93 protein-coding genes and 1 tRNA gene (1 of these 94 only partly in view) are annotated in these 91,213 nt (G+C 51.6%); 67 read left to right on the forward strand and 27 right to left on the reverse strand.

The annotated features are described in order from the left end of the window. Both TH25_RS05625 and TH25_RS05630 read right to left on the reverse strand, forming a co-directional pair. Positions 1-149, reverse strand: partial view of a haloacid dehalogenase type II gene (locus tag TH25_RS05625; protein WP_114087445.1) — the start only. It extends 550 nt beyond the left edge of the window; the window shows 149 of its 699 coding nt (coding positions 1-149); the start codon lies at positions 147-149; its stop codon lies off the left edge, out of view. Positions 150-244: 95 nt separating this feature from the next. Then, complete coding sequence (locus TH25_RS05630; RefSeq protein ID WP_114087446.1) at positions 245-2,320, reverse strand: lytic transglycosylase domain-containing protein; 2,076 nt, start codon at positions 2,318-2,320, stop codon at positions 245-247. 176 nt (positions 2,321-2,496) lie between these two features. On the opposite strand from TH25_RS05630, the gene dapA reads away from it, so the two are divergent. The 4 genes from dapA (at position 2,497) to TH25_RS05650 (ending at position 5,264) form a co-directional block, all read left to right on the forward strand. Continuing rightward, on the forward strand, positions 2,497-3,378 hold the full coding sequence (gene dapA / locus TH25_RS05635) for a 4-hydroxy-tetrahydrodipicolinate synthase (protein WP_114087447.1): 882 nt from the start codon (positions 2,497-2,499) through the stop codon (positions 3,376-3,378). Between the two features lie 27 nt (positions 3,379-3,405). Beyond that, a complete protein-coding gene (smpB, locus tag TH25_RS05640) occupies positions 3,406-3,882 on the forward strand; it encodes an SsrA-binding protein SmpB (protein ID WP_114087448.1) in 477 nt (158 codons plus the stop codon). Between the two features lie 126 nt (positions 3,883-4,008). Then, positions 4,009-4,668, forward strand: coding sequence for a sulfite oxidase-like oxidoreductase (locus TH25_RS05645; protein ID WP_114087449.1), 660 nt, complete (start codon positions 4,009-4,011; stop codon positions 4,666-4,668). 107 nt (positions 4,669-4,775) lie between these two features. After that, on the forward strand, positions 4,776-5,264 hold the full coding sequence (locus TH25_RS05650; protein WP_258549046.1) for a glutathione peroxidase: 489 nt from the start codon (positions 4,776-4,778) through the stop codon (positions 5,262-5,264). A gap of 13 nt (positions 5,265-5,277) precedes the next feature. Here the strand turns inward: TH25_RS05650 and recQ are convergent, their stop codons facing one another. Genes recQ through TH25_RS05665 form a run of 3 tightly spaced genes read right to left on the reverse strand, consistent with a single transcriptional unit; the run spans position 5,278 to position 8,447 of the window. Beyond that, positions 5,278-7,131, reverse strand: a complete 1,854-nt coding sequence (recQ, locus tag TH25_RS05655) for a DNA helicase RecQ (protein WP_220151353.1) — start codon at positions 7,129-7,131, stop codon at positions 5,278-5,280. A gap of 14 nt (positions 7,132-7,145) precedes the next feature. Next, positions 7,146-7,787: a uracil-DNA glycosylase gene (locus tag TH25_RS05660; protein WP_114087451.1), complete on the reverse strand. Its 642-nt coding sequence runs from the start codon at positions 7,785-7,787 to the stop codon at positions 7,146-7,148. A 42-nt stretch (positions 7,788-7,829) separates the two neighbouring features. Next, positions 7,830-8,447 carry a LabA-like NYN domain-containing protein gene (locus TH25_RS05665; protein ID WP_114087452.1) on the reverse strand — a complete coding sequence of 206 codons (618 nt, stop codon included), beginning with the start codon at positions 8,445-8,447 and terminating at the stop codon, positions 7,830-7,832. Positions 8,448-8,615: 168 nt separating this feature from the next. Between TH25_RS05665 and folK the strand changes: the two genes are divergently transcribed. The 14 genes from folK (at position 8,616) to TH25_RS05735 (ending at position 22,150) form a co-directional block, all read left to right on the forward strand. Next, positions 8,616-9,167: a 2-amino-4-hydroxy-6-hydroxymethyldihydropteridine diphosphokinase gene (folK, locus tag TH25_RS05670; RefSeq protein WP_258549047.1), complete on the forward strand. Its 552-nt coding sequence runs from the start codon at positions 8,616-8,618 to the stop codon at positions 9,165-9,167. A gap of 154 nt (positions 9,168-9,321) precedes the next feature. After that, positions 9,322-9,663 (forward strand): DNA-directed RNA polymerase subunit omega, encoded by a 342-nt coding sequence (rpoZ, locus tag TH25_RS05675; RefSeq protein ID WP_073954519.1) that lies wholly within the window; start codon positions 9,322-9,324, stop codon positions 9,661-9,663. 140 nt (positions 9,664-9,803) lie between these two features. Next, positions 9,804-11,942, forward strand: a complete 2,139-nt coding sequence (locus TH25_RS05680) for a RelA/SpoT family protein (RefSeq protein ID WP_114087453.1) — start codon at positions 9,804-9,806, stop codon at positions 11,940-11,942. 115 nt (positions 11,943-12,057) lie between these two features. Further along, positions 12,058-12,759: a DUF2062 domain-containing protein gene (locus TH25_RS05685; RefSeq protein WP_114087454.1), complete on the forward strand. Its 702-nt coding sequence runs from the start codon at positions 12,058-12,060 to the stop codon at positions 12,757-12,759. After that, entirely contained in the window at positions 12,756-13,505 is a 750-nt protein-coding gene (locus TH25_RS05690) for a pyridoxine 5'-phosphate synthase (RefSeq protein WP_114087455.1), read from the forward strand. Before TH25_RS05685 ends, TH25_RS05690 begins: the two co-directional genes overlap by 4 nt. Next, the gene (gene acpS, locus TH25_RS05695) at positions 13,502-13,897 is read left to right on the forward strand and encodes a holo-ACP synthase (protein WP_114087456.1); all 396 of its coding nucleotides are present in this window, start codon (positions 13,502-13,504) and stop codon (positions 13,895-13,897) included. The genes TH25_RS05690 and acpS overlap by 4 nt, the downstream gene beginning before the upstream one ends. Before the next feature lie 30 nt (positions 13,898-13,927). Further along, the gene (lepB, locus tag TH25_RS05700; RefSeq protein WP_114087457.1) at positions 13,928-14,674 is read left to right on the forward strand and encodes a signal peptidase I; all 747 of its coding nucleotides are present in this window, start codon (positions 13,928-13,930) and stop codon (positions 14,672-14,674) included. Then, complete coding sequence (gene rnc, locus TH25_RS05705; RefSeq protein WP_114087458.1) at positions 14,674-15,357, forward strand: ribonuclease III; 684 nt, start codon at positions 14,674-14,676, stop codon at positions 15,355-15,357. Before lepB ends, rnc begins: the two co-directional genes overlap by 1 nt. Continuing rightward, entirely contained in the window at positions 15,350-16,285 is a 936-nt protein-coding gene (gene era, locus TH25_RS05710; RefSeq protein ID WP_114087459.1) for a GTPase Era, read from the forward strand. Before rnc ends, era begins: the two co-directional genes overlap by 8 nt. A gap of 29 nt (positions 16,286-16,314) precedes the next feature. Next, a complete protein-coding gene (locus TH25_RS05715) occupies positions 16,315-16,545 on the forward strand; it encodes a hypothetical protein (protein ID WP_114087460.1) in 231 nt (76 codons plus the stop codon). A gap of 187 nt (positions 16,546-16,732) precedes the next feature. Next, the gene (gene recO / locus TH25_RS05720; RefSeq protein WP_114087461.1) at positions 16,733-17,482 is read left to right on the forward strand and encodes a DNA repair protein RecO; all 750 of its coding nucleotides are present in this window, start codon (positions 16,733-16,735) and stop codon (positions 17,480-17,482) included. Positions 17,483-17,710: 228 nt separating this feature from the next. Continuing rightward, positions 17,711-19,954, forward strand: a complete 2,244-nt coding sequence (gene parC, locus TH25_RS05725; protein WP_114087462.1) for a DNA topoisomerase IV subunit A — start codon at positions 17,711-17,713, stop codon at positions 19,952-19,954. A gap of 274 nt (positions 19,955-20,228) precedes the next feature. Further along, positions 20,229-20,774, forward strand: a complete 546-nt coding sequence (locus TH25_RS05730; RefSeq protein ID WP_114087463.1) for a TRAP transporter small permease subunit — start codon at positions 20,229-20,231, stop codon at positions 20,772-20,774. Continuing rightward, positions 20,774-22,150 (forward strand): TRAP transporter large permease, encoded by a 1,377-nt coding sequence (locus TH25_RS05735; RefSeq protein WP_114087464.1) that lies wholly within the window; start codon positions 20,774-20,776, stop codon positions 22,148-22,150. The genes TH25_RS05730 and TH25_RS05735 overlap by 1 nt, the downstream gene beginning before the upstream one ends. A 130-nt stretch (positions 22,151-22,280) precedes the next feature. Here the strand turns inward: TH25_RS05735 and TH25_RS05740 are convergent, their stop codons facing one another. The 4 genes from TH25_RS05740 to motA form a co-directional block, all read right to left on the reverse strand. Next, positions 22,281-23,375, reverse strand: a complete 1,095-nt coding sequence (locus tag TH25_RS05740) for a TRAP transporter substrate-binding protein (protein ID WP_114087465.1) — start codon at positions 23,373-23,375, stop codon at positions 22,281-22,283. Between the two features lie 144 nt (positions 23,376-23,519). Continuing rightward, entirely contained in the window at positions 23,520-24,266 is a 747-nt protein-coding gene (locus TH25_RS05745) for an arginyltransferase (protein WP_114087466.1), read from the reverse strand. Between the two features lie 176 nt (positions 24,267-24,442). Beyond that, a complete protein-coding gene (motB, locus tag TH25_RS05750; RefSeq protein WP_114087467.1) occupies positions 24,443-25,462 on the reverse strand; it encodes a flagellar motor protein MotB in 1,020 nt (339 codons plus the stop codon). 64 nt (positions 25,463-25,526) lie between these two features. Then, positions 25,527-26,381, reverse strand: a complete 855-nt coding sequence (gene motA / locus TH25_RS05755; RefSeq protein ID WP_114087468.1) for a flagellar motor stator protein MotA — start codon at positions 26,379-26,381, stop codon at positions 25,527-25,529. Between the two features lie 248 nt (positions 26,382-26,629). On the opposite strand from motA, the gene TH25_RS05760 reads away from it, so the two are divergent. Next, positions 26,630-27,115: a flavin reductase family protein gene (locus TH25_RS05760; RefSeq protein ID WP_114087469.1), complete on the forward strand. Its 486-nt coding sequence runs from the start codon at positions 26,630-26,632 to the stop codon at positions 27,113-27,115. Positions 27,116-27,191: 76 nt separating this feature from the next. Here the strand turns inward: TH25_RS05760 and TH25_RS05765 are convergent, their stop codons facing one another. Further along, positions 27,192-28,412 carry a threonine ammonia-lyase gene (locus tag TH25_RS05765; protein ID WP_114087470.1) on the reverse strand — a complete coding sequence of 407 codons (1,221 nt, stop codon included), beginning with the start codon at positions 28,410-28,412 and terminating at the stop codon, positions 27,192-27,194. A gap of 70 nt (positions 28,413-28,482) precedes the next feature. On the opposite strand from TH25_RS05765, the gene TH25_RS25225 reads away from it, so the two are divergent. After that, positions 28,483-28,653 (forward strand): hypothetical protein, encoded by a 171-nt coding sequence (locus TH25_RS25225; protein ID WP_220151347.1) that lies wholly within the window; start codon positions 28,483-28,485, stop codon positions 28,651-28,653. A 116-nt stretch (positions 28,654-28,769) separates the two neighbouring features. Here the strand turns inward: TH25_RS25225 and TH25_RS05770 are convergent, their stop codons facing one another. Beyond that, positions 28,770-30,245, reverse strand: coding sequence for an aldehyde dehydrogenase family protein (locus tag TH25_RS05770; protein WP_404969416.1), 1,476 nt, complete (start codon positions 30,243-30,245; stop codon positions 28,770-28,772). Between the two features lie 257 nt (positions 30,246-30,502). Between TH25_RS05770 and TH25_RS05775 the strand changes: the two genes are divergently transcribed. From TH25_RS05775 to TH25_RS25680, 3 genes are all read left to right on the forward strand, one after another. Beyond that, complete coding sequence (locus TH25_RS05775; RefSeq protein ID WP_114087472.1) at positions 30,503-31,669, forward strand: type III PLP-dependent enzyme; 1,167 nt, start codon at positions 30,503-30,505, stop codon at positions 31,667-31,669. A gap of 150 nt (positions 31,670-31,819) precedes the next feature. Beyond that, positions 31,820-32,977, forward strand: coding sequence for an AMP-binding protein (locus TH25_RS05780; RefSeq protein ID WP_404969413.1), 1,158 nt, complete (start codon positions 31,820-31,822; stop codon positions 32,975-32,977). Continuing rightward, positions 32,911-33,333, forward strand: coding sequence for an AMP-binding enzyme (locus TH25_RS25680; protein ID WP_404969414.1), 423 nt, complete (start codon positions 32,911-32,913; stop codon positions 33,331-33,333). The genes TH25_RS05780 and TH25_RS25680 overlap by 67 nt, the downstream gene beginning before the upstream one ends. Positions 33,334-33,428: 95 nt before the next feature. On the opposite strand, the gene TH25_RS05785 is transcribed toward TH25_RS25680, so the two are convergent. Further along, positions 33,429-33,587, reverse strand: coding sequence for a DUF1127 domain-containing protein (locus tag TH25_RS05785; protein WP_143181969.1), 159 nt, complete (start codon positions 33,585-33,587; stop codon positions 33,429-33,431). 571 nt (positions 33,588-34,158) lie between these two features. Between TH25_RS05785 and TH25_RS05790 the strand changes: the two genes are divergently transcribed. Then, complete coding sequence (locus tag TH25_RS05790; RefSeq protein WP_114087473.1) at positions 34,159-35,100, forward strand: HAD-IIA family hydrolase; 942 nt, start codon at positions 34,159-34,161, stop codon at positions 35,098-35,100. A 74-nt stretch (positions 35,101-35,174) separates the two neighbouring features. Here the strand turns inward: TH25_RS05790 and hemB are convergent, their stop codons facing one another. The 4 genes from hemB to TH25_RS05810 form a co-directional block, all read right to left on the reverse strand. Continuing rightward, on the reverse strand, positions 35,175-36,179 hold the full coding sequence (hemB, locus tag TH25_RS05795) for a porphobilinogen synthase (RefSeq protein WP_114087474.1): 1,005 nt from the start codon (positions 36,177-36,179) through the stop codon (positions 35,175-35,177). Between the two features lie 70 nt (positions 36,180-36,249). After that, positions 36,250-37,482: an MFS transporter gene (locus TH25_RS05800; protein ID WP_114087475.1), complete on the reverse strand. Its 1,233-nt coding sequence runs from the start codon at positions 37,480-37,482 to the stop codon at positions 36,250-36,252. Further along, the gene (locus TH25_RS05805; protein ID WP_114087476.1) at positions 37,479-38,240 is read right to left on the reverse strand and encodes a DeoR/GlpR family DNA-binding transcription regulator; all 762 of its coding nucleotides are present in this window, start codon (positions 38,238-38,240) and stop codon (positions 37,479-37,481) included. The genes TH25_RS05800 and TH25_RS05805 overlap by 4 nt, the downstream gene beginning before the upstream one ends. Before the next feature lie 131 nt (positions 38,241-38,371). After that, entirely contained in the window at positions 38,372-39,661 is a 1,290-nt protein-coding gene (locus TH25_RS05810; RefSeq protein ID WP_114087477.1) for an O-acetylhomoserine aminocarboxypropyltransferase/cysteine synthase family protein, read from the reverse strand. Between the two features lie 215 nt (positions 39,662-39,876). Here TH25_RS05810 and TH25_RS05815 point away from each other — a divergent pair, with 215 nt between their 5' ends. The 10 genes from TH25_RS05815 to TH25_RS05860 all read left to right on the forward strand — a co-directional run bounded on the left by TH25_RS05815 (position 39,877) and on the right by TH25_RS05860 (position 49,539). Next, the gene (locus TH25_RS05815) at positions 39,877-41,016 is read left to right on the forward strand and encodes an acyl-CoA dehydrogenase family protein (RefSeq protein ID WP_114087478.1); all 1,140 of its coding nucleotides are present in this window, start codon (positions 39,877-39,879) and stop codon (positions 41,014-41,016) included. Between the two features lie 35 nt (positions 41,017-41,051). After that, the gene (locus TH25_RS05820) at positions 41,052-42,131 is read left to right on the forward strand and encodes an enoyl-CoA hydratase/isomerase family protein (RefSeq protein ID WP_114087479.1); all 1,080 of its coding nucleotides are present in this window, start codon (positions 41,052-41,054) and stop codon (positions 42,129-42,131) included. Between the two features lie 96 nt (positions 42,132-42,227). Next, the gene (gene mmsB / locus TH25_RS05825; RefSeq protein ID WP_114087480.1) at positions 42,228-43,115 is read left to right on the forward strand and encodes a 3-hydroxyisobutyrate dehydrogenase; all 888 of its coding nucleotides are present in this window, start codon (positions 42,228-42,230) and stop codon (positions 43,113-43,115) included. Positions 43,116-43,295: 180 nt separating this feature from the next. Then, positions 43,296-43,487 (forward strand): DUF6898 family protein, encoded by a 192-nt coding sequence (locus TH25_RS25685; RefSeq protein ID WP_114087481.1) that lies wholly within the window; start codon positions 43,296-43,298, stop codon positions 43,485-43,487. Between the two features lie 356 nt (positions 43,488-43,843). Continuing rightward, positions 43,844-44,767, forward strand: a complete 924-nt coding sequence (locus tag TH25_RS05835; RefSeq protein WP_073954487.1) for an ABC transporter permease subunit — start codon at positions 43,844-43,846, stop codon at positions 44,765-44,767. Next, complete coding sequence (gene livM / locus TH25_RS05840) at positions 44,767-46,290, forward strand: high-affinity branched-chain amino acid ABC transporter permease LivM (RefSeq protein ID WP_258549048.1); 1,524 nt, start codon at positions 44,767-44,769, stop codon at positions 46,288-46,290. Before TH25_RS05835 ends, livM begins: the two co-directional genes overlap by 1 nt. Beyond that, on the forward strand, positions 46,287-47,141 hold the full coding sequence (locus TH25_RS05845; RefSeq protein WP_114087482.1) for an ABC transporter ATP-binding protein: 855 nt from the start codon (positions 46,287-46,289) through the stop codon (positions 47,139-47,141). Before livM ends, TH25_RS05845 begins: the two co-directional genes overlap by 4 nt. Before the next feature lie 19 nt (positions 47,142-47,160). Then, on the forward strand, positions 47,161-47,871 hold the full coding sequence (locus tag TH25_RS05850; protein WP_114087540.1) for an ABC transporter ATP-binding protein: 711 nt from the start codon (positions 47,161-47,163) through the stop codon (positions 47,869-47,871). Positions 47,872-47,882: 11 nt separating this feature from the next. Next, positions 47,883-48,233: a DUF6867 family protein gene (locus TH25_RS05855; RefSeq protein ID WP_114087483.1), complete on the forward strand. Its 351-nt coding sequence runs from the start codon at positions 47,883-47,885 to the stop codon at positions 48,231-48,233. A gap of 199 nt (positions 48,234-48,432) precedes the next feature. Then, entirely contained in the window at positions 48,433-49,539 is a 1,107-nt protein-coding gene (locus TH25_RS05860; RefSeq protein WP_114087484.1) for a branched-chain amino acid ABC transporter substrate-binding protein, read from the forward strand. A gap of 224 nt (positions 49,540-49,763) precedes the next feature. Here the strand turns inward: TH25_RS05860 and TH25_RS05865 are convergent, their stop codons facing one another. Then, positions 49,764-50,183: a Ros/MucR family transcriptional regulator gene (locus TH25_RS05865; protein ID WP_114087485.1), complete on the reverse strand. Its 420-nt coding sequence runs from the start codon at positions 50,181-50,183 to the stop codon at positions 49,764-49,766. 450 nt (positions 50,184-50,633) lie between these two features. Here TH25_RS05865 and rpiB point away from each other — a divergent pair, with 450 nt between their 5' ends. The 9 genes from rpiB (at position 50,634) to thiL (ending at position 57,750) form a co-directional block, all read left to right on the forward strand. After that, a complete protein-coding gene (rpiB, locus tag TH25_RS05870; protein ID WP_114087486.1) occupies positions 50,634-51,077 on the forward strand; it encodes a ribose 5-phosphate isomerase B in 444 nt (147 codons plus the stop codon). Positions 51,078-51,148: 71 nt separating this feature from the next. Further along, positions 51,149-52,423, forward strand: a complete 1,275-nt coding sequence (gene glyA, locus TH25_RS05875) for a serine hydroxymethyltransferase (protein ID WP_114087487.1) — start codon at positions 51,149-51,151, stop codon at positions 52,421-52,423. Between the two features lie 28 nt (positions 52,424-52,451). Then, a complete protein-coding gene (nrdR, locus tag TH25_RS05880; RefSeq protein ID WP_114087488.1) occupies positions 52,452-52,919 on the forward strand; it encodes a transcriptional regulator NrdR in 468 nt (155 codons plus the stop codon). Between the two features lie 5 nt (positions 52,920-52,924). Then, positions 52,925-54,046, forward strand: a complete 1,122-nt coding sequence (ribD, locus tag TH25_RS05885) for a bifunctional diaminohydroxyphosphoribosylaminopyrimidine deaminase/5-amino-6-(5-phosphoribosylamino)uracil reductase RibD (protein ID WP_258549049.1) — start codon at positions 52,925-52,927, stop codon at positions 54,044-54,046. A gap of 5 nt (positions 54,047-54,051) precedes the next feature. Beyond that, complete coding sequence (locus TH25_RS05890; protein WP_114087489.1) at positions 54,052-54,639, forward strand: riboflavin synthase; 588 nt, start codon at positions 54,052-54,054, stop codon at positions 54,637-54,639. 5 nt (positions 54,640-54,644) lie between these two features. After that, the gene (gene ribB / locus TH25_RS05895; protein ID WP_114087490.1) at positions 54,645-55,805 is read left to right on the forward strand and encodes a 3,4-dihydroxy-2-butanone-4-phosphate synthase; all 1,161 of its coding nucleotides are present in this window, start codon (positions 54,645-54,647) and stop codon (positions 55,803-55,805) included. Next, on the forward strand, positions 55,802-56,272 hold the full coding sequence (locus TH25_RS05900) for a 6,7-dimethyl-8-ribityllumazine synthase (protein WP_114087491.1): 471 nt from the start codon (positions 55,802-55,804) through the stop codon (positions 56,270-56,272). Before ribB ends, TH25_RS05900 begins: the two co-directional genes overlap by 4 nt. Then, positions 56,272-56,769, forward strand: coding sequence for a transcription antitermination factor NusB (gene nusB, locus TH25_RS05905; RefSeq protein ID WP_114087492.1), 498 nt, complete (start codon positions 56,272-56,274; stop codon positions 56,767-56,769). Before TH25_RS05900 ends, nusB begins: the two co-directional genes overlap by 1 nt. A gap of 3 nt (positions 56,770-56,772) precedes the next feature. After that, entirely contained in the window at positions 56,773-57,750 is a 978-nt protein-coding gene (gene thiL, locus TH25_RS05910; RefSeq protein ID WP_114087493.1) for a thiamine-phosphate kinase, read from the forward strand. A 38-nt stretch (positions 57,751-57,788) separates the two neighbouring features. On the opposite strand, the gene TH25_RS05915 is transcribed toward thiL, so the two are convergent. Then, positions 57,789-58,241, reverse strand: a complete 453-nt coding sequence (locus tag TH25_RS05915) for an outer membrane protein assembly factor BamE (RefSeq protein ID WP_114087494.1) — start codon at positions 58,239-58,241, stop codon at positions 57,789-57,791. 163 nt (positions 58,242-58,404) lie between these two features. On the opposite strand from TH25_RS05915, the gene TH25_RS05920 reads away from it, so the two are divergent. The 7 genes from TH25_RS05920 (at position 58,405) to TH25_RS05950 (ending at position 62,923) form a co-directional block, all read left to right on the forward strand. After that, positions 58,405-58,950, forward strand: coding sequence for a ubiquinol-cytochrome C chaperone family protein (locus TH25_RS05920; protein ID WP_114087495.1), 546 nt, complete (start codon positions 58,405-58,407; stop codon positions 58,948-58,950). A gap of 26 nt (positions 58,951-58,976) precedes the next feature. Then, positions 58,977-59,549, forward strand: a complete 573-nt coding sequence (locus TH25_RS05925; protein ID WP_114087496.1) for a YceD family protein — start codon at positions 58,977-58,979, stop codon at positions 59,547-59,549. Positions 59,550-59,697: 148 nt separating this feature from the next. Next, a complete protein-coding gene (gene plsX, locus TH25_RS05930) occupies positions 59,698-60,771 on the forward strand; it encodes a phosphate acyltransferase PlsX (protein WP_114087497.1) in 1,074 nt (357 codons plus the stop codon). Positions 60,772-60,810: 39 nt separating this feature from the next. Continuing rightward, positions 60,811-61,782 (forward strand): beta-ketoacyl-ACP synthase III, encoded by a 972-nt coding sequence (locus TH25_RS05935; RefSeq protein ID WP_114087498.1) that lies wholly within the window; start codon positions 60,811-60,813, stop codon positions 61,780-61,782. A 180-nt stretch (positions 61,783-61,962) separates the two neighbouring features. Beyond that, positions 61,963-62,253: an integration host factor subunit alpha gene (locus TH25_RS05940; protein WP_073954467.1), complete on the forward strand. Its 291-nt coding sequence runs from the start codon at positions 61,963-61,965 to the stop codon at positions 62,251-62,253. A 21-nt stretch (positions 62,254-62,274) separates the two neighbouring features. Beyond that, positions 62,275-62,781 carry a MerR family transcriptional regulator gene (locus tag TH25_RS05945; protein ID WP_181847432.1) on the forward strand — a complete coding sequence of 169 codons (507 nt, stop codon included), beginning with the start codon at positions 62,275-62,277 and terminating at the stop codon, positions 62,779-62,781. A gap of 65 nt (positions 62,782-62,846) precedes the next feature. After that, positions 62,847-62,923 (forward strand) — tRNA-Pro (locus TH25_RS05950). A gap of 124 nt (positions 62,924-63,047) precedes the next feature. Here the strand turns inward: TH25_RS05950 and TH25_RS05955 are convergent. After that, the gene (locus TH25_RS05955; RefSeq protein ID WP_114087499.1) at positions 63,048-63,287 is read right to left on the reverse strand and encodes a hypothetical protein; all 240 of its coding nucleotides are present in this window, start codon (positions 63,285-63,287) and stop codon (positions 63,048-63,050) included. A 97-nt stretch (positions 63,288-63,384) separates the two neighbouring features. Between TH25_RS05955 and cutA the strand changes: the two genes are divergently transcribed. Together cutA and TH25_RS05965 are read left to right on the forward strand one after the other, a co-directional pair. Beyond that, positions 63,385-63,723, forward strand: coding sequence for a divalent-cation tolerance protein CutA (gene cutA, locus TH25_RS05960; RefSeq protein ID WP_114087500.1), 339 nt, complete (start codon positions 63,385-63,387; stop codon positions 63,721-63,723). A 92-nt stretch (positions 63,724-63,815) separates the two neighbouring features. Further along, positions 63,816-64,376: a septation protein A gene (locus tag TH25_RS05965; RefSeq protein ID WP_114087501.1), complete on the forward strand. Its 561-nt coding sequence runs from the start codon at positions 63,816-63,818 to the stop codon at positions 64,374-64,376. A gap of 86 nt (positions 64,377-64,462) precedes the next feature. Here TH25_RS05965 and TH25_RS05970 read toward each other — a convergent pair whose 3' ends face one another. After that, complete coding sequence (locus TH25_RS05970; RefSeq protein WP_114087502.1) at positions 64,463-65,680, reverse strand: bifunctional 2-C-methyl-D-erythritol 4-phosphate cytidylyltransferase/2-C-methyl-D-erythritol 2,4-cyclodiphosphate synthase; 1,218 nt, start codon at positions 65,678-65,680, stop codon at positions 64,463-64,465. Positions 65,681-65,794: 114 nt separating this feature from the next. Between TH25_RS05970 and ccsA the strand changes: the two genes are divergently transcribed. From ccsA to TH25_RS06030, 12 genes are all read left to right on the forward strand, one after another. Further along, positions 65,795-66,601, forward strand: a complete 807-nt coding sequence (ccsA, locus tag TH25_RS05975; protein WP_114087503.1) for a cytochrome c biogenesis protein CcsA — start codon at positions 65,795-65,797, stop codon at positions 66,599-66,601. Between the two features lie 115 nt (positions 66,602-66,716). Then, positions 66,717-67,724 (forward strand): tRNA dihydrouridine synthase DusB, encoded by a 1,008-nt coding sequence (gene dusB, locus TH25_RS05980; RefSeq protein WP_114087504.1) that lies wholly within the window; start codon positions 66,717-66,719, stop codon positions 67,722-67,724. Positions 67,725-67,774: 50 nt separating this feature from the next. Continuing rightward, positions 67,775-68,923, forward strand: a complete 1,149-nt coding sequence (locus TH25_RS05985; RefSeq protein WP_114087543.1) for a two-component system sensor histidine kinase NtrB — start codon at positions 67,775-67,777, stop codon at positions 68,921-68,923. Next, a complete protein-coding gene (ntrC, locus tag TH25_RS05990) occupies positions 68,920-70,368 on the forward strand; it encodes a nitrogen regulation protein NR(I) (RefSeq protein WP_114087505.1) in 1,449 nt (482 codons plus the stop codon). The genes TH25_RS05985 and ntrC overlap by 4 nt, the downstream gene beginning before the upstream one ends. Beyond that, complete coding sequence (locus TH25_RS05995) at positions 70,365-72,650, forward strand: sensor histidine kinase NtrY-like (protein ID WP_114087506.1); 2,286 nt, start codon at positions 70,365-70,367, stop codon at positions 72,648-72,650. The genes ntrC and TH25_RS05995 overlap by 4 nt, the downstream gene beginning before the upstream one ends. Before the next feature lie 56 nt (positions 72,651-72,706). Beyond that, entirely contained in the window at positions 72,707-74,092 is a 1,386-nt protein-coding gene (gene ntrX, locus TH25_RS06000; RefSeq protein ID WP_114087507.1) for a nitrogen assimilation response regulator NtrX, read from the forward strand. A gap of 46 nt (positions 74,093-74,138) precedes the next feature. Then, positions 74,139-75,518 (forward strand): Trk system potassium transporter TrkA, encoded by a 1,380-nt coding sequence (gene trkA, locus TH25_RS06005; protein ID WP_114087508.1) that lies wholly within the window; start codon positions 74,139-74,141, stop codon positions 75,516-75,518. A gap of 74 nt (positions 75,519-75,592) precedes the next feature. After that, the gene (locus TH25_RS06010) at positions 75,593-76,462 is read left to right on the forward strand and encodes a D-amino-acid transaminase (protein WP_114087509.1); all 870 of its coding nucleotides are present in this window, start codon (positions 75,593-75,595) and stop codon (positions 76,460-76,462) included. A 122-nt stretch (positions 76,463-76,584) separates the two neighbouring features. Next, the gene (locus TH25_RS06015) at positions 76,585-77,268 is read left to right on the forward strand and encodes an HAD family hydrolase (RefSeq protein ID WP_114087544.1); all 684 of its coding nucleotides are present in this window, start codon (positions 76,585-76,587) and stop codon (positions 77,266-77,268) included. 123 nt (positions 77,269-77,391) lie between these two features. Beyond that, entirely contained in the window at positions 77,392-77,649 is a 258-nt protein-coding gene (gene hfq, locus TH25_RS06020) for an RNA chaperone Hfq (RefSeq protein WP_007089557.1), read from the forward strand. Between the two features lie 19 nt (positions 77,650-77,668). After that, positions 77,669-78,988 carry a GTPase HflX gene (gene hflX, locus TH25_RS06025; protein ID WP_404969415.1) on the forward strand — a complete coding sequence of 440 codons (1,320 nt, stop codon included), beginning with the start codon at positions 77,669-77,671 and terminating at the stop codon, positions 78,986-78,988. A 37-nt stretch (positions 78,989-79,025) separates the two neighbouring features. After that, positions 79,026-79,847 carry an inositol monophosphatase family protein gene (locus tag TH25_RS06030; RefSeq protein ID WP_114087511.1) on the forward strand — a complete coding sequence of 274 codons (822 nt, stop codon included), beginning with the start codon at positions 79,026-79,028 and terminating at the stop codon, positions 79,845-79,847. Positions 79,848-79,866: 19 nt separating this feature from the next. Here TH25_RS06030 and mazG read toward each other — a convergent pair whose 3' ends face one another. The 7 genes from mazG to ectA all read right to left on the reverse strand — a co-directional run bounded on the left by mazG (position 79,867) and on the right by ectA (position 87,674). Beyond that, positions 79,867-80,703, reverse strand: a complete 837-nt coding sequence (gene mazG / locus TH25_RS06035) for a nucleoside triphosphate pyrophosphohydrolase (RefSeq protein ID WP_114087512.1) — start codon at positions 80,701-80,703, stop codon at positions 79,867-79,869. 1 nt (position 80,704) lies between these two features. Beyond that, a complete protein-coding gene (locus TH25_RS06040; RefSeq protein ID WP_181847434.1) occupies positions 80,705-81,451 on the reverse strand; it encodes a phosphatase PAP2 family protein in 747 nt (248 codons plus the stop codon). Between the two features lie 199 nt (positions 81,452-81,650). Continuing rightward, a complete protein-coding gene (locus TH25_RS06045; protein WP_220151348.1) occupies positions 81,651-83,414 on the reverse strand; it encodes an ArnT family glycosyltransferase in 1,764 nt (587 codons plus the stop codon). A gap of 239 nt (positions 83,415-83,653) precedes the next feature. After that, positions 83,654-85,162, reverse strand: a complete 1,509-nt coding sequence (locus TH25_RS06050; protein WP_114087514.1) for an aspartate kinase — start codon at positions 85,160-85,162, stop codon at positions 83,654-83,656. Positions 85,163-85,247: 85 nt separating this feature from the next. Further along, positions 85,248-85,649, reverse strand: coding sequence for an ectoine synthase (locus TH25_RS06055; protein ID WP_114087515.1), 402 nt, complete (start codon positions 85,647-85,649; stop codon positions 85,248-85,250). 74 nt (positions 85,650-85,723) lie between these two features. Then, the gene (ectB, locus tag TH25_RS06060; RefSeq protein ID WP_114087516.1) at positions 85,724-87,010 is read right to left on the reverse strand and encodes a diaminobutyrate--2-oxoglutarate transaminase; all 1,287 of its coding nucleotides are present in this window, start codon (positions 87,008-87,010) and stop codon (positions 85,724-85,726) included. A gap of 112 nt (positions 87,011-87,122) precedes the next feature. Beyond that, positions 87,123-87,674, reverse strand: coding sequence for a diaminobutyrate acetyltransferase (ectA, locus tag TH25_RS06065; RefSeq protein ID WP_114087517.1), 552 nt, complete (start codon positions 87,672-87,674; stop codon positions 87,123-87,125). Between the two features lie 312 nt (positions 87,675-87,986). Here ectA and TH25_RS06070 point away from each other — a divergent pair, with 312 nt between their 5' ends. The 3 genes from TH25_RS06070 (at position 87,987) to TH25_RS06080 (ending at position 91,096) form a co-directional block, all read left to right on the forward strand. Further along, the gene (locus TH25_RS06070; protein ID WP_114087518.1) at positions 87,987-88,484 is read left to right on the forward strand and encodes a MarR family winged helix-turn-helix transcriptional regulator; all 498 of its coding nucleotides are present in this window, start codon (positions 87,987-87,989) and stop codon (positions 88,482-88,484) included. 194 nt (positions 88,485-88,678) lie between these two features. After that, complete coding sequence (locus TH25_RS06075) at positions 88,679-89,323, forward strand: hypothetical protein (RefSeq protein WP_114087519.1); 645 nt, start codon at positions 88,679-88,681, stop codon at positions 89,321-89,323. Positions 89,324-89,866: 543 nt separating this feature from the next. Further along, positions 89,867-91,096: an efflux RND transporter periplasmic adaptor subunit gene (locus TH25_RS06080; protein ID WP_220151349.1), complete on the forward strand. Its 1,230-nt coding sequence runs from the start codon at positions 89,867-89,869 to the stop codon at positions 91,094-91,096. Positions 91,097-91,213: the final 117 nt, after the last annotated feature.

The following is a 91,213-nucleotide window of genomic DNA, read 5'->3' on the forward strand; positions in this document are numbered from 1 at the left end:
AGCTGCTTGCGACGCCACAGTTCGGAAAGTTTTTCGGCTTCGTCCCCAAGACTTTCCTGACAGCGTTTGATGACGGAATTTACATCGAACAAAGTGCCATAAGCATCAAAGACAAAGGCGCGGCAGGAAGAGATAGCGGATTCAGTCATTTGGTCAGGCCTCGTTTTCTGTCACCTGGATTTTAGGTGTCATTTAAACTGCAATTGGCAACCCTTCGAGAATAGCGGATCAAACTCTATCTATCCTATTTTTGTGATTTTTTTGCGGAGGTAACGGATTTATTGACCTCGTCGTTGTTTTCCTGGCTCATGGCAATTTCGTCACGGGCAAAACGACGCCGGTAAACATAGGTGCCTTCCATTACCCGCTGAACATAATTGCGGGTTTCCTTGTAGGGAATCATCTCGATCCAGTCGATCGGATCTACTTCGGGGTCTCGCGGATCGCCATATTCTTCAATCCATTCCTTTACCCGGGACGGGCCTGCGTTATAGGACGCAATCGTCAAAATTTCCGCCCCGTTCCAGCGGTCCAGCAATTTGGACAGATAGTGCCGCCCAAGTTGAATGTTAAAGCCCGGGTCTTCTGTCAGGCGATCAACGCTATAGGGCAGGTTCAAATGACTTGCCATGCGCTTGGCTGTTGCAGGCATAAGCTGCATCAGACCGCGCGCGCCAGCATAGGAAATCGCACCGGGATTAAACAGACTTTCCTGACGCATAATGGCATGCACAAGTCCTGGATCAGGGTTTTGGCCGCCCGGTACCAGATCATAAACAGGGTAGGCGGCATCAAGATAACCGCCGCCCGAACGGATACCGCGCTTTGCCGCAATCACGGCAAGATCGGTTCGCCCGTATTCCGAAGCAAGCCCGGTTGCCATTGCCAGCATTTCCGGGCTGTCAGCCTGGTCCACCAGCGCCATGATAAAGGGACGAATAATATTGCCCAGGCCCATATCCCCCAGTTCGCGGGAGACCTTGGTCAGTTCATTGTTTTCAAAACGCTTGCGCTGTTCTGGCGTCGGGTGTGCCTGTTCCACCCGATAATGAACGGCTCCGCCCAATTCGTCATTGGCAAGCTGACCATAAAAAGTATGGGCATGGTCGGCAGCAATGTGGAACCATTTGTTGGCCCGTTCCCTGTCGCCCATTGCCTTGCAGGCCCGGCCGGCCCAATAGGCGCCGCGCGACTGGCTGATGGGATATTGTACCACATCATACAGATTCTGGAAATGTTGCAGAGCGATTTGCGAATCGCCTAAAAACTCAAGCGCGATCCAGCCCGCCAGCCATTCGGCACCGGCAATGTCGGCCGGTTCGGTTTGCCCGTGATTGGCAACCAGGCGGTAGGCGTCGGTAATATACCCTTCCTGCAGCGCACGGCGGGCAAGAATAGCCTTTTCCGTCCACCAATATTCCGGCCGGATCGAAATATAGGCCAGATCATTTGCCTTGTGCAGCAACAGGTCTCGGGCATCCTTGTCGTCGTCATTAATGCGCCGCCAGCGGACCTGCTCATACATCAGGCCGGGATTGTTGCGGTATTTTTGCGGAACACTTTTGAGGATTGCATCGATATCGCTTTTGCGTTCACGAAGGGCAAGTCGGGCTTCGGCCAGCTTTTGGTAATCCGCATTGACGTATTTCATCATGCGGCTGGCCGGGTGGGTTCTGCCTTCCCATAACAGGCGATCAAGGCGGGCTTCGTGTGTTGCCTCGTCGATATATTTGCCATATCGGTCAATAAAGCGTTTTGCCTGGCCGGTGCCAAAATCCTCGTTAATCCAGCTATGGCGAATCAGGGCAATGGCCGCATCCTTTTCGCCAACCGATAAAAGGGCGGAGATCTGCCGTGTTGCGCCATCCGCCGTTACAGGGGCAGAGCGTTTGAACCATGCCAGAATTTCAAAATCCGGTACCGCATCGGTCATCGCCTCTTCGGCGCGCTGGCGCAGCAGGGCCTGGCTGGGCCAGTTCGGGTTGGCATCAATGAATGACGTAATTTCTGCAAAGGAGCGATTGGAATTGGGGCTGATCAGCCACATCCATTCAACCGCCTTTTGCAAAAGCGGATCGTCAAATGACGGCAGCAGATCGGCAACGTTTTTCGTATCTCCGTTTTCCAGGGCATCGAGAAAAACATTCAATCGTGCCCGGCTGATTTTGGAAAAAGCAGGCGACGGAGGCGAAAGAACAAGCGGTGATGGCTCGGGCGTTGCTGCACGTGCCAGATTGCAGGAACTGCCAGCCGTGATAAGCCAGACCGCGCCAAATGTTGCTGCACACGCAGAAAACCGGCGGAAAGTGATATTCGCCATCGAAAAACCCCTCATGCCCCAGGGCGGAAATTGCTCTCAAGACGGGGCGTATTATGGCAGTGAAACCGACAAAAGCCAAACAGTGACAAAACAATTCGTTCTGGTGCTTGCGATGGGCGCTAAGTGCGGCTATTTTCGCGACGCTTTTTAATCCGCATTATGATTTGGAGATAACCATGTTTAAGGGTTCGATTCCCGCTTTGATTACACCGTTCACCACGGACGGAGTGATCGATGAAAAAGCGTTCCAGTCTTTTGTGGATTGGCAGATAAAACAGGGCTCGACTGGCGTGGTGCCGGTCGGAACCACGGGAGAATCCCCAACGCTTAGCCATGCTGAGCATCATCGTGTTGTGGAACTGGCACTTGAAGTTGCAAAGGGGCGTGTCCCGGTGATCGCGGGTACGGGATCAAACTCGACAGTGGAAGCTGTTTCGCTGACCCGTCACGCGCAGAATGCCGGTGCCGATGCGGCTCTTGTTGTGACACCTTATTACAACAAACCAACCCAGGCTGGCCTGCTGGCGCACTATAAGGCCATTCACGATTCGACCGATATCCCGATTATTATTTATAATATTCCGGGCCGGTCGGTGATTGATATGACCGTTGCAACAATGGCCGAACTGGCAAAATTGCCACGTATTGTGGGCGTTAAGGACGCAACCAGCGACCCGGAACGCCCGGCCATGATGCGTATTGCTGCGGGGCCTGATTTTTGCCAGCTTTCAGGCGAAGACGGGTCTATTGTTCCGTTTCTGGCACAGGGCGGTCATGGTTGCATCTCTGTTACCGCCAATATTGCACCGCGTTTGTGTGCCGATTTGCATAATGCCTGGCGTGACGGGAACATCGCCAAGGTTCAGGAGTTGAACTATCGACTGATGCCGGTTCATAAGGCGATGTTCTGTGAAGCAAATCCTGGCCCGGTTAAATATGCAGCGTCGCTTTTGGGGTTATGCACGGCGCAAATGCGTCTGCCGATGGTTGAAATCGCCGACGACTCCAAACGGCGCGTTGAAACCGCACTGAAATCTGCCGGTATTCTTTCCTGTTAAACAGGGGCCGGCCAATAAGTTTTTGATATGGCTGCAAAAAAAGAGAACAGCAACAATAAGTTGGTGGCGCAAAATCGCCGGGCCCGTTTTGATTATTTCCTGTTGGAAACATTCGAGGCGGGGCTGGCGCTACGTGGTACCGAGGTGAAATCGCTTCGTGAAGGCAAAGGGAACATTCAGGAATCCTACGCTGAACCGAAGAACGGGGAAGTATGGCTGATCAATGCCTATATCCCCGAATACCAAAGCAAAATGCCGTTTGGTCATGAGGAGCGCCGGCCGCGCAAATTGTTGCTGCATAAACGTGAAATCACCAAAATGTCGGATGCCGTAAATAAAAAGGGTACGACACTGGTGCCAGTTAAAATCTATTTCAATGATCGCGGGATTGCGAAGCTGGAACTCGCCATTGCTGAAGGTAAACGCAAGGCAGACAAACGCGATGCCATCAAGGAACGTGATTGGCAGCGTGATAAAGCGCGTATTCTTCGCGATCATGGATAAGAGGCGTCACACTCTTTGATCATGAAGTTGTGATCAAAGTAGGAGGCTGAAAAACATAAAATGGTACAGACATGGTGAACGTGTCTGTACCATTTTTCGTATCAGGTGGGCAGGAGGAAGCAGGACATGACCGAAACGTTTTCGGGTGCCATTCGTGACAAGCTGATTGCAGCCAAACAGCAATGGGCGGAAAAAGGACGCCTGTTGACCGGAAAAAAGGATGTCAATCGCGAGAACCGCCTGCCGCCCGGCCAGCGCGAGGTCAGGGACTGGCCGGTGTTGGATCTTGGCATTACGCCGCATGTGGATCCGGCGAGCTGGAGGTTGTCAATTGGCGGCGAAGTGGAAAACCCGGTTTCGCTAACAATGGCACAGTTTCTTGATTTGCCAGCCTTTTATGATCAAAGCGATATTCATTGTGTCACATCCTGGTCGCGTTACGATAATCACTGGCAGGGTGTGTCGGCTTTGGAACTGGCCCGCCTGGTGCACCCGACCGATAAGGCGAAATATGTGCTATTTACTGCCCATGATGGTTACACAACCAATGTAACGCGCGGGCAATTTCTCGATGACGATGTGTTACTGGCGCATCACTGGCAGGACAAACCCCTTGGCGATGAACATGGTGGCCCGGTCCGCGTGATTATTCCGAAATTGTATTTTTGGAAAAGTGCTAAGTGGGTTCGCGAAATCACCTTTTCTGCCACCGATAAGCCCGGTTTCTGGGAAACGCGCGGGTATCACAATAATGCCGATCCCTGGACCGAACAAAGATATAGCTAATGTCCAAAGCCCTTTGAGAGAGGTGCGCCATGAGGTCACATATCAGAAACTTTCTGGTTGTTGCGAGTTTTGTTTTTGCCGGAACGGTCCCCGCAGCAGGAGGCGATATGACAAGTGCCCATGACTTTGAATTTCAGTCTATTGATGGCGACGAATTGCCCCTGAAATCTTTTGCTGGCAAGGTGGTGCTGATTGTCAATACAGCGCCCTTTTGTGGGTTCACGCCCCAATATGAAGGGCTGGAAAGCCTTTGGCAGAAACGTCAGAACGAAGGGCTTGTTGTATTAGGTGTGCCGTCCGGTGATTTTGGTGGGCAGGAATACAAGGACAATCATGAAATTGCCGATTTTTGCACCACCAGCTTTAACATCGATTTTCCGATGACCACACGCCAGCCTGTTCGCGGGGAGGGAGCGCACCCTTTCTATAAATGGGCGCGGGACGAGCTTGGCCTGGAACAGGCGCCAAAATGGAATTTTCACAAATATCTGATCGGGCGGGATGGGCAGTTACTCGCGAGTTTTCCGAGCTCTGTAACCCCGGGCGATGAAAAGCTGCAACAGGCGATTACGGACGCCTTGTCAAAGAAGCATTAAGGGTGTCGTGCGTCTATTGGCGGCCATCGGTAATATCAAGAAAGGCGAGCCCGTATTGGTCCAGCTTTTTGGCACCAACACCGTTAATCGCAGCCATTTCATTCAAGCTGCGCGGCTTGAATTTCACCATTTCGGAAAGTGTCCGGTCATTAAAAATGACATAGGGCGGTACATTTTGTTCTTGCGCCAGTTCACGTCGCAGGCGTCTTAGGGCTTCCCACATCTCGCGGTCGCTTTCATCCTCGAAAAAGGTATCAAAGTCGCGCAGGCGTTGTGTTGTGGCGCGTTTGCGCTCGCTGGTATCAAGTCGCATTTCCACAACTTTTTCGCCGCGCAACACCGGGCGGGACTCTTCGGTAAGGTAGACGCCACCGTGGCCTTCTTCATTGACCTGCAAATACCCCATTGCCAGCAACTGGCGAAAAACCGAGCGCCATTGTGGCTGGGCGATGTCTTTGCCCAATCCATAAACGGAGGTTTTGTCATGACCGTTTTGGCGGATTTTTTCGGTATTACGGCCCATTAATACTTCAATCACATGCGCCGGGCCAAATCGTTGCCCGGTGCGATAAACTGCTGACAGAGCCTTGCGTGAGGCATCGGTGGCGTCCCATGTGTCCACGGGTTCCAGGCAGGTATCGCAATTGCCACACGGTTTGGCATCACTTTCGCCAAAATAGGATAAAATAACCTGCCGACGGCATTTTGTGGTTTCAGCAAGGCCGATCAGGGCATCGAGCTTGCGTTGTTCAATGCGTTTCTGGGTATCGGGGGCATCGGACGCCGCCAGCATGCCACGGATGGAGACGATGTCTGACAGGTCGTAATTCATCCAGGCATTGGCGGGCAGCCCATCACGCCCGGCACGGCCGGTTTCCTGATAATAGGCTTCCATGCTTTTGGGGAGATTCAGATGGGCAACAAATCGCACATTTGGTTTATCGATGCCCATGCCAAAGGCGACAGTTGCACAAATGATCAGCCCCTCTTCGCGCAAAAACCGGTCCTGATGCAATTGCCGCATTTCCTGCGAAAGGCCAGCATGATAGGGCAGGGCCGAGCGACCATTATCGCTCAGCCATTGTGCAACATCTTCGGTTTTACGGCGCGACAGGCAGTAAACAATGCCCGCATCTTCGGGATGTTCACGGTTAAGAAACGATAGCAGGCGCTGTTTGCTGTTGCCCTTGGTTTCAATGCGATAGGTAATATTGGGCCGGTCAAACCCGGTCATGAAGCAGCGGGCTTCGGTGAGGTGCAGGTTTTCGGCAATGTCCTTGCGCGTGGGGGCATCCGCAGTGGCCGTCAGGGCAATGCGTGGCACATGTGGAAAGCGGGTTGGCAGAAGGTCAAGCTTGCGGTATTCCGGCCTGAAATCGTGCCCCCATTGGGATACACAATGGGCCTCGTCAATCGCAAACAGCGAAATGCTGATACGATCAAGCAGGTTCAAAAAGCGGTCCGTTGCAAAACGTTCTGGCGCGACATAAAGAAGATCAATATCCCCTTCCACCGCCCGCATCTCGACCTCTCGCGCCAGATCGGACGACAGCGTGGAATTGATATAGGCCGCCTTGATACCAAGTTGTGTCAGGGCATCAACCTGATCTTTCATCAGGGCAATTAGCGGAGACACGACGATAGCTGTCCCATGTCGGCACAGCGCGGGAATTTGATAACAAAGCGATTTCCCGCCACCGGTGGGCATCAGGACCAGTGCATCGTTACCGGTAATGACGTGATCAACAATCTCTGCTTGTGAACCGCGAAAACTGTCATAACCGAAAACGTCCTGTAGCACCTGCCGCGGTGATTTTGCAGCAGGAGGTTCCGGCGACGCCGGAAGATCAAATTCGTTAAATAACAATGGGTCAGACAATTCTAGCGGTCCAGATGGGTTCGGATGTCGGCAAAGACGTTTTCAAACATCTCCGGGGTCAGGCGATAGGTTTGGGTGTTGTAACGTGAACAGTGATAGCTATCAAATAATGTCAGGCCATTTTCCAGCTTATGCTGTGCACCGTGGACAAATTTAAACGCCGAAAGTTTGATGCCAAAGGTCTTGAGCATGGCCTGATGGGCGATTTGACCCAGGCACAAAATGCCTTTGAGGTTTTGCATCGCCTCAATTTCACTGATCAGAAATGGCCGACAGGTATTTGCTTCGGGACCTGTTGGTTTGTTTTCGGGTGGAACGCATTTGACGGCATTGGTGATACGGCAATCGATCAGTTCAAGGCCATCGTCGGGGCGCTTGTCATATGTTCCCCTGGCAAAGCCGAACTTGCCTAGTGTGGCATATAGCAGGTCGCCAGCATAATCGCCTGTAAAGGGTCGTCCTGTTGCATTTGCCCCCTTCAGGCCCGGTGCCAGCCCCACAATGAGTAAGCGGGCGGACAGAGGGCCAAAAGGACGAACAGGGCCATTGTAAAATTCCGGAAATTTGGCCTGGTTGGCATGACGGAATTCAACAAGACGCGGGCATAAGGGGCAATCTTTTGCCGGTTCTAATAATTCAGTCATAACGGACCTGAAACTGGGTATGACGGATGTGGCACGCAATGATCAATCGAAATCGATCTCGTCAAGGTTCGGGTGAACCGGATGATCGTCAATATCACCAAGGTCGGGATGATCGTCATCGCGGCGCTGTTGTACCTTGCGGGCGATGGTGCCTTCAAGTTCGGTCAATTCAATAAAATTGTCTGCCTGGCGGCGCAATTCATCGGCGACCATTGGCGGGTTTGATTTGACTGTCGAAACAACGGTAACGCGAACCCCCTTGCGCTGGACTGCATCCACCAAACGGCGGAAATCACCATCGCCGGAAAAAATCACAACATGATCAAGGTGCTGGGCCATTTCCATGACATCGATGGCAAGTTCGATATCCATATTGCCCTTGATCTTGCGGCGTCCTGCTGCGTCGGTAAATTCCTTGGTCGGTTTTGTGACCATCGTATAGCCGTTATAATCCAGCCAGTCGACAAGCGGGCGTATGGGCGAATATTCCTGATCTTCAATCAAAGCTGTATAATAAAAAGCCCGGATAAGTTGACCCTTTTGAGCAAAGAGATCCAATAAGCGTTTGTAATCAATGTCAAAACCAAGTGCACGAGCCGCTGCATACAAGTTCGAGCCATCAATAAACAGCCCGATCCGTTCCTGCGGGTAAAAAATCATTCGTAAATATCCTTAAATAGCGTTTTAAAATGAGTAATTTGCAAATGCTGACCCCTGTTTTACATCGCAAGTTCCGGCAAAGAAAGAACCAAATTGTCGTAGACAGGCAGAATGCCGTTCCGTAAACAGACGCCTTGTGTTTGAAACTGCATATAAGGTGTGTCAAAGGTGACATTTCAGCCCGAAGCGGAAATAGTTGAAAAATCGGCTGACACTGCTGTTCTGATTGCCGTTGGGGCAAATCTGCCGACCGAACGGTTTGGTCCGCCAGCGCAGGCCGTGCAGGCGGCGGTGGAAGCGCTTGGTGATCTGGCTGGCCTGGCCGTGGCTGATGTATCGTCATTCTATGAAACCGCACCTGTACCGATTTCCGATCAGCCCTGGTATGTTAATGCGATTGTTCGCGTCGAGACAACATTACCGCCACATGATCTTTTGGCACATTTGCACGAAATTGAGGCGGGTTTTGGCCGGGTGCGCATTATGAGGAACGAGGCGCGGGTTCTTGACCTTGATCTTGTGGCTTATGGTCGTGTTCAGGTTCGTGATGACGGGGGGCTGGTTGTACCACATCCACGATTGCAGGATCGCGCCTTTGTTCTGTTGCCGTTGCGCGACGTCGCGCCAGACTGGGTGCATCCGGTTTTGAATAAAACGGTGATCGAACTTATTGATGAATTGCCAGACGGGCAGGAAATCCGCCGGATCGACAACGACTGATCCGCTCAGAGACACATATCGCCATAAACATATCGCCATAAAGAGCAGGATGATTGAAAAAATCACCTGAGCTGCTGTGGTTTGGTGTTGCAACATATATCCTGCGGTCTTATAAAGACCGGTCTGGATACCTATTCTTTTGCTGGAGAAATTTATGGCGCGCGTTACCGTCGAAGATTGCGTTGACAAGATTCCCAATCGCTTCGAGCTCGTGATGCTGGCAGCTCAGCGTGCACGCAACATTTCGGCAGGGGCAGAACTGACCGTTGACCGTGACAACGACAAAAACCCTGTTGTTGCCCTGCGCGAAATTGCCGAAGTCACCGTTAATTTTGATGATCTTCGCAATGGCATGATTCAGGGACTTCAACGTCATGTTGAAACCGAAGAGCCCGAAGACGTTGAAGACGAATTTGGTCCCAAGCTGATGGCTGAGGCAATTGAAGAGTTTGCCCCGATTGCAGCAGCCTCCGCACCTTCGGAAGAAGATGAATAATCTTTCCTAGTGCATTGAAAATCATGATTTAATAAAAAAGAGCTGCGGATTTCTATTCCGTGGCTTTTTTTTGTGCCATTTGTACTATCTTCTATATATGTGCTTGTCTGATTGAGAACCGGGATGGGAGTCGATCCTGAATGATGCGTCAATATGAACTGGTAGAACGGGTAAAGGCTTATGATGCAGATGCACGTGAGGCATTGCTCAATAAGGCCTATGTATATGCTACCCAGAAACACGGTTCTCAAAAACGGGCCAATGGCGACCCGTATTTTTCGCATCCGATTGAAGTTGCCGGTATTCTGACGAACTATAAGCTGGACTGTGACACGATTATTACGGCGCTGTTGCATGACACCATCGAAGACACGGATGCAACGCCAGAAGAAATCAACAAGCTATTTGGTCCCAAAATCCTCAAGCTGGTGGATGGTGTTACCAAGCTGACCCAGATTGAGTTGAAATCTGCTGATTCCAAACAGGCCGAGAACTTGCGCAAGCTGTTGCTGGCGATGTCGGAAGATATTCGAGTTCTGTTGGTCAAGCTGGCCGACCGTCTGCATAATATGCGCACCCTGCATTATATTTCCAAACCCGAAAAACGTGCGAGAATTGCCGCCGAAACCCTTGATATTTATGCGCCTTTGGCTGAGCGCATCGGCATGCACGACATCAAGGAAGAATTGCAGGAACTGGCCTTTCACCATCTGAATGCAGAGGCCCGCAATTCGATTATTTCCCGCCTGGAAACTCTTCGGCATAAAGACGACAATGTTGTTGCGCGCATCGTCAAGGAACTTGAAGAGGTCATCTCAACAGACGGTCCGGCTGTCCAGATTTATGGCCGGGAGAAAAGCCCGTATTCGATCTGGCAGAAAATGCAGCGCAAAAACATCACCTTTGGTGAGCTTTCTGACATCATGGCATTTCGGGTCATGGTGGATACCATGCCACAATGTTACGAGGTTCTGGGATATTTGCATGCGGCCTATAAGGTGGTGCCGGGTCGCTTCAAGGACTATATCTCCACACCCAAACCCAACGGTTATCGTTCCATTCATACAACCGTCATCGGCCCCGAGAACCATCGCATTGAAGTGCAAATCAGAACGCATGAAATGCACGAAGTCAATGAGCTCGGCGTTGCTGCGCACTGGGCTTATAAACAGGGTGGTGGTCCGGAAAAAGAAGGGCCGCAATATCGCTGGTTGCGTGATCTTCTGGATATTATGGAGCATGCTTCCGAACCGGAAGAGTTCTTGGAGCACACCAAGCTGGCGATGTTTCAGGACCAGGTTTTCTGTTTCTCGCCCAAGGGAGATGTGATTGCCCTGCCAACGGGCGGTACGCCGGTTGACTTTGCCTATATGATCCATACCCATATCGGCGATACCTGTGTTGGCGCCAAGGTCAATGGGGCGATGGTTCCGTTGCGCACGCAGCTTAACAACGGCGATCAGGTCGAGATTGTCACCTCGAAGGCACAAACCCCCAATCCAACCTGGGAACGGTTTGTTGTTACCGGTAAGGCCAGGGCGCGGATCCGTCGCTTTATCCGCCAGCAGCAGGAAGACCAGTATCGTGACCTGGGCAAGGCGATTGTGCAAAAAGCGTTTCGCCAGGCGGGATACGAATATTCGGAAAAGGGCCTGGAAGGCGTTTTGAAGATATTCAAGCAACCTTCTGTTGATGCGCTGGTTGCTGCTGTTGGTGCAGGCCATATTACGGGCCGGGAAGTGACCAATGCAGTGTTCCCTGGCACCAAGGATACGCAAACCACGCGTAAATTTGCGCCGACTGATGGTAAAAATAGCCGTAAGCGTGATCATGCCATTCCGTTAAAGGGCCTGATCCCCGGGATGGCGGTTCATTATGCCGGTTGTTGCCACCCGCTGCCGGGAGATCGGATTGTGGGTATTGTCACCACAGGCAAGGGGGTGACAATCCATACCATTGATTGCGAAACACTGGAGACTTTTGCAGACCAACCCGAACGCTGGCTTGATGTTGGTTGGGACAATGGTGGCGAGCCGGAGCATTTTGTCGGTCGTTTGGGGCTGACGGTATCGCATGAATCGGGCGCGCTATCCGCCATTACCAGCGTCATAGCCAAAAATCATGGCAACATTACCAACCTGAGGTTTGTCAGCCGTACTGTCGATTTTTTTGAAATGCTGATTGATATTGATGTTGTAGATGTCAAACATCTTACCAATATCATAGCTGCCCTGCGGGCAACACCGGTTGTCAATACAGTGGAGCGTGCGCGTGGTTGACGGGAAATATTCAGACACTGGTGCTATTTTCTTGCCAACACGGCTTTCTGCACTTACCCATAGCGGCGCGGGATTTTTTCCGTTCCCTCCTATCATGTCATTTGTCTGACACCGTATGTTCCAGCGTCGCATAAAACCAAGTTACTTTGAACGTATTCGTGGGCTGTTATGGCCGCGGGCCGGATGGCGTCGTTCATCGCGTTATTTCGCCCACCGAGTCGCCCGGTTGCCGGGAACGCCCTATAGCATTGCGTCGGGTTTTGCGATTGGTGCGGCAGTCTCCTTTACGCCTTTCATCGGGTTTCATTTTGTCCTGTCGGCATTGTTCAGTTTTATCCTGCGTGCCAATCTGGTGGCGTCGCTTTTGGGCACCATTGTTGGCAATCCCTGGACATTTCCCTTTATCTGGCTCTGGCTGTATCACAGCGGGCTATGGATTTTGGGCAGTGACCCGTCGGTTCAGGGCGTGCATTTCAATATGGCCGTGCTGTGGGATTTCACGGTTGAAGGGGTTAGCTATATTGGCCGCGGACTGATTTTCGGAATATGGAATGCGGCCGAACAGGCGGATCTGGCCCGGTTATGGTCGAGTATTGTCGATATTATCTGGCCGATGATTGTGGGCTGTATCCCGACGGTTATTGTCATTTGGTTACTGTTTTACTTTCCTGTCTATCGTGCGGTTGTTATGTATCGTCATAAACGTATTTTGCGCCGTATGAAAATTCACGAGAAACGGGCCTTGAAACCTGTTCTTGAAACGGCAAAACGTACATTGCTTCAGGATAAAGCAAGCCAGCAGGACGATACGAAATGAGCAACGCATTACGTTTGGGTGTAAATATCGACCACGTCGCCACGATACGGAATGCGCGGGGCGGCGTGCATCCTGACCCGGTGAGGGCGGCGAAAATTGTTGCGGCGGCAGGAGCGGACGGAATTACCGCGCATCTGCGTGAAGATCGCCGCCATATTTCTGATCGGGATATGGAGCGTCTGCGTGGCGAAATCGACTTGCCCCTGAATTTTGAAATGGCGGCAACCGATGAAATGCTGGAAATTGTGCTTAAAACGCGCCCGCATGCTGCCTGTATCGTGCCGGAAAAACGCGAGGAACGTACCACCGAAGGTGGCCTTGATGCGGCTGGACAACACAATCATTTAAAACGGTTTGTTTCGGAACTGGGAAATGCCGGTATCCGCGTATCCCTGTTTATCGAAGCATCGAAGACGCAGCTTGATGCTGCGCTATCGCTTGGCGCACCGGTTGTTGAAATTCATACCGGTGCCTATTGCGATGCAACCGGGGATGAAAGGGCACGTGAACTTGCCCGCATTACCGAGGCCGTAAAATACGGGGCCGCGCAGGGGCTTGAAATTCACGCAGGTCATGGCCTTTCCTTTGATACGGTTTCACCGATTGCATGTTTGCCCGAAATTCGCGAACTCAATATCGGTCATTTTCTGATCGGTGAGGCGATATTTACGGGTCTTGAAGGCAGTATTGCTGAAATGCGTCGTCTGATGGATGAAGCACGGGGAAAACCGGGTTCTGACCAATGATTATTGGCATTGGAACGGATTTGTGCGATATCCGGCGTATTGAAAAAACCCTGACCCGGTTCGGGGACCGGTTTTTGCGTCGTGTCTATAGCGATGCCGAAATCGCCCGGGCAGTTCGGCGGCCTGAACGGATGGCATCTTCTCTGGCTATGGCATTTGCGGCCAAGGAAGCATGTTCCAAGGCGCTGGGGACGGGGTTTCGCCGTGGTGTGCATCATCGTACAATGGGGGTTGTTCACCAACCTAGCGGCAAACCGGATATGGTGTTGATTAACGGGGCAAAAAATCGCCTTGATGAGTTGACACCAAAGGGGAAAATCGCCTCTGTGCATGTCACACTGACGGATGAATACCCGATGGCGAATGCTGTTGTTGTGATTTCGGCAGACTGAATTTTGATTTGAAAAAGGGTTGAACCCTGGATGGAAAAGTTAGTGCAGAAGAAAAAGCCGGGTGGCCTTTTTGATACTCTTAAGACCGTTTTCTGGGCAATTGTCATTGCTTTGTTGGTAAGAACCTTTGCATACGAGCCGTTTAACATTCCATCCGGCTCGATGATTCCAACCTTGCTGGTTGGGGATTACTTGTTTGTTTCCAAATATTCTTATGGCTATTCAAAGCATAGCCTGCCGTTCAGCCTGCCGCTTATTCCCGGTCGTATTTTTGCAACCCAACCCAAACGCGGCGACGTGATTGTCTTCAAGTTGCCCGCCGATCCCTCCCAGGATTATATCAAACGCGTGATCGGGCTTCCGGGCGATACGGTGCAGGTCAAGCAGGGGCGTCTTTATATCAATAACAAAATTGTCGAGCGGGAACGCATAGAAGATTATATTCTGACGGATGGGAATGGTCAGGCTATTGCGGTGCCGCAATATCTGGAAACCCTGCCTGGTGGTAAAGTTCACCGCATCCTTGAAATATTTGGTGACAAGGGCCCGGCTGACAATACCGAGCCTTATACGGTTCCCGACGGGCATTATTTCATGATGGGCGACAATCGGGATAATTCTGCTGATAGCCGCGCTTTCCCGGCGCGTTATCGCTTTGTTCCGTTTGAAAACCTGGTGGGCCGGGCCGAATTCCTGTTCTATTCCAAGGATAGCAGTCAGCCAATCTACGATTTGGGCAGCATTCGTTTTGATCGATTGTTTAAGGGAGTAAACTGATGACCGACATGGCGCCTTTGATGCGACATATCGATCATGAATTTGCCAAACCGGACCTGTTGCGTGTGGCACTAACCCATCGTAGTGCCGCAAAAGGCAAAGATGCCCTAAGCGGCGGGAATGAAAGACTGGAATTTCTGGGCGACCGTGTCCTGGGGCTGGTAATTGCCGAAATGCTCTATACCCGTTTTGGCCGCGAGCGCGAGGGCGCAATGGCCAAACGGTTCGTTGCTTTGGTACGTCGGGAAACGCTGGCAAGAATTGCCATTGATCTTGATCTGGGCAATTATATTCAGATGGCAAAGGGCGAACGGGCTGCTGGTGCCGGGGGCAATCCGGCCATTTTGTCTGATTGCATGGAGGCCGTGATTGCGGCTTTGTATCTTGATGGTGGTTTGGAACCGGCACGCGCCTTTATTGAAAGGTTGTGGCAACCCTTGCTTGATGAGGCCCCAAAACCGCCGCAGGATGCAAAAACACAATTGCAGGAAGCATTGCAAGGGCAGGGCAAGCCACTACCTGTTTACGAGATGGTCGGGCGGGAAGGTCCGGCTCATGCGCCGGTATTTACCATAGAGCTGACGACCAGCGATGGTCATTCCGTTCGTGCCGAGGGTAAGTCAAAACGTGAAGCCGAACAGACTGCTGCAAAACGAATGTTGGATGAATTGAACCATGAATGAGGTTCCAGCCTCGATGCCTGACCAGAATGACGCCCTGCACCGTTGTGGCTTTGTCGCCCTTGTCGGCGCGCCGAATGCCGGTAAGTCCACATTGCTTAATCAGCTTGTGGGAACCAAGGTGTCCATCGTCTCGCCAAAAGTGCAAACCACACGCTCGCGTGTGCGCGGCATCGTCATGGCGGAAGATGCGCAGATCGTTTTTATAGATACGCCCGGTATTTTCCAGCCCAAGCGCCGTTTGGACCGTGCAATGGTCAAGGCTGCATGGGGCGGGGCGGACGATGCCGATTTGATTGTTCTCGTGATTGATGCGCAACAGGGTATTAACGATGATGTGCGTCTGATCATCGACAACCTCAAGAAGCAGAACCGAAAGGCGATCCTGCTTTTGAACAAGATCGACAAAGTGCGCGACAAGGAAAAACTGTTGCACCTCTCAGGCGAACTGTTTGGCGAGGAAATTTTTACCGATGTCTTCATGATTTCGGCAAAGAAGGGGTCTGGAACCCAGGATTTCATCAATTTCCTGGCCGCTAAAATGCCCAACGGGCCCTGGATGTTCCCGGAAGACGACGTTTCCGACATGCCTTTGCGCTTGCTGGCCGCCGAAATTACCCGAGAAAAGCTGTATTATCAGCTACAGCAGGAATTGCCGTATTCGGCCACCGTTGAAACCGAGCTGTGGGAAGAACGCAAGGACGGGTCGGTCAAGCTTGAACAGACGATTTTTGTTGAACGGGAAGGTCAGAAAGCCATTATTCTGGGCAAAAGTGGCAAACGGATCAAGATGCTGGGGACCGATGCCCGCAAGGATCTGGAAGCCATTTTTGAACGGCGGGTGCATTTGTATCTGTTTGTCAAAGTACGCGAAAATTGGGGCGATGACCCAAATCGTCTGGCAATTTGGGGGCTGGATCACAACGCATGACGCGTAAATAGCGCAAAACAGGAGTGGGCATGGAAACCAATCAGTTTTGGGGTATGGTTTTGATTGTTGTGGGCGCTGCCGTCGCCCTGATCATTGCCATGAAATCGCGTCGCCCGTTCCGCTATCGTCATGATGGCAGTGATTTAAAGCGCAATCAGAATTTTCTTGGCAAACCCTTGAATATGCTGGTTTTGGTTATTGCCGTTGTCATTTTCATTCTCGGGTTGTTGTGGCGCAATCCGGCAACGCGGCCGTTTTGAGATGTCCGACAACCGGCATAATTCCGATCCGGATGAACCGCTTAAAAGCTTGTCTGAACTGACGGGTTGGCGTCGTTATCTCTTGCTGGCGGTCGCGGTCATCGTTTTTGTCTCTGTTGTGATAGGCATGGCCTTTCACCTGATCCGGTTTGTTATGGTTTCCGGTTATTGAATCTCGGGGGATCGTGTGAACTGGCGTGATGACGCGATTGTGCTTTCGACCCGTAAGATGGGCGAAAATTCCGTCCGGTTAACGGTGCTGTCACGCGATTATGGTCGTTATGCGGGTATGGTCCGCGGGGCATCTGGAAAATCCCTGCGCGGTGCGCTTGAAACCGGCAATCTTATTCGCGTAACCTGGTCCGCCCGCCTGTCAGAGCATCTGGGCCAGTTCAAATGTGAACTGCTGCAATCCCATATTGTTGATTTCCTCGCGCTGCCCGGGCCGTTGCTGGCATTGTCCTCGGCCTGTGCACTGCTTGAAGTTGCTTTGCCCGAACGTGTGGCGCAAACGTCTTTATTCAAGGGGACGCTGGGTCTTATTGATGCCCTGAAAACCGAGTATTGGAGACCTGCCTATTTGCGCTGGGAGATCGGTTTTCTTCAGGAACTGGGGTATGGTCTTGATCTTTCCTGTTGCGCTGTAACAGGTAAAGCCCTGGATCTGCATTTCGTTTCGCCGAAAAGTGGTCGGGCTGTATCCTTGGCGGAAGGAACACCCTTTTCGGACCGTCTTTTGCCTTTGCCAGCCTTTTTGGCCGGACAGGCGGCCTCGGAGCCTGCCAAACAGGTCCCGCTTGAGGAGCAATATAACCAGGCCATCAGACTATCGGGCTTTTTTATTCATCGGGATTTATTTGAGGCAAAAGGTGTTAAACCCGTTGCCGCCCGTGACAGATTGGCATCCATGATTTGGCAACAGGGACGCGTGGGCTGATTGTGTGAGAAGGGAAGTTGCGACATCGCAAGTTTATCTTTGGCAACGGGTGAAGGGATAATTTTCGTCTGAAGATACAAAAACAAAATTAAAAGCACACTTTTGCCCCTGTCATCTGTTGACCAGACCCGCCCTGAAAGTAGTATGGTGCGGCGCGGCCCGATGTGATCATCATCAATAGGCTGACAAATTTGACTTCAACCTGTTCCGGATTAAGAAAAACATTTCATGAGCACAAAATCCTCCGACCCGGGCAATGCCGGGCAGATCAGGGAAACCCGCCTTGCGGATGCGCTAAGCGAACGGTATTTGGCCTATGCAATGTCGACCATCATGTCGCGTTCGCTGCCTGATGTTCGTGATGGATTAAAACCGGTCCACCGTCGGCTGCTTTATGCAATGCGGCAATTGAAACTTAATCCTGAACAGGGTTTCAAAAAATGCGCCCGTGTCGTTGGTGACGTCATTGGTAAATACCACCCGCATGGCGACCAGTCGGTTTATGATGCGCTGGTACGTTTGGCGCAGGATTTTGCGGTGCGCTATCCGCTGGTCGACGGGCAGGGGAACTTTGGCAATATTGACGGCGATAACGCCGCTGCCATGCGTTACACCGAAGCGCGCATGACGGCCGTTGCTGCCGTGCTGATGGAAGGTCTTGACGAAGACGCGATTGATTTTCGCCCGACTTATGACGGCGAAGACCAGGAACCCATTGTTATGCCAGCCGCATTTCCCAATTTGCTGGCCAATGGTGCGGCCGGGATCGCCGTGGGGATGGCAACCAATATTCCGCCTCATAACGTTGACGAACTCTGTTCTGGCCTGATCAAGCTGATCGATAATCCTGAAACATCGATTGCCGAACTGGTGCGCTGTGTTCCAGGGCCGGATTTCCCGACCGGTGGTGTGCTGGTGGAACCACGGGAAAATATCCTCGAGGCGTATGCCACAGGTCGCGGATCATTTCGTTTGCGTGCGAAATGGGAAGTCGAAAAGATGACTCATGGTCTGTATCAGATCGTGATCACCGAAATTCCCTATCAGGTGCAAAAGGCCAAACTGGTCGAAAAAATTGCCGATCTGATGTTTGCCAAAAAATTGCCGCTCCTAAATGATGTGCGCGATGAATCAACCGATCAGATCCGGCTCGTGTTTGAACCGCGTTCCCGCGCGGTTGAACCCGAACATCTGATGGAAATGCTGTTTAAAAATACCGAACTTGAAATTCGGTTTGGTTTGAACCTGAACGTTCTGGATGCAGACAATACGCCACGCGTGATGAATTTGCGCGAAGTTCTGCGGGCGTTTTTGGCGCACCGTCAGGAAGTGCTGGTTCGTCGTTCGCAGCATCGCCTTGAAAAGATCAACCATCGCCTGGAAGTGCTTGATGGTTATCTGATTGCCTATCTGAACCTTGATGAAGTCATTCGGATCATCCGTTTTGAGGACGAACCGAAAACCGAACTGATGAAGGCCTTTGGTCTTACTGAGGTGCAGGCGGATGCCATTTTGAATATGCGTTTGCGCTCGTTACGCAAACTTGAAGAAATGGAAATCAAAAACGAACATTCCAAACTGAGCGAAGAAAAAGCCGGTCTGGAAGCTTTGCTGGCCAGTGAAGAGCTGCGCTGGAGCCGTATTCGCGAAGAGGTTGAGCAAACCCGCGAAAAATTTGGCAAGAAAACCACGCTTGGCAAACGACGCACTGAAATTGGCGATGCGCCGCAGGAGATTGATGTTCCGCTTGAAGCCCTGATTGAACGTGAACCGATCACGGTCATATGCTCGCGCATGGGGTGGATCCGTGCGCTGAAGGGCCACATAACGGATATTTCCGACCTGAAGTTCAAGGATGGCGACGAAAGCCGTTTTGCGATCAAGGCGTTCACCACCGACAAGCTGTTGATCATGAGCTCGGCTGGCCGTTGTTATACGCTGGGATGCGACAGGTTGCCTGGTGGCCGAGGTCATGGTGAGCCGATCCGCCTGTCGATTGATCTGCCGCAGGAACATGACATCGTGTCGATGAATGTGCATCGCCCCGATGGCAAATTGCTGGTGGCATCTTCGGCCGGGCGTGGTTTCCTGGTTGCGGAAAGCGACGTTATGGCACAAACCAAAAATGGCAAGCAGGTTTTGAATCTTGGCAAAGATGAAACCGCTTTGATCTTTTTGCCTGTCGATAAAGACCATGTTGCCGTACTGGGTGAAAACCGCAAATTGCTGATTTTCCCGGTCGAAGAAATTCCGGAAATGACGCGCGGTCGCGGGGTTATTTTGCAAAAATATCGCCAGGGTGGCCTTGCTGACCTGAAACTGTTCAATATCGAGGATGGTCTGACCTGGACAATGGGTGGCAGCGAAGGGCGGACCCGTACCGTTACTGAATTAACGGAATGGATCGGCAAGCGGGCCGGGGCCGGTCGGTTGCCGCCTAATGGTTTTCCGCGTTCCAATCGCTTTGAATGATGCGATGTCACATTGACTGGCCTGAACCTGAAGTCTGTTTGTGCAGGCTTCAGGTTTTTGTTTGGCGGGAGTGACCGATGGATAAAGAAAATCCGACCATTTGGTTCCACCTTGAACAGATTTTCATCGTGCCGTTTTTTTGATTTTTAAAAGTTAACGAGACCAAAAGTCGCAAAAAACATGGTGTTTTAGGCTATATATTTGTAACTTTGCTCCGCCGGGGACCGGGAAAGACGGAAACCAGCGACAAGAGATTTCGGGTGAGGGAGGAAACATGTATTTTTTGGCACGTTTTGTGCGGCTGATTGACAGTCTCAATGACGCGATCGGCCGTGGCGTGGCGTGGCTGACCATTCCGTTGGTGGTAATCACCTTTCTCGTCGCAACATTGCGCTACGGGTTTTCGGTTGGCTGGGTCTCAATGCAGGAAAGCTATTTATGGCTTTACGGCATTATTTTTATGTTGGGTGCTGGCTACACGTTGCTGCATGGCGGGCATGTTCGGGTCGATGTTTTTTATCGCCCGGCATCTGCGCGCTATAAGGCATGGGTGGATTTGATCGGCACGGTTTTTCTGCTTTTACCCGTCTTGGTTCTGGTCTTCATTTATAGTTATCCCTATGTGATCACCAGTTGGAAACGGCTTGAAGGTTCTCAGGAAACCGGGGGCCTGCCGGGTCTGTTCTTATTTAAATCAGTGATTCTAGTATTTTGCGTCCTGATGGGGCTTCAGGGGCTTTCTCTGGCGGCTCGCAGTATTTTGGTGCTGACAGGCCATCGTGAATTTGAAACCAACGAAGAAGAGCACGAGGGCGTTTGATGTCGGGGGAAGTATTAAGCCTTTTAATGTTTGCAGTGGCGTGTGGCGTCCTGCTGTTTGGTTTTCCGGTGGCGTTTTCGCTCGGTGGTACAGGTCTGGCATTTGCCCTGATCGGCCATTCAATGGGCGTCTTCGACATGCCATTGTTGGGCTCGCTACCGTCGCGCTATTTCGGGGTGATGAGCAACGAACTTTATGTCGCCATTCCGTTATTCGTCTTCATGGGCGTGATGCTTGAACGTGCCCGTATTGCCGAAAAACTGCTGCTGACAATGGGCCTGCTGTTTGGCAAGCGTCGTGCCGGTTTGGGTATTTCGGTGGTTATTGTTGGCATGTTGCTGGCTGCATCGACCGGTATTGTCGGGGCGACGGTTGTGACGATGGGGCTGCTGAGCTTGCCTGCGATGCAAAAGGCAGGTTATAGCCCGCGTCTTTCGACCGGTGTTATTTGCGCATCGGGCACCTTGGGGCAGATTATTCCGCCGTCTATCGTTCTGGTGTTGCTGGGCGATATTTTGCAGGGTGCTTATGCCGAAGCCCAGCGTTCGCTGGGCAATTGGGCACCGGAACCTGTTTCCGTAATTGACCTGTTTGTCGGGGCGTTTATTCCCGGCATGTTGCTTGTTGGAATGTATATTGGCTGGGTGATTATCCAGTCCTTTATTGATCCCAAATCGGCACCCGCCCTGGTGGAAGACAAACGCCCCGAAGGCCTGTTGGGTGAAGTCATGCGCGCATTGGTGCCGCCGGCATTGCTGATTGTCGCTGTTCTTGGTTCGATCCTGACCGGGATTGCCACACCGACTGAATCGGCAGCATTTGGCAGTGTGGGCTCCATGATTTTGGCCGCATGTTACCGTCGGCTTGATCTCGCCGTTTTGCGCCATGTCATGAGCCAAACGGTGCAAATCAGCTCGATGGTCTTTATCATTTTGCTGGGTGCCTCGATCTTCTCGCTGGTGTTCCGGGGACTTGGTGGGGATCATCTGGTCGAGGAACTGCTCCATAACATGCCCGGTGGCCTGTTCGGTGCAATGCTGGTTGTTATGACCCTGATGTTCGTCATGGGTTTTTTCCTCGACTTCATCGAGATCGTGTTTGTGGTGGTGCCGATTGTCGGGCCGATCTTGCTGAAAATGGATATCAGTCCGGTTTGGTTGGGCATCATGATTGCCATCAACCTGCAGACCAGCTTTTTGACACCGCCCTTCGGTTTTGCCCTGTTTTATCTGCGCGGTGTTGCGCCGCCCTCGATTAAGACATGGGATATTTATCGCGGTATTGTTCCCTTTGTTCTGATCCAGGTCCTTGCCCTTGTCTTGTTGGCAATGTTCCCGGAACTGGCAACCTGGCTTCCCAAGGTGTTGCTAAATTAAGCATGTCAGATGCTGATATATAATGATCAGGGTCGGTTATCCGGCCCTTTTCTCTATATCGGGCATAAAAGAAGGGCCGACACGATGTGTCGGCCCCCAAAGCATATCGATCAGATAATTCGATCGTCGATCAGTATTTGAAGGGCAGGGTACGTGCCTGCATGAAGGCCAGTTCAGAATATTTGGCCCAGGAAGCGGCCTGTTCGCGAAAGGCAACAAGGCTGTCAAATACTTCCTGTGACAGCGGGTCTGATGCGACCAGATCACGCAGTACTTTGCCCGACAGATTCCCAAGATTGGTCAGAATATCATCGGAGAAAGGACGAACATCAACATTGTGTTTTTCTTGTAGGGTCTTGAGCGCCTGGTTGTTGCGGGCGACAAATTCCGACAGAACCATCTGGTTGGTGGCACGGTTTGCCTGTTCGACAATGGCTTTAAGATCATCGGGCAGGTCATTCCAGGCACTGAGATTAATGAAGTTTTCAAGCGTTGTGGCCGGTTCGTGCCAGCCGGGATAATAATAATATTTGGCAGATTTATAGAGACCGAATGCCAGATCATTATAGGGACCAACCCATTCAGTGGCATCAATGGCCCCGGATTGCAGGGCAGGTGGAATTTCGCCACCTGGCAGATTAACCACATTGCCACCCGCTGCCTGAATGACTTCGCCGCCCAGGCCAGGAATACGCATTTTCAGACCTTTAAAGTCGTCAATGGTATTCATTTCCTTGTTAAACCAGCCCCCCATTTGCGTCCCGGTATTGCCGGACGGGAAGAATTTGCAATTCAGCTTTGCATAGATTTTGTCAGCAATTTCCTGTCCGCCCCCGTATTGAAACCAGGCATTCTGTTCCTGTGCGGTTAGCCCAAAGGGCATGGCGGCAAGATATTGCGCGGCGGCTACTTTGCCTTTCCAGTAATAAGGGGCCCCGTGGCCCATTTCCACCGTACCATTACCTACGGCATCGATGGCCTCAAAGGCTGGAACGATTTCGCCCGCGCCGTAAACGGTGACTTTCATCCTGCCGTCAGATGCCTTGTTAATATATTCCGCAAGCAGGTTTGCACCTGTGCCAAGGCCGGGAAAGTTCTTTGGCCAGGTTGTTACCATCCGCCATTCACGGATATTTTGGGCGATTGCAGGTTTGGGAAATGCAGATGCAACAGCAGCACTGGCACCGGCAAGAGCGGCACCACTCAGGAATTGACGACGTTTCATTGTTTGTAGCCTCCCAGCAAACAAGAACTAATTTCTTCTTCTACAAAGCGTTTTCCTCGCCCTGTGGTGAAAGATTATAGTCGTTATGGATAGGAGGCAACTGCCGATCAGCACCTTGGGTTAAACTTTGGCTGATTATTTCGATTAATCGGAGGGATTTGCATCTTCATCCGGGGTATGCTGAACCCATTGCCCTTCCCGAAAATATTCCAGGGGTTTAAAGCGTGTCTTGTAGGACATTTTGCGGCAGTCACGAACCCAGTAGCCGAGATAGACAAAGGGCAAGTTCATTCGTGCTGCTTCGGCGACCAGATCAAGAACGATATAAGTGCCGAGACTTCTGCGCTCTTCCCTGGGATCAAAGAAGCTATAGACGGCAGAAAGCCCATCGGAAAGCCCATCCACCAGCGCAACCGCAATGAGCCGGTTATCGGCGTTTCGATATTCAAAGATGGAGGTTTCAACCGTCGTATCCTCCATCATCGCCCGATAATCCCGGGCATCCATACGGGCCATGTCGCCATCGCCGTGGCGGGCGGCCTGATAATCGGAAAACAGGCGGAATTGTTCCTGGGTAGCCGATGCTGCAAATATTTGCCGTGTCAGATCCGCATTTGTCGCGCGGTTTCGGCGGAAATTTCTGCTGTCTTTGAAATCTTTGGCGTTTACCCGAACGGGAATGCAGGCATCACATTCCGAGCATGCCGGCAAATAGGCAATCGAATGACTGCGCCGGAAGCCGGCACGCGATAACACATTATGGATATTGTTGGCCTCGGGACCACGAAGTTCCGTCACCAGTTTGCGCTCAAACCGGCCCGGCAAATAGGGGCAGGGCATGGGGGCCGTAATGAAATAATGTTGTGTCTGACGACGCTGGTTGACCGTCATGGCGAATGGATGTCCGTGCCTTTGAGATTTACCTTATTAAACTAGTGTAGTTATCCGGAGGCAAACTTTAAAGTCGCTGTTGAATAATATGTTACGGCAGAGACGACCTTAAAGGTGGCAAATCCCTGCAGAATACACTTTCTCCGTTATCCGCGGCGATGATCTTTACGGATCAATCAGTTGCGTGAGGGAACAGAAAATGTCGGTCTGCGAACCGGGGCATCGGGATCAATCGCCGGGGTCTCTGTATTGTTATCACGGTCGCGTGGGGCAAACAGGCTGGATTGCGGTGCTGCATCATCTGTTTTTTGTGTGTCATCCGGTTTTTCTGGTTGTTTTCCGGTGCCGCGCAAAAGTGTAATGCTGATACGCCGGTTGCGCTCGTCTTTGGGGTCATCCTTAATGAATGGAACCGTATCGGCCACACCCGAAACTTTGCCAAACCGGTCGTCAGGCAAACCATCCGATTGTAATTCCCGACGGGTGGCCAAGGCACGATCTGCTGAAAGTTCCCAGTTGCTGTAGGTTCCATCAGAATGCGAATAGGGGACTGAATCGGTATGGCCTTCGATCGCGATTTTTTGCGGCATGTCTTTGATGGCGGTTGCGACCTGTTTCAGAAGCAGGCGTGTGTGGTCGCGCAAGTCGGCACTTCCGCTGGGGAACATCGATGTACCATCTTTGTCGATAATCTGAATACGCAGGCCTTCATCCGTTTGTTCAACCAACAGGTTTTTTGACAACTCCTTAAGTTCCGGAGACTTTTCCATTGCCTCCTTCAAATCCTGGGCGGCCTTGTCAAACTCCTTTTTCTCGTTGGCCGCAGCTTCCCTGGCCGCTTTCTCAGCGTCGGTTTCCCCTTTGGCCTGGTTTTGGACCGTTGTTGCATCAGGGGTTGGCGGAATATCCATCTGAATGACCGGGGCGCCGTTTTCTGAACGCATTGTGCCTGAATCAGCCAGTTTGGTGCCAGCCAGCAGTCCGCCAGCACCCGATTCACTTTGCGAGATTGATTCCGGTGCGAAATAGTTTGAAATGCCCTTTAGCTGTTCGTCTGTCGAACTGCCAAGCAACCAAAGTAACAGGAAGAAAGCCATCATGGCCGTGACAAAGTCAGCATAGGCAACTTTCCACGATCCGCCGTGATGGCCGCCATGTCCGCCTTTTTTGACTTTTTTTATTACGATATCGGGCATTTCAGACTGTTAATCCTGGCACAAAAGCAAGCATCACCTTAGGGCATAAATAGGTTATTCAGGGTTAAACACTTGGTGCATTCTGAATGGCGTCATCAAGTTCCTTGAAGCTGGGACGAATTTCCGGAGGCAGAATTTTGCGGGCGAATTCGACGGAAACCTGCGGGGCATAGCCCTGCATATGACCGATCAGGGCTGCTTTCATGCAAACATAGAACTTGGCATCCTGTTCAAGTGTTTTTTTGATAATGGCCGATGTCGGGCCCACAAAACCGTAGGATGCCAAAATACCCAGGAATGTCCCGACAAGTGCGGCACCAATCATTTCGCCAAGGATTTCAGGGGGTTCCGTAACCGATCCCATTGTGTTGATAACCCCCAGCACGGCGGCCACGATACCAAGGCCGGGCAGGGCGTCGCCAACCGCCTGAATGGCATCTGGCACCACGTTGTCTTCTTCGTGATGGGCTTCAAGTTCCTGGTCAATAACGGCTTCAAGTTCATAGGCATTTGTGGTGCCAAGGGTTAACAGACGAAGATAGTCACACAAAAATTCAAGTGCATGATGGTCCGCCGTGACGCCGGGAAAGTTGTTAAACAGGGCCGAACTTTCGGGGTTTTCAACGTGACTTTCAAGGGCAAGGTCGCCTTTGGATTTTGCCAGCCGAAAGACCGCATAAAGACACACAAGAAGTTCCAGATAGGCTGGCTTCTTTTTGGCCCCCTTCATCGCGCGAATGGTATAGGAAACGCTGCGCTTGAGAACGCTCATCGGGTTGGCGATCAGGAACGTACCGAAAGCTGCGCCGAAGATGATGACGATTTCAAAGGGCTGTATGAGGACGCTGAACTTGCCGTGCGGTAGGTATCCCCCCAGGACTGCGCCAATCACAATCACATAGCCAATGATTAGAAACATCTAATACCCCTTGTGCCTGCAAACAGGGTGGTCTTGTCCATGCAGGTAAAACATTCTTCAAACGTTACGATGAGCCTTTGTACAAAAGTCTTATCAGCTATGATACAATTAGTTGGTTTTGTTAATAACATACTGTTTGCAAATCGTTTTATGTCAGTATTTGACAGTTTTTAAATTTGTCGCCATTTTCCTGTGGCTTCACGCAAATTTTGCCTTACGCATCGAACAATGAAAGCTGTAATTTGAATATGTCCTTCTCGTCACGTCATTTCCGGGATTGCCTTGGCCAGTTTGCGACTGGTGTTGCCGTTGTCACCAGCCGTGATACGGATGGACAGAAGGTCGGGATTACGATCAATTCGTTTTCTTCTGTATCGCTGGAGCCACCACTGGTGCTGTTTTCCGTCGCGCGCAGTGCGGCGACGCATGATGTTTTTACAGGTGACGTGAAGCATTTTTGCATCAATGTTTTGCGCAATTCGCAGAAAGAACTGGCCGAACGCTTTGCTGCGCCGATTGATGATCGCTGGGAAGACACCCGTTTTACAGATAATGGTCACGGTATGCCGGTTTTGTTAGGGAACATTTCGACTTTTTCCTGTGTTCGACATGCCATCCACGATGGCGGGGATCACAGCATCATTGTCGGGCAGGTCAATGCTGTTGAACTGGGAGAAACCGGTGATCCTTTGTTGTATTACGGCGGTGCCTATGCCCGCCTGGACCGGGACTGACATATTTCCGATCTCACTAAAAAAGGGGCGTACCGCTAAAACTCCCGATGCGCTACGCCCTGCGGTGATTGGGCGATCAATCCAGCGAGGTGTTACCCAGCAAACGTCCGCCATATCCATTTTCTTTCAGGTAATCGACAACCTGCAGGGCATGTGTTGTGTCGCGTACCTCAAGGACCATATCAACATCGGTCTGTTTTGCCGGAATATCATAAAAATATCGTTGATGATAAACTTCGATGATGTTGGCCTCGGCATTGCCGATAAGGGTGCTGATACGTGCCAGCGCGCCAGGCACGTCAGGAATTTCGATACGAATACGGACCAACCGGCCCTCGCGCGCCATACCGCGCATCAAAACCTGTGCCAAAAGGCGACTGTCAATATTGCCACCGCTGATGATCAGGCAAACCTTTTTGCCGCTAAACCGTTCGGGGTGATCAAGCAGGGCGGCAAGAGGGGCTGCACCGGCCCCTTCGACAACGGTTTTTTCAATTTCAATCAGCATCTGGATGGCCCGTTCGATAGCAGATTCTTCTACCAACAGAACGTCATCAAGCAATTCCCGACAGATTTCCAGGGTTTTGCCACCGGGTTGTTTAACAGCAATGCCTTCGGCAATGGTGACGCCACCGCCGGAAAATTCCTTGTCGTGTATGCCTTCATACATTGATGGATACAGTCTGGTTTCAACGCCAATAACATCAATATCGGGCCGCCGTGCCTTGATGGCAGTTGCAATACCGGATGCCAGCCCTCCACCGCCAACCGGAACGATGACGGTGTCAAAATCAGCACCGTCATTCAAAATTTCCAGACCAACGGTCCCCTGACCTGCAATAATATGTTCGTCATCAAAGGGGTGAACAAATGTAAGGCCGCGTTCTTGCTGAATTTCCTGTGCTGCCTGCATGGAGTCGGCCAGAACCGCCCCCTTGAGGACTACTTCCGCACCATGCGAACGAGTATGGCGTACCTTGGTGTAAGGGGTGTTTTCCGGCATAACGATGGTGGCGGGAATGCCAAGGCGTTTGGCATTATAGGCAACACCTTGCGCATGGTTGCCAGCAGATACGGCAATAACACCGCAGGCGCGTTCTTCAGGTGTCAGGCTGGCCAGTTTGACATAGGCGCCACGTTCCTTGAAGGATGCGGTATATTGCAGGTTTTCAAGCTTCAGATAAACATCCGCCTGGCAAATTTTTGACAGCGTTTGTGATTTTACCAGTGGTGTTCGGGCAACGATGCCTTCAAGCAGGCGGGAGGCGCGGACAATATCATGATAGGAAACAGTCATTTCCAGACTCCTTGACGTTCTGCCTGTCATCACGGCAGTAACTGCAAATGTGAATGTAGGGATTGGATTGATGAATACACCAGACCTGTCATCCGCAGATGACAGGGTTCACATTCGCCGAATGGAAATGGCGCAAATAATTGGCATCATGTCAGCCACGCCTGCAAAACAGGTGAGGGAACAGGGCGACAGTTTGGTGTCGGAACCATTAGACATGAGCCAGATACTTTCAGAACTTTAAGCGCGAATAAACGCACTTTTACGGATCGGACAGTCGAGGTCAAGGGAACATGGAAAAAATCCGGGTTGCATATTTCGCAATGCAACCCGGTGGGAAAATAACTGGCGGTTTTTCCCTTATTCCATGTTCAGGATAATGGTTTTCTTGTGGGTAAAGTGCTCCAGCATGCTTTCAAGCGATGCCTCACGCCCCAACCCAGAGAGTTTGATGCCACCATAGGAAAGGTTGGGCTGAACCACGAGGTTCTGGTTGACCTGTACAAAGCCGGCCTCAAGGCGCTTGGTCGCAACCAGGGCTGTTTTAAGGTTGGTTGTCCAGACAGTTGCCGCCAGGCCAAAGTCACTATCATTTGCAAGTTCAAGGGCTTCTTCAAAAGTCTTGAACTTGAACACGCAGGCGACCGGGCCAAAGATTTCCTCACGGGCAATGCGGGAATCTGGTTTAACATCGGTGAAAATCACCGGGCGGACATATTGGCCGTCTGCCAGTTCCGGATCATCGGGCAGGGCGCTTAATTCATGTTTTGTGGCACCTTCCTCGCTGCCGAGTTCAATATATTTGCACACTTTGGCACGCTGTTTGGCGTTAATGATGGTGCCAATATCGGTGCTTTCATCAAGCGGGTTGCCCATTTTTAGGGCATTGACGCGGTCTTTCAGGCGGCTGACAAATTCGTCATGCAGTTTTTCATGCACCAGGATGCGCGATGATGCCGTGCAGCTTTGCCCCTGGCGGGTAAACCGCATGCCACCAATGGCCCCGGCAACGGCCTTTTCAAGGTCGGCATCATCCATCACAATCATCGGTGATTTACCGCCCAGTTCCAGCGTTACCGGAATCAATTTTTCCGCTGCGGCGCGGTAAACAGTACGGCCGGTTTCAACGGACCCGGTAAAGGAAACCTTCTTGACATCCTTGTGTTCGACAAGTGGACCACCACAGCCAGGACCAAAGCCGGAAAGGATATTCAACACCCCTTTGGGCAAAATCTGCTGCATGATCTGGCACACGCGAAGCACGGTAAAGGGCGTATCTTCGGCCGATTTTACGACAACGCTGTTACCGGCAACGAGGGCTGGCGCGACTTTGATCGCCATTAGCAAAAGTGGCACGTTCCAGGGAATGATCGCCCCAACAACGCCCACTGGTTCGCGGGTGGTCATTGTCATCATATTCGGGTTGAAAGGGACAGTTTCACCCTTCAGTTCCGATGCCAGGCCACCATAAAACACGAACATGTCAGCCAATACTGATGCTTCAACCCGGCTTTCCGTGCGCAGGGCCTTGCCTGATTCAAGCGCGATCAGTTTGCCCAGTTCATCGACATGCTGGTTAAGAACGCGACCGCATTCCGCAACAAGTTTACCGCGTTCGCGGGCAGGGCGCTCCGCCCAGGATTTTTGGGCCGCTTTGGCAACCATTACAGCGTGATCAACATCATCCTTGTCGCCTTCCGCCGCCTGGCCGATCGATTTGCCGGTCGCGGGGTTTAACACATCAAATGTTTTGCCGTTAACCGGCGCAACAAATTCACCATCAATAAGATGAACGCCAGATAACGATTTCGCCAGAACGAATGGGTCCAATTCCATTTCAACAGGCACACAAGCCTCCCTGATTTTACCCGTCATCTAAGATGCCATTACAGCGTAACGGATTAACTGGTTATTCGGTATTGTTTTACCAAATTAAAGGGAGGGTCGAATTATTGCAACCCTTTTGCCGCTGTTGCGCCATGACATTTTGCCGCTTGCTTGCTAGGGTACCCGGTATTGATAAATTTGCCGGAACAGCCTGTTGTTACTGGCGTTTAGCTTTAAATCACTTTTTGGAATGTTCGGAGCCAGCGATGCCACGCCATTTTGATACGACTTATGACGTCGTCAAGGAACTCAAACCGTCTTATCCGGTTTATTGTTTGCGCCCGGACATATTGCGCGACACAGCTAGTCGTTTTGTTGAAATGTTTCCGGGCAAAGTAATGTATGCGGTGAAATGCAACCCGCATCCTGAAATTATGCGGTATTTGCATGAAGGAGGGGTGCGCCATTTTGATACGGCATCTCCCGATGAAATTGCGCTGGTTCGGCGCCAGTTTCCCGGAATGGACGCTTATTTCATGCACCCCGTCAAAAGCCGGGATGCCATTCGTAGTGCACATCGCGTCTTTGGCATTCGCCATTTCGTGATCGATACCGAAGACGAACTTGACAAGATTCGTCGCGAGACGGATGAAGACCCGGATTTGGTGATCCATGTGCGTCTGGCAACACCGCCTGCTGGCGCTGCTTATAACCTGTCGGCAAAATTTGGTGCCCGTCCGATGACAGCGGCAGAACTCCTCAAGAAAGTGGACGGATATGGATATAAGTCCGGGCTTTGCTTCCATGTTGGGTCACAATGCACCAGTCCGAATGGCTATCGTATTGCCATCGAGCTGATCCGACAGGTGATTGATTTTTCGGGCGTGAAAATTCATTCCATCGATGTCGGTGGTGGCTTCCCGGGACAATATATGAACCAGCGCGGCCCGGGCCTTGAGGTTTTTATGGATGAAATCAAGGATTGCATTCGCTGGCTTGATATGCCCGATATTACCTTTATGTGTGAACCGGGGCGTGCCCTGGTTTCAAGTGGGGTTTCGCTGGTTACGCAAATTCAATTGCGCAAGGAAGATCAGCTTTTCATTAATGATGGTATTTATGGCAGCCTGTCCGAGGCGGTGACGGGGAATTTGCGCTATCCGGTCCGTCCCATGCGTATCGGCGGGGATTTCGACCCCGAAGAAACTCTGGAATTCACCATTTATGGACCGACCTGCGATAACATGGATGTTTTACCACAAACGGTGACTTTGCCTGCTGATATTCGCGAAGGGGACTGGATCGAATTTGGCCATATCGGCGCCTATTCCAATGCGCTGGCAACCCATTTTAACGGCTTCTTCCCGGAATTACTGGTCACAGTCGGGGAAGCTTTCCCTTACATTGACGGCGAGTTTCCCCAGGTTGGTTAATATGGAAGGCCAAACCTGGTTATAATATGCCTTATTTGCTAACCCGGTAAAGCCGTACCGAATTGCAAATTTTATTTTCCTGTATTAGGTTTGCTCAAAACGGGCTGTGCTATGGCACGGCCCGTTAACCGATCCAATAGGGGAAATGTCGTGACCACCAGTCTTTTTATGCGCATAAGGGCCTGTTTTCCAGGCAATCTGGATAAAACCCTGATCGAAGCACCCGATGGCAATTGTTTGACATATCGCGACGCGGACGAATGGTCGGCGCGTTATGCCAATGCGCTGGTGCAGGCCGGGGCGCAAAAAGGCGATCGTATTGCCGTTCAGGTGGAAAAATCGCCCGCGGCCCTGTTTTTATATTTGGGTTGTATCCGGGCGGGCCTGGTATATTTGCCGTTAAATACCGCGTATCAAGCTCATGAGCTGTCGTACTTTATCGAAGATGCGTCTCCGGCTGTGATCGTTTGTCAGCCGTCGGGCAAAGCTGACATGGACACGATTGTTCAGGGCCATGATGGTTGTGCGGTTTTTACCCTGGATGGCGATGGCAGGGGGAGCATTGTTGATGCCGCAGCCAGTCAGGTGGATGATTTTACCCCGGTTGCCTGTGCAGATGATGATCTGGCGGCCATTTTGTATACTTCGGGCACCACCGGCAAACCCAAGGGTGCGATGATGACCCAGATGAATCTGTGGTCAAACGGGCAAACCCTGGTTGATTTATGGGGTTTCACAGCCAGCGATACGTTGCTGCACGCCTTGCCGATTTTTCATACCCACGGCCTGTTCATTGCCTGTCACTGCGTCCTGATGTCTGGTGCAGACATGATCTTTTTGCCGAAATTTGATCGCGATCAGGTGATCAAGGCGTTGCCGCGGGCAACGGTTATGATGGGCGTACCGACATTTTATGTGCGGTTGCTTGCGGGCGAGGATTTTTCGGCCAGTCTGGTTTCAAATATGCGCCTGTTCATTTCCGGTTCAGCCCCGCTTTTGCCCGAAACATTTTCCGCATTTCACCAGCGCACAGGCCATTATTTGCTGGAACGTTATGGCATGACGGAAATGGGTATGGCGACATCAAACCCGTTACACGGTGAACGTATTATTCACACGGTCGGGCCAGCCTTACCGGATGTCGAAGTTCGGGTATGCGATGCGGATGGCAATGTTCTGCCGAAAGGTGAGGTCGGGGTGCTGGAAGCACGTGGCCCAAACGTTTTTCCGGTTATTGGAAGATGCCGGAAAAAACACGCGAGGAGTTTCGCGATGATGGTTTTTTTATTACCGGCGATATCGCGCTGATTGATCAGAAGGGCTATGTCCATATTGTCGGGCGGGCAAAGGATTTGGTGATTTCGGGCGGGTTCAACATTTATCCCAAGGAAATTGAAACCGAGATCGACAAAATGGATGGTGTCCTGGAAAGTGCGGTCATTGGTGTGCCGCATCCCGATTTTGGCGAGGCCGTTGTCGCTGTTGTCGTTCGCACTGGGAATTCACATATTTCGGAAGAAGATATTATTAGATATATCAAATCACTAATGGCGAATTTTAAGGTTCCAAAGAAAGTGATTTTTCTGGCAGAACTGCCGCGCAACACAATGGGGAAAGTGCAGAAAAATATCCTGCGCGAGGACTACCGTGCTTTGTTTGCCTAATCATCCTGTCTCATAAGGCGGGCAGCAAAAAAGCTCCGGCGGGTTCAACGCACGGAGCTTTTTTTGTTTGGGCAGACCGGAAAGATTTCCAAATCTTAGTGACCAAAGGCAACACGATGTGCAACATCTTCGATCTGATCGCGGTTCAGGCCGATGTCAGCCAGTTCACGCTGGTCAAGTTTGGAAAGAGCATTCTGGGTCTGGTACTGAATACGCAGGGCACGCAGGTAAGCAAAAATTTTGGTCAGGATCATTTTATCACCTATTTCAAACCGTCCGACAGCGTCGGAAACTTCATTCAAGGAACCGGCATGTGACCCCTGTGATGCCTGACGGCATACTGAATGGTTCGACGTGTCGGTCTGCTCTTGCAATCAGGGCGACAGGAACCTTCAAAGAGATTTCCGTGTCGGTCGTGATTGCTGTTATCTGTTGATTTGGAAGATAAGCTCGGAGGCGGCGTTTAACCATTGCGTTTTTTGCAGATCAGGACCAGATAAAGTGCAGAATTTGAGCAAATGTCCAAAATTTAATCAGATTACCTCTTGGATTTGAAAAATTGCCGATTTTATCGACATGCGTAAGACGCATGACTAATAAAATTACCCAAATTTTTAATGTATTGATATTTCCCACCTGAGGGTCAATTTGCGCTCTGGTTTAAAGTTTTGTGGCTTATTGATTTTCTGCTTTTTTACAGGCACTGATGATGCGCCTCACCGTGATAAAGGCGGACTGCTGATCAAAAAACACGAGAATCGACCTGGGACTCGGGTGGTTCGTCGGTAGTTTTTTCAGAACAGGAAATAGGAAAGGGAATGCTTGATGACAGGTGCCAGACCTGCGCTAGATCGTGAAAGTGCCATTGCGGCTTACTTGAAATACGCAGACAGAATGCCAGGGCTTGCACCAGGGCAATTGCCCGCAGAAACATGTGATGTTGCCAACATTCTGGCGATTGCAGATCAGTTTGACCTCATTATCTTTGATGCCTTTGGGGTTCTGAATTCCGGTGCAGAAGCGATACCGGGCGCCTTGCAGGCCATATCGTCATTAAGGGCGCAAGATGTTGAGCTGGCAATTATTACCAATGACGCATCGAATGCGCCTGCGGCAATTATTGAGCGACATCGAAATCGGGGATTTGACTTCTCGCTTGAATCCCTTGTCAGCAGCGCAAAATATATTGTGCCGATGATGAAACGCCATTCTGACGTGACCCGGTGGGGGGTGATGGCACCAGCACACTGGCCGATTGATCAGTTGCCGGGGCAGGCGTGGTTTTTGGGGGATGATGATAGCGATTATGACACGGCAGAAGGTTTTGTCCTGATTGATTCCGATGCCTGGAATGAGAAGCGTCAGCGAAGGCTGGAAACAAACCTGGCAAATAATCCACGCCCAATTTTGGTGGGTAATCCGGATATATGTGCACCAATGGGAGATTTCTTATCGGTAGAGTCTGGTTATTTTGCCCATTTGGCGGCGGATGCCTGTGGCGTGATGCCAGAATGTGTTGGCAAACCTTACCGTGAAGTCTTTGACGATATTTTGCAACGATACCCCGATATTGACCCGCAGCGTGTTCTGATGGTTGGTGATACCTTGCATACCGATATTTTGGGCGGATTGGCCGCCGGAATCAAAACACTACTGGTCACGCGAGGGGGATTTTTAGACGGCTATGATGATCTGGCCGGATTATATGACCGTGCAGGTTTCTGGCCCCATTTTAGGGCACCTGCCATCGGCGCCGGGCTGGAATAATCCGGCATTGCCAATAAAAAAGGGATGCCCGTGCTGCACCCCTTTTTCTGTATTTCTGTCGGTTTTACAGTGGCCTAACTGATATATTCGGCAACATCAATTGCGCTGTAAGTCAGAATACCGGATGCGCCGGCGCGCTTGAAGCAGGCCAGGGTTTCGGTGGCACAGGCGAGATAATTCAGCCAGCCCTGGTCTCCTGCTGCGCGCAGCATGGTATATTCACCGGAAATTTGATAGGCAAATACCGGCACGCCGAATGTATCACGCACCCGACGGACAATATCAAGATAGGGCAGGCCCGGCTTGATAATAACGGAATCTGCACCTTCTTCCAGGTCGTAGGCTACTTCGCGTAATGCTTCGTCACTATTGGCCGGGTCAAGCTGATAGGTTTTCTTGTCTGCTTTGCCCAAGGCGCTGGCCGAACCAATGGCATCGCGGAACGGACCGTAAAAGGAAGACGCATATTTGGCCGCATAGGCCATGATCTGCACTTTTTTGAGGTTTTCTGTTTCCAGCATGTCGCGAATGGCGGCAATGCGACCGTCCATCATATCGGATGGGGCGACAATATCGCACCCGGCCTGCGCCTGAACCAGGGCCTGACGGACCAAAGCCTCGGTTGTTTCGTCATTCAAGATTTCACCATCGACGACCACGCCGTCCTGTCCGTTGGAATTAAACGGGTCCAGGGCGACGTCAGCAATGATGCCAAGGTTGGGGCAGGCATCCTTTATGGCCTTGATAGCATCACACACAACGTTGTTCGGGTTGTAGGCTTCGCTGGCATCGGGCGTTTTTAATGCCGGATCGATATAAGGAAACAGTGCCAGGGCCGGAATACCCAGCTTTTCGGCGTGACGGGCGGTTTCGACCAATATATCGATGCTTTGGCGTTCAACGCCAGGCATCGACGGAATAGCAACCCGTTCGTTTTTTCCCGCAATGACAAAAACCGGCAGAATAAGGTCATCAACACTCAGACGGGTTTCGGCAACCATGCGGCGTGACCAGTCGGTCATGCGGGGACGACGCAGGCGTGTGCGGGGGAAGGTGCCGTAACTGACAGGATGGGACATGATCTTGCTCTTTCGCGCAGGTGTAGATGGTGGCGTGGAAGCAGTTTTATGCGCCACAATGATCAATTGTTCAACTATTGCGGACAGTTTTTAACCGTTGCCGCATGCTGGTCAGATATACCGGAATGATAAGGGTCAGGAAGGATGCCGTCATTAAAAAGGCGTTCACCAGCCCATAGCGTTCGGCGATTGCCCCGATAAAGGGCGGCCCGGCCATCAGGGCGGTATAACCAGTTGCTGCAATCGTCGCGACAACCGTGCCACCACTTCTGCCCGTACTATTGGCAGCGGCGGAAATGAGCAGCGGCAGGATCACAGCAAGCCCTATGCCCGCCACAAAACAGCCGATCCAGGAGAGAATATAATGTGGGGACACAGCGATGATCAGGTATCCCGATGTCGCCAATACACAGCTTGTGAGCAAAATCGTGGGGCGTCCAAACCGCATGACCAGCCAGTCCCCGCTCAGGCGGGTGAGTGCCATTGCAGCCGAATATAACGCAAAACCGGCTGCGGCAACGGCGGCGGTACTGCCAAGTGTGTCGATCATCAGAACCGTAACCCAGTCTGTTATAACACCTTCGCCAAACTGACCGATAAAAGCGCATGTCCCGAAAGGAAGCAGCACCCAGAAAATGGATTTATCCGTTTCCTTTTTCAGGTTGGCATTTTTCCCGGATGCCGTCCGGGAGGAGGAGGGGGAACGCGTGGCCGATTTTGGATGGTCTTCAATCAGACCATTTTGCAGATACCAGTGTGCGACAAGCAATATCGCGACACTGAAGGGAAGATGGATAGTTTTTGACAGGGGCAGGGCGAACCATAATGTTGCAAATCCGGCCCCGGTAAAGCCGCCAAGGCTCCAGAAACCATGCAGGCCCGAGAGAATACTTCTCTGGCGGGCGCGTTCCAGGCTCACACCATTTGCGTTCATGGCGATATCCATCATCGCCGCACTAAAACCCATAAAAAACAGCGACAGTGCAAGGAACAGAAAGGATGGCATGAAAATCGGAACCGCAAGTGCGGGAAAGAAAAACAGGCCCGCAATCTTTACGACATAACGGGAACCAAATATATCGGCAAATCGGCCTGCAAAGGGCATGGCGGCAATAACGCCAATGGCCGCTGCCAACAACGCAATGCCCAAACGCTCATGATTAAGCGAAAGCTGTTCCTGAACCAGCGGGATATGCGGAACCCAGCTGGCAAAACCAGCTCCGTGAATAAAAAAGATGCCACGGCTATGATGATGGGCGCGGCGTTTTTCCGTATCAGATATTGCGAATGACGGTTTGCTCATATCTGAATAACCTCAAGGCCTTGATTGCGATAATTTGATAAATAGCTTTCAGATAACTTGCGTCCGGTCACAAGTCTGCTTACTGCATTTGTGTCGCACACTTTATAGGGCATTCGGGTTTCAAGTTTGTCGACCGTTGCAATCGCAATTACATCGGATGACTGGGCAATCATTGCGGATTTGCTGGCTTTTTCGTCGATATTTTGCGTGCTGACACCTAATTCAGGATGGATGGCGCAGGTTCCAAGAATGCAAATATCGGCGTGATAATGCCGGATTTCATCAACCGTTCCTGCTCCGGATACGACCATTTCCTTTTTCAGGATTTTGCCGCCAACCATGATTACGTTTGCATTCGGGTGGTCTGCAAGAATGACCGCGGCAGCAGGATTTAGAACAATCGCGCTCCCATGAAAGGATGGTTTGAGGTTTCGTGCCACCTCCAGCACCGTTGTCCCGCTATCGAGAAAGACGATGGCGTCATCGGGTATATGATTTTGGGCGACATAACGGGCAATTGTTGTCCGCTCCGGGCGGATTTCCTGGCTGCGTTCCTGATAACTGCCGTCCCCCGTGGCAGGTAAAATGGCACCTCCGTGGATGCGTCGTAAATCGCCCTGTTGCTCCAACTGACGCAAATCACGGCGAATGGTGTCGAGCGAGGTGTGCAGGCGCTCTGCCAGATCATGAATATGAACGGTGCCATATTGCTTGAGTAAGGATGTAATCTCGCGGTGACGGTTTTCGACGCTCGACATGATTTTGCCTATTTTGCACGTTTTGCATTTATTGCATGTTTATAGGCCAGATGCTTCACGGTCAAACAAAAACCGGCCACGCAAAGCATGACCGGTTATGTGAGGCGAATGATTGTCAGAATGTCTGATGGTTAACTGGCATCAAGTGCCTGTTTGAGGTCTGCGAGGATGTCGTCGATATGTTCGATCCCGATTGACAGGCGGACATAACTCTCGCTGACACCCGATGCGGCCAGCTCGGATTGCGAAAGCTGGGAATGGGTTGTTGTGGCCGGATGAATGGCAAGAGAGCGTGTGTCGCCAATATTGGCGACATGATAAAACAGCTTCAGGCTGTTGATGAATTTTTCACCTGCCGCACGTCCTTCCTTAAGTTCGAACCCTAAAAGAGACCCCAAACCACCCTTCAGATAGGTATCCGCACGACGACGGGTTTCCCCTTCCTGCAGGCTGGGATGAATGACCTTGGCGACCTTTGGGTGGTCTTTCAGGAATGCGGCAACCTTGTTGGCATTTTCGCAATGACGTTCCATACGCAGGGGCAGGGTTTCCATGCCCTGAATGATCTGGAATGAACTGAGCGGCGAAGCCGCCGCGCCCAGGTCACGCAAAAGCGTGCAGCGCAGTTTGATGGCATAGGCCACCGGGCCGATCGGTTTGACAGCTTCGGTCCATACAGCACCATGATAGCTGGGATCCGGCTGGTTCAGAAGCGGGAAGCGTTTTGCGTGTTTTTCCCAATCGAAACGACCGGAATCAACAACGACTCCCCCCACCGAAGTGCCGTGACCGGCAATAAACTTGGTCGTCGAATACATGACAATGGCGGCACCATGTTCGATGGGGCGGCACAGCACGGGGGCCGCTGTATTATCGACAACCAGCGGAATACCAAGTTCGTCGCCAATGTCGGCGACTTCGCGCAGCGGGAAAACCTGCAGTTTCGGATTGGGCAGGGTTTCGGCATAGAAGGCGCGGGTTTTGTCGTCGGCCAGTTTGCGGAAGTTTTCCGGGTCGGACGGGTCGGCAAAACGGACCTCAATGCCCATTTGTTTGAATGTATTGGCAAACAGATTCCAGGTTCCGCCATAAAGGTCGGTTGAACTGACAATATTGTCGCCAGCCTGAGCGATGTTCAGGATTGCAAATGTCGTTGCCGACTGGCCCGAGGCCACCGCAACCGCGGCCGCACCGCCTTCAAGGGCAGTGATGCGCTGTTCGAGGACATCATTGGTCGGGTTCATCAGCCGTGTGTATATGTTGCCCAGTTCTTTTAAGGCAAACAGGTCAGCGGCGTGCTGCGTATCGCGAAACTGATAGCTGGTTGTCTGATAAATTGGCACGGCGACCGAACCAGTGGTCGGGTCGGCACGATAGCCAGCGTGCAGGACAATTGTTTCCGGGTTTTTACTGTCGGTCATTTCCGTTTCCCTGTTGCAGTTTTTCCACGTTGGGTCGCAGTAAGACATATTAATTCCATATCGACAAGGTGCGCGCGACATCCGGCCGGGCAGGTACTGGTTATCCCTGATCCGTTCATTGTCGTATTTTGGTATTGTTATGCCGAATTATTTGACATCCGGCATTATTCACGTTTACGTAAAGGGAAACGATACGTCCGGACGAGGAACATCCAATGGAATTTGTCCTTTCAGAAGACCAACAGGCATTTCAGCAAGCCGCCCGCGATTTTGCAGCAGGTGAAATGGCGCCTCATGCTGCACAATGGGATGCAGAACATATTTTCCCCGAAGAGACATTGCGCGCTGCGGCCGAACTGGGCTTTGCCGCGATATATACTCGCGATGATGTCGGCGGTGCCGGATTGGGGCGCCTCGATGCCGCACTTATATTCGAGGAACTGGCAACAGCTTGTCCATCAACGGCGGCTTATCTGTCGATTCATAACATGGCCTGCTGGATGATTGACAGATTCGGCACCGAAACGCAGCGTCAGACCTTCCTGCCGAAACTGACCAGTATGGCCCATTTTGCCAGTTACTGTCTGACTGAGCCAGGTGCTGGTTCGGATGCTGCTTCACTTCGCACGCGTGCGGTGCGCGAGGGTGATCATTATGTGTTGAACGGGGAAAAGGCCTTTATCTCCGGTGGGTCGCGCAGTGACATCTATATTGTCATGGCACGCACCGGCGATGACAGCCCCTCCGGAATTTCCACATTTATTGTCCCCAGGGATGCGCCGGGGCTGTCATTTGGCAAGCTCGAAGAAAAGATGGGGTGGCACAGTCAGCCAACGTCGGCGGTTATTTTCAGTGACTGCAAAATACCGGCGGAAAACCTTCTGGGTGCCGAAGGGGACGGTTTCAAATTCGCCATGAAAGGTTTGGATGGCGGGCGACTGAATATTGCCGCCTGTTCGATTGGTGGCGCCCGGGCCGCGATGGAACATGCGCGCGATCATATGCGGGTGCGTAAACAGTTTGGCAAACCCCTGGAAGCGTTTCAGGCTCTGCAATTCAAATATGCTGATATGGTGACGGAACTGGAAGCTGCGCGTTTGTTGCTGCACAAGGCCGCCTGCAAGCTTGACGCGCAGGATCATGATGCCACACAGTTCTGCGCGATGGCCAAACGGTATGCGACCGATATTGCATTTTCTGTTTGCAATGATGCACTGCAATTGCACGGTGGTTATGGTTATATTCGGGAATATCCCGTTGAACGGCTGCTACGCGATCTGCGTGTGCACCAAATCCTTGAAGGTACAAACGAAATTATGCGGGTTATCATCGCGCGTGCTGCTTTGCGTGATTGATCAGTGCTCGCCTTGAACGTCCAGGAGCCCCGGATATGAACGATGTTGGTGTCGAATTTGTCGTCAATGGTGCGGTGGGTGAAATCCATTTGAACCGGCCCAAAGCCCTAAATGCGCTGACCCTGCCGATGGTGGATGCGATACACCATCAAATGCGTCTTTGGGAACATGACGATGCCATTGCTGTGCTTACCATAGAAGGGGTCGGGGAAAAGGCGTTTTGCGCGGGCGGCGATATTCGGGGGCTTTATGATGCCCGCATGCAGAACAAGCCCGAATTGCTTGATGCCTTTTACCGCCGGGAATATCGGCTAAATCACTATATGTCGGTGTATCCCAAGCCCTGTATTGCCTTGCTGGACGGCATCACAATGGGCGGTGGTGTTGGGGTATCGGTTCATGGTCGCTATCGGGTTGTGACAGAAAAAACCATGTTTGCCATGCCCGAAACCGGTATCGGCTTTTTCCCCGATGTGGGGGGGGGATATTTCCTGCCGCGCTGCCCGGGTGAAACAGGCATGTATCTTGGGTTGACAGGCGCGCGCTTGGCAGCGGCCGATTGCCTTTATACGGGCATAGCAACGCATGGGGCGCAAAGTACGGATATTCCATCACTCAAAAAGGTGCTGGCAACGGCTGATTTTCATGCAGATGGCACGGAATATGAAGCTGTATGTCAGCAGGTGGAAAAGATACTGGCAGCCTATTTCCACGATCATGGACAGGCTGATCTGGAAAATGTTCGGCCGGAGATTGACGCTGTCTTTTCTGCTGAAACCTTGATTGATGTTTTCCGTAAACTTGAAGAATCTGGATCAGAATTTTCAGTTAAAACACTGAAAATGCTAAAATCAAAATCACCAATGGCCTTGGCGGTTACGTTTAAGCAGATCCGTCACGGGGCAAAACTTGATCTGACCGAGGACCTGAAGATGGAGTTTCGCCTTAGCCAGCATATGGTTGAAAAACCTGATTTGTTTGAAGGTGTTCGGGCTGTCATCGTGGACAAGGATCATGAGCCGCACTGGGCTCAGGGAGATGTTGGCCAGGTTGATCCGCGTGATGTGGATGCGTTTTTTGCCCCTTTGCCCGCGGCAAAAGAATTGACGATATAGGTTGTTATAATACCGTTCAGGTCACGCGTATTCGCGCCTGTATGTGATGAACAAATAAAACCGGTATCTACCGGACCATCAGAGGAGACGTTAGAAATGGCAAAGATTGGTTTTGTCGGTTTGGGCAATATGGGCGGTCCGATGGCTGCCAACCTTGTCCGAGCCGGACATGAAGTTAAGGTTTTTGATCTGTCGGCCGAGGCAGTAAAGGCAGCGGTGGATATTGGCGCGACCGCCAGCGCATCTCTGGCGGATGTCGCTGGTGATGTCGAAGCAATCGTCACGGTTCTTCCGGCTGGGAAACATGTGCTGGCAGTTTATGACGGGGCAGACGGACTGTTGAACAATGCGGCACCCGGTACGCTGATGATTGACAGCTCCACCATCGAAGTTGATGCCGCGCGCAAGGCCGCAGAACTGGCCAAACAAAAGGGAATGCGGGCGGTTGATGCCCCCATATCTGGCGGAGTTGCCGGGGCAACAGCGGGGACCCTGACCTTTATGGTCGGCGGCGAAGCAGAAGCATTTGCAGCAGCAGAGCCGATTTTGCAGGCAATGGGCAGCAACATTATTCATGCGGGTGATAGCGGGGCCGGGCAGGCGGCCAAGATTTGCAACAACATGATCCTCGGTGTCAGCATGATTGCGGTCTCCGAGGCGTTTATGCTGGCAAAGCGGCTTGGGGTCGATGCCCAGAAACTGTTTGATATTTCGTCCAAGGCATCTGGCCAGTGCTGGTCGCTGACCAGTTATTGTCCGGTTCCCGGGCCGGTGCCTGCATCCCCCGCCAACCGGGATTATCAGCCGGGTTTTGCTGTTGATATGATGCTAAAGGACTTGAAACTGGCGCAACAAGCGTCGGCATCGGCAAATGCAACCACCCCGATGGGGGCACTGGCCGAAAGCCTGTATGCGATGTATAGCGCAGGTGGTAACGGCGGTCGCGATTTTTCGGCAATTGTCAAAATGCTCGATGGGGAATAACGAAACTTCGTAAGGCAGTTTTGACCCTGGACAGCATAATCCACTATTATGTCATGCGAGGGATTTCGGTCCTTCGCATTTTTTGTATCCAGATTCGGCAGGTTTGGTAGTATTCTGGTTTCCATACCGACTTTTACGCATTCCTGAAGGCGGGAATAAACAAGGGTACCACATTCAGTCATGGCACCAGCTTCATCTAAAAACCGCGAAATTTACATAGAATTCAAGCAGGTAGGCCAATACCTTCGCTGTACTGCCATTGATTCCGTAACGGGAAAAGAGGTTACGGTTGCGGGGCCGGTGTCGCGTAATCCGGAACAACTGAAGCGCGTTGCAATACAAAAACTTGAATACATTTTGAATAAGGAATAAAATATACAATATTGGAAGCGTTGGTTGTTTCTTCTTTATGGTAAAAGATTCTATCCGGGAGTGGGAAAACCGGAGATTCATCCAATTTTCCAAACACGCTTGCAGCCTTTGAACACATGTGTCTAAGGTTTCAATCGTAAATCGCGTTGTCGGACCCAGAACCACAAAAGAATGGTCGCGTCCGGTAACTTAAAAGCGGGGATACCCCGATAACAAAAAGACGGAGGCTGCGGAGGTTTGCGAGGGGGCAATGGGGAGATGGGTTCTTACCCAAAAACATTTGTATATCCTTGTTCTATGCCTGCGGCCTTGCTGTCGAGGACGGCGTTTGTCTGTGCCAAATCTAAGGTTGAGCAATGGATTGGGCTTATTTTTTACAACAATTGATCAATGGTCTGACGCTGGGCGCCATTTATGGGCTCATTGCGATCGGTTACACGATGGTCTATGGCATCATCGGTATGATCAACTTTGCGCATGGCGAAATCTATATGCTGGGCGCTTTTCATTCCCTGATTACGTTCCTGATCTGTCAGGCGGCGGGAATTAGCGGCATTCTGCCGTTAACACTTCTTTTGATGCTGGTTGTATCAATGGTGATGACCTCGGTTTATGGCTGGGGCGTTGAACGCATTGCATATCGACCCTTGCGTGGTTCATTCCGCTTGGCAGCCCTGATTTCTGCCATCGGGATGTCGATTTTCCTTCAGAACTTTGTCCAGATTGCGCAGGGTGCGCGTGTCAAGGCAATGCAGCCCTTTATCAAGGGCGGGATCACGCTGATGGAAAGCCCGAATTTTAATGTTCAGCTAAGTTACATGCAGATCATTATTATCGTGCTGACCTTTGTTCTGATGGTTGTTTTCTCAACCCTGATTGCCAAAACATCGCTTGGACGTGCGCAGCGCGCCTGCGAGCAGGACCGTACGATGGCCGGCCTGCTGGGCATCAATGTCGACCGTACCATTTCAACCACCTTTGTCATGGGCGCTGCCCTGGCCTCGGTCGCCGGGATGATGGTGACACTGTATTACGGCGTGATCGATTTCTATATCGGCTTCCTTGCCGGTGTGAAAGCTTTCACCGCTGCGGTTCTTGGCGGCATTGGTTCTCTTCCAGGCGCAATGCTCGGCGGATTGCTGATTGGCCTTATTGAGTCCTTCTGGTCGGGGTATCTCACCATCGAATACAAGGATGTCGCCACATTCGGCATTCTGGTTCTGGTGCTGATCTTCCGTCCGTGGGGTCTTCTCGGCAAGCCGGAGGTGGAGAAAGTCTGATGTCGTCTTTGCTTACATCTGCGCGTGTTACGCCCGCTGAAATCGCCAAGGAACTCGCGTTCTTTGCCGTCATCGCTTTCATGATGTCGATTATGATCCTCGGCGTGGAAACGGTTGACCGTCCGACCGGGCTGGAACTGGCCCTTCGCTGGGATCTGGTGATCCTTGCTATCGCCTCGACGCTTGTCGGGCGTCTTGGGTTGATCGTTCGTCGCGAACACATGTCGCGTCTATTGCAGGCGGTGCTGATAGTGGTTTCGGCGGTGATGGTGTTTGAAATGTTCGTCCGGTTTCGTGACATGGACGACCGTTGGGCTGCACCTGTTACCTTTGATATGGCCTTTCAAAGCGTTACCAGTGTCATCGTCTTTGTCGCGATGATTGCTGTCGTCTTTGCCATTGCCTATTTTTCGGCCTCCACCAAACGGGTTGTGACCGAGGAAGAAAAAGCTCAAAGCATTTCTTCGCGTTTGCAGGTTGCCTATCGGACAAACACCAAAAAAATCGGTTTTGTCGGGATTCTTTTCTTCTTCATCTTCCCGCTGCTTTTTGGCGAAAACCGGTCTGCCATCGACCTTGCAACCCTTGTGATGATCTACATCATGCTGGGTTGGGGGTTGAATATCGTGGTGGGGCTGGCTGGTCTGCTGGATCTGGGATATGTGGCTTTTTATGCTGTTGGTGCCTATTCCTATGCCCTGTTGTCCCAGCATTTCGGTCTCAGCTTCTGGCTTTGCCTGCCGATGGCGGGTATTTTCTCGGCCAGCTTCGGGATTATCCTTGGTTTCCCGGTTCTGCGCTTGCGGGGGGACTATCTTGCCATCGTGACGCTGGGTTTCGGGGAAATCATCCGTGTTGTCCTGATTAACTGGTACAATCTTACCGGTGGCCCGGACGGTATTGCGTCGATCGAACGTCCGTCTTTCTTCGGTCTGGCGGAATTCTCGCGCCGGGTACCAGAAGGTGTCACAAGTTTTTCCGACTTGTTTGGCATCGATTATTCGTCGATGCACCGCCTGATTTTCCTGTATTATCTGATCCTTATTCTCGCCTTGGTGACGAACTTTGTCACCATGCGCCTGCGCAAGTTGCCGATCGGCCGGGCATGGGAAGCATTACGCGAGGATGAAATCGCCTGTCGTTCGCTTGGCATTAATCCGACCAATACCAAACTTTCGGCGTTTGCCATTGGGGCCATGTTTGGCGGCTTTGCCGGGGCGTTCTTTGCTACCCGTCAGGGCTTTATCAGCCCGGAAAGCTTCACCTTTCTTGAATCGGCCGTCATCCTGGCCATCGTTGTGATGGGCGGCATGGGCAGTCAGATCGGGGTGGTTCTTGCGGCGATCGTCATGATCGGTTTCCCGGAAATGTTCCGTGAACTGGCCGAATATCGCATGCTGATTTTCGGGGCAGGGATGGTTGCCATCATGTTGTGGCGTCCGCGCGGCCTTCTGTCTTTCCGTGATCCGACGATTTTGCTGAATATGAGCAAAAAAGAAAAAGTTGCCGGAGAAAACTCATGACCGACAACAAATTGCTTGAAGTCGAACATCTTACAATGCGTTTCGGCGGTCTGGTGGCGATTGATAATCTGTCCTTTACTGCCAATAAACGTGAGATTACCGCGATTATCGGTCCGAATGGTGCGGGTAAAACCACGGTTTTTAACTGCCTTACGGGCTTTTATGTTCCGACCGAGGGCCGTCTGACATTGCACGCCAAAGATGGTCCGCGCCTTTTGGAACGTGCCGAGGGTTTCAGGATTTCGCGCAACAACGGAGTTGCCCGTACTTTCCAGAATATTCGTCTGTTTACCGGGATGACTGTTTTGGAAAACCTGATTGTCGCCCAGCATAACCGTCTGATGGATGCCTCCCTGTTTTCACTGGCCGGGCTATTCAATTTGAAGCGATATGCCAGTGCCGAAAAGGAGGCTCTGGAAAGGGCGAAGTTTTGGCTGAACAAGACGGGTCTGTACGAATTTGCAGACTGGAATGCCGGTAATCTTCCCTACGGCAATCAGCGTCGCCTTGAAATTGCCCGTGCAATGTGCGTCGAACCGTCACTTCTCTGCCTTGACGAGCCGGCGGCAGGCCTCAATCCGCGTGAATCTGCGGAATTGAACCTGCTATTGCAGAGCATCCGTGACGAGCAGGGCATTGGTCTGTTGCTGATCGAGCACGATATGAGCGTGGTCATGCAGATTTCAGACCATGTGATCGTGCTCGATTACGGCAAGAAAATTGCAGACGGAAACCCCGATGCCGTGAAGAACGACCCGGCGGTGATCCGTGCGTATCTTGGTGAAGAAGAAGATGACGAACTTCCGCCGGAAGTCGCCAGTGATCTTCACCTTGATCCGAAGGCGCAGTGAGGGAGACATCGATATGACCATGTTGAAAATTGAAGGTGTGCATACCTTCTACGGTAATATCGAAGCCCTCAAGGGCATTGATATGGAAGTCAATGAAGGTGAAATTGTCACGCTGATTGGTGCCAATGGTGCGGGCAAAACAACCCTTCTGATGACATGCTGCGGGGCCCCGCAGGCGACAAAGGGGCGTATCCTGTTTGAAGGTACCGACATCAGCCGGATGCCGACACACGAGATATGTCAGCTTGGCATTCAGCAGTCACCGGAAGGACGCCGTATTTTCCCGCGGATGTCGGTCTATGAAAATCTGCAAATGGGGGCCTGTACCCAGGATCCCAAGCATTTCGATTCAGACCTGGAAATGGTGTTTGACCTGTTTCCGCGTCTTAAGGAACGCATCAGCCAGCGTGCCGGTACCATGTCGGGTGGTGAACAGCAAATGTTGGCGATTGGTCGCGCCCTGATGGGCCGTCCGCGTCTGTTGTTGCTCGATGAGCCTTCGCTGGGGCTGGCGCCGCTGGTGGTCAAGCAGATTTTTGACACCATCAAAAAGATCAACAAGGAAAACAAGGTAACTGTGTTCCTGGTTGAACAGAACGCCTTCCATGCGTTGAAACTCGCACATCGCGGCTATGTCATGGTTAATGGCAACATTACCATGTCCGGTGGCGGCGCTGAATTGCTGGCAAATCCCGAAGTGCGCGCGGCGTATCTTGAAGGTGGACACTAGGAGAAAGCGTAATGGAAGCAATTACAGGTACCAGCCTTGGTGTCACAATCGGGATTACGATTATCCTGATGGGCTTTTGCGCCATGATGACCGGTCAGGCCGTCGCCAATACCTGGCGTCCAGTGGGTCATCTTGTGCCTTATTCAATTCTGCTGGGGTTAACATCCCGTTTTCTTGGATACGCCCTGTTTGGCGGTGAACTGCTGTCATTGTCCGGGTTCATCTTTGACACGGTGATCCTGTTTGCCATTGCCATGACCTCTTTTCGGGTTGTGCGGGTGAACAAGATGCTGTCCCAGTATCCCTGGTTGTATGAGCGTGTTGGCCCATTTGCCTATCGTTCTCGCGAAGGGGTTGAATGAAATAACATTTCACCAACATGTCTATACAACCATTTGTTGGTGAAGAGTGGATTTGTACTATTGCACACTCGTAACGGGGTGCTAGAGTACCAGGAGATGAAACCGGTAAATGGACAAAATAACCAGGCCGGTTTCATATCCTAAAAGATGGTTCTGGCATGGTGTCGGAACCAACCTTTGGAACAGGGAGACTTCTCTTATGTCGAAAACCAAGCTTGGCCTTCTGGCAACTGCATCTGCGCTTGTCCTGTCGATGGGGGCGGCAAAGGCTGACATCACCATTGCAACCGTTGGCCCAATGACCGGTCCATATGCTGCATTCGGTGAACAGATGCGTCAGGGTGCAACCAAAGCGGTTGAAGATATCAATGCGGCCGGTGGTGTGAACGGTGAAAAGCTGGTTCTGGAAGTTGGCGATGATGCCTGCGATCCCAAGCAGGCTGTTGCTGTTGCCAACCAGTTGGTGAGCAAGGATGTGGCCCTTGTTGCCGGTCACTTCTGCTCGGGTTCGTCTATCCCGGCATCGGAAGTGTACAATGAAGAAGGCATCATTCAGATTTCACCGGCTTCGACCAATCCGCAGCTGACGGAACGTGGTCTGGACAACGTGTTCCGCGTTTGCGGCCGTGACGATCAGCAGGGTGAAGTTGCCGGTAAATATCTGGCGAAACATTTTGCGGATAAACGTATTGCCATCGTTCATGACAAACAGGCTTATTCCAAGGGGCTTGCCGACGAAACCAAGAAGTTCCTGAATGAGGCTGGCGTCAAGGAAGTGATGTATGAAGCCATCACGCCGGGCGAAAAAGACTATTCGGCACTGGTGACAAAGCTGAAATCCGAAAATGTCGATGTGCTGTATTATGGTGGCTATCATACCGAACTTGGTTTGATTGTGCGTCAGATGCGTGCTCAGGGTATGGATACGCTGGCAATGTCTGGTGATGCGATCAACACCCTGGAATACTGGTCCATTACGGGTGATGCCGGTGCTGGCACCATGTTCACCGCTGGTCCGGCACTTGAAAAAGATCCGCGTAACGCCGATCTCGTCAAATATTTTGAAGCCAAAGGCTACAAACCGGAAGGTTACACTCTCTATACCTACGGTGCGATTCAGGCTTGGGCAGAGGCCGCAAATAAAGCTGGTACGACCGACTTTGATCCGGTTGTCAAAGAACTCAAGAGCGGAGACAAATTTGATACCGTCCTTGGTTCAATCTCTTTTGACTCCAAAGGTGACGTTGCAGCACCGGGTTACGTTTTCTACAAGTGGGAAAACGGCACTTACGATTATGCAGACTAAGTCTTGCTAATCTGGGGTGATTTCCTTTTAGTCCGGCGTGTCATGCGCCGGACTTTTCTTTTGGAACGCACGGCGCTATTTGCCAAGCCTCGCGTTTTAAAAATGATTTTCGTTTACTTGCAAAAAAGAAAGCTCAAATACAGTTTTATATCAGATAAATAAAAGGCGCCCTTGCAGTAAGGGCGCCGGAAAGCAAGTTTATTAAAGGCTATCGCGGCTTTGGATCAATCAGCTTTGCGGCCAAGCCCGATCTTTTTGGCAAATTGCGAACGCTGCTTTGCATAATTGGGCGCTACCATCGGATAATCGGCCGACAAACCCCATTTTGCACGGTATTCTTCCGGTGTCATATCATAAGTAGTACGAAGATGACGTTTAAGCATTTTCAGTTTTTTGCCGTCTTCAAGACAGATAATATAGTCATCACCAATTGATTTCTTGATCGGGACCGCCGGTTTCAGCGGCTCTTCTTCCTCAATCTCCTCGACACCCCGTAAATCTTCAAGTGACCGGAAGGTTGTTGTGATCAGTTCCGGAAGCTGTGTTGCTGCAAGCGCATTGTTGCTGACATAAGCCGAAACGATATCGACTGTCATTTGCAGAAGCTCATCACGATCAAAGGTGTCATTTGGAACGTCATTCATTTTTTCTTGCGTCCTTAAACCAGTCCCCAAGTGCGGCAAACAATGCGGCAGGAAGGGTAGATAATCAGCATTTACGTTTGTTCAATAATGGCGGAAAAATTTAGAGCAAACGTCATTTTTATACTTAACAAATAACATTAATTCAAACAAAGGTACAGCGGTATAGTTGACAGGAAAAAATGACATTTCGCTTATTCCTGTAATATAGTCAATTTCTGCACGATGACTAGGATGTTACCCGATTTTTCGAGATTTATTTATCGCAGGCCTCGCAGCTAATGCCCTGTATTTGAATGATGCCGAACCAATGATCACGCAGCCAAGTGCTTTTGGTCGCACAATGCGCATAGCAGAACCCACACCTGACAGCGCGACTGTGCGTTGGCATCGTGATGGTGATGTGCTAAAAGGCGCTCAAATTTCACTGTCAGTTTGAAAAGGGTGCTGGGAATGTCGACCAAAACCATTGCGATTGCTGCCGATCACGGCGGTGTCGACCTCAAAACCTTGATCGTCTCGCAGCTTACCGGGCAGGGATACGAGGTTCTTGATCTTGGAACTGATGGTTCCGAATCAGTTGATTATCCCGATTATGCCTATGCCGTGAGCAAAACCATTATCGAGGGGAAAGCGCAAAGCGGTATTTTGGTGTGCGGATCCGGCATTGGCATGAGCATCGCGGCAAACCGGTATCCCGAAATTCGCGCTGCCCTGGTTCATGACCGGCTTTCGGCTGAATTGTGCCGTCAGCACAATAACGCAAACGTGTTGTGTCTTGGCGCCCGCCTGTTAGGGGAGGCCGTAGCGCTGGATTGTGTCAACGTGTTTGTTTCGACGGCTTTTGAAGGCGGACGCCATCAACGCCGTGTTGAAAAGCTCACTCACCCCGAATAATCGAATTTGCCATATGGCACGCACCAGGGCTCTTGGGCTCTTTATTTTCCGTTTTATCGAAAGGCTCGCGCATGTCTTTTAACGGCTTTTTCTCAACCGGCCTGTCAGACGCAGACCCGGCACTGTTCAAATCCATCTCCGACGAGCTTGACCGTCAGAAAAACCAGATCGAACTGATTGCCTCGGAGAACATCGTTTCCAAGGCGGTGATGGAAGCGCAAGGGTCGGTACTGACCAACAAATATGCCGAAGGTTATCCGTCACGCCGCTATTATGGTGGCTGCGAATATGTTGATGTTGCCGAAGAGCTGGCCATTAATCGGGCAAAAGAACTGTTTGGTTGTGAATTCGTCAACGTTCAGCCGCATTCGGGTGCGCAGGCCAATGGTGCCGTTATGCTGGCACTTCTTCAGCCGGGTGATACTGTTCTGGGCATGTCGCTTGATGCCGGTGGTCACCTGACACATGGCGCGCGACCGGCCCAGTCGGGTAAATGGTTCAACGCCATTCAGTATGGCGTACGTGAACAGGACTTCCTGATTGATTATGATGATGTTGAAGCCCTGGCTGTCGAGCATAATCCGAAACTGATCATTGCCGGTGGCTCGGCCATTCCCCGCCAGATCGATTTCAAACGTTTCCGTGAAATCGCCGATAAAGTTGGCGCTTATTTGATGGTCGACATGGCGCATTTTGCCGGTTTGGTCGCTGGTGGCGTTCACCCGAGCCCGCTGCCCTATGCCGATGTTGTTACCACGACCACCCATAAAACGCTGCGTGGTCCGCGGGGCGGCATGATCCTGTCGAACAACCTGGAAATCGGCAAAAAAATCAATTCGGCCGTCTTTCCGGGCCTGCAGGGTGGCCCGCTGATGCACGTTATTGCGGCCAAGGCCGTTGCCTTTGGCGAGGCACTGCGTCCGGAATTCAAGGCCTATGCCCAGCAGGTTGTTGATAATGCCCGGGTGTTGGCGGATGTTATCCAGTCGCGCGGGTTCAATATTGTCACCAATGGTACAGACACCCATTTGATGCTGGTTGATTTGCGGCCAAAGGGGTTAAAGGGCAACGTTGCTGATGTGGCGCTCGAGCGGGCAGGGATCACCTGTAACAAAAACGGTATTCCGTTTGATACCGAAAAGCCGACGGTAACTTCGGGCATTCGTCTTGGCACACCCGCGGGCACCACGCGCGGTTTCGGCACCGAAGAATTCAAGCTGATTGGCAAGCTGATTGCCGATGTTCTTGATGCACTGGTTGATCAGCCGGAAGGTGATGCTGAAGTTGAAGCTTCGGTGCGGGCCCAGGTTCAGGACCTTTGCAACAAGTTCCCGATCTATAGCTGATTTCTCTGAAATATAGCGAGAACAGATAATGCGCTGTCCGTTTTGCAGTCACGACGATACCCAGGTGAAGGACTCTCGTCCGACCGAGGAAAACCATGCCATTCGTCGGCGTCGGTTTTGTCCGGCTTGCGGGTCACGCTTCACCACATTTGAACGTGTTCAATTGCGGGAATTGATGGTGGTTAAAAAAGACGGACAGCGCGAACTTTTTGATCGCGACAAGCTGGCAAGGTCTATTTTTCTGGCCTGCCGCAAACGTCCGATCGAGGATGAACGCGTTGAAAAGGCCCTGAATGGTATTCAGCGCCGTCTTGAAAGCAGTGGTGAAAGCGACATTACGACAGATACCATCGGCGGTATTGTGATGGAGGCATTACATGCCCTCGATCAGGTGGCTTACGTACGTTATGCCTCTGTTTACAAGGATTTCTGTGAAGCCAAGGATTTTGAGGCTTTCGTGGAAAACATGCAGGATAGCGAAGAGGCATCGGAATAGGAATCATGCCCGGGGCGATCTTTAGTGATGATGACCGTCATTTTATGCGGGTTGCCCTCAGCCTGTCGCGGCGCGGATTGGGAAATGTCTGGCCTAATCCGGCTGTAGGATGCGTTATTGTATCTGCCCAGGGCGAAATAGTTGGTCGGGGTTGGACCAAGCCCGGCGGGCGTCCCCATGCGGAACGGGTTGCACTTGATCAGGCCGGTAAGAATGCGCAGGGCGCAACAGCCTATGTTACACTGGAACCGTGCAGTCATTTTGGCAAATCACCGCCTTGCGCCCTTGGCTTGATCGAGGCGGGGGTTTCCCGTGTGGTCAGTGCCCTGGAAGACCCTGATCCCCGGGTTTCCGGGCGCGGTCATCAAATGTTGAAAGATGCCGGTATTGTTGTTCAAACTGGCCTTATGGCGTCAGAGGCCTACGCGCATAATGCCGGTTTTCTAATGCGTGTGAGCGCAAACAGGCCGCTTGTGACATTAAAGCTGGCAGGCAGCCTTGATGGGCGTTCCAGCCTGGCCAATGGGGCCAGCCAATGGATTACAGGCGGCCGTGCCAGGGAAAAAGGCCATTTTTATCGCGCCAATCACGATGCCATTCTTGTTGGTGCCACGACGGTTCTGGCGGATAATCCTGATTTGCGATGTCGCATTCCTGGTCGACAACAGAACTCTCCCGTCAGGATTATTCTGGATCGAACCGCTTGTATCTCGCCCGATTGTCATCTGGCGCGTTCAGCAGGCGAAACACCGACCTGGCTGCTCGTCGCATCCCAATATAAAGCACGCGCTGAAAAGAATTTTGCCCAAACAGCCGTAAAAGTGTTTTCCGCCCGATGCGCGGACGGACATTTTGACCTACATGATGTATTGCATGTTCTTGCAGAACAGGGGCTTACGCGTATTCTTGTCGAAAGTGGCGGGGCGCTTGCCGCGGCTTTTGTGCGGCAAGACCTGGTCGACAGGATTCTGCATTTTCAGGCCCCTGGCATTATCGGTGCGGACGGGCGAGGCCTTATTGCGGAACTGGGGTTGGATAACCTCGGAAATATGCCGCGTTTCAACCGTCGCTCAGTTGAGGCCGTTGGTCAGGATGTTTTGATAAGTTACGATAAAATAACGGATTAATTTATATGTTTACTGGCATTATCACCGATATCGGAACCGTTCGTAAAATTGAAAAAAAGGGTGATACCCGGTTCGAGTTCACGACGGCATTCGATACGTCAAAAATTGACCTGGGTGCATCGATAGCATGTAGTGGTGCCTGCATGACGGTTGTTGAAAAGGGCGAGGGGTGGTTTGCGATCGAAGCCTCGGCCGAAAGTCTGGCAATGACCACAATGGGCGATCTTGATGTCGGGAGCCGTGTGAATCTTGAGCAATCCCTCCGTCTGGGCGACGAACTTGGCGGGCATATTGTCTCGGGGCATGTTGACGGTGTGGCAATCCTGACGGCATTGCATCCTGAAGGCGATTCCATGCGCATGACCTTCGAGCTACCCGCCGAATTTGCCCGTTACGTTGCCCGCAAGGGATCAATCACGCTTGATGGTGTTTCCCTGACGGTGAACGAGGTTGAGGGCAACAGTTTTGGCATTAACGTCATCTCGCATACCCAGGCTCACACCACCCTGGGCGGTCGTAAAGTGGGCGATCGGTTTAATTTTGAAATCGATATGCTGGCCCGTTATGTAGCCCGAATGGTTGGAAAGGACTGATCGTTATGCCGCATCGTCATTTGTCGCCCATCGAAGATGTTATCGAGGAAGCCCGCAACGGGCGCATGTTCATTCTTGTAGATGATGAAGATCGCGAGAATGAAGGGGATCTGGTGATACCGGCCCAAATGGCGACACCAGAGGCCATTAATTTTATGGCGACGCACGGGCGCGGTTTAATTTGTCTGACACTGGAATCCACCCGGTGCGATCATTTGGGGTTGTCTTTAATGACGGCAACCAACGGAACACGGCACGAAACCGCGTTTACCGTGTCGATCGAGGCCAAAACCGGTGTAACCACCGGCATTTCGGCCCCTGATCGTGCCCGGACGATTGCGGTTGCCATCGATCCGACAAGTGACCGGCATGACATTGTGACACCAGGGCATGTTTTCCCGTTGCGTGCGCGTGATGGCGGCGTTCTGGTCCGTGCGGGCCATACCGAGGCATCGGTGGATATTGCCCGCCTGGCGGGGCTTAATCCGTCGGGGGTGATTTGCGAGATCATGAATGAAAACGGCGAAATGGCCCGTTTGCCCGAACTGGTGGAATTTGCGCAAAAGCACAATTTGAAAATCGCCCAGATTGCCGATTTGATCCGGTACCGTCGCAAGCATGAAAAAGTTGTGCAACGTAAAGCGACCACCAAAATCGAAAGCATTCATGGCGGTGAATTTGATCTGCATCTGTTTGTTAATACTCTGAACTATGCCGAGCATGTTGCCCTGACCAAAGGCGATATTTCGGATGGCGCACCTGTGTTGACGCGTGTTCACGCCTTAAATGTGCTTGAGGATGTGCTGGGCGACCGCCAGACCGGGCATGGTGGTGATTTGCATGCCGCGATGAATGCTGTTGCCGAGGAAGGAAGGGGTGCTATTGTCCTTATCCGCGAGGCACGTGCCAATAGCCTTTCCAGTGCTGTTGCCGGCCTTATCGACCGTCACGGGGGTGATGGATCAGGATTGCGTAATGATATTGCGGGCACAGACTCGGTAGACTCAGATCTTAGGGACTACGGTGTCGGCGCCCAGATTTTGCATGATTTGGGAGTGCGAGACATGATTTTGCTCTCAAACACCAAACGTCACATCGTAGGGCTTGACGGATTTGGTCTAAATCTGGTTGATCAGCGTCCGCTTTGCGTCTCGGAGGAAAAATGAAAAGCACAAGTTCCCCGCACATCCTGATTGTTGATGCGCCATATTACACCCATATCGTTGAGGATCTGGTGAAAGGTGCTGCCAGCACGCTTGAATCGGCCGGGGCAACCTGGGACCGTCTTTCCGTTAGCGGTGCCTTCGAGGTTCCCATTGCGATCCGCTATGCCGTGCAGTCGATGAATGAACTGGCAACCGGCCCGCGTTATGACGGTTATATGGCGCTTGGCTGTGTGATCCGCGGGGAAACCACGCATTATGATCATATCTGTAACGAAGCCAACCGGGCGCTGATGCAGCTTTGCCTGGATTACAACCTGGCCATCGGCAATGGTATTCTGACCGTTGAAAACGAAGCCCAGGCTTTGGCACGTGCCAGCGCGGACGAAAAAAACAAGGGCGGCGAGGCTGCCAATGCCGTTCTGCGTATGATCGAAGTTCAAAACCATTTTGGAATACATCACAAGTAATGACCGACAAATCGAAACCCTCCATCGCCCAGCGTCGTAGTGCCGCGCGTTTTGCCGCCATACAGGCATTGTATCAGGCTGATCTGTCGCAGGCTGGCGCAGGGCGTGTTGTGCAGGAATATTCCGAATTCCGCCTTGATGGACAGGGGCAGCGTGACAGTGACGAACCGAATGAAAACCTGATTGATCCGGATCGCGGTTTTTTTGCCGATCTGGTGCAGGGTGTTGAAAACCGGTTGATTGATATTGATGCCCTGATTGACGGTGCCCTTGAAAAAGGCTGGACGACAAAACGGCTGGAATCTGTTTTGCGCAGCATCATGCGGGCCGGGACCTATGAATTGATGATGCGTGAAGATGTTCCGATGCGGGTTGTCATCACCGAATATGTGGATGTAGCGCATTCGTTTTTTGATGAAAACGAACCCCGTTTGGTCAATGCGGTACTGGACCGTATCGGTAAATCATTGCGTCCGCTTGAAGCAAATAAGGAGTGATCCGTGCAGCGATCAGGTGAATTTGAACTGATCGCACGCTGTTTCACGCCGATTGCCCGTGATTCGGCGGCATCGTTGGGTTTATCCGACGATGCCGCTATTTTTTCACAAAGTCCCGGGAAAAGCAGCGTTGTAACGTGCGATGCGTTAGTGGCCGATGTGCATTTTCGCGCTGTTGATACGCCGGAAACCATTGCGCGCAAGGTCTTGCGCGTTAATTTGTCCGATATTGCGGCAATGGGCGCACAGCCAACCGGTGTCGTGCTGGCCTGTGGCTATAATCGCGATCTGCCGGAAGACTGGATTGTCGCTTTTGCCCGCGCCTTTGGCGATGATTGTGCCCATTGGGGGGTCGAGCTTTATGGCGGTGATACAGTTTCGACAAATGGCCCCAGCTTTTTCAGTTTAACAGCAATAGGGGAGGTTGTTGCCAAACATGCCTTGCGGCGTGATGCGGCAAAACCAGGGGATGTGGTTGCTGTTACCGGAACTTTGGGGGATGCCGCGCTCGGGCTGGCGATATTGCAAAATCGGCTGGCACTGGCCCAACAGCATCTGAGCGCGTTTTTAACGGATCGCTATTTGCTGCCGCAGCCCCGACTGCAAACCGGGATGCAGGCATCTGCGCTTGGGCGACGTATTGCTGCAATGGATATTTCGGATGGGTTGGCAGGCGATATTCGGAAAATTGCTGAGGCCTCCAATGTCGGTGTGATTCTGGATCAGGCCGCCATTCCGCTATCTGCTGCGGCCAGGGCGGCTGTTAATCAGGACGAGACCTGCTGGCAGCAGATTATGACGGGTGGCGATGATTACGAACTTCTGTTGTGCGGACCAGTGGACGACATAGCCCGTTTAGGAAATGATGTTACTGTTATTGGCACGGTAACAGACACACCAGGCGAGATTTTAATGACATCCCTGGATGGCAAAATGGCCGAACTCGCCAAAGGCGGATTCGACCACTTTTCAACATCTTAAAATCTTTTCCTGATTTGATAAATCATATCAGGACAGCGTTATTTTGCGGTGTCGCTAAAGCGCCCGAGATTGCCAAATAGCTGTTGCAGAATGGTCAGTTCGCGGCCCGCCGTCGGTGTAACGCGATCGCTGGGTTCAACCCGTTTGCCATCTTCAAGATGATATTCTTTCACCAGATCAACCCGGTTTGCCGCGTCAAAGCTGATAACGACCACTTCCTGCTTGGTGACTTCCGGCTTGAAAAAGGCCAGCGTTTCAACCTGGCGCGAGATATAAAGCCACACATTTGGATCAAATGTTGCAACGCTTGATGGTGTTCCAAGGAGATCGGTCACATCCCCCTTGGTCGATTGTCCGACCTTGATCTGGGCCAGATCTTCAGGCTCTGGCAAATTGCCACGATTGGCTATTTGTGGGCTACAGGCGGCAAGATAGGCGGCGGTTAAACCGGCGACGCAAAAAAAGGTGAAGCGTTTTAGTCTTGAATCCATTGAACCCACCGGATTGATCCGTTTGTTGACATCTTAAATGAATTGCCTTGAGTTTCAGCGCAGAGCGCATGATAGTGCCGGGCAACAGAACGGGACGTGTGTCCCGAAAAATTTTAAGGCATTCTGCTTGCTGTGGCACGAATGTCAACGAAGGAGTGGCACCTTGTTCGGCTGGTTAACAAAAAAAGGCAAAAACCCTGATTCTGCCTATGCGTTATATACTGCTTTGGTGAGCCAGGCGCGCCAGCCCGAATTTTATTTAAGGGGTGGAGTTGCCGATACAAAGGAAGGTCGGTTTGATCTGATTCTGGTTCATGCCTTTATGCTGTTTCGGCGCATGAAAGGCAGCTCTGCACAAAAAGAACTTGCCCAGCAGGTATTTGATGTGATGTTTGCTGATCTTGATCAGAATATGCGGGAAATGGGGATTGGCGATGTTGGTATCCTCAAACGCATACGCAAAATGTCAGAATCCTATCATGGTCGCATTGTCGCCTATGAGGAGGGTGTTCTAGCCGGTGAAGCCAGCCTGGCTGCGGCACTGGATCGCAACCTGTTTGCCGATACCCAGGTCACACCCGATCAGCTTGCAGCAATGACGGCCTATGTTTTTGCCACGTTAGAGCATCTTTCACTTTTGGATGATGATGCGCTTTTGCGTGGTGAAGTCTCGTTTCCGGCGCCACCATACGAAGCAGCCGGACAGTAAAAACTGAAAACAAAAGAGCTTACGTAATGTCTGAACATCTGACGCCGGAATTTTCGCGCATTGTCAAAGTGCACGAACTTACCGCCAAGAAAACCACCCATGATATTGAAGCCACTGCTGCCGAGCGCGCGGCTCTTTCTGACCGGTTCGATTTGGTTGGTATCGAAAAACTGGTGGCCAAATTGACCCTGACTGTTGCCGGAAATGGTGAAGTCACCGTGCGCGGGCCGTTGCATGCCGAAATTACACAGCGTTGTGTTGTTTCCCTGGAGCCGGTGCCCGAAACCGTTGATGATGAAATCGAGGTTCTGTATTCCCCGCATGTCAGCGAAGATAACCTGCCATCGACCGCAGATGACCTTGAAGGTCTGAGCGAAGAAGAACTGATGGCATTGCTTGACCAGCCTGAACCCTTGACCGATGGTGAAATTGATCTTGGTGAAGTGGCATCCCAGTTTCTGGCCATTTCAATGGACCCGTATCCGCGCAAGGAAGGGGTCGATATTGATGATTTCGCCGAGGAAGAGGAAGTTGAGGAAAAGCCGAACCCGTTCGCCAAACTGGCGGGCCTGAAGGAAAAACTGGAAAACAAGAACTGAAGCTTCTGATGCTTTACCTTGTGCCGCAACGGAATTTCCGGTAATTACGGGCGTTCCGGGCGTATCTCGCTGAACCGCGGCGCAAACCGGTTTCGCGGCGGTTACGTTTTCCTGTATATAATGTTTAAAACAACGACAAGAGAATACATTGCCTGAACAGGTTCGCATTTCACTTGACGCGATGGGGGGAGACCACGCGCCCGACATGGTGGTCGCGGGGGCTGAAATCGCGCTTAAACGCTTGCCGCATTTGAAGTTCTTGATGTATGGCGACGAGGCGCGGATCAAACCGCTTCTGGATAATTGTCCGGAAGTTGCGGCTGTGACCGAGGTCCGCCATGCAACGCAGGAAGTCACGATGGATGACAAGCCATCTGTTGCCCTGCGTCAGCGTCGTGACTCCAGTATGCGTCTGGCGATCAACGCCGTAAAAGAAGGCGACGCCCAGGGTGTCGTTTCTGCCGGAAATACCGGCGCATTAATGGCTATGGCGAAATTTGTTCTTAAAACATTGCCGGGAATTGATCGTCCGGCAATCGCCACTTATATGCCAACCCAGCGTGGTGAGACCATCGTGCTGGATTTGGGAGCCAATATTGAATGCAATGAAGAAAACCTGGTGCAGTTCGCCTTGTTGGGCGAAGTTTTTGCCCGGGTTTTGTTTGGCATCGAAAAACCTTCCGTAGGGTTGCTAAATGTTGGCATAGAGGAACTCAAGGGCAATGAGTCGGTGAAAAAGGCAGCATCGATCCTGCGGGAAATCAATTTGCCCATCCAGTTTGCCGGTTTCGTCGAGGGGGACGATCTGGCAAAAGGGACTGTAGATGTCATTGTTACCGACGGTTTTACCGGAAATGTTGCCCTGAAGACGGCAGAGGGAACCGCACGTCTTTTGGTGCATTTCCTGCGCGAAACCTTTCGCAGTTCTTTTTGGGCAAAAATTGGGTATTTGCTGGCACGTCGTTCACTTCAGCGTTTTCGCGAACGCATGGACCCGCGTCGTTATAATGGCGCGATGCTTTTGGGGCTCAATGGTATTGCAGTCAAAAGTCACGGTGGCACGGATGCCTTGGGGTTTTCCAATGCCATAGGGGTGTGTCACGACCTGATTGCCAACCGGCTGAATGAAACGATCAAGGCGGAAATTGCCTCTTTCGAGGCCGATATGTCCAAGGCTGAAGTCAAAGACCCCGATATTGCGCCTGAAGATACCGCACAATAATCCCTTGTTTAAACCTTCGCATATTGGCAGTTCATCATCATGACCATTCGTTCACGCATCATTGGTTGCGGTTCCTATCTTCCTTCTAATGTGCTGACCAACGAGGAGCTTTCGCGCCGTGTCGACACGACGGATGAATGGATTGTCGCCCGTACGGGCATTCGTCAGCGCCATATCGCGGCCGAAAACGAAACAACCAGTGATCTGGCCTATCATGCTGCTGTTCAGGCGATGGAGCATGCCCGGGTCTCGGCCTCTGACATCGATATGATCATTGTTGCCACGGCCACACCGGATAATACTTTTCCGGCGACGGCAACAAAGATTCAGCATCGCCTTGGTGTGGTCGGTTTTGCCTTTGATGTGCAGGCGGTTTGTTCGGGCTTTGTTTATGCGCTGACAACGGCGGATATGTATATTCGCAATGGTCAGGCCAAAACCGTTCTTGTGATTGGTGCCGAGACTTTTTCGCGCATTCTTGACTGGGAGGACCGTCGGACCTGCGTGTTGTTTGGTGATGGAGCAGGGGCCGTTATTGTGCAAGGATATGAAGGAACCGGCACAATTGAAGACCAGGGTATTCTAGCATCGCGACTTCATTCTGATGGCAGTAAATACGAACTGCTTTATGTCGATGGCGGGCCGTCTTCAACCCAGACCGTGGGGCACCTTCAAATGGAAGGCCGCGAGGTTTTCCGTCATGCTGTTACCAATCTGGCATCGGTTATTCGTGAAGTCCTTGCAGATACAGGGATCGATGCAGAGCAAATCGATTGGCTGGTGCCGCATCAGGCCAACCAGCGCATTCTGGATGGTACAGCGCGTAAATTTGGCATTTCGCCGGATCGTGTGGTCGTGACGGTTGACCGTCATGCCAACACATCAGCGGCGTCCATTCCGCTGGCGCTAAGTGAAGCCGTGCATGACGGACGTATCAAGCGCGGCGATATTGTTGTTCTTGAGGCAATGGGCGGCGGATTTACCTGGGGCGCTTCGCTGGTAAGGTGGTAAAATTTAAACCTGTTTTGACGGTAAAAATTGGTCAAAATCAGGAAAAACAATTAAAAATCAGTGATTTGGCGTAAAAAGTGCAACTTTCCGCCACAATCGAGTGTATCCTATTGATATTGACTGATTTAGCCACCAACTATACCTTTGTGTTCATTGCCCTGTTATGAGGAGGCGGTCTGCATGTCGGAAACAACGGTTACCCGCGCCGATCTAGCCGAAGCGGTCTATCAGGAAGTCGGCCTGTCGCGAAATGAATCTGCCCAGTTGCTGGAAACAGTTCTGGATGAAATCTCCAGTGCGCTGATTCGGGATGAAGTTGTCAAAATATCATCTTTTGGCAGTTTTTCTGTTCGCAGCAAGGGCGAACGTATCGGTCGAAACCCGAAAACGGGCGAAGAAGTACCGATTCTGCCCCGTAAAGTGCTCGTTTTCAGACCGTCTCAGGTTCTCAAATCGCGCATTAACGCTTAAATTTACGAATAAACGCGATCAATGAAAAATGAATTGGGGGAGACGGCGAAAAGTCGCCGTACCATGAAATCTGACTCTGCTTTCAGAACAATCAGCGAGGCGGCAACCGAATTGGGCTTGCAGCAGCACGTTCTTCGTTTTTGGGAGCAGAAATTTCCGCAAATCAAACCGATGAAGCGGGCTGGTGGCCGTCGTTATTACCGACCGGATGATATTGAGTTTCTAAAAGGTATTCGTGCCCTGCTGCACGATCAGGGTTATACCATCAAAGGTGTGCAAAAGCTGATCGCGCAAAATGGTGGTACGTTGCCAGGTGGTGCAATTCGTCCCGCGACGCAGAATGTTTCGTCAGAGAATGGCGAACCTGTGTTTCGCGCCGAATCAGTTTCGGGCGATTCCGTTGATGTTGTTTCAGATTCGCCAAATAAAGTGATTGATCGACAATCTTTGATGAACGTTCTAGGCGAACTTGAAGGGTTGCAATCGCTTTTGAAGGCTGCTCTTCAGGAAGTGAAAAAAAATCCATAAAAATCATTTGCGTCTTGGGCGCGGCAGGGCTATGTATCTGTCCGCGCCGCAAGGCGCACATCGGTCGGAGCGTGGCGCAGCCTGGTAGCGCACCTGCATGGGGTGCAGGGGGTCGGAGGTTCGAATCCTCTCGCTCCGACCAATTCCTTCTTGGAAATAAATCATTTAACCTGCACCAGTTTCTGGCGCGGGTTTTTTATTGCCTTCATCAAAACCGGGAAGGGTATTGGCAGAGATTGCAAATATGCCAAGTTGCCGAAGGATTATTATTCTTTGATCACATTGCGGCCATCATCGGTAAGCTTGCAGACCAGCCAGTCGGGCTTTAACGGGTTGGCAAACCAGGGTTCCGCCCAGCCACGGTCAATGCAGGCCTGAACCGTTTTTGCCGATACCTGCTTTCCCTGTTCGTCAAAAAGTGGCAATTTGCCACCTGGCTGCGTCAGGCCGCGTTTCAGCCAGTTTTTCTGGGTGCTGGTCGGCTTTGTCGCCTTTGCCGCTGGCATGATCAAAACTCCCTGTTTCACGTCCCCTGAACGGGTTCGATCTGATATGTAAATCAGAGTTAAAGTCTTGCCGAATTTCCAGGAAAGGGCAACTGCCATGACAAATATCAAAACCGACGTGCTTGAAATGGTAATGGCTTATGTCACGGTACCAGACATGGATTGTGCGCGCAAAATCGCCCGTTCCGTGATCGACGCAAGGCTGGCGGCCTGCGCCAACATTTTACCGACAATGACATCGGTTTATGAATGGAACGGCGAGGTGGAGGAAGCAGATGAAACCGTTTTGCTGCTGAAAACCGACAAACGGATTTTTCCCAAATTGCAGGCCCATGTGCTCGACATTCATCCTTACGAAACCCCTTGTGTGCTGGAAGTGCCGCTTGGCCGCATTAATGATGATTATGCGACCTGGCTGCACCAGCAAATAAGCTGACGGAAATTTGAGGGGCCATAAGGCAATCGTTCGGTTGCGTCGCGCCGCTCCCGACAATAGGATGGAGCCTTCATGACAATAGAAGTGACACAATGAACCATGTAACCAAACTGGTCCTGGAAATGGGGCCGCTGGTGCTGTTTTTTGCAATCAACAGCATCACACACAATCTGATGACGGCGACGCTGGTTTTTGTTTTGGCGACAGTCGTTGCGCTTGCTGTGTCGTTTCTGATCAATCGCACCATTCCGATGATGCCGCTTATTGGTGGCGTTTTTGTTATTATTTTCGGTGGCTTAACGCTGTATCTTCAAGACGAGCTTTTCATCAAGATCAAACCGACCATCGTGAATTTGATGTTCGCGGCCATTTTGTTTGGTGGTTTGGCAATGGGAAAGCTGTTTTTGAAGCTCGTTTTGGAAACCGCTTTTCAGGTAACAGACGAAGGATGGCGTCGTTTGACCTGGCGTTGGGGCCTGTTTTTTGTGGTGCTGGCCATTGCCAATGAGGTGGTCTGGCGCAATTTTGGTACCGACTTTTGGGTCGCCTTCAAGGTTTGGGCCGTTACCCCCATCACATTGCTGTTTGGTTTGGCGCAGGTGCCGGTGATCTTAAAGCACCAGTTGCCGGAAGAAGAAAAAGCCGAAGCCTGAAAGATCATTTGGCTGTAAAACAGAAACAGGCGGGTCAAGTGGCCCGCCTGTTGTCATATGCAGCGTTTATCGGTTGTATTGCGCGTTTATGCCGTACGGGGAAGGGCAATGCTGGCTGCGGCCTGTGCGGCAATGCCTTCTTGGCGACCGGTAAAGCCCAAACGTTCGGACGTGGTGGCCTTTACATTGACGCGATCCACATCAATGGAAAGGATATTTGCAATGGCCTGTCGCATGGCAGGTGTATGCGGGCCAATTTTCGGGCGTTCGCAAATCAGCGTCACATCGACATTCACAATGCGCCCGTTGCGCCGGGTAACAAGGTCGGCGGCATGTTTCAAAAACTGGTCCGATGCTGCGCCTTTCCATTGTGGATCACTGGGCGGGAAGTGCTGGCCAATGTCGCCGGCAGCGATTGCGCCTAAAATGGCATCGGTCAGGGCGTGAAGGCCAACATCAGCATCGGAATGCCCCTCTAGCCGGGCCTTATGCGGCACCGAAACACCGCACAACATACAGGCATCACCCGGTGCAAAGCGATGGACATCAAAGCCGGTGCCAGTGCGGTATTCTTCTGCAATCATGGTATGCGCTTTCAGGGAATTTTCGGGGCTATTTTCCGGGCTTAAATGTTCACCCAATCGGATCAGGTCGTGCCGTCGGGTGATTTTGTCGTTCCGTTCACTGCCTTGTACACATTTGACAGAGATGCCCATCTGTTCAAGCAGGCTGGCATCATCGGTCATTTCCAGACCCTCGAATTTGGTGTGCGCCATCAGGATGGTGTTAAAATCAAATCCCTGCGGGGTTTGTGCCCGCATCAGGGTATCACGCGCAATGGTACGTAAAATGACCTTGTCATCATTGCATTGTTTAATGGTGTCGTGAACGGCAATGCCGGGAATGGCCCCTTTGTGTTCTTGCAGGGCATCCAGAACGCGATAAATAACATCAGGATCAATGCCGGGGCGGGCTGCGTCATGTACAAGGACATAGTCCGGTGTGACATCCTTTAGGGCACGCAAGCCATTTAGTACCGATTGCTGGCGCGTAACACCACCGGCAACGGCCGCGCGTAAGTTCTTGCCCGTTATCAAATCACCAATCGCGGCGTCCAGATGATTTTGATGCAGGGGATTATAAACAACCTGAATGTGATGGGCCGGGCAAAGCTGCATGAACGCTTCGATGCTATGACGCAGAAGCGTTTTGTCACCTATGTGATGATATTGTTTTGGCAGCGGATCGCCAAATCTGCTACCGCTACCGGCAGCAACGATGACAACCGAGATTTTTTTGTTCATAAACGATATATGCTCACATCAATGAAGTGGGCGACAAGCTAACTGTACCAACCCGGTTTGCCAAGTCGCCAAATTTTATCTTCTGTTGCCTGCAACCATTCTGGACATTTTTGCATGTTCGCCACCGCCATCCATATTCTGTCCCTTTTGCCCCTGACATGCCAGATCATGCGGCGTGAGCCACAGCGTGATTTCTGGTTTTATGCCTCGATCGGGGTGGGCATTGCCGGCACCATTGCGGTATTGAGCCTAACGGGTGAGGCCTTGCAATCACGCGGGTTTTCCGCTGCTTTGCATTGGTCGGAGCTAACGGTGCTGTTTGTATTTGGGGGCGTAGCAACCTGCGTGCTGCATCAGCAGGTTTGGCGGCTGGGGGGATATGTTGGGGCATATCTGATCCTGTTTGGCATTATTGCTGCCATTTTCGAGACCATTGGCGGTGCCGCCCCCGGCCAGGTCGAGGAACAGGTGCTTTATTCCGCCTGGTTGTGGGTGCATATCGGAACATCGCTGATCACCTATGCCCTTGTCACCATCGCGGCCATTGCGGCGATGGCCTATGTCGTGCAGGAAAACGCCCTTAAAAACCGGCGTCCCAATCGCTGGAGCCGACGTCTGCCGCCGTTGCGCGACAGTGAACTGATGTTGATCAGTTATCTTAAATGGTCGGCCTGGGTGCTTGTCGTTGGCATTGTCACCGGTTTTGCCTTGCGCCAGATCGAGGGTACCGCTTTATGGACAATTGACCATAAAATGCTGCTGACGCTGTCAGGTTTTGCCGTTATCTGCACACTCATCTGGATTCATGAACGTTCCAGTTTGCGCGGGCGCATGGCGGTCAGGTTTGTTCTTGGTGCGTGGTTGTTGCTCACGCTGGCATTTCCCGGGGTGCGGTTTGTAACGGTTTATCTTTTAGGATAAAAACCGGCAAATTTGGTCTGTTTCTGTCATTTACAAGACTATCGCGCTTAGAGTTGTTGCACTCTGCCTTCAGTTTCATTAATCTGCCCAAGTTTTAGGCAATCGGAAGTTCTTCATGTCTTTGCAGATCGGTTCTGTGACTGTGCCGGAAAATGTTGTTCTGGCACCGATGTCGGGTGTTACTGACCTCCCGTTTCGTCAGCAGGTGCGCCGTTTTGGCGATCATCTTGTTGTGTCTGAAATGATTGCGTCTGATGCCATGACCCGTATTCAGCAGCATCAAAAAGAAGTGCGCAAAATGCACGGGGATTGTGCAGCCGAAAGCCCGCTTTCCGTGCAGCTTGCCGGAACAGAACCGCAGGAAATGGCGCAAGCTGCGAAAATGAACGAAGCCCGCGGCGCCATGATCATTGATATCAATATGGGCTGCCCGGCCAAGAAAGTGACCAAGGGATATGCCGGTTCGGCCCTGATGCGCCAGGAAAAGCTGGCTGCCGAGATTATGGAAGCCACCGTAAAGGCGGTGAAGGTGCCCGTTACCCTTAAAATGCGTCTTGGCTGGGATGATGATGATCGCAATGCACCGCGTCTGGCCCGCATTGCCGAGGATCTGGGGATCCAGATGCTGACCATTCATGGCCGCACCCGCTGCCAGTTCTATAAGGGGGAGGCGGACTGGGACGCGATTGCGGATGTCAAAGCCGCCGTATCCATACCAGTCATTGGGAATGGCGATGTGCAAAGCGAAGAAGACGCCGCAGAGCTTTTGCGGCGATCCGGTGCCGATGGTGTCATGATCGGGCGCGGGGTGCAGGGGAGACCGTGGTTTTTAAAACAGGTCTCCCATTATCTGAAAACAGGCACAAAACTGCCATCACCGACGCTCGGACGGCAGCTTGAAACCATTTTGGCCCATTATGATGCCATCCTGGATCATCATGGCCTTGTTCCCGGTTATCGGATCGCGCGCAAGCATCTTGGCTGGTATTGCAATGGTTTACGCGACGCCACCGAGTTTCGCCGTACTGTTAATGTGCTGGATGATCCGGTTCAGGTTAAAGCTGCCATTCGCGCCTTTTATGAACCAAAAATTGAAACCGAATTACGGGAATGTGCTGCCTGAACAGGCTGTTATCATTTACCTGCCAACTGATGGACGATCGGGGGACAAAAATGAGGCTAGGCTTTGGCAAGGGTCATTCTGTTGATCCCGCTGGCGTTCTGAACGCTATTGCCAGTGCAGTTGTAGTTGCTGATCGTGATGGCAAAATCCGGTTTGTCAATCAGGCGAGCGAACAACTGTTTAATACGAGTGCAGCAGTCTTGTGCCGCAGCAACCTGAAGGATTTCATCCCTGAAGACAGCCCGGTTTTTTCGCTTGTTGCGCAGGCGATTGACGAGGCTACCCTGGTTGCCGACCATGACTTGCTGATCGAAAGCCCGAAAATTGGTCGCCATGCCGTCAATTTGACGGTTGGTTCAATGGCGGATGAAACGGGTTGTGCCGTTTTGACATTCGAGCCACGGTCAATTGCACAAAAAATTGACAATCAGTTGCTAAGTCGCAATTCAGCCCGTTCCGTCAGTGCGATGGCCGCGATTTTGGCCCATGAAATCAAGAATCCCCTATCGGGTATCCGCGGGGCCGCTCAGTTGATCGAACAAACGGCAACCGAGGATGACCGGGTATTAACCCGTCTGATTTGCGATGAAGCAGACCGGATTGTGAACCTGGTTGACCGCATGGAAATATTTTCTGACAAGCCGCTGGAGCGCGGGGCGGTCAATATTCATACGGTGCTGGAACATGTACGCCGCCTTGCCGAAAATGGCTTTGGCCATAATCTGCATTTTGAAGAGGTTTATGACCCGTCCTTGCCGCCGGTTTACGGCAACAGAGACCAACTGATCCAGGTCTTTTTAAATCTGCTGAAAAATGCCGCTGAGGCCGTGCAGTCAGAAACTGGTCTTATTACGATTTCCACCCGGTATCAACATGGTGTTCGCCTTGCTGTTGCAGGGGGTGATACCCGTGTACACCTGCCGCTGGTGGTTTCGGTGCGTGATAACGGCCCAGGCATTCCGCCCGATATGCGCGAAAGCCTGTTTGACCCTTTTGTCACCACCAAACCCACAGGGTCGGGTCTGGGGTTGGCTTTGGTTGCAAAAATCATTGCCGATCATGGCGGCGTGATCGAAGTGAAAGACGTGCCAACAGGCGGGGCGGAGTTTCAAATCATGTTGCCGATTTATCATCGAACTCTGGCCGACGATGCCCAGGCCAATCAAAAAGATAGCTGGATCAAGGAAGAAGCATTATGAGTGCGCATCCCGCCCGTATTCTTGTCGCTGATGACGATCGTGCCATACGCACCGTGTTGACTCAGGCACTGTCCCGTCAGGGACACGAAGTTCGCAGTACCGGACACGGTAAAACCCTGTGGGACTGGATCGCGGATGGCGAGGGCGATCTGGTGATCACCGATGTGATGATGCCAGATGAAAATGGTCTGGATATGGTGCCGCGCATTCGCAAGTTGCGCCCCGATCTGCGTGTCATTGTCATGAGCGCGCAAAATACCCTGTTAACAGCGGTTAAAGCAGCCCAGCGTGGTGCATTTGAATATCTTCCAAAACCCTTTGACTTGAACGAGTTGATGGGAATTGTTGATCGTGCACTTGAAACACCGGTTAATCCGGAAAATGCCAAACCTGCAAATGAAGAGGGCGATGATCGTCTGCCGCTGATCGGCCGATCAGCCGCGATGCAGGAAATTTATCGTTCTCTTGCGCGCCTGATGAATACCGATCTGACCGTCATGGTAACGGGCGAAAGCGGGACCGGCAAGGAACTGGTGGCACGCGCATTACATGAATATGGGGCGCGTCGGCATGGTCCGTTTGTTGCTATCAATATGGCCGCCATCCCGCGTGAGCTCATTGAAAGCGAGCTTTTTGGCCACGAGAAAGGGGCGTTTACCGGTGCGAATGAACGCAAGGTTGGCCGGTTTGAGCAGGCCGAAGGCGGTACCCTGTTTCTTGATGAAATCGGAGACATGCCGCTAGAGGCGCAAACCCGGCTTTTGCGTGTTTTGCAGGAAGGCGAATATACCCGTGTTGGCGGGCGAACCCCCATTCGTGTCAATGTGCGGATTGTTGCGGCAACGCACCGCGATTTGCGCAAACTGATCCGCGAAGGCAGTTTCCGCGAGGATCTTTTCTATCGTTTGAATGTGGTTCCCATCCGCTTGCCCAGTTTGCGTGAACGTTTGGAAGATATTCCCGAACTGGTTAATCACTTCCTGGCCCAGGCAAGCGAGCAGGGGTTGCCGCGTAAAACCCTGTCTGCCGAAGCCATGGCGCGGTTGAAGGCCCATCGCTGGCCTGGCAATATTCGCGAACTTGAAAATATGGTGCGGCGTTTGACAGCACTTTATTCGCAAGACGTGATTGGCGTTGATGTGATTGAAACCGAGTTTGCCGAAAACAGCGTGACAGAAACAGCGCCGGTCGGCGAACCACAATCTTTGGCGGAATCGATCGAACGTCATGTGCGCGAATATTACGACGCCCATGATGATGATTTGCCCTCCAGTGGTCTTTATGACCGCATATTGCGCGAAATGGAACGGCCCTTATTGACCGTGACGCTCGAGGCAACACGGGGCAATCAGGTCAAGGCCGCCGAAGTTTTGGGGCTTAACCGCAATACGTTACGCAAGAAAATCCGGGATCTGGGTTTGGAAGTGGTACGGGGCGCAAAATGAGCTTACCCGTGCGCCAGCGCCGCAAGGCATGGCAGCAATCGGCATTTGTCAAATTGCTGGGACGGATCGCGCAGTCGCGCAAATTTGCAATCGGGCTGGTGATCGCTGCCCTGATTTCCGCGACAGTTACCTACCTTGCGATGACAGGAACGGCGCCATTGCGGCCCGATCCACGGACCATCATTATCCTGCTTAATATCGATTTGATATTGTTGCTGGCACTGGCAACCCTGGTGGCACGCAAACTGGTGCAGATATGGGTAGAGCGGCGCAAGGGAACCGCCGGGGCAAAGCTGCATACAAGGCTGGTACTGATGTTCAGTCTGGTTGCGGTGACGCCCGCCATTATCGTGGCGGTATTTTCAGCCCTGTTTCTGCATTTTGGCATTCAGGGCTGGTTTAGCGACCGTATCCGCACGGCGGTAGAAGAAAGCATGGTTATTGCCCAGGCTTATCTTCAGGAACATCAGGAACTTATTCGCGCCGATGCCCTGGCAACCGCCAGCGACTTGCAACGCCTGGGTGTTTCCTTTGCGACCGATCCCAGCCGTTTGTCCCGCATTTTAACCGCCCAGGCCGATGCGCGTGGCTTGCCCGAAGCCCTGATCATTGACGGGAGTGGCAAGGTCATTGCCCAGTCCGATTACAGCTTTTCCTACGACCCCGAAGGAGCGCCTGTTCCGCAGGAAGTTTTTGACCGGGCGCGGGTCAATGACGTTGTGTTGATGTTGGGCGATACCGAAGACCGTATTCGTGCTGTTGTGCGGCTGGATAATTTTATCGACGGCTTTTTGCTGGTGGGCCGGTTTGTTGACAGCAGCGTACTGGACCGCATCGAGCAGGCCCGGCGTGCAGTGAAGGCCTATGAAAACCTTGAAGGTGAACGTTCCGGCATTGTCGTAACCTTTGTGATGATTTTCGTCATCATCGCTGTCGTCCTGTTGCTTGCTGCCGTGATGCTGGGCCTTACCGTTGCAACGCGGCTGGTGGAACCTATTTCCCAATTGATTAACGGGGCCGAAAAGGTCCGCGACGGTGATTTGTCCTTCCGGGTGCCGTTAGACGGGCAGGGAGACGAGCTGGAGGCCTTAAGCCGGGCCTTTAACCGTATGACGGCACAGCTGGATACGCAGCGTGCTGAATTGATTGCGGCGAATCGCCTCAATGATGAAAGGCGGCGTTTTACCGAGGCCATTTTGGGCGGGGTTACAGCCGGTGTAATTGGCCTTGATGCCGACTGCCGCATCAATCTGCCAAACCGCAGCGCATCGGAACTGTTGGGGCTGGAATTAGATGACAAACTGGGGCAGCCCATATGCGAGGTTATTCCCGAATTTAATGTGCTGTTTGATGAAGCCATCAAGGAAGGGGAACGCTCCAAACCCCGCCAGATCGAAATTCGCCGTGACGGGCTAAACCTGATGCTGCTTGCCCGGGTGACGGTGGAACGTGCGGGGGATCGCTCCATTTTTGGCTATGTCGTCACATTTGATGATGTAACCGAGCTTCAGAATGCGCAGCGCATGGCAGCCTGGGCAGATGTTGCACGGCGTATCGCACATGAAATCAAAAACCCGCTGACACCGATCCAGCTCTCGGCGGAAAGGCTGCGCCGTAAATATCTTAAGGAAATTCAAAGCGATACAGAGATATTTAAAACCTGCATTGAAACCATTATTCGCCAGGTTGGTGATATTGGCCGTATGGTGGATGAATTTTCATCTTTTGCCCGCATGCCCAGCCCGAAAATGCGTAATGAAAACCTGGCGGATCTGGCAAAAAATGCCCTGTTTTTGCAACAGCAGGCGCATTCAGCAATTAAATATGACTTTGTCATTGAGGACGGGATCGATACACATATCCAGTGTGATTCCCGTCAGGTGAACCAGTGCCTGATCAATACCCTTAAAAATGCGGCGGAGGCGATTGCCGGACGTGATGCAAGGGAAGGGGAAGGCGCGCTGCCACCCGGACACATTAGCGTTTATATTCGCGCTGCTCAGGAGCCGGACGCGCGTATTGATATTGTGATAGAGGATAATGGCAGGGGGCTGCCCACCGAACACCGCGAACGTTTGACCGAGCCTTATGTTACGACACGCAGCAAAGGAACCGGGCTTGGACTGGCTATCGTTAAGAAAATCATGGAAGACCACGGTGGAGAGCTTATACTCGCCGACAGAGAAGAAACAGGTGCGCAGGTTACATTGTCTTTTCCAAAGCATTCGACAAAGTTAACGGAAAATTCTTCGGAAAATGGTAGTTTGCCGCCGACCGTATGATGTGTTTTATGCGGTACGAAAAATAATGATATAAACACCAAGGTTATTGTCGAAACATGGCGCACGATATTTTAATCGTCGACGATGAAGAAGACATCCGGTCGCTCATTGCTGGCATTCTGGAAGACGAAGGTTACACCACCCGGGCTGCGGCATCGAGCCAGCAGGCTCTCTCCGAGGTTGCCGCACGGCGCCCGACACTGGTGGTACTTGATATCTGGATGGAGGGAAGCGAGCATGACGGGATCGAGACCTTAAAGCTGATCCAGCGCGAGCATCCGGAAGTCCCCGTTGTCATGATTTCCGGTCACGGCAATATCGAAACCGCGCTGGAAGCTTCGCGCAACGGTGCATATGACTTCATTGAAAAACCGTTTAATACCGACCGTTTGCTGCTGGTTGTTGAACGTGCCATTGAAGATGCGCGTCTGCGTCGCGAGAACCGTGAACTGACACTGCGCGCTGGCGGCGATGTTGAAATTGTCGGAAAAACCCCCTCGATCGTCAATTTGCGCCAGTCGATTGACCGTGTCGCCCGAACCGGCAGTCGTATTCTTATTTCCGGCCCGGCCGGGGTTGGCAAAGAAGTGGTTGCACGGCTGGTTCACAAGAACTCCGCACGGGCAGATGGCCCCTTTGTTGTACTGAATTGTGCAAATATATCGCCAGAAACGATGGAAGAATCCCTGTTTGGTGCGGTTGGAAATGCGACACGTGAAGCACGTACCGGGATGTTGGAAATTGCACATGGCGGAACCCTGTTGCTTGACGAAGTGGCTGATATGCCGCTTGAAACCCAGGGCAAAATTGTGCGGGTGCTGCAAGATCAAACCTTTGTGCGGGTTGGCGGTTCTGTACCGGTCAGTGTAGATGTTCGTGTAATCGCAACCACGTCACGTGATCTCGAAGAAAAAATCGAAGAACAGAAATTTCGCCAGGATCTCTATTACCGGCTCAATGTTGTACCGCTGGAGGTTCCGCCTTTGGTCGCCCGGCGCGATGATATTCCCGAACTGGCGGACTATTTTCTGTCGCGCTATGCAGATGCCACCGGTCTGCCGCGTCGCACCCTGTCCCCCGAAGCAATCGCCGCCCTGCATGCTTATGACTGGCCGGGAAATGTGCGCCAGCTTAAAAACGTGATCGAGCGTTTGATGATCATGGCGCCAGGGGATAGCACCCAGATGATCAGCGGCAAAATGCTGCCGAGTGAATTGTTTTCCGACATGCCTGAATCGCTGGCGTTTGATAAAACCAGTGAAATCATGGCCCTGCCTTTACGTGAAGCCCGCGAATTGTTTGAAAAGGAATATTTGCAAACACAAGTGGACAGATTTGGCGGCAACATCTCGAAAACCGCCAATTTTATCGGAATGGAACGTTCCGCTTTGCATAGAAAGCTCAAAAGCCTGGGAATTTACGGCGACCGCGTTGGCGATTGATGCCATCGGGTGTGATCTACAGGGTTTTGATCAGGAGAAAATCTAAATGAAAGTCATCATTTGTGGCGCAGGGCAGGTGGGGTTCCATATTGCCAAATATCTTGCAGCCGAACAAAACGATGTGACGGTTATTGATCAGTCCGAAGAACTGATTCGCAAGATTTCCGATACACTGGAAGTCAAGGGCATTATCGGCTTTGGGTCACACCCCGATGTGTTGCAGCAGGCCGGCGCCGAAGAAGCCGACATGCTGATCGCCGTGACCTTTGCCGATGAAGTCAATATGACAGCCTGCCAGGTCGCACATTCGCTGTTTAACGTTCCCACCAAGATTGCCCGTATTCGTAGCCAGACCTACCTGCAGCCCGAATGGGCCGGGTTGTTTGGCCGGGAAAAACTGCCGATTGATGTTGTCATTTCGCCGGAAATGGAAGTGGCCCGAGCGGTGGCGCGCCGTCTGCGCGCGCCCGGTGCATTTGATATGATCCCGTTTGCCGATGACATGGTCAAAATTCTCGGGTTGCGGTGTAATGAAGACTGCCCGGTGATCAATACGCCATTGCGCCAGTTGCATCAGTTGTTCCCGGATCTCAATATTTCCATTCTGGGCATGATTCGAAACGATAAACCGGTTTACCCCAAAGGCGAAGATCCGATGTTGGCGGGCGACCTCGTTTATCTGGCTGTTTCCAGCGATCAGGTGGACCGGGCGATGTCGGCCTTTGGCCACGAAGACCCCGAAGCACGCCGTATTGTTATTTTTGGTGGTGGTAACATTGCCCTGTTCCTGGCTGAAGAGATCAACAACAATTTCCCGGGGGTAACGACACGACTTATTGAATCGGATCCGGAACGGGCCCGGTTTGTTGCCCAGAAGTTACCGAAGAAAAGCGTTGTTCTGTGTGGGGACGTTCTGGACCCCGAACTGCTTGAAGAAGCCAACGTTGCCAATGCCGAAGCTGTGGTCGCCCTGACAAATGATGACGAAACCAACATTTTGTCGTCGCTTCTGGCCAAACGCTATGGCTGTCCGCGCGCACTGACGCTGGTCAATAAAAGTACTTATACCTCACTGGTATCCGAACTGGGAGTCGACGTGGTGATCAGCCCGCGTATGACGACAGTTTCAACAATCCTGCAACATGTGCGTCGTGGTCGTATCCGTGCGGTTCATAGCCTTTCCGAGGGATTTGGCGAGGTGCTTGAGGCGGAAGCCCTTGAAACAGCACCAATTGTTGGGAAGGCCATTAAAGATATCGCAATGCCGCCAGGGGTGGTTTTCGGGGCGATCCTGCGTGACGAAAAGGTTGTCATGCCGCGTGCAAATACCGTGATCGAGGCCAATGACCGTATCGTGGTTTTTGCTGGATCCGAGCAAATCAAAAAGGTTGAAAAGATGTTTGCGGTCCGGCTGGAATATTTCTAACCTGCGGCTCCGACAATCTTGCGAAATGCTTTTGCAAATTCCGTCATCCTATTGATTTAAGCGGGAATTACCAAATGTCTCGTATTGCTTATGTGAATGGACGTTATGTTCCGCATTCAGAAGCGTCGGTTCATGTCGAAGACCGTGGTTTTCAGTTCGCAGATGGCGTTTACGAGGTCGTGGCGGTTTACAAAGGTCAGTTGATCGACGAGGCAGGGCATCTTGACCGTCTGGAACGATCACTTTCTGAATTGCAAATCGCCATGCCAATGGCGCGGGCGGCCTTGTCACAGGTTTTGCGGCGGATGGTGCGGTTAAATCTGGTGCGCGACGGGCTGGTTTATTTTCAGGTTACACGCGGTGTTGCACCGCGTGATTTTCCGTTTCCCTATGCCGCCATGCCCACCATTGTTGTCACCGCACGCAGCAAGACCTTTCCGGGGCGCGATGTGAAACCGGTAATGGTGATTACAACCCGCGATCAACGCTGGGCGCGGCGCGATATTAAAACGGTTGGTCTGTTGCCTGCGGCCCTTGCCAAACAAAAAGCCCGCGAAGCAAAGGCCTTTGAGGCATGGCAGGTTGATGACGACGGCTACGTCACCGAGGGGGCATCATCGAATGCCTGGATCGTGACAAAGGATAACGTCATCGTCACCCGACAGGCGGATCATAATATCCTGCGCGGCATTACGCGCATGGCCCTTCTTGAATTTGCCCGCGAGAACGGTTTTCGTTTTGAAGAACGCGCCTTTACCGTTGAAGAAGCGCAAAATGCGCGTGAAGCGTTTATCTCCAGTGCCTCGACCTTTGTGATGCCAGTTTGGAAAATCGATGAAGTTGCCATTAGCAATGGCGAGATGGGGCCGGTTGCCAGGACCTTGCGTGACGCCTATTTCGACGCGATGGAAAAACTGGCTGACCAGGCAAAACAGGGCTGTTGATCGCTGGATCAAGACTGGTAGGGTGCGTTGCCGTTGCCCGCTCTTTTCATCTTCTCCTGTTTGATACGGTATCTTGTCAAACAGGGGGGTATTTTACATTCTAACGAACTGAAATTATGACAATGTCAAAATCTGAGCTTGCGCGTCCGGATGCTGTCCTTTTTGACTGGGACAATACCCTTGTTGATAGTTGGGGGCCGATTCTTGTGGCGCTGAATTTGACATTTGATGATTACGGCCTTGAACGCTGGACAATGGAAGAAGCCCATATCCGCGTTGCCCGTTCCATGCGTGACAGTTTTCCGGCCCTGTTCGGCGATGACTGGGAAGGGGCCAAGGACCGGTTTTATGAACATTTTGCACGCATTCACCTTGAAAAGGTCGAACCCCTGAAGGGGGCGCATGACCTGTTGCAGGCATTGAAGGATGCCGGTATTTACACGGCAATCGTCAGTAACAAACAGGGCGCATTTTTGCGGGCCGAGGTTGCTCATCTCGAATGGGGGCACTTTTTTGGCAATCAGGTGGGCGCAACCGATGCTCCACAGGATAAACCGGCAATTGATCCGGTTCATATGGCGCTGGGTGAAAATGCTGCAATGCAAACCGGGACTCTGTGGTTTGTCGGCGATAGCGTCGTTGATATTCAGTGTGCACGCAATGCCGGGGCCGTTGCCATCATCGTTGGCGATGAAGTAACCGGTGGTGCTGATGCCTCGGAAATGGCGGCTTTTTGCCCTGATTGGCATTTCCGTGATTGCGAAGAGCTTGCAGGGGTTGTAAAACACTTGGGGAAAGTCTTATAGTTCCTCCAGGTCATAAGAAGGTGGGACGCGAACTATTAATTCCTGAGGGGGGTAATGGTTCGGTATTTTCCTTGACCGCCCAAAACCAAAAAAACGCTCATAAAAGAAGGCTAGGTCTAACCAATGGCGGAAAAATCACAAAATGTTCAGGACGTATTCCTGAATTATTGCCGTAAAAACAAAACGCCGGTTACCGTATTTCTGGTCAACGGAGTCAAGCTTCAGGGGATTATTACCTGGTTTGACAATTTTTCTGTTTTGCTGCGGCGCGATGCCCATACACAGCTTGTTTACAAACATGCGATTTCGACGGTAATGCCGACGACGCCTATTAAATTGTTTGATCCAAGCCAGCCAGCCACGGACGAAGAAAATAGCTGACGAAACTTTGACATCGGGGGTGGACGACAAAGACGCTCGCCCCCGCGTCTTGGTGATCCATCCGGATCCCAAACGTATCGACGCCGATTCGGTTTGGCGTGACGCTCAGTCGCGCCTTGACGAAGCTGTAAATCTTACGGGCGCGCTCGACTTTGACGTATCCGGGGCGGAAATCGTCTCGGTGGCAAAGCCGCGCCCGGCCACGCTTTTCGGAACGGGTACCGTCGAAAAAATCGGCGGCTGGATCCGGGACGAAGAAGCCGACCTTGTCATGGTCAACGGCCAGTTAACGCCTATTCAGCAACGTAACCTGGAACGTGAATGGAAGGCCAAGGTTATTGACCGGACGGGTTTGATCCTGGAGATTTTTGCCAATCGCGCACAAACGCGTGAAGGTAGCCTTCAGGTGCAGCTGGCCCTGCTGAGTTATCAAAGGTCGCGCCTGGTTCGTACCTGGACGCACCTTGAGCGCCAGCGTGGTGGCCGTGGCTTTTTGGCGGGCCCGGGTGAAAGGCAGATCGAAATTGACCGTCGCCTGATCGGGGACAAACTGGCAAAACTGCGGCGCGAACTTGACGAGGTAAAACGCACACGCGACTTGCATCGCAAGGCGCGCAGACGTGTACCTTATCCGATTGTGGCCTTGGTCGGCTATACCAATGCCGGGAAATCAACGCTGTTTAACCGCTTAACACAGTCCGACGTTTTTGCCGAAGACATGCTGTTTGCGACTCTTGACCCCACCATGCGCGGGTTGGAGCTGCCTAGCGGTCGCAAAGTCATTATGTCTGACACGGTTGGTTTTGTTTCCGATTTGCCGCACGACCTGGTTGCCGCCTTCCGTGCGACCCTGGAAGAGGTTTTGGAAGCTGACCTGATTGTTCATGTTCGGGATGCGTCCTCGCCGGAAACGGATGCACAAAAACAGGATGTGCTGGAAGTCCTGAAAGAACTTGGCTTGCAACAGGTCATCGACGGGGCAGAACTGGTTGAGGCCCTGAACAAGGTTGACCTTCTGGATGAAGAGGACCGTCTGGCGGTGCTGGAACAAAGCAGCCGTCAGAACAACACCATCGTGGTTTCGGCATTAACCGGGGAAAACTGTGACAGCCTGTTGCGGTTGATCGAAGACCGCCTGACCGCCGAAATGCCGGTTTTTCAGGTTCTGGTGCCCTATGCCAATGGCAAGGCGCTGGCTGGATTATACCAGCAGGGCGAGGTATTAAACCGTATCGAAGGTAATGACGGCATCAGCATAGAAATCCGCCTTGACGAAACACGGCTGGGCCGATTCGAGGACTGGTGTCAAAAAAACGGTCTGGAACTTTATTCCGTTTAATCGCTTAACCCGAATAGGACGCAGGAACTTTAACGTGATGACACCGGATATAGACAAGGTTACAGCCATTATCCGCGAGGTCGCCGCAGAAGAAATTGCGCCGCGATTCGGGCAGCTTGATGCTGGTGATATTGACATTAAGACCCATGCGCAGGACCTTGTAACCATTGCCGATACCGAAGCCGAACGCGTGTTGACCCGGCGTTTGACAGCACTGCTTCCAGGCAGTGTTGCGTTGGGTGAAGAGGCTGCTCACCATGATGCCTCTTTGCAAAAAACAATCTTTGCTCAAAATGCACCGATCTGGATTATTGATCCGGTTGACGGGACAAAAAACTTTGCCCACCAGCGCCAGCCGTTTCGCTCCATGCTAGCACTTTATCAAGATGGTCAGACGGTGGCCGCCTGGATCGTTGATCCCTTGAGCGGTGACGTTACTGTCGCGGAACAGGGAAGTGGCACCTTTCACAATGGAAAACCAGTTAAGGTCCGTTCTGAAATTACGTCTGCTTTCAACGCACGTGGTTTTCTGATTTCCTATATTCGCACCCGTCTTGCCAAGGCATATGGCAAGCGCGATTTTTTTGAAAAACTGTCCTATTATTCCTGCTGTGGGGCGGAATACCAGGATGTTGCGCAGGGAAATTACGATTTTTGTGTTTATCGTACTTTAAAGCCCTGGGACCACGCACCGGGAACCCTGCTGGTTCGTGAGGCTGGCGGGGTTGACAGGTATTTCTCGAAAGATGGCCAAAAACACGATTATCACGCCAATGGCAGTGGAGCAGCCCTGATTTGCGCATCCTCACCTGAATTGTGGGACGAGATCAACCAATTGCTGCAACCTGTTTGGCAATAAATAATCTGATTTAAGGTCGTCAGTTTTCGCTGGCGGCCTTTTTTCGTTCGGCAATTTTGGCAGCATTCCAAAGGTCGTCCATTTCATCGAGGCTGGATTGATCGGGTGTCTTGCCCATCTGTGCCAATTCCTGTTCAATGAATTGAAAACGGCGCGTAAATTTGTGATTTGCACGGCGCAAGGCGACCTCAGGGTCTATTTTCATTTTGCGGGCCAGATTGGCCATGACAAACAACATGTCCCCCAATTCATCTTCCAAGCGGTCCTGAACCGGGTTTTCAGTCATTTCGGCACGTAATTCGCTAATTTCTTCGGCCAGTTTATCAAAAACCTGCTCAATATCTGGCCAGTCAAAACCGACACGGGCCGCGCGTTTGGTCAGCTTTTCAGCCCGCATCAGCGCCGGCAGGGCGGAAGCCACGCCATCTAGCGCACTTGGAATGTTCTTACCTTTCCGATCAGCTTTGCGCGCCCGCTCGGCCGCTTTCAGTTTTTCCCAGGTTTGGTTGATATTTTCCGGGGTTTTGGCATCGCCAGTGCCAAAGACATGAGGATGACGGGCAATCATTTTATCGGTGATGCCTTGGGCGACGTCATTAAAGGTAAACAAGTTCAATTCTTCAGCCATTTGCGCATGAAAGACGACCTGCAATAACAAGTCTCCCAGCTCTTCGCGCAATTCCACCATATCGTTATGAGCAATGGCATCAGCCACTTCATAGGCTTCTTCGATGGTGTAGGGCGAAATCGTCGAGAAATTCTGCTCTATATCCCACGGGCAGCCTGTTTTCGGATCGCGCAGTCGGGCCATGACCATAAGCAGGTCATTTATTGCTGTTTTGGCGCTATCGGGCATTCTAATTTCTCGACCTTAAAGGGGTGGTTGATTGCACAACGGCATCCCGGACTGAAGAAGATGCGGGTGCCTGACCGTTCTTTGGTTTTTTCAGCATGTTGCCCACAACATGCCTGCATTGGCGGGCAGATGAAACCCCTAATGATCGATGCAAACGCCCACCAGCGGATAATTTGAACCCGATATGCCGACGGGCCAGCACACGCGCACTGTAATAAGAAAAGGTGGCCCCCAGCAAAACACCGGTAAAGGCATCAGAAGGATAATGTGCTCCCCATATCACACGACTAATCGCAACCCAGAAACCGGTCGCGAAAATAAAGCCGCGCCAGGATGGAAAAATCAACGCCAATGTCACAATTGTCGCCCCAACCGTGGTGGCATGACCGGATGGAAAACTGGAATAGGCGGCCTTGAAGATCAGGGGATCAAAGTGAAAAGCCCCCATCGTGTCGAATAGCTTTGGCCGGGCGCGCCCCAACGGCCACTTGATGGCGATGACCAGCAAACCACTGACTGCCACCGTGTAAAATAAAAATGCGCTATATATAAAGGTGGAATAAAGGGCCATTCGCAACCGAAGGCCAAATTTTCGGGTGTTTTGGGCAAGCAAAACAAGGCACAAAACACCACTGCCGAGCAAAAGCCAGGATGAATTCCCCAACGCATTGAGCCAGCCAAATGTATGCAAAAATCCGACCGGCAAAGTTTCGCGCCAGTAATGGCTTGGCTCGTCCAGAAAGATCATGCACAAACCCGTGCCGATCAGCACAAGGGCAGCAAGATTTTGCGGATAATATATCGGCTGAACAGGACTGAACGATTTCAGAATCCTGCCTTTGCGGTTTTTGAAAATGCGATATGACCCTGCGGCATTTGCAACAATGCGTTGGCAGGTGCGGGAAATTAGCTCTCGAAAGCGCATGACATGATCCGTCATTGATCCGTTATCGTCGGGAATTTACATAAATGTCGATATTCATGTGATGACCGCCATTAATGTTCAGACCTTGCACGGATGCAGATGGCTTGATGACGAGCCCCATTTTGTCTGCCTCGTTGACAAAGGCCGCCTTTTGATGGCTTTCAATTGCGGCAACCCGACAGGTGTTTGTGAGAGACGCCGCAGGGGCAAGGGCATCAGCCGGTACTGAGACCTGACTGGTTGAAAGAAAATCCGCTGCCTGTGCACCAGAAAAAACGCGCGTATGCGTGCCTTCAAGAAATATAAAACTGGGTTCGTTAAACCCGGCAATGGCGACGGCGGGATAAGGGCAGGGGGCGACCTTTGAAATGGCCGCTACCAGGCGTGAACTGATCCAGATCGGGCTTAGGGATGGCGCGACAAATCCCCAAAAACCGGTGCTCATTATAATGGCGCCAATAATTGCAAAGGGCATGGCGTGATGAACACGATGTTTGATGATGTAGATGGCCGCGATTATAGCCAGGACGGCAGCAAGAATGGATACGCCGACACCCGGGACAGAGGGAGAGATTTTCAGATGCAGGGGAAGCACGATTGTTGCAATCGGCAACAAGACTGCTGGCAGGGTCAACACAATAGCACTGCCCCAGGCAAGATATTTGTTGGTCTGCCGAACGGTATTGTTATTCCAGAGGCTTGCCGTCACGCATATTGCGAGAGCCGGTAAAAGCGGCATGGTGTAGTGCGGTAATTTTGTGCCTGTCAGCTCAAAGACAATCCAGGACGGGACAAACCAACAGGCGCAAAACTGGACCATTTTTTGGGAACGGCTGCGCCATAGATGGGGCAGCGCCAGAACAAAAAAACCGGTAAGCGGCCAGAACACAAAAAACATAAACACCAGGTGCATTCCTGGTGGCTTGCCATGACTTTCCTGACCACCGACAACTTTTCCCAGCAGGTCATGGCCGAGAGATTCCTGAAAAAAGGAATAGTCAGTCAATTTTGCAATGGCAAAAAACCACGGCAAAATCAGAACGCACAGCCATAAAAACCCATATAAGGGTGTTGCCGATTTAAGCCATGTGATGTCCCGTTTGATGAGACAAAGCCCCAACACTGTAAAGCCGACGACCATAGGTGCAATTGGCCCTTTGATCAAAATTCCAAGCGCAAGGGCCGTCCAGAAACAGAAAGCCAGCCGCCAGTCTGGTTTCGGCGTTGGATGTAGCCAAAGGCGCGCCAGAGCCCCCTGCGCCCACAGAATGGTCCATAAAAGGGAAGTGTCGGTTTTTGCCAGACGCGCCTCAACACCTAAAATAATAGTCGATCCGACAAAAAGAGCGGCAATAAAAGAGGTTTTGGGATCGCAAAAAGCCCTTGCAACCCAATAAGTTAACAGAATAGCCAAAATGCCGCCGACAAAGGAAGGCAGCCGGTAAACCCAAAGCGGGGCCTTGGCGTCGTGCCCGGTCAAAAGAACAGCGGCAGATTGCAGCCAGTATATGCCAACAGGTTTTTTATAGCGCGGCTGATCCTGAAAGCGGATATCGATATATTGATTGGTTTCAAGCATTTGCTTGGTGGCCTGGGTAAAGCGTGGTTCGTCGCGATCAAGCGGCGGCACCTGCCACAGGCCTGGTAAATAGGCGATCACACCCATGAAAAACAGCACCAGCGGCAATATCAGGTCACTGCTTATGCCTGACGGGCGGAAACGCGATAAAAGCGGCGTTACACCCGGTTTTCGCACATGAATATCCATCGCAGCATCATTGGTCATATGTGTCTATTTGCATGAAATCACTGGCTTGCAACGACGGAAAAAGAAACTCGGCTGCATCGTCAGGTATTTGACAGGAAATTTTGTTGGATAATAAGGTGAGGGCGGGGCAGCTTGCTAGTACCGGGCGAAAAGTTCTTTTCTCTGTCATGTTTGAGCAATGAAACAGTCACCCAAACGGCAACAGCCACGTCAAATTAATGACGTGGCTGTTTGGATATAGTGTGATGGAACAAAAATCAGGCGGCAGACAGTTTAACCTGATCTTCTGAACCGCTTTCCGCGTCGGAGGATTTGGTTTCCTTTGAAGGATTTTTCTTGCCTTCGACCAGACCGCGATGCAGGGCAACGATTGCTTTGTTAAAGTCGCTTTCTGTCACCACGAATTGCAGGTCAACCCGACGGCTGGGCGAATGGCTGGCAACCAGCTCAACACCGGCATCATCAAGAATGCTTACCGCACGGGCAAACAGACCGGGCTGATTGATATTCGCACCGATAACCGAAACAATTGCCACCTTGCGTGTTTTGACCGAGGCCTCGGGCTGGCGGCTCTCAATCTCTTCAACACAGCGGCGGATCTGCTTGAGCGGGGCCGAAACATAATGCGTAATTGTGTTGGCATTCAGGTTCTTTGTAACGGTCGGAACCTTGTAGCGTTTCAGAACACTCAGCACTTCCTCTTCGGCACCAGGTACGCCCACCATATCCTGGTTAAAGACCTCGATCTCGAAGGCAGCGCCAATGCCGGTTACAATCTCGACACGGCTGTCATCCGGGTTCCAGTCATCGTCAATAACAGTGCCCGGATGTTCGGGTTCAAAGGTATTGGCAATGCGCAGCGGGATACCATTCTGACGCAGGCCCTTGGCTGCACGCGGATGAATGGCTTCCATCCCCATATTTGAAAGCTGGTCCGCCACATCATAGCTGGTGCGCCCGATCGGACGAACCGCATCTTCGCCCACAATGCGCGGATCCGCACTGCTAAGGTGAAATTCCTTGTGAATGATGGCCTCATGCGCACCTGTCAGACAGGCAATGCGCGAGAAGGTCACTTCACTGTAACCACGGCCATAGATGCTCATCAAACCTTCGCTGCACTGGGCATAGCCGGTGACAATTGGCAGCTGGGAGCTAACATCAATATTGTCAAAAACACTGTTGATGCGTTCATCCAGGGTCGAAGCTTCAGGCTCGCGCCAGCCGGAAAGATCGGCAAATACCGCATTTACGCCCTGGCTGCGCAAAAGCAGCATGGTGTTGTGCGCACTGTGGGCTTCGCCAATTGCGCTTAACATTTCACGCACGGTCAGCAGGTGCTTTTCCAGCTTGAAATGGCCAAAGCTGCACAGGCGATGCAAATCCATCAGGCAGCTGCGTGTGCCTTCAACGCGTTCCTGAACAAAGGAATTTGCCAGTTTCAGATCATTCTGATCCTGAAAAATTTCCTCGTTCAAGGCGCACATTTTATCGGCGACCCTGGTTAGGGCATCACCCCATGCCCAGTCCGTTTCCGAACCGGCATAAAGCTGGTAAACGCCCGCTTCGCCAGTTTTTTTGTTTTCAAGCAGCAGGTCGGTAAAGCCGCCATAGGCCGAAACAACAAAAATTCTGTTATAAAGGTCGCTCTCGCTACGATCACCAACCAGAATATTATCCATCACAGCCTGAACCTGCGTCATGGACGTTCCACCGATCTTGTGGACACTATGTCCGGCGTCCGCTTGTTTACGGGCTGAAACCATGATGCCTCCTTTAGGGGCCGTTTCCTTGAAAGTTTCTCTCTTCACGGAGCGGGGCAGGGTATGTACCTGCCCCGTTTTACGGGTTTTAGCTGGCAAGGGCTTCGCCATCGAGCGGATAAACACCATTTTCATCGTGGGTTTCACTACCGTTTAACGGCGGATTGAAAGCGCAGGCAACCACCATGTCTTCCGTACCACCCCGCAGATAGTGGCGATCATGTTTGTTCAGGATGTAAACAGTGCCCGGTACGATCTTGTATTTCTTGCCATCTTCAATGGTTTCAACTTCGCCATTGCCCGAAATGCAGTAAACCGTTTCAAAGTGGTTGGCATAGCAGATTTCAGTTTCTGTACCGGCGTATATGGTCGTGATATGGAACGAAAAACCCATGCCATCGTCGGCCAAAGACAAACGGGTGCTTTCCCAATTGTCGGCAACAATCCGGCGGCCAGATTCTTCACATTCTTTAAGCGTACGAACAATCATCTCTAACTCTTTGATCTATTAGTATAATTGGTGAGCCGGGTGACGGCGTATACCGTCACCCTAAAAAAGGTTTGTTATTCGGCTGCGGCCTGGGCGGTCACAACGTCCTTACCCATAATTTTGGCAGTCGACATTTCCAGAATATCCAGGCCATGCGCCAGATCTTCCATCGAAATAATCAGCGGCACCAGGCATTTGACAACTTCATCTTCCGGGCCACTGGTTTCGATAATCAGATTATGGGTGAAACATTCAGAAGTCACCTTGTCGGCAATCTCGCCGCTTTCAAAGCAAATGCCCTGCATCAGGCCGCGACCCTTGCGGTAAATGCTGCCATTCTCACCATAGCGCGAGGCGATCTCTTCAAGGCGTTTGCCAAGAAATTCACCTTTTTCCTGGACACTTTTGGCAAATTCATCATCTGACCAGAAATGTTCCAGCGCCGCCGCAGCCGTGACAAAGGCATGATTGTTACCACGGAAGGTGCCGTTATGTTCACCCGGATGCCATACATCATATTCCGGCTTGATCAGCACAACGGCAAACGGCAGTCCGTATGCCGAGAGCGATTTTGACAGCGTGATCATGTCCGGCTTGATACCAGCCGGTTCAAAGCTGAAGAAGGTACCGGTACGGCCACAACCCGCCTGAATGTCATCGACAATCAAAAGAATGTCGTGCTTGCGGCACAGGGCCTCGACCTTTTTGAGCCAGTCAAAGTCAGCGGCATTGAGGCCACCTTCACCCTGAACGGTTTCGACAATGATCGCAGCAGGAAGCTCAACACCACTGGAATTATCGCTCAGGACGCGGTCAAGATAGTCGGTGGTGTCCACACCATCGCCCATATAACCGTCAAACGGCACGGCAACGGCATTATCCAGCGAGACACCTGCAGCACCACGGTGGTGCTCATTCCCGGTGACAGCCAGCGCCCCAAGGGTTACGCCATGAAAGCCATTGGTAAAGGAAATGACATTTTCACGGCCTTTAACACGGCGTGCCAGTTTCAGGGCGGCTTCAACAGCATTGGTGCCGGTCGGGCCGGTAAACTGGATCTTATATTCCATATTGCGCGGCTTGAAGAGTTTCTCTTCCATCGCGGTCAGGAATTTCTCCTTGGCGCTGCTGTGCATGTCCAGCCCGTGGGTAATACCGTTTGACTTGATATAGTCAACTAGGGCTTCTTGAAGAACAGGGTTATTATGCCCGTAATTCAGGCTGCCAGCACCGGCGAGGAAGTCCAAATAGCGATTTCCATCCGTATCCGTCAGCCAGGCACCTTCGGCTTTATCAAAGGTGACAGGGAAGGAGCGTGCATAGCTCTGAACTTCCGATTCAAGGCGATCAAATACAGTCATAACTTTCTCTTTCTTTTGGGGAGAAATAAAATTCGTATGGCAAATTAAACGCCGAAGGTCCGGTTTTGTTCCCGGAAATTCGGCGCTTTTCCAAAATCAAGGCGTGAGAGCCTCAGGCAGCAACGCGTTCAACATCAACCCGTTCAAACGGGCCGATCTGCCAGAGAATTTCGCTGGCGGCTGCGCCATCAAAATGCTTCTCACGGTCAAAAAGCACCTTGCGGTTGACATCGGTTTCCAATTCACGGGCCACCGACCTGAACACACCCTGCGACGGCGCATTGGAGGTCGTAATAGTCGTATGAAGCTCCGTGACATCGTGGCAAACGCCGCGATCAAGGATATCAAGGATCATGCGCTTGCCAAGCTTCAGGCCGCGTGCCTTGGGGGAAACCGCAACCTGCCAAATAAACAGGCGCTCCGGGGTTTCGGGCACAAGGTAGCCTGAAACAAAGCCCACAACTTCGCCGTTCAGCTCTGCAAGGGCGCAGGTCGGCGCGAAATGGGAGCATTGAAGCAGGTTGCAGTAAACAGAGTTCTCATCAAGCGGCTTGCAATCTGCAATCAATTCGTTCACCGCCGCTCCGTCTGTGGAATTCGGTTTACGAATAACCAGATTCTTGGTCTTGCTTTTCGACTTGCCGTCGCTTGTGGCAACTTTCATCGTTCTATCTGCCTAATTGTTTCGCCAATCGATCTAGATGAATGACGAGAAACATAGATTATCGATGTATTTTAATCAACATGATTGATCGCGATATTGGAGAAAAATGACTTAAATTATTGATATATATGGAAAAATTAATTTTACCTTGGCGTGGGAACAAATTTGTTATCAAAGTTTTTCAGCGTCACAAAATCATAGTAATTCTATATAAATTTGTATCTCTTTACGATTGATCACTAGAAAATCCGTTGTCTTTCAGGGGTTTGAAGGCTATAACCAAATTTGGAAAGAGTTCTATCGGATCTGCAAATGGACAAGCTGCACGACGCATTGATTTCAATTCGCCGCATTCTTCGCGCCAGTGACATTCATGCCAAACGGCTGGGCAAACTGGCCGGCTTGAAAACTTCGCAATTGCTTGTTTTGCAATCTCTTGATGATGCGGGGGAAATGACCGTTGGCGAAATTGCGGCAAAAGTAAATCTTGCCCAGGCCTCGACAACGGCGCTGGTCGACAAGTTGCAGTCTATGGGGCTGGTGCAGCGGGCCCGCGGACATACCGACAAACGTAAAGTATATGTCCGGCTGACGGACATGGCGCATGAAGTGCTGGCCAAAGCACCAATGGCGTTGCATGACCGTTTTTCCGAGAAATTCAAAAATCTTGAGGAATGGGAGCAAAGCTTTCTCGTTGCCGCTTTGCAGCGGGTCTCCACGATGATGGACGCGGGAGATATCGATGTCGCGCCGCTTCTTGATCACGAAGCCATTGTCGAAAAGAATTCCGAAACATTGAAAAATGTTTGAGCCGATTGCAGGCTGATCTTCAACTGATTCTATGTCGGGCAGGGCGCAAGGGCAGCGTAGCTGTCGGGTGTATTTATGCTGACTGACATAGTTCTCTTATTGTCTTTCCTCCGAGTATTCGGAACCTCTTGCGGTTTTGTAACGTTAGGCTCGCGCCTTGAAGGTTGTTTCAATTCACTGGATCGCAGGTTTGAATGCTCGAATGGATCAAGAATCATCATACCGTTCTCCAAATCACCATCAGTTTTTTAACCTTAGGTGTTTGGATTTTTTATGCCCAAATCCTGTTGGCGCAATATCGGCGTACCAGACGCCCAAAAATTTTGATCAATCAAACCCGTGGGCGCACATTGCATTCGCGGTTTCTGGTTAGCAATATGAGCCTCGAAAGCGTCCATATTGAAGTCATTCTTGTTGGTCTGTTTGGTAACGAAGAACAAACATGGCACAAGGTCAGCGATTGGGAGCCTATGTCAGATGACAGTCAGGCGGACACAAATGCTTATGGTACCTTTCAAGGTCCGCTAGCGGCCGGATGTTCACTAGATATTGGCGACATTAAACGATTGATAACGCAGCGTGATACCTTGGTTCAAACCCAGACAAACGCCGACAATCCAGGGGAAACCGGGCTTGTAACAGAAAACGGTGCCAATTGCCGTTCCTTTGAGATTATGGTTATGGGCGTCTACAGTTCGGAAAAAGGTGTTATTGGTGCCAGCAGGACATTCGATCTTGACGAGCACGGTCATGTTTATCCACGTGATGCCGAAACCGGACAATGCCGGTCTCGTAGCGAAAGACAGCGCATGCGGGAACTGCATCGTCGTCATTTATAGAATTGCCATTATTTGTCATAATATATATTATAACTCTTTTGTACGTGGCTTTGTTTTCCAAACAAGTGCCTGCTCTTGCCCGGTAATTCTGTCAGCTCAACATGAAATGATATTTGCCTAATCACGGCAATATCGGCGCGTGATTACGGTGTCCTGTCGGAAACTGTAAGGAAAAAGATTGTCCCAAATGTGCAACGCCTTGTGACTCCGTCCCATATTACTTTTCGCAGATGCCGTAAAAATTTGCACGATTGTGCAAAAACCCGCGACGATCAGTCTAACGCCTTGTCGCTGATATCCCTTATCTTTCCAACCAATATCCCAGATTGTCTGTCCGGGAAAATCCTTCATTTACATTGCAATGCGTCATTTTTCGGCCGGTTTTAACGGCGGCCCGATCAGTTGATCCGACATTGCAATTTAGGTTCGTTCTTATTTTGGAACGCTAAGTGTTGGAAACACCGGCTATTGCAATCTGCCATCTGCGCATATGGTCGCGACAAAGTTGCATGTCATATGCTCAATGAAATCTGGAGAGACGTGATGTCATCGAAATCCAAATTCCGATATGCGGTTGGCGCCGTCGCTATTGTGTTGACGGCCGCTGGCGTGGCGGGCGTATTGCCAATTCCGTTTATTCACGCCGAAGAACAGCAAGAATCCCCTGCACCGGCCCAGGCACCCGCACCTGTCCCGGCGACTGTTGCCGAAATTCACAGTCAGAATATCACCCGTTGGTCGCGATTTTCAGGCCGATTGGAAGCCATTGATCGTGTTGAAATACGTCCACGTGTTGCCGGGGCGATCCAGGCGGTTCATTTTCACGAGGGGGATTTGGTCAAACAGGGAGATTTGCTGTTTACCCTGGACCCTGCCCCATTTGAAACCGAAGTTGCCCGTGCAGAAGCCGCCGTTTTTTCGGCTCAATCCCGCTTGAAGCTGGCAAAAACGGAGCTTGAGCGCGGCAATGAACTTTGGAAAACCCGTGTCATTACCCGCACGGTTCTGGATCAGCGCCAGGAAACCAAACAGAATGCCGAGGCCGACCTGCATTCGGCGCAGGCACAGCTTCGTTTTGCCAAACTTAATCTGGGTTATACCGAAATAAGGGCGCCAATTTCGGGCCGCGTCGGCGATATTCGTCTCACTCCGGGTAATTTGGTTGATGCCGGTGCAAATGCCGAAATTCTCACCACACTGGTGTCGGTGGATCCGATTTATGCGACCTTTGATGTCAATGAACAGGCATTGTTGCAGGCCATGCAGCAAAATAGCGAGCCATCGGTAAATACGGTGCAGAAAATCCCGGTTCAATTGAGCAACGATTTTATCGGTCCTGATGCCATTACTGGTCATGTTCAAATGATCGACAATGAATTCAATTCAAAAAGTGGCACCATTCGTGTACAGGCCATATTTGATAACAAAAACGGGCGGCTTGTCCCCGGGCAATTTGCCCGCCTTGAATTGGGCCAGGCCAGCGCCGGAAAAGCAATGATGGTTGCCGAACGGGCCGTTGGAACCGATCAGGATAAAAAGTTCGTTCTGGTGGTAAATCCGCAAAACGTTGTCGAATATCGCGAAATTCGTGTCGGTGGCGAACAGGATGGCATGCGCATTGTTACCAGCGGCCTGAAAGATGGCGAACGTGTCGTCGTCGAAGGATTGCAGCATATTCGCCCCGGTATGACCGTCGCGCCCGAAATCGTCTCTATGGATCGTCGTTCCATCGCCGAGGCCGGTAGCGCAGCCAAGGGAGATTCCCGCTCTTAATCAGGGTTACGGGACACCAAATTTATGAACATCTCGAAATTTTTTATCGATCGCCCGATCTTCGCGGCGGTGCTGTCACTGCTCATCGTAAGCGTCCTCTCACGGCTACCTTGACAG

It is taken from the genome of Thalassospira profundimaris, from assembly GCF_003326755.1.
GTDB lineage: Bacteria > Pseudomonadota > Alphaproteobacteria > Rhodospirillales > Thalassospiraceae > Thalassospira > Thalassospira profundimaris_B.

Coding starts and splice junctions, on each gene's coding strand:
- lepB (WP_114087457.1), top strand. CDS start 13,928: ATGGAAAAGTTAGTGCAGAAGAAAAAGCCGGGTGGCCTTTTTGATACT.
- TH25_RS05785 (WP_143181969.1), bottom strand. CDS start 33,587: ATGATCCTGACCAAAATTTTTGCTTACCTGCGTGCCCTGCGTATTCAG.
- hemB (WP_114087474.1), bottom strand. CDS start 36,179: ATGTCCCATCCTGTCAGTTACGGCACCTTCCCCCGCACACGCCTGCGT.
- ccsA (WP_114087503.1), top strand. CDS start 65,795: ATGTTCGCCACCGCCATCCATATTCTGTCCCTTTTGCCCCTGACATGC.
- TH25_RS05645 (WP_114087449.1), top strand. CDS start 4,009: ATGACCGAAACGTTTTCGGGTGCCATTCGTGACAAGCTGATTGCAGCC.
- TH25_RS05690 (WP_114087455.1), top strand. CDS start 12,756: ATGAGCAACGCATTACGTTTGGGTGTAAATATCGACCACGTCGCCACG.
- TH25_RS05970 (WP_114087502.1), bottom strand. CDS start 65,680: ATGAACAAAAAAATCTCGGTTGTCATCGTTGCTGCCGGTAGCGGTAGC.
- TH25_RS06015 (WP_114087544.1), top strand. CDS start 76,585: ATGTCAAAATCTGAGCTTGCGCGTCCGGATGCTGTCCTTTTTGACTGG.
- TH25_RS05765 (WP_114087470.1), bottom strand. CDS start 28,412: ATGACTGTTTCCTATCATGATATTGTCCGCGCCTCCCGCCTGCTTGAA.
- dapA (WP_114087447.1), top strand. CDS start 2,497: ATGTTTAAGGGTTCGATTCCCGCTTTGATTACACCGTTCACCACGGAC.
- TH25_RS06045 (WP_220151348.1), bottom strand. CDS start 83,414: ATGACCAATGATGCTGCGATGGATATTCATGTGCGAAAACCGGGTGTA.
- smpB (WP_114087448.1), top strand. CDS start 3,406: ATGGCTGCAAAAAAAGAGAACAGCAACAATAAGTTGGTGGCGCAAAAT.
- TH25_RS06030 (WP_114087511.1), top strand. CDS start 79,026: ATGACACCGGATATAGACAAGGTTACAGCCATTATCCGCGAGGTCGCC.
- ectA (WP_114087517.1), bottom strand. CDS start 87,674: ATGAAAGTTGCCACAAGCGACGGCAAGTCGAAAAGCAAGACCAAGAAT.
- TH25_RS05730 (WP_114087463.1), top strand. CDS start 20,229: ATGTATTTTTTGGCACGTTTTGTGCGGCTGATTGACAGTCTCAATGAC.
- TH25_RS05810 (WP_114087477.1), bottom strand. CDS start 39,661: ATGACCGACAGTAAAAACCCGGAAACAATTGTCCTGCACGCTGGCTAT.
- TH25_RS05735 (WP_114087464.1), top strand. CDS start 20,774: ATGTCGGGGGAAGTATTAAGCCTTTTAATGTTTGCAGTGGCGTGTGGC.
- TH25_RS05955 (WP_114087499.1), bottom strand. CDS start 63,287: ATGCCAGCGGCAAAGGCGACAAAGCCGACCAGCACCCAGAAAAACTGG.
- TH25_RS05805 (WP_114087476.1), bottom strand. CDS start 38,240: ATGTCGAGCGTCGAAAACCGTCACCGCGAGATTACATCCTTACTCAAG.
- motB (WP_114087467.1), bottom strand. CDS start 25,462: ATGCCCGATATCGTAATAAAAAAAGTCAAAAAAGGCGGACATGGCGGC.
- TH25_RS05820 (WP_114087479.1), top strand. CDS start 41,052: ATGAACGATGTTGGTGTCGAATTTGTCGTCAATGGTGCGGTGGGTGAA.
- trkA (WP_114087508.1), top strand. CDS start 74,139: ATGAAAGTCATCATTTGTGGCGCAGGGCAGGTGGGGTTCCATATTGCC.
- TH25_RS05760 (WP_114087469.1), top strand. CDS start 26,630: ATGTCCTTCTCGTCACGTCATTTCCGGGATTGCCTTGGCCAGTTTGCG.
- glyA (WP_114087487.1), top strand. CDS start 51,149: ATGTCTTTTAACGGCTTTTTCTCAACCGGCCTGTCAGACGCAGACCCG.
- TH25_RS05800 (WP_114087475.1), bottom strand. CDS start 37,482: ATGAGCAAACCGTCATTCGCAATATCTGATACGGAAAAACGCCGCGCC.
- TH25_RS06075 (WP_114087519.1), top strand. CDS start 88,679: ATGCTCGAATGGATCAAGAATCATCATACCGTTCTCCAAATCACCATC.
- nusB (WP_114087492.1), top strand. CDS start 56,272: ATGACCGACAAATCGAAACCCTCCATCGCCCAGCGTCGTAGTGCCGCG.
- ribD (WP_258549049.1), top strand. CDS start 52,925: ATGCCCGGGGCGATCTTTAGTGATGATGACCGTCATTTTATGCGGGTT.
- rnc (WP_114087458.1), top strand. CDS start 14,674: ATGACCGACATGGCGCCTTTGATGCGACATATCGATCATGAATTTGCC.
- TH25_RS05940 (WP_073954467.1), top strand. CDS start 61,963: ATGTCGGAAACAACGGTTACCCGCGCCGATCTAGCCGAAGCGGTCTAT.
- TH25_RS05965 (WP_114087501.1), top strand. CDS start 63,816: ATGAACCATGTAACCAAACTGGTCCTGGAAATGGGGCCGCTGGTGCTG.
- TH25_RS06040 (WP_181847434.1), bottom strand. CDS start 81,451: ATGATCTTTCTGGACGAGCCAAGCCATTACTGGCGCGAAACTTTGCCG.
- TH25_RS05850 (WP_114087540.1), top strand. CDS start 47,161: ATGTTGAAAATTGAAGGTGTGCATACCTTCTACGGTAATATCGAAGCC.
- TH25_RS05985 (WP_114087543.1), top strand. CDS start 67,775: ATGAGGCTAGGCTTTGGCAAGGGTCATTCTGTTGATCCCGCTGGCGTT.
- TH25_RS05890 (WP_114087489.1), top strand. CDS start 54,052: ATGTTTACTGGCATTATCACCGATATCGGAACCGTTCGTAAAATTGAA.
- TH25_RS25680 (WP_404969414.1), top strand. CDS start 32,911: ATGCCGGAAAAAACACGCGAGGAGTTTCGCGATGATGGTTTTTTTATT.
- TH25_RS25685 (WP_114087481.1), top strand. CDS start 43,296: ATGGCACCAGCTTCATCTAAAAACCGCGAAATTTACATAGAATTCAAG.
- TH25_RS05945 (WP_181847432.1), top strand. CDS start 62,275: ATGAAAAATGAATTGGGGGAGACGGCGAAAAGTCGCCGTACCATGAAA.
- ribB (WP_114087490.1), top strand. CDS start 54,645: ATGCCGCATCGTCATTTGTCGCCCATCGAAGATGTTATCGAGGAAGCC.
- ntrX (WP_114087507.1), top strand. CDS start 72,707: ATGGCGCACGATATTTTAATCGTCGACGATGAAGAAGACATCCGGTCG.
- TH25_RS05835 (WP_073954487.1), top strand. CDS start 43,844: ATGGATTGGGCTTATTTTTTACAACAATTGATCAATGGTCTGACGCTG.
- TH25_RS05630 (WP_114087446.1), bottom strand. CDS start 2,320: ATGGCGAATATCACTTTCCGCCGGTTTTCTGCGTGTGCAGCAACATTT.
- TH25_RS05715 (WP_114087460.1), top strand. CDS start 16,315: ATGGAAACCAATCAGTTTTGGGGTATGGTTTTGATTGTTGTGGGCGCT.
- TH25_RS05665 (WP_114087452.1), bottom strand. CDS start 8,447: ATGATTTTTTACCCGCAGGAACGGATCGGGCTGTTTATTGATGGCTCG.
- TH25_RS05845 (WP_114087482.1), top strand. CDS start 46,287: ATGACCGACAACAAATTGCTTGAAGTCGAACATCTTACAATGCGTTTC.
- TH25_RS05925 (WP_114087496.1), top strand. CDS start 58,977: ATGTCTGAACATCTGACGCCGGAATTTTCGCGCATTGTCAAAGTGCAC.
- nrdR (WP_114087488.1), top strand. CDS start 52,452: ATGCGCTGTCCGTTTTGCAGTCACGACGATACCCAGGTGAAGGACTCT.
- TH25_RS05995 (WP_114087506.1), top strand. CDS start 70,365: ATGAGCTTACCCGTGCGCCAGCGCCGCAAGGCATGGCAGCAATCGGCA.
- TH25_RS05815 (WP_114087478.1), top strand. CDS start 39,877: ATGGAATTTGTCCTTTCAGAAGACCAACAGGCATTTCAGCAAGCCGCC.
- TH25_RS05745 (WP_114087466.1), bottom strand. CDS start 24,266: ATGACGGTCAACCAGCGTCGTCAGACACAACATTATTTCATTACGGCC.
- TH25_RS06055 (WP_114087515.1), bottom strand. CDS start 85,649: ATGATTGTTCGTACGCTTAAAGAATGTGAAGAATCTGGCCGCCGGATT.
- rpiB (WP_114087486.1), top strand. CDS start 50,634: ATGTCGACCAAAACCATTGCGATTGCTGCCGATCACGGCGGTGTCGAC.
- TH25_RS06010 (WP_114087509.1), top strand. CDS start 75,593: ATGTCTCGTATTGCTTATGTGAATGGACGTTATGTTCCGCATTCAGAA.
- TH25_RS05650 (WP_258549046.1), top strand. CDS start 4,776: ATGACAAGTGCCCATGACTTTGAATTTCAGTCTATTGATGGCGACGAA.
- dusB (WP_114087504.1), top strand. CDS start 66,717: ATGTCTTTGCAGATCGGTTCTGTGACTGTGCCGGAAAATGTTGTTCTG.
- TH25_RS05770 (WP_404969416.1), bottom strand. CDS start 30,245: ATGGAATTGGACCCATTCGTTCTGGCGAAATCGTTATCTGGCGTTCAT.
- TH25_RS05935 (WP_114087498.1), top strand. CDS start 60,811: ATGACCATTCGTTCACGCATCATTGGTTGCGGTTCCTATCTTCCTTCT.
- TH25_RS05860 (WP_114087484.1), top strand. CDS start 48,433: ATGTCGAAAACCAAGCTTGGCCTTCTGGCAACTGCATCTGCGCTTGTC.
- TH25_RS25225 (WP_220151347.1), top strand. CDS start 28,483: ATGAATACACCAGACCTGTCATCCGCAGATGACAGGGTTCACATTCGC.
- ectB (WP_114087516.1), bottom strand. CDS start 87,010: ATGACTGTATTTGATCGCCTTGAATCGGAAGTTCAGAGCTATGCACGC.
- acpS (WP_114087456.1), top strand. CDS start 13,502: ATGATTATTGGCATTGGAACGGATTTGTGCGATATCCGGCGTATTGAA.
- motA (WP_114087468.1), bottom strand. CDS start 26,381: ATGTTTCTAATCATTGGCTATGTGATTGTGATTGGCGCAGTCCTGGGG.
- TH25_RS05915 (WP_114087494.1), bottom strand. CDS start 58,241: ATGGATTCAAGACTAAAACGCTTCACCTTTTTTTGCGTCGCCGGTTTA.
- cutA (WP_114087500.1), top strand. CDS start 63,385: ATGACAAATATCAAAACCGACGTGCTTGAAATGGTAATGGCTTATGTC.
- era (WP_114087459.1), top strand. CDS start 15,350: ATGAATGAGGTTCCAGCCTCGATGCCTGACCAGAATGACGCCCTGCAC.
- TH25_RS05685 (WP_114087454.1), top strand. CDS start 12,058: ATGTTCCAGCGTCGCATAAAACCAAGTTACTTTGAACGTATTCGTGGG.
- TH25_RS05865 (WP_114087485.1), bottom strand. CDS start 50,183: ATGAATGACGTTCCAAATGACACCTTTGATCGTGATGAGCTTCTGCAA.
- TH25_RS06050 (WP_114087514.1), bottom strand. CDS start 85,162: ATGGTTTCAGCCCGTAAACAAGCGGACGCCGGACATAGTGTCCACAAG.
- TH25_RS05660 (WP_114087451.1), bottom strand. CDS start 7,787: ATGACTGAATTATTAGAACCGGCAAAAGATTGCCCCTTATGCCCGCGT.
- TH25_RS05855 (WP_114087483.1), top strand. CDS start 47,883: ATGGAAGCAATTACAGGTACCAGCCTTGGTGTCACAATCGGGATTACG.
- hfq (WP_007089557.1), top strand. CDS start 77,392: ATGGCGGAAAAATCACAAAATGTTCAGGACGTATTCCTGAATTATTGC.
- TH25_RS05740 (WP_114087465.1), bottom strand. CDS start 23,375: ATGAAACGTCGTCAATTCCTGAGTGGTGCCGCTCTTGCCGGTGCCAGT.
- TH25_RS06080 (WP_220151349.1), top strand. CDS start 89,867: ATGTCATCGAAATCCAAATTCCGATATGCGGTTGGCGCCGTCGCTATT.
- TH25_RS05900 (WP_114087491.1), top strand. CDS start 55,802: ATGAAAAGCACAAGTTCCCCGCACATCCTGATTGTTGATGCGCCATAT.
- livM (WP_258549048.1), top strand. CDS start 44,767: ATGTCGTCTTTGCTTACATCTGCGCGTGTTACGCCCGCTGAAATCGCC.
- mazG (WP_114087512.1), bottom strand. CDS start 80,703: ATGCCCGATAGCGCCAAAACAGCAATAAATGACCTGCTTATGGTCATG.
- ntrC (WP_114087505.1), top strand. CDS start 68,920: ATGAGTGCGCATCCCGCCCGTATTCTTGTCGCTGATGACGATCGTGCC.
- rpoZ (WP_073954519.1), top strand. CDS start 9,322: ATGGCGCGCGTTACCGTCGAAGATTGCGTTGACAAGATTCCCAATCGC.
- TH25_RS05680 (WP_114087453.1), top strand. CDS start 9,804: ATGATGCGTCAATATGAACTGGTAGAACGGGTAAAGGCTTATGATGCA.
- TH25_RS05775 (WP_114087472.1), top strand. CDS start 30,503: ATGCCACGCCATTTTGATACGACTTATGACGTCGTCAAGGAACTCAAA.
- parC (WP_114087462.1), top strand. CDS start 17,711: ATGAGCACAAAATCCTCCGACCCGGGCAATGCCGGGCAGATCAGGGAA.
- TH25_RS05790 (WP_114087473.1), top strand. CDS start 34,159: ATGACAGGTGCCAGACCTGCGCTAGATCGTGAAAGTGCCATTGCGGCT.
- TH25_RS06070 (WP_114087518.1), top strand. CDS start 87,987: ATGGACAAGCTGCACGACGCATTGATTTCAATTCGCCGCATTCTTCGC.
- mmsB (WP_114087480.1), top strand. CDS start 42,228: ATGGCAAAGATTGGTTTTGTCGGTTTGGGCAATATGGGCGGTCCGATG.